This window comes from Methylobacterium sp. J-077, assembly GCF_022829365.1.
Classification (GTDB): Bacteria; Pseudomonadota; Alphaproteobacteria; order Rhizobiales; family Beijerinckiaceae; genus Methylobacterium.
This window is the reverse complement of the sequence record NZ_JAKSYJ010000102.1, coordinates 1-110531: the sequence shown is the minus strand read 5'-3', so window position 1 is coordinate 110531 and position 110531 is coordinate 1. Positions and strand designations below refer to the sequence as shown.

The window sequence follows — 110531 nt, the reverse complement described above, 5'->3', positions numbered from 1 at the left end:
GAAGACCGGGTCCGGGGCGTATTGGCGATGGCCGGTGCGGTTGCGCGCCCAGTTGAATTGCGGCGTGTTCACCGCCGGCAGGTAGACCACGCTGAGGCTGACGGCGACGTCGTCGTGCAGCAATTCGCAGCGCAGGGCGTCGGTGAAGCCGGAGACCGCGAACTTGGCTGCGCAATAGGGCGCCTGTAGCGGCGCCGCCCGGATCGCGAGGCCCGAGGAGACCTGAATGATCGCGCCGCGGTTGCGCCGCTTCATGTACCTGAGCGCCGCCAGGGTGCCGTAGACCTGGCTGAGATAGGTGGTCTCGGTGACCCGCCGGTACTCGTCCGGGGCGATCTGGTCGGCCGGGTTCACCACGGTCGACATGGCGTTGTTCACCCAGGCGCGGATCGGCCCGAGTTCGGCCTCCACCCGTGCGGCAGCCGCGTCGACGGCTTCCGCATCGGCGACGTCGGCCACGATCGACAGGACCGGTTGACCATAGGCGGCGAGCGCCCGCTCGGCGGCGGCCAACCGCCCGGGATCGCGTGCGATCACCGCCACCGACCATCCGTCGGCGGCGAAGCGATGGGCGGTCGCGAGCCCGATTCCGGCACTCCCTCCGGTAACGACTGCAACCCGTGCCATCCTGGCCTCGCGCGATCGATTGAGAATCGCTGCGGCAACGGGTGTTGCCGCCCCCGGTTGCGCCGCACCACCGTGCCGCAACGTCACGGCCGCCGGTCTTTTCGAAATCCGCCGCGCAACATCCGGCGCTGCGCGCTGTTGATTCTGCGTAGTCGCGCACACCCGAAGCGCGACCGGCCTTGAAGGATCGCAGCCATGCGATACGGACGACGGTTCTCCCTGCCGATCGATCCCTGGCCGCAAGCCTCGCTCGGCGAGCGGATGTCGGTCGGGCTCGTCCTGACGTTCTTGCTCCTGGTCCCGATCTGCGCCGCCAGCGCGGTGATGATCGTGAGCGCGACAATCGGGGCCTACATCGCCTGGTCCTACGATCTCGGCGCCTCGGTGCGGATCGCCATCGAGCGCCTGATCGGCCGGATGGCCGGCTGACACGGGCGCGCGGTCCGGCAATGTGTAGAGGGACAGCACGCGTCCAGACCTGATCGGAAAGCCGCCGTGTGAAGCGTGTTCGAGAACGAGGAACGGCTCGAACCCGGGGGTCCCATCCTCGCCCTCATCGCTGAGGCGACGGAGCGTAGCGGAGGCCTCGAAGGAGCTCTCCAGCCAGCCGCGCGATCCCTATAGGCTCCATCGAGGCTGCTGCGCAGCACTTCAGGATGGGGGGATAGGGGTATCCGCCGGCAGAATTGCCCGTCGTCTAACCGTCATTGCGACTCCGCAACCACCGTCCGACGCAGGGCCGATTTGACCTCGACGCATCGGCTGGGCCAGTCAGGTCCGGAACCGAGAGATCGCCATGTTCCGTTCCCTGATGCGTGCCCGGCGCTTCGCGCCGCTGTTCTGGTGCCAGTTCTTCTCCGCGTTCAACGACAATTTCCTGAAGAACGCCCTGGCCTTCCTGATCCTGTTCGGGATCGGCGGGCAGGCGGATGCGCATGCGGGCGTGCTCGTCACCCTGGCGAGCGCCGTGTTCATCGGGCCGTTCTTCATCCTGTCCGGTCTCGGCGGCCAATGGGCCGACCGATACGACAAGGCGCTGATGGCGCGCCGGCTCAAGTTCGCCGAGATCTTCGCGGCCGGCACCGCGGTGCTCGGCTTCCTGCTGCATTCGGTGCCGGTCTTGTTCGTGGCGCTCGGCCTGTTCGGGACGATCGCGGCCCTGTTCGGACCGATCAAGTACGGGATCCTGCCGGACCATCTGCGCCGCGAGGAATTGCCCGCCGGCAACGCGCTGGTCGAGGCCGCGACCTTCCTGGCGATCCTGCTGGGCACGATCGCGGCCGGCGCGGCCTCGGCGCTCGGCGGCTCCGGCCTGGTGTTCGGCGCCCTGGTGATGGCCTTCGCCGTGCTGTGCTGGCTCTCGGCGCGGATGATCCCGCCGACCGGGGAGGGGGCGCCGGACCTCCATGTCGACCGCAACGTGGCGCGCTCGACCGCCTCGCTGCTGCGCGATCTCTGGGCCGATACGCGGCTGTGGCGCGGCTCGCTGACAGTGAGCTGGTTCTGGCTGGTCGGCGTGGTGGTGCTGTCGCTCCTGCCGGTGCTGGTGCGCGGCGCCTTCAACGGCACCGAGACGGTGATCACGCTGCTGCTGGCTTTGTTCTCCATCGGCATCGCCGTGGGGTCGGGGCTGGCCTCCTGGCTCGCCAGCGGCCGGATCGTGCTGCTGCCGACGCCGGTCGGGGCGGTGCTGATGGGTCTGTTCGGCCTCGACCTCGCCTGGACGATCGGGTCCCTGCCGCCGCCGCCCGCGGAGGCGATCGGCCCGCTGGACTTCCTGCAGACCAGCGACGGCGTGCGCGTCGCCATCGGCTTCCTCGGGCTCGCCCTGGCGGGCGGTCTCTACATCGTCCCGTCCTTCGCGGCCGTTCAGGCCTGGACCGAGAAGGCGATGCGCGCGCGCATCATCGGGGCGGTCAACGTCGTGACCGCGGCCTTCATGGTGGCCGGCACCGTGGCGCTCGCGGCCCTTCAGGCCGCCGGCCTGTCGATCGCCAGCCTGCTCGCCCTGGTGGCGGTGCTGAACCTGATCGTCGGCGCCGTCGTGTTCGCGACCCTGCCGACCAGCCCGTTCCGCGACGCGCTCTCCATCCTGTTCCGCGCCTTCTACCGGCTGGAAGTCCGCGGGCTCGACAACGTCGCGGCGGCCGGACCGAACTGCATCCTGGCGCTCAACCACGTCTCGTTCCTCGACGCGCCTTTGGCCCTGTCGCTGCTCGACCAGGAGCCGGTCTTCGCGGTCGATAGCGGGATCGCGCAGCGCTGGTGGGTCCGGCCGTTCCTGCGGGTCACCAAGGCGATGCCGCTCGATCCGACCCGGCCGCTCGCCACCCGGACGCTGATCAATGCGGTCAAGAGCGGCGAGACGCTGATCATCTTCCCGGAGGGCCGGCTCACGGTCACCGGCAGCCTGATGAAGGTCTATGACGGCGCCGGGCTGATCGCCGACAAGTCGGGGGCCATGGTGGTACCCGTGAAGATCGACGGGCTCGAGCGCACCGCGTTCTCGCGCCTGTCCCGCAGGCAGGTCCGCCGCCGCTGGTGGCCCAAGGTGACCGTGACGGTATTGCCGCCGGTGCGGCTGACGGTGGACGACACCCTGCGCGGCAAGGCCCGGCGGCAGGCCGCCGGGGCGGCGCTCTACGGCATCATGTCCGACCTGCTGTTCCGCACCGCCGACACCGATCGCGGCCTGATGGCGGCGCTGATCGATGCCGGAGACCGCCACGGCTGGCGCCGCAACGCCGTCGAGGACCCGGTCACCGGCCGCCTGACCTACAGCCGGCTGGTCCTCGGCGCCAACGTGCTCGGCCGCAAGCTGATGCCGCTCGCCCCCGAGGGCGGCCGGATCGGCGTGATGCTGCCCAACGCCAACGGCGCCGCCGTGACCCTGTTCGCCCTGGCCTCGGCGGGCCGGGTGCCGGCGATGATCAATTTCTCCGCCGGGCCGGCCAACGTGCTCTCCGCGTGCCGGGCGGCGCAGGTCGACAGGATCCTGACCTCCCGGACGTTCATTGAGAAGGGAAGGCTCGGCAGCCTCATCGAGGCGATCAAGGGAACGGTGGAGCTGGTCTACCTGGAGGACGTGCGCGCGACCATCACGGCCTCGGACAAGATCCGTGCGCTGCTGGCCGGCCGGCGCCCCCTGGTGAAGCGCGCGGGCGAGGATCCGGCCGCGGTTCTGTTCACGTCGGGAAGCGAGGGCACGCCGAAGGGCGTGGTGCTGGCGAACCGCTGCATGCTCGCCAACGTGGCGCAGGTGGCGGCCCGGATCGATTTCGGCCCGACCGACAAGGTGTTCAACGTGCTGCCGGTGTTCCACGCCTTCGGGCTGACCGCCGGGCTGATCCTGCCCCTGGTCTCCGGGGTGCCGGTCTATCTCTACCCGTCGCCGCTGCATTACCGGATCGTCCCGGAGCTGATCTACGGGTCGAACAGCACGGTCCTGTTCGGCACCGACACGTTCCTGGCCGGCTACGCCCGCGCCGCCCATGCCTACGACCTGCGCTCGCTCCGCTACGTGGTGGCCGGCGCCGAGGCCGTGAAGGAATCGACCCGCAGGACCTGGGGCGAGAAGTTCGGGCTGCGCATCCTGGAGGGCTACGGCGTCACCGAATGCGGACCCGTGGTGGCGCTGAACACGCCGATGTTCAACCGCTTCGGCACGGTCGGGCGGATCCTGCCCGGGATCGAGACCCGCCTGGAGCCTGTACCCGGGATCGAGGAGGGCGGCCGCCTCTCCCTCCGGGGGCCGAACATCATGCTGGGCTACCTGCGGGCGGAGAAGCCCGGCATGCTGGAGCCGCCGCCGGACGGCTGGCACGACACCGGCGACATCGTGGCGATCGACGCCATGGGCTTCGTGACGATCAAGGGCCGGGCCAAGCGCTTCGCCAAGATCGCCGGCGAAATGGTCTCGCTCGCCGGCATCGAGGCGCTCGCCGCCGAGCTCTGGCCGAACCAGCCCAGCGCGGTCGCGGCGGTGCCGGACCCGCGCAAGGGCGAGCGGCTGGTGCTGTTCACCCAGGAGACGGGCGCGACCCGGGCCGCCTACCAGAGCTTCGCCAAGGCGCGCGGCGCCTCCGACGTGGCCATCCCCGCCGAGGTGGTGGTGCTGGACGCGATCCCGATGCTCGGCAGCGGCAAGGTCGATCAGGTCTCCGTCGTCAAGCTCGCGCTCGACCGGGCCAAGGAATCGGCCGCAGCTTGAGCGGCGGTCCCATCCTCCCGTCGCGCGTCCCCCAAACGGGGGATGCGGCCGTGAACATGATCGCATGGTATCACGAATACAGTCATGATTCGATCAATCGCCAGTGATTGAGATTCGTCGACTGGATTTCGCGATTCGTGCACGTGTCGACGAGGAGTTGAACATGCTCAAAGGCAGGCGATTTCCGATCTGGCTGACCCGACGGGCCTACTTCAAGAGGATCGAGCGCTGGGCGAAGCCTGCCAAGGCGCGCAAGCCCGTGCCGCAGAGTCTCGAAACCGAACCCGCATTGCTGTCGTCCAACGTCGTGCCCTTCCCGATCCGGCTGGGGCAGGCGGGGCGGCCGACCTTCCCGGACCTGCGCGGCGTCGGCTGAACCGGGCTGCCCGGGACTTGCCTGCCCAGGACTTGCCCGCCGCCGCAGTTCTTTGAATCTGTGCGCGGCGCCGGCAGACCCGGGACCAGGAGGATGCGTGCCACACCACGGGCCTGATCCCGGCATCCTCGCCTCGCCCCCGCGCACCCGCCGGGCGGCCGGCGTCTGCCTCGGGATTGCGGCCCTGTTGCTCGGGCTCGTGGCGGCGGGCGCCGGGATGGTCTGGCGCTACGCCGCTTCGCTGCCGCCCCTCGACTTGGCGGCGGCTGCCGCGCGCTCCACCGTGGTGCTCGACCGGTCCGACACGCTCTTGCGCCCCTTCGCCACCGCGGACGGCCGCTGGCGCCTGCCGGTCACTGCGGCGAGCGTCGATCCGCGCTACCGGGCGATGCTGCTCGCCTACGAGGACCGGCGCTTCGAGTCGCATCCCGGCATCGACCCGGTGGCGATCCTGCGCGCGGCCGCCCAGTGGCTGGGGCATGGGCGAATCCTCTCCGGGGGCTCGACCCTGTCGATGCAGGTCGCCCGCCTCGTCGAGCCGCGCCACGGACGATCCCTGGAGGCCAAGCTCCGCCAGATGGTGCGGGCGGTGGCGCTGGAGCGGCGCCTCGGCAAGGCGGCTTTGCTCGACCTCTACCTGGCGCTCGCCCCCTATGGCGGCTCGCTCGAAGGCGTGCGGGCGGCGAGCCTCGCCTATTTCGGACGGGAGCCGGCGCGGCTCACGGCGGCGCAGGCGGCCCTGCTGGTCGCCCTGCCGCAATCCCCCGAGACCCGCCGGCCGGACCGGTTCCCAGCCCGCGCCCGCGCCGCCCGCGACCGTGTGCTCGATCTGGCGGCGCGCCGGGGCCTCCTCACCATGGCCGAAGCCGCGGCCGCCAAGGCCGAGCCGGTGACGGCCGAGCGAAAGCCGTTCCCGATGCTGGCCGCCCATGCGGCCGAGGAGGCGGTGGCGGCCGAGCCGGGCGCGGTCGTGATCCGCCTGTCCATCGACGGGCGGCTGCAGGCACGGCTCGAGGCCCTGGCGGCCGAGCGCGCCGCTGCGACGGGACCGGCCCTCTCGGCGGCGATCCTGGTGCTCGACAATCGCGACGGCCGCGTCCTCGCCCAGGTCGGCAGCGCCGGCTACCTCGATCCGACCCGACGCGGGGCGATCGACATGACCGTGGCGATACGCTCGCCGGGCTCGGCCCTGAAGCCCTTCGTCTACGCTCTCGCCTTCGAGAACGGGCTCGCCCATCCCGAGACGCTGCTGGAGGACCGCCCGGCGCGGTTCTCGGCGAACTACGCGCCGGAAAATTTCGACCTGACCTTTCAGGGGACGGTCACGGCACGGCGCGCGTTGCAGCTCTCGCTCAACGTGCCCGCGGTGGCGCTGATGGAGGCGGTCGGGCCGGCGCGCTTCATCGCCCGGCTGCGGGCGGCCGGCGCCGGGATCCAGCTGCCGCGCGAGGCGGCCCCCGGCCTGCCGGTGGCTCTGGGCGGCCTCGGCATCACCCTCACTGACCTGGCGCGGCTCTATGCCGGGCTGGCCCGCGGCGGCACGGTGCCGGACATCCTGCGCCGGGCCGGGGATTCAGCCGCCACCGGCGCCGAGCATCGGGTCACCGAGCCGGTGGCGGCGTGGTACGTCGCCGACATCCTGCGCGGGACGCCGCCGCCGGAGAACGCGCTGCCGAACCGAATCGCCTACAAGACCGGCACGTCGTTCGGCTACCGCGACGCCTGGGCGGCGGGTTTCGACCGGCGTATTACCGTGGCGGCCTGGATCGGGCGTCCCGACGGCGCTCCTGTGCCCGGCCTCGTCGGCCGCGTGGCCGCCGCCCCGATCCTGTTCGATGCCTTCGCACGGCTCGGGACCGAACCCGAGCCGGTGCCGCAGCCCCGCGACGCCCTGAGCGCGGCTGCGACCGGCAACCTGCCGCCGCCGCTGCGCCGCCTGCATCGCGATGGGCCCGATGCGCAGGGTCCGACGCTCAGGATCGCCTATCCCCCGGACGGGGCGCGCATCGATCTCGGTCTCGCGGCCGGCCGTGGGGACGATCGCGACACGGCAAGCCAGGGTCTCGCCCTCAAGGCGCTGGGCGGGGTGCCGCCCATGACCTGGCTGGTCGACGGTCAGCCCGTCGCGCAAACGCCGCGGCGCAGGGCTGAGTGGGTTCCGGGCGGAGCCGGTTTCGCGCGAATCTCGGTTCTCGATGCCACGGGCGCGAGCGACAGCGTCTCCATTCGACTGGAGTGATGGACCGGTTCACAAAAGTATGCGGCGAAAATGCCTGGGTGCGTCATCCTGCACCCGCCAATACGTTCGCAAAGGTCGATTTTTCTATTCGGATTCATCGGTCGTCAACAAATACCGGCCAAAAGCTCACGGGTGAGGTCGGTGATGGCTTGGAAGGTCGGCGCCGCGATCGCGGGGCTTCTTGGATTGGTCGGCGTGGCGGCCGGAACCGGCGGCGGTGCCGATCCGCGCCGGGCCGGCTGGCGCGAGAGCTATCGTCCGCCTGCCGAGATCCCGTTCCCCGGCGAGAACCCCTATTCCGCCGCCAAGGCCGAACTGGGCCGGCGCCTGTTCTTCGATCCGATCCTGTCCGGCGACGGCAGCCGCGCCTGCGCGACCTGCCACGTCCCGGATCTCGCCTGGGGCGATGGCCGTGCGCGCGCCGCGACGCGGATGCAGGGCGACATGGACCTGCGGACGCCGACGCTGATCAACGTCGCCTGGCAGGACGGCCCGATGGGCTGGGACGGGAAGTTCAAGACCCTCGAAGCCGTCGCCGCGATGCCGTTGACCTCGCCGACCAACATGAACCTGCCGATGGCCGACGCGCTCGCCCGGCTCTCCGCCGATTCGAGCTATGCCGCCGCCTTTGCCGCCGCGTTCGACGAGCCTGCCATAACCCGGGACCGGCTCGAAGCGGCCCTGGCGACCTTCCAGCGCCTGATCGTCACCGGAACCACCGCGTTCGACCGCTGGATCGCCGGCGACGAGGCCGCCATCGCCGAGCCGGCCAAGCGCGGCTTCGACCTGTTCAACGGCCGGGCCGACTGCGCCAGCTGTCATTCCGGCTGGTCGTTCACCGACAACTCGTTCCACGACATCGGGGTCGGCACCGGCGGCGATATCGGCCGCGGCCGCTTCAAGCCCACATCCGTCGCCTTGCGCTACGCCTTCAAGACCCCGACGCTCCGGGAAGTCGCCCAGCGCGGCCCCTACATGCATGATGGCTCGGCCGCGACCCTGGAAGCCGTGATCGATCTCTACGATCGCGGCGGGATCGACCGCCCGAGCCGGTCCCGGGCGATCAAGCCGCTCCATCTCAGCGCGGCGGAGCGAGCGGACCTGCTGGCGTTTCTTGCGACCCTCTCCAGCGGCGGGAGCCGCGATCTGACGACGGCGTCCTTCGCGGCCACCGCCCCGGCTCCCTGAGTCGGATCCGTCCCGCGGCGGCCTCGCGAGCGCAATCAGCTTTTGAGGTTGTTTGCGCAGATGCGGCCGACGCTGGCGGCGATCGAAGCGTGCGGGGCCTGGCACGGCCGGGCGCGCAGGCTCGGGGCGCGGCCGTACGTTACTCCGTCCCCGGCGATCCGGCGGCACGTGCCGGTCACGGGACGAACCCCTCGAACACCATCTGGTCCGCATGCGCGCCCGCGCGCACGCGCTGGTCCTCGGTCCGCACGGTCCAGGCCATCACCGGGATGCGGCTCAGGAGCCGGCACAGGTAGGTCGGCGCGCAGGGCAGATCGTCGACCCGCCAGGACAGGAAGTCGGGCCGGGACTCCGAGAAATGCAGCAGGTTGGACAGGGCCCGGCGCGTCGCCCAGGGCATGCCGGCATAGGCCGGATCGTCCTGGGTGGTCTCGGCGACGATCCCGCGCGGGATCGCGGGCGGGCACAGGTCGCGGAGCGCCGCGACCACCTGCGGATCGAAGGATTTGAGCGCCACCGGACCGGAATAGGCGGCGGCGATTGCGGCTGCGCGGGCCGCCAGCCGCGGATCGCCGTCGTAGCGGGATTTGACCTCGACCACGACCGGCACCGCCCCGGCCACCGCCGCCAGGAATTCCGTCAGGGTCGGGATCGTCTCGGACGTCCCGGCGACGGTGAGCGCCCCGAGCTCGGCCGCGGATTTGGTCCCGATCGCCTCGCTCGCCCCGGTCAGCCGGCCCAGCGCGGCGTCGTGGAACACCATCGCCTCGCCGTCGGCGCTTAGCTGCACGTCGCACTCGATGGAAAAGCCCCCCGCCACCGCGGCGCGGGCGGCGGCCAGGGTGTTCTCCGGCCGGCCCGCCGCCCGGTCGTGCAGTCCGCGATGGGCGATCGGCCGCGCGGTCAGCCAGTCGGGCGCGGCCACGCTCAGCGGACCTCGAAGATCGCCTCGACCTCGACCGCGGCGTCGAGGGGCAGCTCGGCGACGCCGACCGTCGAGCGGGCATGGCGCCCGCTATCGCCCAAAAGCTCGACCATCAGGTCGGAGGCGCCGTTCATCACCCCGGCCACCGCCGAGAAGCCGGGCGCGGCATTGATGAAGCCGCAAAGCCGCACGCATTGCTCCAGGGCCCGGTCGAGATCGCCCACCGCGGCCTCGAGCTGGGCCAGGACGTTGAGGGCGCAGAGCCGGGCGGCAGACTTGCCGGCCTCGGGTGAAACGCTGCCGCCGACCTTGCCCGTGTGCTCGGGGGCGATGGTCCCGTCCGCCCCGAAGCAGACCTGACCGGAAATGACCACGAGGTTGCCGGTGCGCACGAACGGCACGTAGTTCGCCACCGGCGCCGCCGCCTTCGGCAGGGCGAGGCCCAGCTTCTCGAGGCGTTCCTTGATCGTGCTCATGGGATTCTCCCGCGCTGACTCGGTTCTGCGGGAGCAGGAGCATGACCGCGCCCCGCCGCGCAAGGGGAGCAGCCGGGCGTCACACCGCTGAAATCCGCGCCGCGCAAGCATCGTGCAGAGCAGCCGCGCGCCCGGAATTGACCCCGCAACGTTGACAGGAGCCGGTCGTTTCATAGTAATCGCGCGCGTGCCGCCCATGACGAGGCGGCACTTTCATTTGGAGCCGGCACACCGCTTGCTCCGGGCCTTCTGAGAGACGGAGACGGGATCCGTGACGTCAGCCCTTCTGCCGACCTACGTCCGCGCGCCGCTCGCCTTCGAGCGCGGCGAGGGCGCCTGGCTCGTGACGGAGGCCGGGGAGCGATACCTCGATTTCGGCGCCGGCATCGCGGTCAACGGCCTCGGCCACGCCCATCCGCACCTCGTCGGCGCGCTCACCGAGCAGGCCGGCCGGATCTGGCACACGTCGAACCTGTTCGAGATCCCGGGCGGCGAGCGCTTCGGCCGGCGCCTCGTGGACGCGACCTTCGCGGACGTGGTGTTCTTCTGCAACTCGGGGGCCGAGGCCAACGAGGCGGCGATCAAGATCGCCCGGAAGTACCACGCTGCCGGCGGCAACCCGGAGCGCTACCGGATCGTCACTTTCGCGGGCGCCTTCCACGGGCGGACCCTGGCGACGCTGGCGGCCGGCGGGCAGCAGAAGTACATCGAGGGCTTCGGCCCCAAGGTCGACGGCTTCGACCAGGTCCCGGCCGGCGACTACGCGGCTTTGGAGGCCGTGATCGGACCGGAGACGGCAGCCCTGATGATCGAGCCGATCCAGGGCGAGGGCGGCGTCCGGGTGATCCCGCATGCGGACCTGCACCGCCTGCGCGAGCTCTGCGATGCGCACGGTCTCCTGCTGATCATGGACGAGGTCCAGACCGGTGTCGGGCGTACCGGCAAGCTGTTCGCCCATGAATGGTCCGGCATCACGCCGGACATCATGAGCGCGGCCAAGGGCATCGGCGGCGGCTTCCCGATGGGGGCCTGCCTCGCCACGAGCGAGGCGGCCCGCGGCATGACCGCCGGCAGCCACGGCACCACCTTCGGCGGCAACCCGCTCGCCATGGCGGTGGGCAACGCCGTGCTCGATGTTGTGCTGGCGGACGGATTCCTCGACCGCGTCGCCCATGCCGGGCTGCTGCTCAAGCAGAAGCTCGCCGCCTTGCGCGACCGCCACCCGCACGTGTTCCAGGAGATCCGCGGCGAGGGGCTGATGCTCGGCCTCAAGCTCGGCGTGCCGAACACCGATTTCGCCGCCGCCGCCCGGGCCGCCCACCTCCTCGTGATCCCGGCCGGCGACAACATCGTCCGTCTGCTGCCGCCGCTGATCGTCGGCGACGGCGAGATCGACGAAGCGGTCCGGCGGCTGGACCAGGCCGCCTCATCCTTCGAAGCCCTGCGAGGGGCCGCCGAGTAACAGAGGCAGAGCCCGCTTTTTCGAATCACCGCCCTGCGCCGCGTTCCGGTGCCGGGCGGTGCGAAGCATTTTCGGGTGCGGTCGATCCCGCCGGGCCTGACGAGAATGCCCCTCACCAGGAGATAGAGTGTCGTTCATGATCAGGTGATCGTGGAGCAGGCTCTAGCGAACGTAACGCGATGAAAGCCCAGATTGACGGCCGGGCGCGTGCCCCGGTCCCGCACCTGAACGGTGCCGCCCCCCGCCACTTCCTCGACCTCAAGGACTTCTCCGGGGCGGATCTGCGCGGGGTGCTCGACGCGAGCGCCGCCATCAAGGCGCACCGCCGCAAGGGCGAGCGCGCCGCCGAGCGCCCCCTGGTGGGCAAGACTCTCGCGATGGTGTTCGACCGGCCCTCGACCCGCACCCGCGTCTCGTTCGACGTGGCGATGCGCGAGCTCGGCGGCGAGACCCTGATGCTCACCGGCTCAGAGATGCAGCTCGGCCGGGGCGAGACCATCGGCGACACCGCCAAGGTCCTGTCGCGCTTCGTCGACGCAATTATGATCCGCATCCTCGACCACGGCCAGATGCTGGAACTGGCCGAGCACGCCACCGTGCCGGTGATCAATGCCCTGACCAAGGTCTCGCATCCCTGCCAGATCATGGCCGACGTGATGACCTTCGAGGAGCATCGCGGGCCGATCAAGGGCCGCACCGTGGCGTGGTCGGGCGATTCCAACAATGTCCTGGCGAGCTGGGTCCACGCGGCCGCACGGCTCGACTTCGGCCTGAACATCGCGAGCCCGCCCGAGCTTGCGCCGCCCCCGGGCCTGATCGCCTGGGCGAGGGGCGAGGGCGCGAACGTCACCGTCACGACCGATGCCTTCGCGGCCGTCGAGGGTGCCGACGCCGTGGTCACGGATTGCTGGGTCTCGATGGGCGACGACGACGAGGGTCATCGCCACAACCTGCTGAGCCCCTATCAGGTGAACGCCGCGCTGATGGCCGCCGCCGACCCGGACGCGATCTTCATGCACTGCCTGCCGGCCCATCGCGGCGAGGAGGTCACGGCCGAAGTCATGGACGGGCCGCGCTCGGTGGTGTTCGACGAGGCCGAGAACCGCCTGCACGCGCAGAAGGGCATTTTGGCCTGGTGCCTGGGTGCGGGGACGCCCTGATCGCGGGCTCGCACTCGAGGCACTGGCGCCCCATATGCGTCGGAGCGGGCGGCGTTTGCGGCCCGTATCCCCATCAACGCTGCCGCATGGCAGCATCCCGGCGACGGATGTGGCGCGATGCGCCCCCTCTCTCGTGCGGGCGCGGGCGGGGTTGAGGGACAGATCACTTCGGCCGGGCCCTCTTCCTCACGCCATCCTTCTCCCTGCGGGAGCGGGATCCGCGCCCCGGCACGTCGGAGCGTCCGCGGCGGGAGCCGGACCTATCGATCGGAGCGGGCATGACCTCAGGACCAGCGTCGCAATCCCAGCCGCAGGCCTTCGGCAACGGCCATGACGGCCCGGACGATGCCGTGCTGCCCTTCGCCGTCGAGGCCCTCGATGTGCGCGGGCGCCTGGTCCGGCTCGGCCCCTCGGTGGACACGATCCTGCGTCGCCACGGCTACCCCGATGCCGTCGCCCGGCTCCTGGGGGAGGCCGCGGCGCTGACGGTGCTGCTCGGCTCGTCGCTCAAGTTCGAGGGTCGTTTCCAGCTCCAGACCAAGACCGACGGCCCGGTGGCGATGATCGTGGTCGATTTCGAGGCGCCCGACCGCCTGCGCGCCACGGCCCGGTTCGACGCGGAGCGGGTCGCGGCCCTCGGCGAGCGCCCGCTCAAGGATGCCGACCTGATCGGCGCCGGCCATCTGGCCATGACCATCGACCAGGGCTCCGCGGCCAGCCGCTACCAGGGCGTCGTCGCGCTGGAAGGCCAAAGTCTGGAGGAGGCTGCACACCAGTATTTCCGCCAGTCGGAGCAAATCCCCACGCAGGTGCGCCTCGCGGTCGCCGAGGCCGTGGAGGAGGGCACGGGCCGGTGGCGCGCCGGCGGCCTGATCGTGCAGTTCCTGCCCCAGTCGATCGACCGGGCCCGCCTCGCCGACCTGCCGCCGGGCGATATCCCGGAGGGGCACACGCACCTGTCCGGGCAGGCGGTCGAGGACGATGCCTGGGTCGAGGCGCGGTCGCTGGTCGGCACCGTGGAGGACCACGAACTGGTCGATCCCGGCGTGTCGAGCGAGCGCCTGCTCTATCGGCTGTTCCACGAGCGCGGCGTGCGGGTGTTCGACCGACAGCCGGTGCACGAGGCCTGCCGCTGCTCGCGGGAGCGGGTCATGGGCATGATCCGCGCGTTCTCGCCGCAGGAGCGTCGCGACATCGTCGCGGATGACGGCCGCATCGTCATCACCTGCGAATTCTGCTCCCGGCGCTACGACCTCGACCCGCAGGAGGTCGAGGCCGAGATCGGCGAGCAGCCGAAGCAGTAGGATTCTAGCTTATCAATGATCGAGCGGTCGATGGATCCTGCCGAAGCTGCGGTGCCTTCTTGACCCGGAAAACCCGTCAGACCTTCAGCACCGGCTCGGCGATGTCGCCGTTGCCGCGGTTCTTGAGGTAGTCCGGCTGGAACAGGCACATCCGCACCGCGTCGCGATAGCGGCCGTTCACGAAGAACTCGTCCTTCAGCACGCCTTCGGGGCGGAAGCCGCAGCGCTCGTAGATCCGCACCGCCCGGGCATTGTCCCTGTCCACGTGCAGATACAGCTTGTGGATGTTGAGCACGCTGAAGGCGTAGTCCATGGCGATCCGGGTGGCCTGCCAAGCATAGCCGCGTCCCTGGAAGCTCGGATGGATCGCGATCTGGAACTCGCAGCGCCGGTGCAGGTGGTTGATCTCCACGAGCTCGATCAGCCCCGCGGGCTCGCCGCTCGGATCGGCGACGATGAAGCGGCGCTCGGTCTGGTTGTGGATGTTGCGCTCGTAAAGCTGCTGCAGCTCGGCGAAGGACTCGTAGGCCTCCTCGAACCAGTAGCGCATGATGCTGTCGTTGTTGTTGAGCTGGTGGACGAAGCGCAGATCCTCGCGTTCCAGCGGGCGCAGCTTGATGGTGATGCCGGTGAGCGCGTTCATGACGCGTAAGCCTCGATCAGGGATCTCAGGAACCGCTCGCCCTTGCCGAGCGCATCGAGGGTGATGAACTCGTCGGGCTGGTGGGCCTGGGCGATGTCGCCGGGTCCGCACACCACGGTCGGGATGCCGGCCTGCTGGAAGCGCCCGGCCTCGGTGGCGTACGGCACCGCGATGGTGCGGTTGCGCCCGGCGAGCCGCAGGCACAGCAATTCGGCCTCGGAGCCGGGTTCGGGTGCGAGCCCCGGAATGTCGACCTCCTCGATCGTCTCGATTCGCCCGTAATCACCGTAGCGGTTCAGGCGCTCGCGCGTCACCCGCTCGACCGCCTCGGCGAACAGGCGCGGGATCTCACCCGGGTCGAGATCCGGCAGGCCGCGATACTCCCAGTGGAAGCGGCACTCCTTGGCGAGGATGTTGCGCGCCGTGCCGCCGTGGATCGTCCCGACATGAACGGTGCTCGCGGCCGGATCGAACCGCCCCGACGCGTCGCCGCGCTCGATCATCTGGTCGGCGATCCGGTTGAGGCCGGCGACCAGATCGCAGGCCGCCGCCACCGCGTTCGCCCCCAGCGCCGGCCGGGCGGAATGGGCCTCGTGGCCGTGCACGGTGGTCAGGCAAGTGACGATGCTCTTATGCGCGTCCGCGACCTCCATCCCGGTCGGCTCGCCGACGATCACGGCGCCGGGGCGGGGCAGGTCGGCGCCGAACCGCGTGATCGCGTCCATCGAGCCGAGGCAGGTCGTCTCCTCATCGTAGGAGAGCAGGATATGGATCGGCCGCTTGAGACCGGCCGCCAGCATGTCGGGCACCAGGGCCAGCGCCAGGGCGTCGAACGCCTTCATGTCGACCGCGCCACGGCCGTAGGCCCGGCCATCGGCGACGCGCAGGGTGAACGGGTCGCTGGTCCAGGCTTGGCCCGCCACCGGAACCACGTCGGTGTGGCCGGAGAGCACGACGCCGCCATCGACCCTCGGGCCGACCGTGGCGAACACGGCCGCCTTGTCGCCGGCCGCGTTCGGCAATCGCAGGTAAGGGACGTCCCAGCCGTCGAGATAGGCGCAGACGGACTCGATCAGGGCGAGGTTCGACTTGTCGCTCTCGGTATCGAACGACACGAGGCGGGCGAGCATGTCGAGCGGGCTGAGCCGCTCGCCGTTCCCAGACATGAATCCCTCCGGAGCGAGGCCCCGGAACCGGAACCTCAGTGCAGGCTGCGGCGGACGTGCGGGCTGTCGAGGGAGAAGGCGGGAATCTCGGCCTCGAAGCTCTCGCCGGCCACCGTCGCCATGGTGTAGCTGCCGGCCATCAGCCCATCGGGCGTGTTGAGCGGGCAGCCGCTGGTGTAGCAGAAGGACTCGCCCGGCTCCAGCACAGGCTGCTTGCCGACCACACCTGTGCCCCGCACTTCCTGGCAGGCGCCGTGTCCGTCGATGATGCGCCAATGCCGGGAGCGCAGCTGCACCTGCTCGCTGCCGGTGTTCACAATCTCGACCGTATAAGCGAAGAAATAGCGGCTCTCGTTCGGCGAGGATTCCTCCTCGACGAAGCGAGGCTGAACGGTCACTCGAATTCCCCGCGTCTCGGCCTTGTACATCGCCCTATAAGGCCCTTCTTCGAACGGCGCGATTCGATGAAGACGAATTGAACACGCTTCACAGGCGGTGGTAGTAGGCGGCGAAATCGCCGTCAATTGCGGCGGACTACCTCGCGCGGATGATGCCGCAGGCCCGTCCGATGGTGGTGGAGCCGGGGAAGCCGCGCGTCGGACGACCCGGATTAAGCCGGCATTAGCCAGTCCCGGCGGAGAACGTCGAGGAACGCGGATCCACCCGGAGGCGCGCGAAGGAGTCGAGGCGCGATGAACGCGGGTGCAGGCAAGCAGGCCGCCGAATCGGGCGACGCCGATCCGAGCGCCGGGACCCGCTCCGGCATCCTGCCGGCCGAGGCGATCGCCGCGCTGGCCCAGGCCGGCGGCATCCGCGTTGCCGACGCCTTCGCGGGTGATCAGATCCAGCCCGCGAGCCTCGATCTGCGCCTCGGCGCCAAAGCCTACCGGGTCCGCACCAGCTTCCTGCCGGGGGCGGCCCGCACCGTCCAGGCCTGCGTCGAGCGCTTGTCGCTGCACGCGATCGACCTGCGCCCCGGCGCGGTGCTGGAGACCGGCTGCGTCTACATCGCCGAGTTGCAGGAGAGCCTTGCGCTCCCGGGCGACCTGGCTGCGGCCGCCAACCCCAAAAGCTCCACCGGCCGCATCGACGTGTTCACCCGGGTGATCACCGACCGGGGCGAGGCGTTCGACCAGGTCGAGCCCGGCTATACCGGGCCGCTCTACGCCGAGATTTCGCCGCGCACCTTCCCGGTGCTGGTCCGGACCGGCTCGCGCCTGTCGCAGATCCGCTTCCGCCAGGGGTCGCCGCGGCTGAACGAGGCGGAGCTCGGCCAGTTGCACGCGCGCGCGCCGCTGGTCGATTCCGACACCCCGTCCTTCCAGGGCGGCGTCGCGGTCTCGGTGGACCTGTCGGGTTTCGACGGCCTCATCGGCTACCGGGCCAAGCGCCATACCGGGCTGGTCGATGTCGACGCCCCGGGCCGCCATCGGGCGGCGGATTTCTGGGAGCCCCTGGCCGCCGACGGATCCGGCGCCCTGATCCTCGATCCCGGCCAGTTCTACATCCTGGCCTCCAAGGAATCGGTGCAAGTCCCCCCCGACCACGCCGCCGAGATGGTGCCGTTCGATCCGCTGGTCGGCGAGTTCCGGGTCCATTACGCCGGGTTCTTCGATCCGGGCTTCGGCCATGCCGGGGCCGGGGGTGCGGGCGCCCGCGCGGTGCTCGAGGTCCGCTCCCGGGACGTGCCGTTCCTGCTGGAGGACGGCCAGATCGTCGGCCGGCTCGTCTACGAACGGATGCTGGCGGTCCCGAAAACCCTCTATGGTGCGGGGGCCGGCTCGAACTACCAGGCCCAGGGGCTGAAGCTCTCGAAGCACTTCGTCCTGTAGCCCCGGCAACCCGGACCCCGCGCGGGAGCAGCTTTCGCATGGACGCGGTGGACCGAAAAATCCTGGACGTCCTCCAGCAGGATGCGACCCTGCCGGTCGCAGAGCTGGCCGAGCGGGTCGGTGTCAGCGCAGCCCCGTGCTGGCGCCGGGTCAAGAAACTGGAGGCCTCAGGGGTCATCCGCGGTCGGGTCGCCCTGGTGGACCGGCGCAAGGTCAACGTTTCGACCACGGTGTTCGTGGCCGTGAAGGCGCCCCGCCACGCGGCCGACTGGTCCGACGCGTTCCGCCGGGTCGTCGCCGGCTTTCCGGAGATCGTCGAGGCCTGGCGCCTGACCGGCGAGATCGACTACCTGCTGCGCATCGTCGTGCCCGACATCGAGACCTACGACGCCGTCTACCAGCGGCTCATCGCCAAGCTCGAATTCTCGAATTTGTCCTCCTCCATCGCCATGGAAGAGATGAAGTACACGACGGCCGTGCCGACGATGTACATGGATTGAAAGCCCCCGGACCGGGGCGACCTTCACCCCGCCGCGACCGCGTAGGTACGGTGGACCGAGGAGGATTGCTCCCGGGGATCGTAGCCGTAGACGTGGATCGAGATCGCCGTGTCCGGGCCGTCATTGGCGATCCGATGCAGGTTCGGTCCCGACGGCATCATGCAAGCCACGTAGCCGGGTGCGCGGACCGCATCCTGGGTCGCGACCGCATGCGTCTCGCTGATCGGGCGATACCAGGTCTCGCGCAGGCTGCCGCTGAGCAGGCCGAAGCAACAGGAGCAATGGTGATCGTGCACGGGCGTGACCGCGCCGGGGCGCCACACCATGGCCCAGACGCTGATGGCCCCCGTGCCGAACAGCAGGTTGCGGCCGAGACCCTCCGGCGGCGCGACCAGCCGCGTCCGGTACAGCAAGTCCGGCCGCGCCAGGATCGTCAGCAGGGTCGTCCGGGCCGAGGTCAGATAGGCGTCCGGGGAGCGGCTAGCCGCGTGCGCAAGATCCGCCAGCATCGCCTCGACTTCGGCCGGATGGGTCAGCGGGGTCATGCGCGGTCTCCTTACACAGCCCTCCGTCAGGCTGGGTGAAGCCTAGCGCGAAGGGGCGGAAGACGGGTTGCGAAGTTCGCGCTCGGACGGCCCGCGAGAGCAATGAGGTTGCGCAGAATGGCAAAAAGTCGAAATGTCATTCCAATCTGTGCGGAAGTTGTGCAGCAGGCTCGCGTTTCGCCTCACTGTAGAGCAATGGGACCGCTACGAGTCTCATGCGGTTTCCGGCTCGTCCGTGCGCGGCCCGCTGCCCGTGCGAGCGCCGCGAAGCAATGACGGCTCGGGATCGAGGGGCCGGATCGGGCTTCCGCGATCGACGGGACTTTGCCGCACGACAAGCGCCGGTCAGGACCCGGCAACGGAGCGCTCGAAGGCCCGCACCAGAGCCCCATCGAGCTTGCCGTCCATGCCGTGCAGGATCGCCATGGCTTCGGCGGCCGGCATCGGGGCGCGGTAGGGGCGGCGCTCGACCAGGGCCGCGTAGACGTCGCAGACGGTGATCAGGCGGACGATATCGTCGATGGCCTCCCCGGCGAGCCCGTCCGGGTAGCCCGAGCCGTCGAGCAATTCGTGGTGATGGCGCACCACTCGCAGCACGGCATCGTCGAAGCCACCGGCCTGGACCAGGATCTGGTGCCCCAGCGCCGCATGCGCGCGCATCACCGCCCGCTCGGCCGCGTCGAGGGGGCCCGCCTTGTTCAGGATCGCCAGGGGGATCTTGGCCTTGCCGACATCGTGCACCAGGGCGGCGCGCACGAGCTGCTGGCGGTCGGCCACCGAGAAGCCGAGGTCGATCGCGAAGGTCGCGGCCAGGCCCGCCACGAGCAGGCAATGCTGATAGGTGGCATCGTCGTAGGCGCGCACCGTGTCGAGCCAGGCGGTCAGGCCGCCCTGGCCGATCGCCCCGAGGATCGGCTCCAGGCCGTCATTGACCAGGGCGGCATCGACCGTGCCCGAATCCCGCGCGGCATCGAGCAGGTTGGCGATGACCGCGCCTGCCTTGTCGGCGGCCTGCACGACCAGCGCTGAGCGACCGCGCGCACCCGGTTTGGGCGTGTCCGGCACGGGCGACACTTGCGCCCGCAGGGCCTCGACCACGGTTCCGACAGGCGTGTCCTCCGGAAGGCAGAGCTGCGCTCCAAGTCCGCGCGCCGCCGACAGGCTGCGGGCGCCCATGCTGCGCATCAGGAAAATCCGCGGCAGGTCCGGGAAGGCGGCGATCAGCGTCCGCAAGCCCACAAGCGGGGAGGGCTGCAGCAGATCGAGGTCGGCCACCAGAGCGAGGCAGGGGCCGGCGGGCGGCATCGCGGCAGCGTCCAGCACCGCGCAGGAGGCGATCTGCTGAAGCGCCAGCAGCAGATCGGCGCGGCGCGCGGGTTGATCGGTGTAGAGGACGACGGTGCCCACGCGCATCTGGCCCTTCGTGGCATAGAACCGCCGCCGCCACGCGGTCGGACCCGGACCACGCAGCAGGCAACCCGGTCTAGCGCGGCCGCCTTGCCAGACCGTAACGGTCCACGCGGGCTTTTAACCGGCAGCGGCCTCGTCGAGCAGCCAGGCCACGTCGCCCAGATTGGTCACCCGACCCGCGGGCAGATCTTCGCCGGCGGCGAGCCGGGCCAGGGGTTCGCGCTTGCCGGCGCCGGTGACGAGGAACAGCACGTGCCGCGAGGAGGCCAGGGCCGGGAGCGTCAGGCTGATACGCGGCACGAACGGCGCCAGGCCGGCTTCGGGCACCGGCGCGACCAGGCGCGTGGTCTCATCGACCGCCGGCTTGCCGGGAAACAGCGAGGCCGTATGACCGTCCTCGCCGAGGCCGAGCAGCACCAGATCGAACAGCGGCCGGGCGGGGTCGAGGGTCTCGGCCCCGTAGAAATCGAGCAGGATGCGCTCGTAGGCCCGGGCCCCGACCTCCGCACCCTCGTCGGACGGGATGAAGTGCAGGTGCGTCGACGGGATCCGGGAGCCGTGCCCGAAGGCCTCGCGGACCATCCGGACGTTGCTGCGCTCATCGTCCCAGGGCACCACCCGGTCGTCTCCGAAGAACCAGTGGATCCGCTCCCACGGCACCCGGGCGGCGTAGTCCGGGCCGGCGAGGAGGCCGTAGAGCACTTTCGGGGTCGAGCCGCCGGACAGGGCGATCGCGATCCGCTCGGATTGGGTCTCGCCGCAGGCCACGATCAGCCGCTCGGCCGCCTCGCGGGCGACCGCCTGCGGATCGGGCAGGACGTGGGTTCCGGCGGGAAGGCTCATGGGTCAGGACTTCTTCGGTTCCTGGTGGCCGCCGAATCCCTTGCGCATGGCCGAGAGGAGCTTGTCGGCGTAGCTCTCCTGTTCCCGGGAGCGGAAGCGGCGGTACAGGGCGTTGGACAGGACGGTGGCCGGCACGCTCTCCTCGATGGCGGCATTGATTGTCCAGCGGCCCTCACCGGAATCCTCGACGTAGCCGGAGAAGTCCTGAAGGTTCTCGTCGCCGGCCAGCGCCTGGGCGGTCAGGTCGAGGAGCCAGGACGAGACGACGCTGCCGCGCCGCCAGACCTCGGCGATGTCGCCCATGTTCAGGTCGAAGCGGCGCTCGGCCGGAAGCGCCTCCGAATTGGCGTGCTTCAGGATGTCGAATCCCTCGGCATAGGCCTGCATAAGGCCGTACTCGATGCCGTTATGGATCATCTTGACGAAATGGCCCGCGCCGGTCGGCCCGGCATGGATGTAGCCCTGCTCGGCGCGGGGGTCGCGGCCCGCGCGGTTCGGCGTCTTCGGGATGTCGCCGATGCCGGGCGCCAAGGTCTTGAAGATCGGATCGAGGCGATCGACGGTCTCGGTGTCGCCGCCGATCATCATGCAGTAGCCGCGTTCCAGCCCCCAGACGCCGCCCGAGGTGCCGACATCGACGTAGTGCAGGCCCTTGGCCTTCAGCGCGATGCCCCGGCGCACGTCGTCGCCGTAGAACGAATTGCCGCCGTCGATGACGCAGTCGCCCGCCTGCATCAGGCCGGCCAGCGTCTTGACCGCCTCCTCGGTGATGGCGCCCGCCGGCAGCATCACCCAGGCGGCCCGGGGCATCTCCAGCTTCGAGACCAGATCCTCCAGGCTCGACGCGCCGACCGCGCCGGCCTCGACCAGCCCGGCGACCGCCGCCGGGTTCTGGTCGAACACCACGGCCGTATGCCCATCGCGCAGGAGGCGCCGGACGATGTTGCCGCCCATCCGGCCGAGGCCGATCATGCCGAGTTGCATCTGTGATCTCCTCAGGATTTCAACTCCCCCTTGCGGGGAGGGGGATGCCTGTGCCTAAGCCACCGCCGCCTTCAACGCCGCTGCGATACGCTTCAGTCCGGCGTCGAGGTCGCCCTTGATGTGGACCCGCAATGCCCGGCGGCCGCGCTCGGCCAGCACCGCGAAGTCGCCCCGGGCCTGCGCCGCCACCACGGTGGCGAAGCCCAGCGCCCGGCCGGGGATCGGCAGGTCCTCGGTGGGCTCCGCGGTGATCTGCAGGAACACGCCGGTATCCGGGCCGCCCTTGTAGGCCTGCCCGGTGGAATGCAGGAACCGCGGCCCGAATTCCAGGCAGGACGCGACCTTGCGGGCGTCGCGCACGGCGATCCGCGCCTCCTGCAGGATTCCGGTGGCCTTCGGGTCGCGCGGGACATAGGCCAGCAGCCCGAGATAATCGCCGTCCTTCAGACGGGCGACCTGCGCCTTGAGCGCCGCCTCCAGGCCGTCCGACGCCTGGGGCAGGGCCTCGGCGTTCTTCGGGTCGGCGTAGAGGGCGATGGACCCGTCCTCGAACAGCGGCGTCTCCGCGGGGAGGGCGCCGTCGCGCTCGGCCTCCGAGAACAGCTTCTTCGTCTCGATCTTGCTGGCCTCGACATCGGGCTGGTCGAAGGGATTGATGCCGAGCACCGCGCCGGCCACCGCGGTGGCCATCTCCAGGCGGTAGAATTCCTGCGGCAGCTGCTCGACCGAATCGAGGGTGATGCGCGCGATCGGGTGGCCGTCGCGTTCCAGGGCGCGCAGGGCCTCGTCCTGCGCCTCCTCGGCATGTCCGTCGAGGCGCAGGTAGATGAAGAACCGGTCGCGGCCGTAGACCGCCGGGACGCTCGCCGGTTCGCCATCCACCGGCACGAGGCCCTTTCCCTGCTTGCCGGTCGATTCGGCGATGAGCTGCTCGGCCCAGGCGCCGAAGCTGTCGATGCCCGGCGAGGCGATGATCGTGACCTTGTCGCGGCCCGCGAGGCCCGCCGCGCCCATGGCGGTGCCGAGCAGCACGCCCGGGTTCTGGGCGGGCGGCACCACCGGCCCGCAGGAGCGGACCATGATCCGGGCCGTCTCCAGCAGCGCCTTCACGTCGAGGCCGAGGGCCGCGGCCGGCACCAGCCCGAAGGCCGACAGCACCGAGTAGCGGCCGCCAATCTGCTTCACGCCATAGAAGATTTTTTTGAATTGATCGCTTTGCGCGGCGCGCTCCATGTCGGAGCCCGGGTCGGTCACGGCGACGAAATGGTCGCCCGCCCGGTCACCCAGCGTCTCCTTCACGCGCCCCAAAAAGTAGTCGCGAAAGACGTTGGGTTCCAGCGTCGAGCCTGATTTGGAGGAGACGATGAACAGGGTCCGGCCGAGATCGATGCTCGCCTCCAGGGCACGTACCTGATCCGGGTGGGTCGAATCGAGGATCTGGAGCTTCGGGAAGCCCTCGCGCTGGCCGTAGGTCAGGCTCAGCACCTCGGGGCCAAGGCTGGAGCCGCCCATGCCCAGCACCACCGCATCGGTGAAGCCCTCCTGCTTCACCCAGTCGGAGAAGGCGGCGTAGTTGGCGGCCTTCGCCAATTCCTCCTCGACGATGTGCAGCCAGCCGAGCCAGCTCGCCTCGTCGTGGCCGGACCAGACGGTGGCGTCGCCAGCCCAGAGCCGCCGGATCGAACCGCTCGCGCGCCAGGCCTCGACGGTCTTCTTGGCCTCAGTGGCGAGGGTGACGTCCATGACCAAGCTCTGGCCGTCGAGGCGCCGGCCGAGCAGCGCCGCGCGCTTGCCGGCGACGGCGCCGAGCAGGTTGTCGGCGGCGTCGATGAACAGCTGCACGCCCTCCGTCACCAGCTGCTCGGCCACGGCCTCGATGTCGATGCCGGCCCGGGCGAGCCGGGCCATGACGGCCTCGGCGCCGGGCACGTCCTCCTCGATCGTCGCCCGGACGGTGCCGTGGTCGCGGAACGCGTCCATGGTGGCGGGCGGCATGGTGTTGACGGTGTTCGGCCCGATCAGCTCCTCGACGTAGAGCACGTCGGAATAGGCCTTGTTCTTCACCCCCGTGGAGGCCCAGAGCAGGCGCTGCGCCTTGGCGCCTTTCTCGGCCAGGGCCGTCCACTTGGATTCCGAAAAAATCTTGCGGTAGCGCTGGTAGGCGAGCTTGGCGTTGGCGATCGCGACCTTGCCCTTGAGCTGGCCGAGCGCCGCCTTCTCGTCGGGGTCATTGGCCTGGGCGATCTTCTCGTCGAGCAGCTTGTCCACCAGCACGTCGATCCGGCTGATGAAGAAGCTCGCGACGCTGGCGATCTTCGACACGTCGTGGCCGGCCTTGGCCCGGGCGTCGAGCCCGTCGACGAAGGCGCGGGCCACCGCCTCATAGGCCTCCTGCGAGAACAGGAGCGTCACGTTGATCGAGATGCCCTCGGCCGTGAGCTGGCGGATCGCCGGGATGCCATCGGGCGTCGCCGGCACCTTCACCATCAGGTTGTCGCGGCCGACCGCCTTGTGCAGGCGCCGCGCCTCGTGGAGCGTCGCCGCGGTGTCGAGCGCCAGGTAGGGCGAGACTTCGAGGCTGACGTAGCCGTCCGCCCCGTCGCTCGCCTCGTAGACCGGGCGGAGCACGTCGGCGGCGGCCTGGATGTCGGCGATGGCCAGGCCCTCGTAGAGGTCGATGACCCGGCTGTCGCCGTTCTCCTGCACGGCCTTCAGGCTGGCATCGTACTCCTCCGAATGGCCGATCGCCTTCTCGAAGATCGACGGGTTGGACGTGACTCCGCGCAGGCCGTCCGCCTCGACGAGGCGCTTCAGCTCACCCTTCTGGATGAAGCCGCGGGCCACGAAATCCAGCCAGACCGCCTGATCCTGTTCGTCGTGCAGGGCCTTGAGCGCGTTCATGTCGGTTCCTCGTCCTTCCCTACTCACGCCCTGCTCTCCTCCCCTTTGCGAGGAGGAGCCGGAGGTGGGGGTGGTGCCGGATGAGGCTCGGCGGCTCCTTCTGAACCACCCCCACCCCTGACCCCTCCCCGCAAGGGGGAGGGGACACGCCTTATCGCTTATGCTTGGCCAGCTGTGCCTTGGCGGCCTCCAGAACCTTCTCGGGGGTGAAGCCGAACTTGGTCTGGAGCTCCTTGATCGGGGCCGAAGCGCCGAACGTGTCCATGCCGATCACCGTACCCTCGGTGCCGGCGTAGCGGTCCCAGCCGATGATGCTGCCCTGCTCGACGGTGACTCGCGCCTTGACGGCGGGGGGCAGCACCGAATCCTGGTAGGCTTTGTCCTGGCGCTCGAACAGGTCCCAGGACGGCATCGAGACCACGCGGGCCTTCACGCCCTCGGCCTTCAGCGCCTCGTAGGCGCCGACGCAGAGCTGCACCTCCGACCCGGTTCCGATCAGGATCACCTCCGGCGTCCCGTCGCTGTCGGCCAGCACGTAGGCGCCCTTCGCCGTGCCGGAGGCCGCGCCGAACTTGGTCCGATCCAGAGTCGGCAGCGGCTGGCGGGAGAGCGCCAGCACCGCCGGCTGATCCTTCAGGGAGAAGATCACCCGGTAGGCCTCGGCGACCTCGTTGGCGTCGGCCGGGCGCAGGGTGACCAGGCCCGGGATGCAGCGCAGCGACAGCAGCTGCTCCACCGGCTGGTGGGTCGGCCCATCCTCGCCCACGCCGATCGAATCGTGGGTGAAGATGTGGAAGACCGGCAGCTCCATCAGCGAGGCGAGCCGGATCGGCGGGCGCATGTAGTCGGCAAACACCAGGAAGGTCGCGCCGTAGGCCCGCAGGCCCGACAGGCCGAGCCCGTTCACGATCGAGCCCATCGCGTGCTCGCGCACGCCGAAATGCAGGTTGCGTCCGCCCGGCGAGAACGGCCCGAACGAGCCGGCGCCCTCGAAGGTGAGGTTCGACTTGTTGGACGGGGCCAGATCGGCCGAGCCGCCGAGCATGAACGGCACGTGCTGGGCGATGGCGTTGAGCACCTTGCCGGAGGATTCCCGCGTGGCGATGCCCTTGGCGTCGGGCTCGAAGACCGGGATGTCCTTGTCCCAGCCCTCGGGCAGGCGCCCTTCCAGGAGGGCCGCGAGATCCTCGGCGTGGTCGGCATCGGCCGCCCGGGCCGCGGCGAGGAGGTCCTGCCAGGAATCGTACAGGGCGGCGCCGCGCTGGCCGATGCCATCGCGAAAGTTCTCGTGCACGCCGTCCGGGACCAGGAACTGCGCATCCTCCGGCCAGCCATAGGCGCGCTTGGCGCCCTTGACCTCGTCCTCGCCGAGCGCGTCCGAATGCGCTTTCGAGGTGCCCTGCTTCTTAGGGGCGCCGTAGCCGATCACCGACTTGACGACGATCAGGGTCGGCCGGTCGTTGGTGGCGAGGAACGTGTCGAGCGAACCGGCGATCGCGTGCAGGTCGTTGGCGTCGGCCACCCGCAGCACCTGCCAGCCATAGGCCAGGAACCGGGTCGCGACCTCTTCGCCAAAGGCGAGTTCGGTGTGGCCCTCGATGGTGACGGTGTTGTCGTCGTAGATCCAGCAGAGGTTACCGAGCCGCAGATGGCCCGCGAGCGAGGCGGCCTCCGAAGCCACGCCCTCCATCAGATCGCCGTCCGAGCAGATCGCGTAGACATTGTAATCGAACAGCGGCAGCTCGGGCCGGTTAAGATGTGCGCCGAGGAAGCGGCTGCCCATCGCCATGCCGACCGAGTTGGCCACTCCCTGGCCGAGGGGGCCGGTGGTGGTCTCGACGCCGGTGGTGAAATGGTACTCGGGGTGCCCCGGGGTCCGGCTGTCGAGCTGCCGGAATTTCTTGATCTCGTCGAGCGTCACCGCCGGCGCGTTGCCGCCGTCGCTCTCGGCGACGTTGGCGAGGTGCAGCAGGGCGTAGAGCAGCATCGACGCGTGGCCGCAGGACAGCACGAACCGGTCGCGATTCGGCCAATGCGGATGTGCCGGATCGTAGCGGAGATAACGGTTCCACAGGGTGTAGGCGACCGGGGCCAAGCCCATCGGCGCGCCGGCATGGCCGGAATTGGCCTTCTGCACCGCGTCGATCGCGAGCGTCCGGATGGTGTTGATGCTGAGCGTATCGATCTCAGCGAAGCCCGCCTTGGCGGGAGTGTCAGCGCCGCTCATGATCTCGCGTCTTCCAGTTCGCCTCTTGCGTGCCGCTTGGCGGCTTCACGCTGCCGAAGGACGGCGGGAGGGGCTCCGTTGGCCTTACCACCCTGCCGATCCGCCGGCCCTTCGCCGCGCGTATAGCTGAGCAGCGTGTTGACGAGCGCGACATGGGTGAACGCCTGAGGGAAGTTACCCACAAGGCGCTTGGCTTGCACGTCGTATTCCTCGCTCACGAGGCCGAGGTCGGTGCAGATGCCGACGAGCCGCTCGATGATCGCCCGGGCCTCGTCCCGCCGGCCGAGGCCGATCAGGTTATCTGCGTACCAGAACGTGCAGGGCAGGAAGGCGCCCTCGTTGCCGGACAGGCCGTCCGTGGTCTGGCCCTGAGTCTCGTAGCGGAGAACGAAGCCATCGCGCATCAGGTCCCGGCCGATCGCCTCGACGGTTCCGACCACCCGGGGATCGTCCTGCGGCAGGAAGCCGGTATGGGCGATGAGCAGCAGGCTCGCATCGAGCGCCTTCGACCCGTAGGATTGCACGAAGCTGTTGAGCTCGGGATCGAAGCCCTTCGCGCAGACTTCGGCGTGGATCTCGTCGCGGAGCGCGCGCCAGCGCGCGGCCTGCTCCTCGGTGGCGCCGGATTCGTGCATCTCGTGCATGCGCAGGGCCCGGTCGAAGGCGACCCAGGCCATAACCTTCGAATGCGTGAAGTGGCGCGGGCCGCCGCGCACCTCCCAGATGCCCTCGTCGGGCTTGCGCCATGCGTTTTCCAGATGGCCGAGGATCGCCAGCCCGACCCGCAACCCGTCTTCGCTCACCGGCAGGCCGCGGGCATGGGCCTGGTAGAGCGCGTCGAACAGCTCGCCGTAGACGTCGATCTGGAATTGCGAGGCGGCGGCGTTGCCGATCCGCACGGGCTTCGAGTTCTCGTAGCCGGGCAGCCAGTCGAGCTCGATCTCCGGCAGCAGCCGCTCGCCGCCGATGCCGTAGAGGATGTGCGCCTGTTCCGGATTGCCGGCCACGGCCCGCAGCAGCCAGCCGAGCCAGTTGCGCGCCTCGTCGATATAGCCGCCATCCATCAGGGCGATCAGCGTCAGCGTGGAGTCACGCAGCCAGCAGAACCGGTAATCCCAGTTGCGCTCGCCGCCGAGGCCCTCGGGCAGGGAGGCGGTCGGCGCGGCAACGATGCCGCCGGTGGGCTCGTAGATCAGCGCCTTCAGGGTGAGGAGCGAGCGCTGCAGCATCCGGTCCCAGGCCGTGCCGCCGGCACAGCGCTCGGACCATTCGCGCCAGGCCTGATCGGTGGCGTCGAGCACCTTGCGCGGCTCGATCGGGGTTGGGTCGTCTTCGTGGGACAGGCCGTAGCTCAGGACGAAACGGTGGTGCTCGCCGGCATGGAGGGTGAACTCGGCCACCGTCGTCTGCGCGTCGGAACCCTTCAGATGGACATCGGTGCGCAGCACGACCTTGTGCGGGCCGGAGACGGCGCGCAGGTCGCCCAGTTCCGAGCGCGAGACCCACGGCACCGCGGAGCCGTAATCGAACCGCACCGCCATCTCCATGCGCATGGCGACGCGGCCGTGCACGCCTTCGACAAGGCGCACCAGATGGGAGCCGTCACCGATCGGCATGAAGTCGGTGACCAGGACCTCTCCGAGCCGGGTCTTGTGCCGGGTCTCCAGCACGAGGCTACCGGGGCGGTAGGCCCAACTGGTCTCGACATGCTCGGCCTCGGGAAAGATCTTCCAGAAGCCGTGTGACTCGGTGCCGAGCAGGCTGGTGAACAGGGCGGCGGCGTCGAAGCGCGGCCAGCACAGCCAGTCGACGCTGCCCTGCCGGCTGATCAGCGCGGCGCTGCGGCAATCCCCGACAAGCGCATAATCCTCGATGCGTGCAGCCATCCGGCCCCGGCTCCCGCGAAGCCGGGTCCCCCGGCCATCCGCTGCAACGCACCTAGGACGCCCGGTTGCGAGGTCCAGAGGCGGTCACACGGCAAGCTGAACCGAATAAGGCGCGGTGCAGTCCGATCGACGTGCGGGTCAGCGCAGGCAGTCGGCCACCACCAGGGCGACGGAGCCCTGCACGGCCGCCGCGCCGTCGCGCATCAGGCTGGCCGCATCGCCGACGGCGCGGGCAGCGGGCGCCAGCTGTTCGGCCACCGAGGCGGCGAAGGGCAGGGCGGCGGGGGGCAGCAGCCCGGCCTCGTCCGAATCCGGGGCCTCGGCTCGGCCCGCCGCCAACGGATCCGCGACGCGCTGGGGCGTCTCCGGGCAGCGCCGGCCGGGGCAGGAATGGCGGCTCGCGGTCGCGATATGCGACGTCGCCCGCGCCGCGATCGCCGGCCTTGCGGGCGGTGTCGGAAGCAGGGGATAGACTTCGGCGAAGGCCAAGGAGGCGGGGCGCCGAACCGGCTCAGAAATCGCGGTAGGCTTGGCGAAGGCGGTGGGCGAGGGCGCCTCGCGCTCGGTCATCTCGGCGCGGGCGTCCGGCGGCGTCGGCTGTGACGATGGGCAGTACAGTGAGGCCACGCCCAGGATCGCCACCACCACCACGGTCGGCAGGAACGGCATCGACACGCGCCCGGAGGTGGCATCCGTCAGGGCAAGCTGGTCTGGCCTGCGCATCCGTTTCACCATCCCCGCGATCGTTCCGAGATCGCCAGAATGCCCCCAGCATTGCGGCGGAAGCTGGACCGTTTCTTTGCGCGGCGGTAACGCTGGCGACGGCCGCGGGGCACACACCTTGCTTTCCCTGCGGCTTGGCCGGGCAGCCCGAGCCGCCCCCCCCGAGAAGACCCGCCCCGACCGGGCCCCGATGACCGAATCCAACCTGACCGTCGCCGTGATCGACCCCAGCCGCGCCCGAGCGGCGATCCTGGAGGAGGGCTTGCGCGCGGCCGGCATCGGCCGGATCGTCGTGATCCCGGACACCGCCGACCTGCTGGAACGGGTGACCGCCCTCAAGCCCGACGTGGTGGTGATCCACCTGGAGAGCCCGAGCCGCGACATCCTGGAACAGATGTCAGGGGTCTCCCGGCAGGTCGAGCGGCCGGTGGCGATGTTCGTCGACCGGTCGGACACCACCATGATGCAGGCGGCGGTCGACGCGGGCATTTCGGCCTACGTGGTGGACGGGCTGCGGGCCGAGCGGATCAAGTCGATCCTCGACATCGCGATCCTGCGTTTCAACGCTTTCGCACGGCTCCAGCGCGAATTGTCGGAGGCCCGCGGCGAGCTGGCCGACCGCAAGCTGATCGAGCGCGCCAAGGGCATCCTGATGAACCTCAAGGGGCTGACCGAGGACGAGGCCTACAAGCAGCTGCGGCGCAAGGCCATGAACGAGAAGCGCAAGATCGCCGACATCGCCCGGGCCATCGTCACCACGGCGGATCTGCTCGGATGAGGCTCCAGCTCGGCTACATCCCCCTCTGCGATGCCGCGCCGTTGATCGCGGCGCACGAATTCGGCTTCGCCCGGTCCGAAGGGCTGGAGCTCGACCTCTCGGCCGAGCCGTCCTGGGCGACCCTGCGCGACCGCCTCGCGCTCGGACATCTCGACGGCGCGCACATGCTGGCGCCGCTCGCCCTCGCGAGCCGGCTCGCTCTGTCCGGACCACCTTCCGACCTCGTCGTGCCATTGCAGCTCAGCGCCAACGGCAATGCCATCACGGTATCGCGCGGCCTCTGGGCGGCCATGGCCCCGGAGAGCGAGGCCCTGGCGGACGTGGCCCGCGCCTTCGCCCGGGTGGCGGTCGAGCGCCGGGACGCGGGCCGGCCGCTGACCCTAGGGACCGTGCATCCGTTCTCCTGCCACACCTACCAGCTGCGCCTGTTCGCCGAGGCCGGCGGCCTCGACCCCACGGCTTTCCGCACGGTCGTGGTCCCGCCGCAGCATAGCGTCGAGGCCCTGACGCGCGGTCTGGTCGATGGCTACTGCGCGGGCGCCCCATGGAACGACGTGGCCGTGGCGGCGGGCCATGGGCGGATCGCGGCGCTCGGCAGCGAACTCGCCCCCGATGCCCCCGAGAAGGTGCTGGCCGTGTCCGCGCGGCTCGATGGCGCGACGCTGCCTCTTGTCCGGGCGGTGGCGCGGGCCGGCCAATGGTGCGCCGACCCGTCCAACCGAACCGATCTGGTCCATCGCCTCGCGCACCGGACCTATCTCAACCTGGACGCCGACCTGATCGGCCGGTCCTACCACGGTGAGGTGATCCTCGACGGAGCCGGCGCGACGCGGCCGATGCCGGGACGTCTCGATCTCGGCGCGCGCGTGCAGGAGCCGCGTCCGGAGGCCGCCCGCTGGCTGGTGGCGCAGATGCAGGCTTCGCATCAGATTTCGCCGGAGAGCCGCCTGGAAGACGCAGCGACAGCCGTCTACAGGCCCGATCTCTACCAGGCCGCTCTGGCGGATTGAGCGCGGTTGGACAACACGTCCATTTCGTCATTCGGACGATGCTCGGACGTGGCAGATCGAGGAACGTTGCCGAGCCTCGGCCGTTACGTCTTTGCCATGCCCGGATGCCGCAAACTCGATACCGCCTCGTCGACCTCGCATCCGCGCAGCCGGATCGAGCTCCGACGCTATGTTCGCCGCGGCGCCAAGGCTCCGCGCGCCTGCAACGATAACCGCCGTCCCGGCTTTGTCCCCTCTTGGTATTGGGTCCTCGTGGCCGGCGCCATGCCGACCCTGGGCCTGTTGGCGATGCTCTCGACGCTGATCTGATTTCGGTATCGGGCCCCCCAGCGCGAGCGCTGGCCGCAGTCTCGCGGTCTTCGCGGGCGCAGCGAAGCCAATCGCGGCACATGACAGGATCGCGCCTTCGCGCTCGCAATCACGGCGTGAACGATGCAGCATCCCTCAGCCTGCGACCGGAATGGCAGCTCGGTACTGCTCAGTCGTAGTCCCGCTGATCGTTTAAGCGACCGCCAGCCCGCTTTTTGTGCAGCGCGATCCGTGTCCGGCCGGCCCGCACGGACCGACGGGCAGCTGCAAATCCATTAACATTCGGAATACCTTATAAGTATGGATCGTGCTTGGCATGACTTCTGCAAGCATATCCTTGTCCGTCAACGACGATGGGCAGCGCCGTCAGCGAGGCCGCTGATCCGGTCCTCCTGAGGCAGAAGCCTGCCCCGGGGATGACCGGCAGCGGCTTTTTCGTGGGCGGTCCGCCGACGATCCTGCACTCGAGGTTCCAGACGCGATCGAGAGATGGCGACATCCCATATGGATACCAGCGTACACGATGCGCGCGCCGAGACCGGGCTGCCGCGCGAGCGACTCGTCGTCGTCGGCAACGGCATGGCCTCGCTCCGATTCCTCGAACGCCTGACCGAAGGGTCACCCGGCCGCTTCGACGTCACCTGCGTCGGTGCCGAGCCGAAGGCCGCCTATAACCGGGTCCTCCTCTCCTCGCTGCTCGGCGGCGAAGTCGACGAGGCGGCCTGCGAGTTCCGCGGCCTCGATTGGTACGCCGCCCACGGCATCCGCCTGATCACCGGCGCCCCGGTCACCCAGATCGACCGCGAGAACCGCCTCGTCCTCGTTGGCGAGACCCATGTCCTGCCATTCGACAAGCTGGTCCTCGCCGTCGGCTCCCTGCCGATCCGGCTGCCGAAGCCTGGCATGGATCTGCCGGGCGTCATCACGTTCCGCGACCTCGCCGACGTGGCGGCGATCCGCAAGGCCGCCGTGCAGCACGCCAAGGCGATCGTGATCGGCGGCGGCCTGCTCGGGCTCGAAGCCGCGGTCGGCCTGGCGCGGCTGGGGGTCGACACGACCCTGCTCCACGTCATGGACCGGCTGATGGAGCGCCAGCTCGATCACCACGCCGCCGGTCTGGTGAAGCGCGCCATGGAGGCCCGCGGCGTCCGGGTGTTGCTCAAGGCCGATACCGACCGGGTCGAGGGCGACTGCCGCGTCGAGCGCCTCGTCCTGGCCGACGGGACCGTGCTCCCGGCCGACCTCGTGGTGATGTCGGTGGGGGTGCGCCCCTCGGTGGCTTTGGCCCAGGGGGCCGGGCTGGAGATCGGCCGCGGCATCAAGGTCGACGACCGGATGACCACCTCGGACGCCAACGTCTTCGCTCTCGGGGAATGCGCCGAGCATCGCGGCCTGATCTACGGGCTGGTCGAGCCGGCCTACGAGCAGGCCGATACCCTGGCCCGGCACCTCGCGGGCCAAAGCGCCGCCTATGCCGGGACCTCGCTGGCCACCAGCCTGAAGGTCTCGGGCCTGCCGGTGTTTTCCGCCGGCCTCGTGGACACCCCCGAGGATGCCGAATCCATCGTCCTGTCCGATCCCGGCGCCGGTCTCTACCGCAAGCTGCTGGTGCGGGACGGCAAGCTGATCGGCGCCGTGTTCGTCGGCGACATCGCCGAGCAGGGCGCTTGCAAGGGCCTGATCCGCTCCGGCGATCCGGTCGAGAACCTCGATGATCTGATGTTTGGGCGCCCCGCGCCCGAGCAACTGGCTGCTTAGGTAGGGAGGCGCAGATGGCCGAGACCACCACACAGACCGCCCCGGACGGCTTCAACCCCGAGCAGAAGCGCTACCTCGAAGGCTTCGCTTCGGGCGTCGCCGCGGCCCGCCTGACCGGCGGCCTGGCGATCGGGCAGGGCCCGGCCGCGCCGGCCGAGCCCACCGGGCCGGACGCGATCCACATCAAGGCGCAGGACAAGACCGTCAAGGACGGCGGCAAGCTCTGCGAGCAGGAGAAATGGAAGCGCGCCGAGAGCCCGTTCGACGGGCATAACCGGCTGATCGCGGAGGCCGCCGCCGGCAAGCAGCCCAAGCCCGAGGACAATTTCCGCTGGCGCTACCACGGCCTGTTCTGGGTCGCCCCGAACCAGGTGAGCTACATGGCCCGCCTGCGGATCCCCAACGGGATCCTGCATCATTGGCAGTTCGCCGGCGTCGCCGACCTCGCCGACCGGCACGGCGGCGGCTACGTCCACGTGACGACCCGGGCCAACCTCCAGGTGCGCGAGATCAGCCCCGAGCACGCCCAGCCGTTCCTCGACGGGCTCGTCGATATCGGCCTCACCGCCCGCGGCTCGGGGGCCGACAACATCCGCAACGTCACCGGCTCGTCCACCGCCGGCATCGACAGCCAGGAGTTGCTGGACACCCGCCCGCTGGCGAAATCCTGGAACAACTGGATCATCAACGACCGCTCGCTCTACGGCCTGCCGCGCAAGTTCAACGTCGCCTTCGACGGCGGCGGCGTCATGCCGACCCTGGAGGAGACCAACGATATCGGCTTCCAGGCGATCGAGGTGCTGGAGGGTGCCGCGGTGGCGCCGGGCGTGTGGATGCGCCTCGTGCTCGGCGGCATCTCGGGCCACCGGGACCTCGCCCGCGACACCGGCATCGTGCTCAAGCCGGAAGATTGCAACGCGGTCGCGGACGCGATCATCCGGGTCTTCATCGAGAACGGCGACCGGACCAACCGCAACAAGAGCCGGATGAAGTACGTCCTCGATGCCTGGGGCTTCGACAAGTACCTCGCCGCCGTCGAGGAGAAGCTCGGCCGCAAGCTCGATCGGGTCGATCCGGCCCATGTGGCGCCGCGCCGGCCCACCGACCGGTTCGCCCATGTCGGTGTCCACGCCCAGAAGCAGCCCGGCCACAACTGGATCGGCGTGGTCCTGCCGGTGGGCAAGATGACCAGCGACCAGGTCCGGGCGCTGGCCGAGATCGCCCGCGACTGCGGCGACGGCCAGATCCGCCTCACCGTCTGGCAGAACTTCATTTTTTCGGGAATTCCGGACGCGCGTGTGGCGGAGGTCGAGAGCCGCATTCTCGAACTCGGGCTGACCACCAAGGCGGCGGGCATCCGCTCGGGCCTCGTCGCCTGCACCGGCGCCCGGGGCTGCAAGTTCGCCGCCTCCGACACCAAGGGCCACGCCCTGATCATCGCCGACCATGTCGAGCGCACCGTCACCGAGCTCGACGTGCCGGTGAACGTCCATCTCACCGGCTGCCACCATTCCTGCGCCCAGCACTACATCGGCGATATCGGGCTGATCGGCGCCAAGGTGGTCGTCTCCGAGGAAGGCGACACCGTCGAGGGCTACGACATCGTGGTCGGCGGCGGCTTCGCCGAGAACCCGAAGATCGGAACCGAGATCTGGAAGGCCGTGAAGGCCGAGGACGCGCCCTTCCGCGTCGAGGCGCTGCTGCGCACCTACCTGGCCCGCCGGGAAAGCCCGGACGAAAGCTTCCAGTCCTTCACCGCCCGCACCGGCGCCGAAGCCCTGCGGGACGCCGCCGAGGAACAGCCAGCCCTGAAGGCCGCCGCATGAGTGAGCACGTCGCGCCCCCCCTCGTCCTGATCCCCGAGACCGCCCCCTTCGACGCCGACCAGCGCTCGTGGCTCTCGGGCTACTTCGCTGCCCTGTTGGGTCCGGCCGTGACCGGCGCCACGGCGCTTGCACCAGGCGAGGCACCCCCCGGCGGGCCTCGGCTCGCCGACAACGACGACGCGCCCTGGCACGACCCGTCCGTGCCGATCGGCGATCGGATGGCGATGGCCAAGGACCGGCCGGAGCCGCAGAAGCTGATGGCCGCCATGGCCCAGCAGGATTGCGGCCAGTGCGGCTACAATTGCGCCGACTACGCCAACGCGATCTTCCTGAAGAACGAGGAGCGCCTGAATCTTTGCCAGCCCGGCGGCAAGGAGACCCTGCGCATGCTCAAGAAGCTGGAGGAGGAGTTCGTCGCCGCCGGCGGTGCGCCCGCCGCCCCAAAGGCCGAGGACGACACGCCGAAGCCGGCGGCCGATCTCGGCCCCCTGGGCTTCTGCCGGGAGAACCCGGTCGAGGCCCTGTTCCTGTCCCGCCGCCGCCTCAACGATCCGGGCGGCGAGAAGGAGACTTGGCACATTGAGATCGGGCTCGACGGCACGCCGATCACCTACGAGGCCGGCGATTCGCTTGGCCTGTTCCCGGCCAACGCCCCGGCGCTGGTGGACGCGGTGATCGCCGAGCTCGGCGCCAGGCCCGAGCGGATGATCGGGTCCAAGACCCTGCGCGACCACCTGCTCAAGGACTATGCGCTGGGCGCCGCGCCGGACAACCTCTACCAGCTGCTGTCGCTGCTCACCTCGGGGGCGGCGCGCAAGAAGGCGCAGGCTTTGGCCTCCGGCGAGGACCCGGACGGCGACGCCGCCTATCTCGACGTGCTCGGCGCCCTGCACAAGTTCCCCGGCGCCCGGCCCGACGCAGAGGTCTTCCTGGAGGCCCTCGACGAGCTGCAGCCGCGGCTCTACTCGATCTCGTCCTCGCCGAAGATGGATGCCGGGATCGTGTCCCTGACCGTCGATGCGGTGCGCTACAATCACCGCTCGCGGCTGCGGCTGGGCGTGGCCTCGACCCATCTCGGCGAGCGCCTGCCCGAGCAGACCCACGTCAAGATCTACCTGCAGAAGGCCCACGGCTTCGCCCTGCCGGCGGATCTCTCCACAGACGTGATCATGTGCGGACCCGGCACCGGCATCGCGCCCTTCCGGTCGTTCCTGCGCGAGCGCGCCGCGACCCGGGCGCCCGGCCGCAACTGGCTGTTCTACGGACACCAGCGCCAGGCCACCGACTTCTTCTACAAGGACGAGTTGAACAAGCTGAAGGACGACAAGATCCTGACCCGCCTGTCGCTGGCCTGGTCCCGCGACGGCAGCGAGAAGACCTACGTCCAGGACCGGATGCGCGAGAACGGCGCCGACCTGTGGAAGTGGCTCGAAGGCGGCGCGCATTTCTACGTCTGCGGCGATGCCAAGCGCATGGCCAAGGACGTGGAGCGGGCGATCATCGACGTGGCGGCGCAGTACGGCGGCAAGAGTCCCGAAGACGCGGTCGCCTATTTCGGCGCCCTCAAGAAGGCCGGGCGGTATCAGGCCGACGTGTATTGAGCCGCGCCCTCTCCGTGCGGGCCACGGTGGTCACGCCGCGGTCCATGCGGACCGCGACGCGCCCCCTCTCCCGTGCGGGAGAGGGGACCCACGCACCATCCGGTAACGGGGACGATCCACTCGCTGTCGGATGACAGCGAGCGCGGCCCGCCTCTTGCGGCGGATGTCGAACAAAAAACTTCGAGGACCCAGCCATGACCCTGTCCGTGGCAGACCCGACGGTGCGGACGACCTGCCCCTATTGCGGGGTCGGGTGCGGCGTGCTCGCGACCCCGGACGGGCAGGGCGGCGCCGGGATCGCGGGCGACACCGAGCATCCGGCCAATTTCGGCCGGCTGTGCTCGAAGGGCTCGGCTCTGGGAGAGACCCTGTCGCTGGAGAACCGCCTGCTCCACCCGGAGGTCGACGGCGCCCGGGTCTCCTGGGATGCTGCGCTCGCCACCGTCTCGGAAAAACTCCGCACGGTCGCCGAGGCGTACGGGCCGGACTCGATCGCCTTCTACCTCTCGGGGCAGCTCCTCACCGAGGATTACTACGTCGCCAACAAGCTGGCGAAGGGCTTCATCGGCACGCCGCACGTCGACACCAATTCGCGGCTGTGCATGTCGAGCGCGGTGGCGGCCCACCGCCGCGCCTTCGGCTCCGACACGGTCCCGGGCTGCTACGAGGATCTCGACGAGGCCGACCTGATCGTCATGGTCGGGTCGAACACCGCCTGGTGCCACCCGATCCTGTTCCGGCGCATGGCCGACGCCAAGGCCCGGCGGGGCACCAAGTTCGTGGTGATCGACCCGCGCCGGACTCAGACCGGCCAGGAAGCCGACCTGTTCCTCGGGATCAAACCCGGCAGCGACGTGGCGCTGTTCTCCGGGCTGCTCGTGCACCTCGCCGATAACGGGTTCCGCGACCGGGCCTTCGTGGACTCGCACACCGCCGGGCTCGACGCCGCCCTGGATCGCGCCCGCCTCATCGCGCCCGATGTCGCCGCGGTCGCCGCCGCCACCGGCGTGCCGGAAGCCGACATCGCCGCGTTCTACGACCTGTTCGCCGGCACCCGCCGGGTGGTCACCGCCTTCTCGCAGGGGGTGAACCAGTCGGCGCAAGGGACCGACAAGGGCAACAGCATCATCAACTGCCACCTCATCACCGGCCGCATCGGCGAGACCGGGATGGGGCCGTTCTCCCTCACCGGCCAGCCCAACGCAATGGGCGGGCGCGAGGTCGGCGGGCTGGCCAACATGCTGGCCGCGCACATGCATTTCGCCCCCGAGGAGGTCGACCGGGTACGCAGGTTCTGGGGTGCGCCCCGGATCGTCACCGGCGAGGGCATGAAGGCGGTGGCCTTGTTCGAGGCGGTCGCCCGGGGCAAGATCAAGGCCCTGTGGGTGATGGGCACCAACCCGCTGGTCTCGATGCCGCAGGCCGACCGGATTCGCGACGCCCTCACCGGCCTCGACCTCTACGTCGTCTCCGAGGTGATGGCCGATTCCGACACGGTGCGGGGCCTGGGGAAGACCACGGTGCTGCTGCCAGCCCTCGCCTGGGGCGAGAAGGACGGCACGGTCACCAATTCCGAGCGGCGGATCTCCCGGCAGCGCCGGTTCCTAGCCGCCCCCGGCGAGGCGCGGGCGGACTGGGCGGTGCTGTCCGAGGTCGGCCGCCGGCTCGGCCACGGCCGGGCCTTCGCGTTCGACTCCGCGGCGGCCGTGTTCCGCGAGCATGCCGGGCTCTCGGCCTACGAGAACAACGGCACCCGCGACTTCGACCTCGGCGCGCTCACCGACATCAGCGACGCCGCCTACGACATCAACCTGCCGGTGCAATGGCCAATCCCGAAGCGCTCCGGCCCCAAGGGCGCGCCGCAGGGCAAGGCCCGGCTGTTCGGCGACGGCCGGTTCTACACCTTCGACCGGCGCGCCCGGTTCGTGGCCGTGCAGCCGCCGGGCCTGGCGCAGGCGGTCTCCGGAAATTTCCCGTTCGTGCTCAACACTGGCCGGGTGCGCGACCACTGGCACACGATGACCCGCACCGGGAAGAGCCAGCGCCTCTCGGCGCACCGCGCCGTCCCGTTCGTCGAGGTCCATCCGGACGACGCGGCCAGGCTCGGCCTGACCGAGGGCGGCATCGCGCGTCTGCGCACTGAGCACGGCGAGGCCGAGCTCGAAGTGATGATCACTGACACGGTGGTGCCGGGCGGCCTATTCATGCCGATGCACTGGGGCAGCGCCTACGCATCGAAGGCCCGGGTCGGCGCCCTGGTGCGCGGGGTGCCGGATCCGGTCTCGGGCCAGCCCGAGTTGAAGGCGACCCCGGCCGCCCTGGAGCCGGTCGCCTACCGGGCCCGGGGCTTCCTGCTGTCGCGTCGGCAGGTAGCGCTGCCGGAGGGCTGGTGGTGGGCGCGGGCGTCGATCACCGGCGGCTGGGGCGTGCAATTCGCCACGGCGGCGAGTTCCAGCGCCGTCGCGCTGCTGGTGCGCGGGCTGATCCAGAGCGAGGCGCTGGCCGGCTTCGAGCTCGCCGAATATGCCGACCATGCCCGCGACCGCTACCGCTGCGCCGTCTACGACGGGGCGCGTCTGGTCGCCTGCCTGGCTTACGCTCCCGCGGAGGCGCGTCCCGATTGGGAGGCGGCCAAGGCCCTGTTCGCCACCGAGGAGCCCGAGGCGGCCGAGCGCCGGGCGCTGCTTTCCGGCCGCGCCGCCACTGCGTCGGCGGGTCCGGTGGTCTGCGCCTGCCACGGCGTCGGCGCCGACGTGATCGCCGCCACGATCGGGGCCGGGGCCGGCTCCGTCGAGGCGGTGGGCGCCGCCTGCAAGGCCGGCACGAATTGCGGCTCCTGCATCCCAGAGATCCGCAAGATGCTGACCGGGGAGACCGCCCGCGCCGCGTGATTTTTTGGTATATGCCGGATCGAGAACAGATCGGCCCGTCCCATTAGCCCCCCTCATCCTGAGGTGCGGGCGCGAAGCGGCCGCCTCGAAGGAGCCCTCCAGCGCTCACGACGATCCCTGGAGCCCGCCTTCGAGGTCCCAACGCGGCACCTCAGGATGAGGTTGTCTGGCGGGATGACCGGCACGATGTAGGCTCAGGACAGACCCGTGACCGATTCCCCCGTCCCCCTGCGCGCAGCCCGCGCCCCCCGCGAGACCCAATCCGCCGGCCTCGAGCCGCTGGCGGTGCTGCCGGTGTTCGTACCCCTGCGCGGCAAGCGTGTGGTGCTGGCCGGCTCCTCGGGTGGGGCGCCCTGGAAGGTGAAGCTCCTGGCCGCGGCCGGCGCCCATGTCGACGTCTACGCGCCCGAGCCCAGCGACGAGATGCGGTCGGTGCCGGGCGAGATCGTCGACGGGCACGTCGACATCCACGAGCGCGCCTGGACGCCGGACGATCTCTGGGGCGCGGCGTTCTGCATCGGCGCCATGGAAGACGAGACCGACTGCGTCGCCTTCGTGGCTGCCGCCCGGGGCGCCGGCGCCATCGTCAACGCGGTGGACCGGCCGCATCTCTGTGACGTGAAGTTCGGCGCCCTCGTCAACCGCTCGCCGCTGGTGGTCGGCATCTCGACGGAGGGCGCCGCCCCGGTCTTCGGCCAGACCGTGCGCGCCCGGATCGAGGCGATGCTGCCCCGGGGGTTCGCCCGCTGGGTCGGGGCCGCCCGCGACTGGCGGGACAACGTCACCGCGCGGTTCCACGGCTTTGCGGAGCGGCGCAGCTTCTGGGAGCGCTTCACCGACCGCGCCTTCGCTGAGCCCGACCGGGCGCCGACGCAGCAGGACCTCGCCGAGCTGCTCGGCGAGACCGAGGCGGCGCCGAAGGGCGGCGCGGTAACGCTGGTCGGGGCTGGCCCCGGCGACGCGGAACTCCTAACCCTCAAGGCCCTGCGGGCGCTGCGCAACGCCGACGTGATCCTGTACGACGACCTCGTCGCCCCGGAGATCCTGGACTATGCCCGCCGCGAGGCGCGGACCATGCTGGTGGGCAAGACCGGCCACGGCCCGTCCTGCCGTCAGGACGACATCAACGCCCTGATGGTGCAGCTCGCCCGCACCGGCAAGCAGGTGGTGCGGCTGAAATCCGGCGACCCGCTGGTGTTCGGCCGGGCCGGCGAGGAGATCGAGGCCTGCCGGGCCGCCGGCATCCCCGTGACCGTGGTGCCGGGCATCTCGGCCGCGCAAGGCGCGGCGGCGGCGCTGGGCCTGTCGCTCACCCACCGCGACGCCGCCCGCCGCCTGCAATTCGTCACCGGCCACGACCGCCGCGGCGCCTTGCCGGACGACCTGAACTGGGGCGCGCTCGCCGATCCGAGCGTGACCACGGTGGTCTACATGCCCAAGCGGACCCTGAGGGCGCTGCTCGCGCGGGCGGTGGACGAGGGATTGGCGCCCTCGACCCCGGCGCTGCTGGTCTTCAACGTCAGCCGCCCCGACCAAGCCTCGCTGCGCGGCACCGCCGCCGACCTCGCCGACCATGTCGAGGCCGCCGGCCTCGACGGGCCGGCGCTGCTGATGGTGGGCGAGGCGTTCTCGGAGATGCGGGCCGCGGTGCCGGCCGAGGCGGCGCCGGAGCGAGTGGCGATCTGAGGCGGCGCGGTATCGTTCCAGCATTGGCCATGCCGAAGCAGTCACGCCCATCGCTTTTGCTGGCCGCCGTGATCCGCGGTAGAATGATCGCATGTCATTCGACTCGACCTTCTATGCCCGGACTTTGGGGCAAGGCGCCGCGATCCGCGAGCTGAGCCGGGTGGCCCTTGCCGATCGTCACGAGACCGAGGACGGCCACGTCCTGCCCGCGGGCAGCGAGGGCACGATCGTCGGCCCCTGGGCACGGGGGGCGGCCTACGAGGTTGAGTTCACCAAACCCTTCGCGGCCTTAGTTACGCTCGAACCGGACCAGTTCCGGGTCACGACGGAGCCCGCTTTTTGATCGGCGCGCGTGTTCCGTTCAGGAACGCGCTCGTGCCGCACGAGAAGATCGTCCATTACCTGCTCGATCTGGCGCATCCGGACGGTGGGTCCAAAGCCAAATTCTTCATCGCGCGCGGCTTTTGCCTGGACGACCCGAAAGCGCTGGCCGATGCCCTGCTCGATCATGTCGCCGTGAACCTCGTCGTCAGCGTCCGGCACGGACGCTACGGTGCGCAGCTCGCCGTCGAAGGGCCGATGACGATGCCGGATGGCACGAGCCGGAACCTCCTGCCGGTCTAGCTTTATCAAGATACGGGCGACGGCATCTTCGTTACGGTTTACCCGCAGAGCTAGAGCGCTCGGTCCCGCCTACCGAAAACCAGGTCCGCGTTTCTTGGGGCAAGCCACGCCGAAGAGCTGCAGCGCATGCAATCCCGCGACGATCTGCGCCAGCACGTCCACCTGGGAAACCGCCAAGCCGACTACAAAAAGACCCGCGAGGGCGAAAGACGCCCGCGGGATCTGGGAGGCGCCCCATGAAAAAACGTTCTTGGCTTGCCGGCGCGGCTCTGCTGGCCGCGGTCGGTCCGGCTCTGGCGGCGGACCACGACGCGCCGGGGATGGTGGTGAAGCCCGACGGGGCGTCGGTCGTCTACGAGCCGGGGCCGCCGAACCTGCCCAAGGGCACGCAGATCAGCCAAGTCGCCGGGGATCCGGCCAAGCCCGGGCCGTTCGTGCTGCGGCTGAAATTCCCGGCCCACACGGTGATCGCGCCGCACACGCATTCCAAGCCGGAGACGCTGACGATCCTGTCGGGCTCGATCTACCACGAACACGGGCGCACGCTGGACAAGGCCAAGGGCGCGGCGCTGAACGCCGGCGGCTTCGTCTATCTGCCGGAGGACATGCCCCATTCCCTCTGGACCACCGACGAACCGGTGGAATTGCAGGTCAACGGCTCGGGCCCGTTCGGGCTGAACTACATCGACCCCGCCGACGACCCGAGCCGGCAGGCCGGCGGCAAGGGCTAGGCCGCCGCGACAAGCTCAGGTCTCGCCGGCCACGAAGGCGCGCATCAGGTAGTTGGCGATCGCCATAGGCGGCGGGGCCTGGATGCCCTCGGGATGGGTGCCGGCCAGCATGGCGGCGACGTCCGCGCGGTCGAACCAGCGAGCGTCCTCCAGCTCGGTCGGGTCGGTCACGATGGTGCCGTCGAGGGCCTCGGCGGCGCAGCCAAGCATCAGCGAGGACGGGAACGGCCAGGGCTGCGAGGTCCGGTAGGTGACGGCGCCGACCCGGATCCGCGTCTCCTCGAACACCTCCCGGCGCACCGCATCCTCGAGGGTCTCGCCGGGCTCCAGGAAGCCGGCGAGGCAGGAATACATATGCGGCCGGAAATGCGGCCCGCGCCCGAGCAGGCAGGTCTCGCCCCGGCGCACCAGCATGATCACCACCGGGTCGACCCGGGGGAAATGGTGGGCGTTGCAGGACGGGCATTCCCGCCGGAAGCCGCCGGCCTTCGCCACGGTGGCGGTGCCGCAATTGGCGCAGAAGCCGTGGCGGGCGTGCCAGTCCAGCATCGATTTGGCCACCGCCAGCAGGCCCAGCTCCTCGGCCTCGACGGCGGATTCGGTGGCGATGGCGCGCAGGTCGAGGGTGCGGGTCTCGGCATCCGAAAAGCCCTCCGCGGCCTCAGCCGGCGCCGACGCGGCGAAGACCGGCCCTCCGTCCCGATGACCCAAAAAGATCCGCTGCCCTAAAAGCTCGGGCGCGTCGGCGGGGGTGATCAGCGCGGTCGGCCCCCGCAGCACGATCCGGTCGCCGCAGATCAGGACGAGGCGCGCCTGTGGCGCATCGAACGGGGGCACCGCCTCCTCGGGCTGCTCGGCCGAGTGCCGGTCGAGGCGGTTGCGGACGAAGCCGAGGGTGTCGCGGGGATCGGTCATGGAAGGGTCAGGCCGCGGAGAACAGGGCACCGGCGCGCTCGATCAACTGGGCGCGGGCATGGAACGGGTAGGGCTTTCGCGCCTCGAAACCCCAGACCGGACCCGGCCAGGCCGGGTCCGAGCGGAACCGGCCGACCACGTGGACGTGGAGCTGCGCCACGACATTGCCGAGTGTCCCGACATTGACCTTGTCGGGCTTCGACAGCGCCTGCATCACCCCGGTGGCGATGCGGGTCTCCCGCCAGAGATCCGCGGCGTCCGCCTCTAACAGGTCGGTGATCTCGGACACGTCCGAGCGCCGCGGCACCAGGATCAGCCAGGGGAACCGGGCATCGTCCATCAGCAGCACGCGGCACAGTGCGAGGTCGCCCACCTCGACGGTGTCGGCGGCCAGGCGCGGATCGAGGGTGAAGGCAAACTCGGTCATGGCACGACGGTGTAGCGCAGCTTGCGCCGCCGCGCGCGCCCCCCAATGCGCGGATCGATGACGCAACCGGCCCGGCGCAGGCTTGTCAGAGGGACGGAACGGCGCCCTGGCGGCCCACCGCGATCGTGCCGACCGAGAGGGCGCCGTCCGGCCCGGACCGGGCGAACAGGGTGACGGCCGCGCCGGGTTCGAGCAGGGCTTTTTCGCCGGGGGCGATCGCGGTGACCGGGATCCCGGCCGGGATCTCGAAACGGGCCTCGCCACCGCCATAGCCAAGAGTCAGCCTGAGCGGAGCGCCGCCGCGCAGGTCGGCGACCCAGCCCGCCGTCAAGGTCGCGCCCGGGTCGGTATCCCAGGGCTGAGTCCCGGCCTCGAAGCCGCGCTCGGAGGGGGAGTACAGGGTCACGGCCTTGGCCCGCAGCGGCTCGGCCCCGGGGGTGGCCAGCACGCTGACGTAGCTCTCGGGCTTGATGTTGCGCAGCGCCGCCTCGGTCACCGCGAAGACGCGGGTGCGCGGGTTCATGCGCAAGGTGAGGGTGCTCCCGCCGGGGCGGCGGATCTGGATGCGGTCGGCCTCGGCCCAGTCCACGATGCCGCGGAACCGGGCGGTGGTCGGCTGTGCCCGCACGGCGGTCGCGGCAACGACCATCAGCAGGGAAGCGAGGAGGAATCGGGTCACGGCTGTCGTCACGGGAATCCTGGTCTTGCTGCCGGGGTCCGAACGCCAGGCGCGCGCGGCGGTTCCGGATCCCATCAATGCGCCAGCAGCACCGGCATGTCGGCATGGGCCAGGACGTGGCTGGTGACGCCGCCGAAAATCATCTGGCGCAGGCGGCTCTGGGTGTAGGCGCCCTTGATCAGCAGATCGCAGCCGAACGCCTTGGCTTCCGCCAGGAAGGTCTCGCCCGGCGCGCGCCGGCCAGCCGGGAGGGCCCGGTGCGAGGCCGCAACGCCCTCGCAGGCCAGCGCCTGGGCGAGGTCCTGGGCGCTCGGCCCCGGGACCATGCCGCCCTCCACGCTCAGCACCAGCACCCGCTCGGCCCGGCGAAGGAACGGCATCGCGAAGGCCACCGCCCGGGCGGTCTCGGTTGAGCCGTTCCAGGCGACCAGGATCGCGTCGCCCAGCGTTGTGGGGGCGAGGGGCGGCGCAAGCAGGATCGGGCGGCCGCCCTCGAACAGGGCGGTCTCGAAGGTGGTCATGCGCGGGGCGTTGTCGGTGGTCCCGGGGCGTCCGACAACGGTGGCCGAGAACAGCCGGGCATATTGGCCGAGGAACGCGTCGCCAGTGGGCACGTCCTGCCGCCAGCGATAGCGCGGGCCGGCATCGGCCACCTTTTCGGGGATGCACAGGCCGTCACGGGCATGCCGCGGGATGCCGGCCGCGTCCATGAAAGCGACGAAGCGGCCGCCCGCCTCCTCGGCCTCGGCCCGGTCGGCCTCCTCGTCGCGCAGCCAGGTCATGCCGCCGACCATGTCGACGGGGACGTATTCGGCGAGCGCCGGGCGCAGGGACACGCCCTCGATCAGGCTGCCGAAGCGGGAGGCGGCGAGCCGCGTCGTCTCGAACACGGAGGTCAAGCCGTCGTGCATCGCGACGGGAACGAGCAGGGTCTTCATCGCGGCGTCCTCCTCCGGTGCGTGAGGCTAATCCGCCCGACGTCCGGGGGGAACCGGGGCGGAGGCGGCGCGCACACGGTTTTGCGCGCCGCCGGGATCGAGCCGCGCCCGCGCCCACCGGGCCAGGGGCCGCTCGACGCAGCGATGGACCAGCAGGGCCGCCGCGATGCTGCCGGCGACCATCACGGCGAGGCTGCCCCAGGGATGCAAGGTCGGGGCAAGGCTGAGCCGCAGCAGCACCTCACGCCCGAAGCGCAGGGCGAAGGGATGGACGAGGTAGAGGGCGTAGGAGGCGTCACCCAGGATCACCAGTCCGCGAATCGGCGACGGCAGCGCCGCGACCTGCGCCGCATCCCGGTCCTGTCCGAGCGCGGCTGCCACCAGCAGCGCCGCCGGAACGCCGACCAGCAGCGGGCGCAGGACGCCGTCGGCGGCCCCATCGCCGACGAGCAGGCGAGCGGCCAGGAGCAGCCCGAGCAGTCCCAGGATCGCGATCCCCAGCCGCAGGGCGACGCCCGGCCCAAAACCCTCGCGGTGGGCGAGGGCGAGCCCTGCGCCGAGCAGGAATTCCAGAACGATCGGGTTCGCCCAGAACCGGAACGACACCGGCAGCCCGGGCACCAGCACGCCCGAGGCGACCAGCGTCACCAGGGCCAGGGCGAGCCAGGCTACGGCGCCGCGGCGGCCGAAGCCGAGCCCGATTGCGAACAGGCCGTAGAAGAACGCCTCGTAGTTGAGGGTCCAGCCGAGCCCGTAGAGGGGCTGGACGAGGCCGTCCGGCCGGGCCGCCGGCCAGAACAGGAACCCGGCCAGGATCGTGCCGGGCTCGTTCACCAGGGCCGCCGCATCGCCGAGGAGGTCGGGGCGTGCCAGGGCGAGGGACAGATAGAGCAGGCTCACCAGCCAGTAGAGCGGCACCACCCGGGCGACCCGGTGCGCCAGGAAGCGAGTGCGCCCGCCCGGCACCCCGAACAGCCGTCCGCTCGCATGCACGATGACGAAGCCCGAGATCACAAAGAACAGGTCGACCCCGCCCCACCATGGCAGCAGCGTGCCGGGATCGAGGGCCGGACCCGCGCCGTGCAAGGCGAGCAGCCCGGCCTCGTGTCGCGCATGGTGCCAGACCACCATCAGGGCGGCCGCGGCGCGCAGGATCTGGATTTCGATCAGAATCACGGAGCCGTCTGCACCCAGCGCCTCGCTTTAATCCAAGTCCCTAAGCAAAGAACGGCAGGAACCATAGGCCGATGGCTCCGTTGTCGAACCAATTCGCGATCCTGTCGCCGCAGGGTTTTAGCTGCGAGATCTTGGGACCTGAAAACGGCCCGGGCATCCGCCCCTAACTCAGTGTGCCGGTTCGCGTCTTCACTCGTACACGAGGTTCTCATGCTGAAGAATTACGCTGCCGCGTCCGCGCTCGTCCTGGCGCTGTCGACCCCCGCTTTCGCGCAGGGCGCAAACGATTTCCGCCTGCAGTCGATGCAGGCCAACGCCTTCGAGATCCAGTCCTCGCAGATCGCGCTGTCGAAGTCGCGCAATCCGAAGGTCAGGTCCTACGCCCAGGAGGCGCTTCGTGATCACCGCGCCGCCAATGTCGCGCTGGCCGGCGGCGAGAACAATTACATGGCGGCCCGTGACGAGGGCCTCGGCGGCCTCGTGACCGCCCCGCTGTCCGTGGCCGGCAGCGCTGTCGGCGCCGGTGTCGGTGCGGCGACCGGCGTGGTCGGCGGCACCCTGTCGGGCGGCCCAGTCGGCGGCCTCGAGGGCATCGGATCCGGCGCCGCCAACGGCGCCCAGGCTGGCGGCCGCCTCGGCCGCGGCGACGCGATGGCCACCGGCGCTTCCACCATCGTCCCGCCGAGCCCCGAGCAGCAGCAGATGCTCGCCGAGCTGTCGACGACCCCAGCCGGCCCGCGCTTCGACCGTCTCTACGCGAACCAGCAGATCCAGGCGCACCAGATGACGATCGCCATGACCCAGGCCTACGCCCAGGGCGGCCCGAACCCGGCCCTGCGCACCTACGCTCAGCAGGCCCTGCCGGCCCTGCAGATGCACTATGACCACGCCCAGCGTCTGCCGGGCGCCATGTAGTTTTTTGTGCCCCGCCCGGCTTCGGCCGGGCGGTACGGCGAGAGGCGGTGGGCGCGAGCCCGCCGCCTTTTCTGTGTCCGGTCGCGACGAAGATGTCGTGTTCGCTACCTTCCACCCGCGCCCGCGTCCTGAGGAGCCCCTTCCGGGCAAACCGACCCGGGAGCCGGGCTCGACCGGATCGCGATCGAGCCCGGCGCTTCGCCTCGAAGCAGCCCCTCAGTCGCAGGCCACCGCGGTCGGCAGCACCTTGCGGCCGGCCGTGTCGACCGCCGGGTGGAAATCGCCGGTCTCGGGATCGCGCACCAGCAGCACGCCGTTGGCCACGCCGAAATGCGCGCCGTGGAGGTTGAGCCGGCCATCCGCAACCCGCTCCTTCACGAACGGGAAGGTCAGCAGGTTCTCGATGCTCTGGCTGACCATGGCGTGCTCCATCCGGGTCAGGTAGTCCGGCGCGCTCGAATCGCCGGCCTTGGCCTCGGCGGGGGCCACCAGCGAGACCCATTTGCCGATGAAGTTGCTGGTCGAGAGTGGCGCGGCCTTGTTGGCGAAGGCCTTGATGCCGCCGCAGGTGGCGTGGCCGAGCACGACGATGTGCTTCACCTCCAGGGCCTGGACGGCGAATTCGAGGGCCGCCGAGGTGCCGTGATAGGAGCCGTCGGTCTCGTAGATCGGCACGATGTTGGCGACGTTGCGGATCACGAACAATTCGCCCGGGCCGGCATCGAAGATCGCCTCGGGGGCGACGCGGCTGTCGCAGCAGCTGATCACCAGGATCTGAGGCTCCTGGCTCTGAGCGAGCTGCGCGAAGCGCCGGCGCTCGGTGGGAAACCGGTCCGCCAGGAACGCGCGGTAGCCCTCGGTCAGGAATTCAGGGAACATGCCATCTCCTCACGGTTGCGGTCTTCGCAGATGCGAGATCCGGATCAGCGATCGTGCCAAGTCAGAACGCGCGGCCGGGCCGGAATCATCCCGGCGGCGAGATCGGCCGCGAGGTCGGCGAGACCCGCCGGCTCGACGCGCTCGCCGCTCGCCCGGAGCTCGGCCAGCGGCCACCAGCGGGTGCCGATCACCGGGTTGTCCTCGGTCTCGGCGAGCCGGCTGGTATCGACCCTCTCGTCGGGCAGGCGGACGAGAAAATAGCGCTCGCGGGCGTCCCGCGACTGGCGGAACAGGTGGAACGGCCCGTCGCAGGCCGCGACCTGCGGGCCGATCGCGGCGTCGTCGCGGCCGATCTCCTCGCCGAGCTCCCGTCGGCAGGCGGTGACATGGTCCTCGCCAGGCTCCAGCCCGCCCCCGGGCATGAACCAGAACCGCAGCGGCTCGCCATCCGGCCCCTTCGCGTGGACGGAGGCGTAGGCGATCAGCAGGATCCGGTCCTGCGGGTCGAGGACGATCGCCCGGGCGATGTGACGGATCGGGAGGGAATTCGGGGCGCTCATGGGGCTGAGTTAGAGCACTACGGTCCGACCGAACACGGGTCGCGCGCGTGATCCGGCAGAATTCAGCGCTTCGGCACAACCGTCAGGCGGCGCATCAACACGCCCGGACCGCCGGGGCCCAGATCACCACCGGCAGCCCATAGGCATCCCGCCCGGGCGGGTCCGGAAGCGGCAGCGCACGACCGTAGAGGATGTCCCGGGCCACCACCAGGGCGGCGAGCGCATCGAGATGGTCGTCGGCCGGCACGCCCTTCGTCCGGGCGTCGAGCAGGGCGGACGGCAGTCCGGCGGCCTCGAGCAGGTTCCGACGCAGGGCCAGGCCCTCTTTGGCGCGGGCGCCCTTCTTCGGCAGGCCGAGGGGGCGGCCGCCATTGAGGGCGTGGAACGCGACTTCCGGGTGGACCTCGTGGACCCGCGCCAACGCCTCCGGCCGCGCCCGCAGCAGGGTGTCCACGGCGCGGACATAGCGGAAGATGTTGTAGCCCTGGATCGAGGGCGCGAAGGGCGGCTCGCTCGCCGCCCGCGAGGCGGCCTTCGCGGACTCGTAGTCGGGCGCGTAGATTGCGGCTCGGGGCGGCATCGGGAACACCGAGGATCGCGCGGCCCCGAGCCGGGCGCGGGCGGCCCGGTCGGCGGCCCGGCCGCCCCCAGCGATCCGGTCCGGCAGGCCGATCGGCACGTCGATGCCGACGATCAGCGGCTGCTCCGGCGCGTCGAGGAGCGCCGCCACGTCCGGAAACAGGGCGCAGCGGTGCCGGGCCGGATCGTCGAGGTCGAGGAGCGCCCCCGCCCAGGCGCCCCGGCAGCCGTCGAGCCCCGCGACCCAGCGCGCCATCTCGTCCCCGCGATCGACCATCCTCGGCGATGCGTTCTTGCCCGGGACGCGGCGGAAAGCTATCGGCGACCCGAAGGGCGTGCCGCCGGCCCGGGAGAAGCGTGATGAGCGAGATCCGTCCCCGTCGCAGCGTGCTGGCCATGCCCGGCTCCAATGCCCGCGCCCTCGAGAAGGCGCGCACGCTCGCCGCCGACGTGATCCTGATCGACCTCGAGGACGGCGTCGCGCCGGCGCGGAAGGACGACGCCCGTGCCCTGGTCGCCGCCGCGGTCTCGGCGCGGGGCTTCGGCCCGCGCGAGGTGGTGGTGCGGATCAACCCGCCCGAGACCGAGGATGGCGAGGCCGACCTCGCGGCGCTCGCAGGCGCCGGCCCCGACGCGATCCTGGTGCCGAAGGTGCGCAGCTCCGACGCGCTGATCGCGGTGGGCTCCCGCCTGCGCCGGCTCGGGGCGCCCCCGGCGACCCGGATCTGGGCGATGATCGAGACCCCGATAGCGGTGGTCAACGCCGCCGAGATCGCCGGGGCCGCAAGGGACGTGGACGGACGGCTCGCCGCCCTGGTTGTCGGCCCGAACGACCTGGTGAAGGCGGCCCGGATCCGCCCCCTGGGGCGGGCGGCCCTGCGAACCTGGCTGATGACGATCCTGGCCGCCGCCCGGGCCTACGAGATCGAGGCGATTGACGGCGTATTTTCCCGACTCGACGACGCGGCCGGATTCGAGGCGGAATGCACGGAGGGCCGCGATCTCGGCTTCGACGGCAAGATGCTGATCCACCCGAGCCAGATCGGCCCGGCCAACGCCGCCTTCGGGCCGGACGAGGCCGAGATCGCCGCGGCGCGCCGGGTGGTCGCGGCCTTCGACGCGCCGGAGAACCAGGCGCGCGGGGTCATCGCGCTCGACGGGCGCATGGTCGAGCGCCTCCATGTCGAGGCCGCCCGACGCACCCTGACGCTGGCGGAAGCGATCGAACGGCTCGGCGCGTGAGCGATCTGCCGGAGGTCGGCCTGCGTCTCCTCGACCCGCGGCTGACCGGCTGGGGGTTCCCGCGCTGGGGCTCGGCGGCGGCCGCCGGGCTCGACCTGCATGCCTGCCTGGACGCGCCGCTGATCCTGCCGCCCCGAGGGGCACCGGCCTTGATCCCGGCGGGGTTCAGCGTGCTGATCCGCAATCCCGACTGGTGCGGCCTGATCTTCCCCCGCTCCGGCCGCGGCCACCGCGACGGGCTGGTGCTGGGCAATGGCACCGGGGTGATCGACGCGGATTACGAGGGCCCCCTGATGGTCTCGGCCTGGAACCGCGACGACGCCGATCCGATCCGGATCGAGCCGGGCGACCGGATCGCGCAGCTGGTCTTCACCCGCGTGACCCGGCCGGTCCTGACCGTGCTGGCGGACGAGCCCGGCTCGGGCTCGGGCCGGGGTGCAGGCGGGTTCGGGTCGAGCGGGCGGTAGCCGCCTCGGGTGATCGACCGGCGGCAGGATGAACCACCCTGTCATCCCGGGGCGCCGCAGGCGAGCCCGGGAGCCAGAGCCGCCGACTGTGCCGAATCCTGATCCACTTGCAGCTTTGATTGCCGCCCCAGGCGCTCCCGACGTCTTCGCACATCCTGGAGGGCTCATTCGAGGCCCATTCGCATGCACCTCAGCAGTGGGACAAAATTATTAGATTTATACATAGAAATACAATACAAAGTTCCGCAAAACACGAATAAAGATAGTCATTGTCTCTATATCGCGGAATGTTTTTAAAATATTCTTTCGCAGAACGGCTTATAATGGATAAAATCTAGGTTTTATTTCTTGATCCGATAGCTTGCCGCGGCTAGCGCCGATCTGCTGACGCAATGATGATTCCGACGCAGATCCGCTGCGCGGAGAAGAAGAAGAATCGATCGTCGACAGGCTTTCGCGACTTGATCGGCACCCGCTCCTTCAGGACCTGCACACGCCTTCGCCGGGTTGCATCTTTGGCAATCCTTTTCCTGACCGCGAACGACCTTGCGCTGGCACAGGACAGGACTGATCGCGCCCCGGCTTCGGTCCAGCTTGAGACGCTCTCGGTCGAGGCGCGCAGTCCCGATGCGGGCCGGCTGGGACAGGGGGAAGCGGGCGGCCTGCCGGAAGCGTTTTCCGGCGGCCAGGTCGCCCGCGGCAGCCGGCTCGGGATCCTCGGCAACCGGGACTACATGCAGACGCCGTTCAGCACGGCGAGCTACACCGAGAAGACCATCCGCGACCTGCAGGCGGTCAGCGTCGGCGAAGTCCTGACCCGCACGGACCCGTCGGTGCGCGCCTCGATCGGCAGCGGCAACCGCTACGACGCGCTGACGATCCGCGGCTTCCGGGTCGACAACCGCGAGTTCGCCCTGAACGGCCTGTACGGCCTCGTGCCGGATTACCGGATCGACCCTGCCCCCCTCGAACGGATCGAGGTGCTCAAGGGTCCGGCGGCGTTCCTGTTCGGCGCCCCGATCTCCGGCAGCATCGCCGGCACCGTGAACGTCGTCACCAAGCGCGCGCCCGATGAACCGCTGACCCGGGCGACCGTGGACTACGCCTCGACGACGCGCGGCGGGGCGGAAATCGACGTGGCGCGGCGCTACGGCGACGCGAAGCAGATCGGCGTCCGGATCAACGCCGCGGGCCTGGGTGGCGCGACGCCGATCGACCAAACGGCCCAGCGCAACGGCGTCGGCTCGCTCGCCCTCGACTATGACGGCGACCGGCTCCGGCTGTTCCTCGACGTCATCGGCCAGCACGACGCCTACGACGCCCAGACCCGCGGCGGGAATCCCGATCAGGGCCTGCGCGTTCCCCGGGCACCCGACCCGCGCCGGAACATGTCCCAAAACTTCGATTTCTCCCGTGCCGACAGCCTGACCGCGCTCGGGCGGGCGGAGTTCGACCTGACCTCGGACATCACGCTGTTCGCGGCGCTCGGCGGCAACCGCTTCACCTACGACAAGCAGGAGAACCCCGCCTTCACCCTGCTCGACGCGCAGGGCAACACACGGGTGAACTCGATCTTCCAGAGCGGCAGCACATCGACCCTGTCGGGCGAGACGGGGGCCCGGGCGCGGTTCGACACGGGCTGGGTCAAGCACGAGGCCGTGTTCACCGCGACGTATCTCGACCAGGACCTGACGCTCGGCCAGATCACCTACCCGAACTACCTCAGCAACCTCTACGCGCCGGTCCGCCTGGCCTGGCCCGGGCAGCCGCTGGACGCCGGCACGTTTCCCCGGGGCCGGGCCAGCTACGACCGGATGACGAGCTACGCCGTGGCCGACACGATGTCGGTCGCCGACGGGCTGGTCGAGCTGATGGTCGGCGCGCGCCGGCAGGAGATCGAACTCGGCAACTACGCCCCGGTCACCGGCCTGCTCGGCACAGCCTACGACAAGAGCGCGACGACCCCGGCTTTCGGCCTCGTGGTGCGGCCGACCGAGGTGCTGTCGCTCTACGCCAACGCCGTCCAGGGCCTCACCGCGCTGCGGGCACCAGGCTCGGCGATGAAGAGCACCCAGACCTTCCCGCCGGCCCGGTCGCGGCAATACGAGATCGGCGCGAAGCTCGACTTCAAGACTTTTGGGGCGACGCTGGCCGCCTTCCAGATCACCCAGCCGGCCGGGAACGTCGATCCCGTGACCAATGTCTTCGGCGTCGGCGGCACGCAGCGGAATCGCGGCTTCGAGGGGACGATTTTTGGCGAGATCGTGCCGGACCTGCGCGTCATCGCCGGCGCGACCCTGCTCGACGCCCGCTGGCGCCGGACCCGGGGCGGCCTCTACGACGGCAATCCCGCCACCGGCGCACCGCGCGTCCAGGCCACCACGGGCCTCGAATGGGACACGCCGGTCCTGCGCGGCCTCACGGCGATCGCCACGATCGTCTATACCGGCGCGTCCTATGCCGGCACCACGTTCACCAACCTGCCCTTCTCGAAGATCCAGGATTGGACGACCGTGGATCTGGGCCTGCGCTACGCGACGCTCGTGCAGGACAAGCCGGTCACGCTGCGGGCGACGATGAGCAACGTCACCGACAACCACTACTGGATCGCCAACCCGAACGGCGCCCTCATCCTGGGCGTCCCGCGCACGGTGTGGCTGTCAGCGTCGGTGGATTTTTGAGCGGCCGGGGCGGCGCACGATCCGGATCTGGCGATCGACCCGACGGGTCCTTCCCATCCTTTCCTCATCCTGAGTCGACGGAACGCAGCGAAGGCCTCGAAGGGGGCCCTCCAGGGATCACCGAGCGATCTGGAGAGCTCCTTCGAGGCCCGGCGATCTTCGATCGCTGGGCACCTCAGGATGAGGGCGCGGGTGTGATATTCCTTATCAGTCAGATACTTATAAGAATGCTCAATCCAGCCCCTTCCCCATCCGCCCGGCGAGGTCCTGGATGAACTGGAAGGCGGTGCGGCCCGAACGGGAGCCGCGGGTTGTGGCCCATTCGAGCGCCTCGGCGCGCAGGCGCTCGGGCGGCAGGTCGAGGCCGTAGCGGTCGGCATAGGCGCGGATCATCGCCAAAAACTCGTCCTGGCTGCATTTGTGGAAGCCGAGCCAGAGGCCGAACCGGTCCGAGAGCGAGACTTTCTCCTCCACGGCCTCGCCGGGGTTGATCGCTGTGGAGCGCTCGTTCTCGACCATGTCGCGGGCGAGCAGGTGGCGGCGGTTCGAGGTGGCGTAGAACAGCACGTTGCCGGGCCGGCCCTCGATGCCGCCGTCCAGCGCGGTCTTGAGCGACTTGTACGAGGTGTCGTCGCCGTCGAAGGACAGGTCGTCGCAATAGACCAGCCAGCGATGCGGATCGGGCCGCAGCAGGGCCATCAGGTCGGGCAGGGCCTCGATGTCCTCGCGGTGGATCTCCACGAGCTTCATCGGCAGGGCGCCGTCCGGTCGGCGGGCGTTGATCTCGGCATGGGCCGCCTTGACCAGCGAGGACTTGCCCATGCCGCGGGCGCCCCACAGCAGGGCGTTGTTGGCCGGCAGGCCGCGGGCGAAGCGCTCGGTGTTCTCGATCAGGGTGTCGCGGGCGCGGTCGATGCCGGTGAGCAGGCCGATCTCCACCCGGGCCACCTGGGGCACCGGGGTCAGCCGCCGCTCCGGGCCCCACAGGAAAGCGTCGGCGGCGTTCGGGTCGAAGGGCGGCACGGCCGGCGGCGCGGCCCGCTCCAGCGCGGTGGCGATCCGCTCCAGGAGCGGCATCAGGGTCTCGAGGCTCGTCATCGGATCGGGGGGTTCGCTGCCGGATCGGTGGAACAACCGTACTACGGCGTTCGGCTACGGAAATCATCCGGTTCCGGCTTGGCCGCTCCGGTCCGCGCGTTGCGCTTGTCCCACCGGACGCGATGCGGCAAAGCGGGGACCGCGCACCCCGAGCCTGCGCGTCGATCCGAGCCGACACGATGCACGACATCCGCGCCATCCGGGACAACCCGGACGCCTTCGACCGCGACCTCGCCCGCCGGGGCCTCGCACCGCTTTCGGCCGCGCTGATCGCCCTCGACGAGGCGCGGAAATTCGCGGTCTCGGCGGCCCAGGCCAACCAGGAGCGGCGCAACGCGCTGGCCAAGGAGATTGGGGGCGCCAAGAAGGCCAAGGACGAGGCGCGCGCCGCCGAGCTGATGGCCGAGGTTGCCGCGCTCAAAAGCGCCGAGCCGGAGCTGAAGGCCGCGCAGGAGGCGGCCGACGCAGCGCTGGCGGAAAAACTCGCGGCGATCCCGAACCAGCCCAAGCCCGACGTGCCGGACGGCGCCGACGAGCACGGCAACGTGCTCTACCGCAGCCACGCCTCCACGCGGGAGCGGCTGACCGAAGGCCGCGAGCATTTCGAGCTCGGTGAAGCCAGCGGGCTGATGGATTTCGAATCCGCCGCCAAGCTCTCGGGCTCGCGCTTCGTGGTGCTCAAGGGGCAGCTCGCCCGGCTGGAGCGGGCGCTGGGCCAGTTCATGCTCGACCTGCACACGCAGGAGCACGGGTATCTGGAAGTTGCGCCGCCGGTGCTGGTGCGGGACGCAGCCATGTTCGGCACCGCACAGCTGCCAAAATTCGCCGACGACCAGTTCTTCTCGTCGAACATCCAGAGCCGGGCCGAGATGCTGCACGAGGCCCTGGCCCATGCCGGCGAGGCGGATCAATCCGCCTTCCGTGACGGCGCCCTCGGGCTCGCCGACGTGGTCGACCGAGCTATTGAGGCGGCACCCACACGGGAGGATTTCTGGCTCATCCCCACCGCCGAGGTGCCGCTGACCAACCTCGTGCGCGAGTCGATCCTGAAGGAAGAAGAACTCCCCCTGCGCTTCACCGCCCTAACCCCCTGCTTCCGGGCCGAGGCCGGGGCGGCGGGGCGGGATACCCGCGGCATGCTGCGCCAGCACCAGTTCAACAAGGTCGAGCTGGTCTCGATCACCACGCCCGAAGAATCCGCCACCGAGCACGAGCGGATGCTCACCTGCGCCGAGGCAGTCCTTAGAAAACTCGATCTGCCCTACCGGGTGATGACCCTCTGCACCGGCGACATGGGCTTCGCGAGCCAGAAGACCTACGACATTGAGGTCTGGGTGCCGGGCCAGCGGACCCACCGGGAGATTTCCTCCTGCTCGGTCTGCGGCGAGTTCCAGGCCCGGCGGATGAACGCCCGCTACCGGGGCAAGGACGGCAAGCCGGCCTATGTCCACACGCTGAACGGCTCAGGCGTCGCGGTCGGCCGCGCCCTGATCGCCGTGATGGAGAACTACCAGAACCCGGACGGGAGCATCACGATCCCGTCGGTGCTCCACCCCTACATGGGCGGGCTCAACCGGATCGAAGGGGCCCGCTGATGCGCATCCTAGTCACCAACGACGACGGCATCCACGCGCCGGGGCTCGCCACCCTGGAGGAGATCGCCCGGGAGCTGTCCGACGACGTCTGGGTGGTGGCCCCCGAGAGCGACCAGTCCGGGGTCTCGCACTCGCTGTCGCTGAACGACCCGCTGCGCCTGCGGCAGGTCTCGGAGCAGCGCTTCGCCGTGAAGGGCACGCCCTCCGATTGCGTGATCCTGGGGGTGCGCCACATCCTGGCCGACCATGGACCGGACCTGATCCTGTCGGGGGTGAACCGCGGCCAGAACGTCGCCGAGGACGTGACCTATTCGGGCACGATCGCGGCTGCCATGGAGGGCACGATCCTCGGCATCCGCTCGATCGCGCTCAGCCAGGCCTACGGGGCAGGCGGACGCGGAAATCTCAAATGGGACTGCGCCCGGGAGCATGGCCCGAAGGTGATCCGAAAGATCCTGGAGACCGGGATCGAGCCCGGCATCCTGGTCAACGTCAACTTCCCGGATTGCGAGCCCGCCGACGTGCAGGGCGTCGCGGTGGCGGCGCAGGGTTTTCGCAATCAGGCGCTGCTGTCGATCGACGCCCGGGTGGACGGACGCGGCAACCCCTATTTCTGGCTGGCCTTCGCCAAGGCCCGGTTCGAGCCGGGCCACGGCTCGGACCTGAAGGCGATCGCCGAGAAGCGGATCTCGGTGACGCCCCTGCGCCTCGACCTCACGGACGAGCCGACCCTGACCCGGTTCGCGCAGGCGTTCTCGGCGTGATCGATCTGGGCAGCCTCGAGGAGGCTGCCGGCAACGCGGCCTTCGTCATGGCGCTTCGGGGCCGGGGCCTTCGCGACACCGCGATCCTGCGGGCCATGGAGCAGGTGGCGCGGGAGCCCTTCGCCCCCGCCGCCCACCGCGCCCAGGCCCGGCGGGACATCGCCCTGCCGCTGCCCTGCGGCGCCTCGATGACCGCGCCAACCCTGGTGGCGCAGATGCTGGCGCTGCTGCGGGTCGAGCCGGGCCACCGGGTTCTCGAGATCGGCACCGGCTCGGGCTACGCCACGGCCCTCTTGGCCAAGCTCGGGGCCGGCGCGGTCTTGAGCCTGGAGCGCTACGCGACGCTGGCCCGGGAGGCGGCCGCGCGGCTCTCCGACCAATCCGAGGTCCACGTGGTTCAGGCCGACGGCCTCGCCCCGGACCTGCCGGATGGTGGCTTCGACCGGATCCTGGTCCACGGCAGCGTCGATGCGATCCCGCCGCATTGGCGTGCAGCCCTGGAACCGGCTGGCCGCCTGGTGACCGGCCTCCTTCACGACGGCCGCTGCCGGGTCGCGACCCTGGCGAATCCGGAGGCCGAACCGGAGCTCGGCCCGCCGATGCGTTTGGCGGCGCTGGTACCGGGGTTGGCGCGGGTTCTGTGACGTCCCTGTTCCACGCCGTCATTGCGAGCGTAGCGAAGCAACCCAGGGAAACGCCACCATTCTGAGATCGCGCGCTGCACTGGGTTGCTTCGCTGCGCTCGCAATGACGGTGACAGTCGTTCGCTCGAAGGTGTTCACCCAATCCGCCGCGAGGCCCGCCACAGCCGCCACAGCTTGCGCCAGCGCGGCAGATCGGTGAGCGTGTTGAGGGGGTCGTAGCTCGCCCGCTCCATCGTCGCGAGATAGGGCTCGACCAGGGCCACCGGCAGGAAGGCCGCGCCGGCGAGCGGCGCGATGGCCGGGCGGGCCGCCTCGAAGGCCTTGAGGTGGGTCCGGGCGAGGGTGCGCAGGTCGGCGCAGGCCCGGCGCAGGCCGGGGCCGCCGCGGCCGCTGGTGATGTCCTCACGGGTGACGCCGTAGCGGCCGAGCACGTCGGCGGGCAGATAGACCTGGCCGGAACGGGCATGCCAGGGCAGGGCGCGCAACAGGCCGGTGAGGCCGTAGGCCACGCCGGCATGGCCGGCGGCAGCCGCACCACCCGGCTCGGTGCCGGTGCCGATCACCAGGCTCGCCAGCCGGAACAGGGCCGAGGCGGTCTCGCCGCAATAGCCCTCCAGGTCGTTCACCCGGGGCATCGGGTCCTCGTAGAGGTCGAACACCCGCGCGTCGATCAGGTCCACGAAGGGCTGGCGTAGCAGGCGGTTGACCCGGATCGCCTCCTCGAGGGCCGCCGCCACCGGGTTGGCGCGGACATCGCCCCGGGCCTCGCCCTGGAGGGCGTCGCGCCACCATTGCAGGCGGATCTCGCCGGCCATCGGGTTCGAGGCGGCCTCGCGCACCCGCGCGATGGTCAGGCTGAAGGCGTAGAGGGCGAAGAGATGCGGGCGGGCGGCGGCCGGGGCGAACAGGGTCGCGTAGTAACGGTCCGGGTCGCCGTCCCGGACCAGCTGCTCGCAATGGGCCTGCGCGAAGGCGAGGCCGGTCTCCGCGGACTTGTCGTCGACCTCCGGCATCAATCGACCACGATCAGGGCGGCCGCGACCTTGCGGTTCTCGGCCACCAGGATGTTGTAGGTCCGGGCCGCCGCCCCGGTCTGCATCACGTCGAGCCCGACGCCGGCATCCTTGAGCCAGCTGCGCAGGGACGGGTCGATCGCCGCGATGTCGAGGCCGGTGCCGACCAGCAGCAGCTCGATCCCAGCCGCCTCGGCCTGGACAGGCCGCAGGGCCGTGCGATCGATCGCCTTGGGCGTGGCGACGTCCCAGGCGCGCACGCCCGAGGGCAGGAGCAGGAGCGAGCCGCGATGCGACATCCCGGCGAAGCGGAAGCCGCCATTGCCGTAGGTGTCGATGATGTGGCGCCCCGGCACGAAACCGGATTCGAAGCCCTTTGACGTCTCCTGCTCGGCCATGTCCGAAAAAAACTACTCCGCCGGTTGCGGGACGCCGGACCGCTCGGCCGCCGCCCGGGCGCCCGAGAGCATCAGCCCCAGATAGATCAACACCGGAGTCGAGACGAAGATCGCCGAGTAGGTGCAGATCACGACGCCGCAGAGCATCACGGTGGCGAAGCCCTTGATCGCCTCGCCGCCGAACAGGACCAGCGCCAGGAGCGACAGGCCGGACGAGATCGAGGTCATCACGGTCCGCGACATGGTCGAGTTGATCGACAGGTTCAGCAGGTCGACGGTGGGGATGGTCTTGTAGCGCCGCATCAACTCGCGGGTCCGGTCGAACACCACCACGGTCTCGTTGAGCGAGTAGCCGACGATGGTCAGGATCGCGGCGATCGAGGTCATGTTGAACTCGATGCGGGTGATGATGAACACGCCGACGGTGAGCACGATGTCGTGGAGCGTGCCGACGATGGCGCCGAGCGCCAGCTCCCGCTCGAACCGGAACCACAGGTACAGCAGCACCGCCACGACCGACAGCACGACGCCGAGGGTGCCGGACTGGACCAGCTCGCCCGACACGCGCGGGCCGACGGTCTCGGTGCGGCGGAAATCGTAATCGGCGTCGAAGGCGGCGTGCGCCTTGTTCATCACCGCGGTCTGGCCCTGCTCGCCGGGCTGCAGCGGCAGGCGCACCAGCACGGTGCCCTGATTGCCCAGCTCCTGCACCTCCGGCTCGCCGAAGCCGAAGCCCACTGCGGTGTGCCGGATCGCGGCCACGTCGGCAGTGCCGGACTTGGCCTGCAGCTCGACCAGGGTGCCGCCCTTGAAGTCGATGCCGAAGTTCAGCCCGACGGTGAGGAACAGCACCACGGTCGCGAGCGACAGGGCGGCCGAGAGCGGAAAGGTCAGCCGCCGGAAGCGCATGAAGTCGAAATGCGATTCATCGGGCCAGAGGCGGAGCAGGCGCATGGTCGGGTCTCTTTTCACCGCGAACCGCGACGGAGGGGGCCAGGGCGCTGGGGCCACCTACCGTGCGGGCTATGTATTCTCACATCGTTGACGGACGAGGGCCCCGGTAGAGTCCAAGCGCCTCTCCCTCCCCCCTCTGCGGGGGAGGGTGGCCCCTGCGTCAGCAGGGGTCGGGAGAGGGGAGCGACGTGTCCGGAGAGGTCGCGACAGGCTTCAAATCCCGAACCGTCGCGCTGCCCCTCTCCCGCCCCCCATCGGGGGCCACCCTCTCCCGCAGAGGGGAGAGGGTGGCGCGCCGTTTGCCCTGTGTGCGTCAACGACCTCCCAAAACAATCAGAACGGCAGGGCCTTCGGCCTGAAGGTCTTATACCACACCGCGATCATCATCCGGGTCAGTGTCACGGCGGTGATGACGGTGGTCAGGATGCCGAGGATGAACACAACGGCAAACCCCTTCACCGGCCCGGAGCCGAGGAAGAACAGGATCAGCGCGGCGATCGCCATGGTCGAGTTCGAGTCGATGATCGTCGCGAAGGCGCGGTCGAAGCCGGCCTGGAGCGCGGAGATCAGCGAGCGGCCGGCATGGCTCTCCTCGCGCATGCGCTCGTAGATCAGCACGTTGGAATCCACCGCCGTACCGATGGTGAGCACGATGCCGGCGATGCCCGGCAGGGTCATGGTCGCCTCGAGCACCGACATCAGGCCCAGGATCAGCCCGACATGGACCATCAGGGCGATGTTGGCGATGAAGCCGAAGGTCCCGTAGGTGGCGAACATGAAGCAGACGACCAGGCCCGCGGCCACCAGGGTCGCGAGCTTGCCGGCCTGGATCGAGTCGCGGCCGAGGCCCGGGCCGACGACGCGGCGCTCGACCACGGTGAACTTCGCCGGCAACGCGCCGGCCCGAAGCAGGACCGACAGGTCGTTGGCCTGCTGAACCGTGAAGTTGCCGGTGATCTGGCCCGAGCCGCCGGTGATCGCCGAGCGGATCACCGGGGCGGAGACCACCTCGTTGTCGAGCACGATCGCCATGCGCCGGCCGACATTCTCCGAGGTCGCCTGGCCGAAGCGCTGGGCGCCGCGCAGGTTGAATTTGAAGCTGACCATCGGCTCGTGCGACTGCTGGTCGAAGGCCGGCTGGGCGTCGGTCAGCTCGCCGCCATCCGCCATGACCCGGCGCTCGACCGGGACCTTGGCGCCCTTCTCGTCCTTGGAGGGCAGCATGTCGACATCGCCCGAAGGGCTGTCGGCGAGCATGCGGAATTCGAGCTTGGCGGTGGAGCCCAGCAGCTTCTCCAGCCGCTCCGGGTTCTGCTCGCCCGGGACTTGGATCAGGATCCGGTCGGCGCCCTGCTGCTGGATCGAGGGTTCGGTGGTGCCGGTGGAATCGAGGCGGCGGCGGATGACCTCGATGCCCTGGCTCACGGCCCGGCGCGTGCGGTCGGTGATGCCGGCATCGGTGAGCGTGAGGCGGATCACGCCGCCGGGCTGCTCGGTGACGTCGAGGGTGCGGGCGGCAGTCTGACCGATCGACGTGGTGATCGGCAGCGACAATTCCTGCAGCTTCGGCAGGACCTTGGCCCGGGCGGCGTCGTCCGCGACCTTCACCTGGACGCCGCGCTGGAGCAGGCCGATGCCGCCGTCGGCGCGGACATTCTCCTGCTGCAGGGTGCGGCGCACGTCGTCGCGCAGGGCCTTGGCCTGGGAGGCGATCAGCTCGTTCTGGTCGACCTCCAGCAGCAGCTGCGAGCCGCCCTGGAGATCGAGGCCGAGCACGATCGCCCGAGTCGGCACGATCCAGGCCGGGAACCAGGACGGCAGGCTCGCCATGAAGCCCTTGCGCTGCTCGGGCGAGAAGAAGCTCGGCACCGCGAGCATCAGGCCGATCAGGATCGCGGCGAGGGTCGTGATGATCTTCGCACGGGAGAAGCGCAGCATCGGCCGGTGTTTTCTCTTTCAAGCCGGCGTGTTGCGCCGGCCGCTTCATGGGGAGCGTCAGGCGGCCTTGGCCGGGGCGCCCTTGGCGCGGACCTCGGAGATCATCGTGCGGACGACGCGCACGCGGACGTTCGGGGCGATCTCGACCTCGATCTCGGCCTGGTCGTCCACGGCCTTGACCACCCGCCCGACCAGGCCGCCATTGGTGACGATCGTGTCGTCCCGGCGCACGGATTTGAGCAGCACCTGGTGGTCCTTGACCCGCTTCTGCTGCGGTCGCAGGATCAGGAAATACATGATCACGAAGATCAGGACGAACGGGATCACCTGAAAGGCGATCTCCGCTCCGCCAGCGGCCGTAGCGGCCCCTTGCGCGAAGGCGGGGGTGATCAACGAGCGTCTCCTGCGATGGGCACGCAGGCCTGCCGCCGATTGCGGCGTGTGCAGACCTGTCTGAAAGCGCGCGGACTATAGCCACGGGCTTCCCGAAAGCAACGCCCCGCGCTCCGGCCCTCACAGCAGGCCGAGCAAAGCCTCCGCGAAGGCGTCCGGCGCCTCTTGGGGAAAATTGTGGCCGACCCCCGCGACGATGGCGCACCGGTAGGGACCGGTGAAGTGTCGGGCATCGGTATCCTCCACCGGCGGCGGCCCGACCCCGTCGTCAGCCCCGAGCAGCACCACCGAGGGCACGGAGATGTTTGGCTGGGCCGCCAGCCTGGCCTCGATCGCGACCAGGGCCGGATCGCCGGGGACCAGGCCGAAGCGATGGCGGTAGGAATGGACCACCACGTCGACGAAATCCGGATTTTCTTCGAAGGATCGCGCGGTCCGGGCGTAGATCTCTTCGGAAAACAGCCAGGTCGGCGACCACAGCCGCCACAACAACGCGCAGAATTGCGCGCGGTTGGCCGCCAAGCCCGCGCGGCCGCGCGCACCGTGGAGGTAGTACTGGTACCACAACCTGTGCTCGACATCCGGCGCCGCCGGCTTGCCCGAGGCCGGGATATTCTGGATGTTGTAGCCCACGCCGCAGCTCACGAGCCCCGCCGCCCGCTCCGGCCAGAGGGCCGCCACCACGCAGGCCGCACGGCCACCCCAATCGTAGCCGGCAAGCCAAGCCCGCTCGATTCCCAGCGCGTCCAGGAAGGCCAGGAGGTCGGCTCCGAGCGCCGCCTGCTCGCCGGAGCGCGGGGTGGCCGCGTCGCGGAACCGGGTCGGCCCGTAGCCCCGCAGGTACGGGATCAGGCAGCGCACCCCCTCGGAGGCCAGGCGCTCGGCGACCGCGTCGTAGGCATGGACGTCGTAGGGAAACCCGTGAAGCAGCACCGCCGGCTTCCCATCCGGGGGGCCGACCTCCCGGTAGGCGATATCGAGAACACCGGCCTGAACGCGCTTCACGGATCGCTCCCTGACTGCTGAGGGCAATCTACGCGATTCCCGCGCAATTGCCGCATCCGCTCTTGCCGGCAGCCCGATCCGCCCGACCTTGGGCGCGGTGATCGAACCGGGAGATACGACACGATGGGCCTGCTCGACGGCGTGAAGACCCTGATCGGCGACGTGGTCGCGGCGGCCGACCGGGCGGTCGTGAGCACCGGCAGCGGCAAGCTCGCCCTGGCGCTGGCCAAGTTCTACCCGGGCGGCCTGGTCGCCTTCCTGGACCGGCTGCGCGAGGCCGGCCACGGCGACGCCGTCGAGTCCTGGATCGGGTCGGGCGAGAACCGCCCCGTCCCGGCCGCCGCCATCGCGCAATGCCTGCCGGAGGCGGTCACCGAGCGGCTCGCCTACGACCTGAACCTGCCGGCCGGGCGCGTGCCGATCGCGCTGGCGGAGTTCCTGCCTGCCGCCGTCGCGGGCCAGAGCGAGAACGGTCGGCTGAAGCCGCAGCCCAACTTCAGCACGCAGGTTCGCTGACCTGCGCGCGCCCTACGGCGTGGCGCATTTCATCGCGGGCGGCGCCGTCGCGCAGCTCAGGTAGCAGTCCTGCTTCGCGAAGCAGAACCAGTTCAGCGAACCACTCTTGAGGCAGGCGCCGCCGCAATGCCGGTACACGCCGTAGAGCGGCCGGATGAAGACGGCATCGGTCAGCCCGTGGCCGCCCGGCATCGGACGCGGTGTCTGAGCCATCGCCGCGGCGTCGCCAGCCCAGGCGGTGAGCACCAGGAACAGGGCCAGGGATTTCATGATGGCGCGACCGCGGAACGAACTCGGGCCCGGCATTGCGAGCCATCACCCGGTCGCTGTCGATTAAATTGCGGTTCACGCGTCTCTGCCGACCGCCGGATGGTCTTCCTCGCCGAAGGTGCCCTACAATCCGATGCCGATCGGCTTGCAGACGCGGGTCACACACCGGCAGCCTCGAGGGCACCCGCTCGAGGCAGGATGCGGAGAAGCGGGATCCGGATGTCCGAATGGGCGCGCACGCAAGGATCGCTCGGGCGCTCGGACTCTTCACCGGAGGCGGCAGGCCTCGACATCATCGCACCTAGATCGACAGGAGGACCGGTATGAGCCTGTTCAACACCCTAGGCGGCTCGCTGGAGCAGATGGCGCTCAAGGCGCTGCCCGGCATCATCCAGCAAGTCCTGCCGGGCGGCCTCAACGCGCTGCTCGATCAGCTCCGCCGCTCCGGCTACGAGAGCCAGGTCAATTCCTGGCTGGGCCGGGGCCCGAACCAGCCGATCACCCCTGACGACCTCCAGAAGGTCCTTGGCAACGAGCAGGTCCGCCAGATGGCGGAGAAGCTCGGCGTCCCGGTCGACCAGCTGTTCCCGACTTTGGCCAAGGCCCTGCCGGAGGCGGTCGACCACCACAGCCCGGACGGAACGCTGCAGGAACCCAAGGCCTGATCGCAAGGGCCTCCTGATCGCGTGACATGAGCCCGCGCCAACGAGAACGGCGGCCCCTCTCGGGACCGCCGTTCTCGCCGCATCGAAGGCGCCGTCTCAGTTGCTGGCGAGTTGGGACATCGGGTCCACGGGCGAGCCGCCCTTGCGGATCTCGAAGTGCAGCTGCGGCGAGGTCACGTTGCCCGAGGCGCCGGACTTGGCGATCGTCTGGCCGCGCTTGACCTTGTCGCCGGGCTTCACGTCGATCTCGCCGTTGTGGGCGTAGGCCGAGACGAAGCCGTTGGCGTGGCGAACCAGCACCAGCTTGCCGTAGCCCTTCACGTCCGAGCCGGCATAGGCGACAGTGCCCTCCTCGGCGGCCTTGACCGGCGTGCCCTCCGGCACCGCGATGTTGATGCCCTCGTTGCCCGACGTGCCGTAGCCCGAGATCACCCGGCCCTTGGCGGGCCAGCGAAAGCTCTCCGACGGCGTGGCGTCGGCGACCGAGCCGGTGGCGGCGGGTTCCGGCTTGGCCGGCGCGGCGGCGGCGACCGGCTTCGGCGCCTCCTTGACGGCGACCTTCTCGGGCTTCTCGGCGGCGGCGGCCTTCTGGGCCGCCTCCTTGGCGGCCTTGGCCTCGGCGAGCTTCTGGGTAGCCTCAGCCTTCGCGGCCGCCTTGGCCTCGGCCTTGGCTTCGATCCTGGCTTCCTGGGCCTTCGCCTCGGCCTTGGCCTTGGCGTCCGCCTTCGGATCGGCCTTCTTCTCATCCGCCTTGGCGACCTGCCCGGGGCGGACGTGATGCTTCTTGTCGGCCTCCTTCAGGGACGCCTCCTTGTGGGACTTCTCGTCGGCCGCCTTGCGGGCAGCCATGTCCCGGGCGAGCGCCTCCTTGCGGTCCGCCTCCTTCTCGGCGGCGGCACGCTTGGACGCCTCCTCGCGCTTGGCGGTCTCCTTGGCCTCCTCGCGCTTCGAGGTGACCTTGGCCTCGACCTGCCGCGCGTCCTCGCGCTTCTCCTCGGCGGCCCGGGCCGGGCGGGCGGTCATCGGCGCCGCGGCCGGATTCATCCCGGAGGCGTTGTAGACCGGAATCACGATCTGCCGGCCGGGGGTGATCTGGCTGGCGTTGGACAGGCCGTTGGCCGACAGGATCGCCGAGGCGGGCACCCCGAAGCGCGTCGACATCTGGTTCAGGCTGTCGTTCTTCGACACCGTGATCTGGGTGCCGCCCTGCGCGCTCCAGCCGGGGGCGCCGGTCGAGGCGACGCGGGTGGCCGGCGCGGCCGCCTGGGTCGGGGCCGGGATTGCCGTGGCAGCCGGGCGCGAGGCGGCACCTGGGGCGCCCAAGGCCTCGGACTGGATCCGGCCGGTGCGGATCGCCGGAGCGGGCTTCAGGCCGCCCTCCGGCAGGCTGCCGGTGGCGGCGGGCTCCGACGAGAACGGGTTGGAGAATGGGTTGCTCAGGCGCGATGCGTCCGAGGAACAGGCGGCGGCACCGCCGCCGATGATGCCGATGAGGGCGACGCGCGACAGCGTCCGTAACCCTCGACCCGTACCGCGCACCCGCATCGACGCACCCGTTTGCCTGACGCAACTTGATGCCCCAATGAAGACGGATTCAGGTTAAGCAACCGTTCCCGTCTGGCCTATCGGTAACCGCGCCGCGCTCTGTTCGACCGGGCGTCGGGGCCTCTGCGGCATGAAACGCCGGGGCCTGACCGTGCCTTTTCCGACCCGGCCGCCACCCCACATCGAAGCGATGTTTACCATCCGCGCCACCCACGACAGCCTCGCCGACCTGCCCCGTCTCGAGACCGCCCGCCTGTCGATCGCGGCCCTGCGGCCCGAGGATGCCCAGGATCTGCGCCGGCTCACCGACGATCCGGCGATCACCGCGGCGGTCGATTTCCTGCCGACGCCCTTCACGGTGCGCGATGCCGAGGACCTGATCCGGAGCGGTGCGCGCGGCCAGGATCGCTTCCTGGGAGCCTGGATGCGCGGCATCGGCGCGCAGGACGCCGATGCGGAGCCGCTGCCGGCCGTGTCCGGGTCCGACCTCGTCGGCGTCGTCGGGACGCATCTGCGCGGTCCCGGCGCGATCGAGATCGGGTACTGGGTCGGAGGCGCGGCGCGCGGGCGCGGCTTCGCCTTCGAGGCGGTCTCGGCGATCGTCGCGCTTCTCGCACGCCGCTTCCCGGCACGCATCATCGTGGCGGAATGCCGCCCCGGCAACGTCGCCTCCTGGGGCCTCCTGCAGAAGCTCGGATTCCGCGACACCGGGGAGGAGGGTCACCGCCCCGGCCGACGCCTGCTCCAGCGGGGCTGAGCGGTATCAATCGCGATTCCCCGCGACGCGGGACGGCCGCAGCCGCGTTCAGCTCACAGCTTCGGCCACTGCGCCTGCGGCAGCCCCGTCCGTCACGGTAGCCTTGGCGGCCCGGCGCTTCTTCTTGTGGCCGTCCACCTTGATGGTCCGCTCGTCCTCGGACATGCGCTCGACGAGGGCGAAGCCGTGCAATTCGGCGAGGCAGGCCAGATCCTGCGATGGCTCCTCGATCAAGGCATAAAAGGCTGCCCGCACGATATCCTTCTTGGACGCGTCGGGATGCTTCTCCCGGACGGCGGCGCGCAACGCCTTCGGCGACATGCCGGGCGCGGCGACACTCCGCAACGTATCCGACAAAACCTTGATCACCGGCATTTCCAGAGGCCCTCAACCTGTCCTCGAACGACAGGCGAAAGACGATACGTGATGCGACGCAACCACCGCAAGTACCGCGCGTCTCATGACACATTCGAATTGTTTGTAATTACAAGTATATATCACTAAATAGACGGAATTGGAAAAATTTTATGCTTGAATTCATAGACCAATTCAATGAACGCCAAGTTTTTTGCGACGATGTCATATTTTTCTCCGCGCAAGAAAAAACCCCCGGGCGCGTGCCCGGGGGTTGTCAGAAGGTCCGGCCCGAAGGCCGGTATGGGAATCGGATCAGAAGGTGATGCCGGTCTCGACCATGTAGCGATCCTGCGAGGTGCGGTTGCCGGTGCGGCCGAAGCCGGTGCCCAGCGTGCCCTCGGCGATGTTCCCGCGGGTAATGCCGCCAAGCTCGACATGGGCGTACTCGACCCGGAAGAAGTAGCGGTCGAACGTGAAGGTCGGCGTGACGGTGACCGAGAAGGCGTTGCTGCCGGCCCCGAAGCCGAGCAGGTTCGTTCCGCCGGAGCCCCGCACGCCGGTCTGCTCGGTGTATTCGACGCGGCCGGCCAGCGAGAAGTTGTCGGTGAAGGAATAAGCCGCCAGCAGGGCGCCGCCGTAGGTCGACGCGGTGTTGTTGATCCCGAGGCGGACGTCACGCTCGACGTTGGTGAACTGGAAGTACGGCGACACGATCCACGGACCGTTCGCGTAGGTGTAGTTGATGTTGAAGATGCCGCTGTTCTGCTGCGCGTTCGGCGTGGCGAACTGGTAGCGGGCGCTGCGGTCGAGGACGTTGGTGCGCCCGACGTTGAGGCCGCCGTTGACGCCGATCGTGTTGAAGTCGTCGAGCTTGTAGGCGACGTTGCCGGTGAACCAAGTGATCTCGTTGGAGAAGAAGCCGTCGGTGCCGGCGAGCGAGACCGAGAGCGGGCCGCTGCTGTAATTGACCTGCACGCCCTGGTTGATGAAGTTCTCCTGCACGAACAGGAGGCCGCGGTTGATGTTCAGGTTCTGGTAGGTGAACAGCAGTTCGGTGCCGATCAGGGTGAACATCCGTCCGCCCTGGACCGACCATTCATCGTTGATCTGGATCTTGCCGAAGGCGACCGGGACCGGGCCGAACAGCAGATCGGTCTGGGTGAACGTCCCGAGGGTCGGGAAGCCGAGCTGCGGGATCGAGTAGCCGCCGGCCTGGATGTAGAACTGGAACGCGCCCTCGGGCTTCTGGATGATGCCCTGGATGTTCGAGAAATCGAACCGCGCGGAGCGATCCCGGTCATTGGGGGCGGCCGGCGTCGAGAACGACGCGAACGGGTTGCTCTGGGTATAGCCGTAGCCGGTGACGGCACCGCCGACATAGAGGTCGCCCAGCGGGCCGGCCGAGAAGCAGGTCGGGTTCGGGTTGGCCTTGATCGTGCCGCTGTAGGTCGGGCCCAGCAGCGTCGCCTTGCAGGGCTCCGCCGGAGGCGCGACGGGAACCGGCGCCGGGGCCGCGAGATCGGCCGCGAGGATGCTGGTCGAGGAGAGCAGCACGGTGGCCAGGCCGGCCAGGGTGGATCGCTTCAGCATGGTGTCGCAGCTCGTTCGAATTGGTTCCCGGCCAAGCTGACACCGACCCGTGGATGATACAAAAGCAAACTAATGGCACTTGCCTAGTTTTTGGTCATTCCTGGGCTCGCGGCGCGGGTCTGCAGAGAAATGTGGCTTTATCGCCACAACAGAGTTGGCCGCCCTATGTCAAATCTCTTAAAGACCTGTTCCGGTCCCGTTGATCCGAATCAATAGTGCCGAATCAGTCGTCCGGGCCGAGCGGATCGCAGCGAAACCCGCCGAACGCCGCGCGAGCCAGCCGTTGAGCTAGGGCCGGTAAGAATAGCCGCGCCTCCTCGGCCAGGCGCCAGGGCGGATTGACCACGATCAACCCGCTTCCACACAGCCGGGTCGGATCGTCCGGCCGATCGATCAGCAGGTCGAGGCGCAGGGCCGGACGGGTCAGGGCGGCGTCGAGATCGCGGGCCATACGGTCGATCGCGGCCGCGTCCTTGATCGGGTACCAGGCTAGGAACAGGCCGGTCGGCCATTTCGCCACCGCGCGGGCGAGATGGCTCCCGAGCCGCTCGACCTCGCCCGGCACCTCGTAGGGTGGGTCGATCAGCACGAGGCCGCGGCGCTCCGGGGGCGGGATCTGGGCGTTGACGGCGGTCCAGCCGTCGAGGCTCAGGACCTTGGTGCGTGGGTCGCGCGCGTAGCGGTCCCGCAGGGTCTCGGCATCCGCCGGGTGGAGTTCCACGAACACGCCCTTGTCGCCGGGCCGCAGCGCCTCGCGGATCACCGCCGGGGAGCCGGGATAGGCGGTGGCGCCGTAGCGGGCCTGCACCGCCGCCACGGTTTCCCGGTAGGGCGCGAGCAGCGCCTCGACCTCGGGCGCGAAGGCTTCGGCCATCCGGCCCCAGCCCTCCCGCCACTCGCCGGTGCGGGACGCCTCGTCGGCCGTGAGGTCGTAGACGCCGAGGCCCGCGAAGGCGTCGAGCGCCCGGAACGGCTTGTCCTTGAGGCGGAGATGCGCGAGCACCCGCGCCAGGACAAGGTGCTTGAGCACGTCGGCGTGGTTGCCGGCGTGGAAGGCGTGCCGATAGTTCATGGCTGGGCCCTGAAGCGGATCGCGCGATCCGGGTCCAGCCTCAAACCGCCAAACCGGCCAAATAAATCAGCGGGCGGCGTCCAGCGTCACCTCGGGCGCGCGGCAATTGCCGCGGGCGACCTCGGGGCAGGGGGTGAAGCCGCGCAGGTCCTTGGAGAAGCAGATCCGCACCTCCTGGAGCTGCCCGCGGGTGCAGGTCACCGCCATCATGTCGGGGCGCAGGCCGCGGTTGGCGGCGACGAATTGCCGGGCGATCTCGATCGGCGCCAGGCTCTGCAGGGCGCCGCCGCCCTTCAGGCCATCGGGGATCGTCACGGCCAGCCGCGCGTCGCGGGCGGCCTGGAAGTAACTGGTGGGATCGAGACCGGAACAGGTGCCGTGTGCGCGCCACTCGTGCCGGGCGAGCCCCTCGCTCGGATAGACCTGCCCGGCTACCTCCAGCGCCTGCCGGGTCGGCGCGCGCTCCACCGCGGAGCAGTTCTGCGGGTAGCCGCGGGCATATTGCGGCCAGAGCCCGTGCACCACGAAGCCGAGGCCCCGGCCGGGGGTGCATTGCACGTCGTTCCGGCGCTCGCCGATTCCGGCGCAATAGGTCGGCGACCACGACAGGGACAGCACGTAGAAATCGAACGCGCCCGGCTCTCCGCGGCGGCTGAAGCCGCCGACATCCTGGGCGGCGGCCGGCCCTGCGAGCAGCAGGCCGGCGAGGCAGGCGGCGCGGACGCGCATGGTCAGGGGCGCGCCATCCGGCAGGCGGTGGCGTAGGCGTAGGACAGGTCGCGGTCGAGGCCGTGGACGCAGAACTCGACCCCCCAGGTCGCCCCGATGATGCCGAGGCTCTCGCGCACCGAGTAATCGACCTTGCGGCGCACCCCGTCCGACGTGGTCACGGTGGCCGAGCAGAACCGGCGCGGATAGGTGTCGAGCCCCCAGGGCCGCCAGGCGGTGCGCTCGATCGTGTCGAAGGACCGGATCGTCATCGACGAATTCCAGTACTTCGCCTCCTTCTCGGCGAAGTTGGTCGAGACCCGCTCCAGGACGCTCGGGTCCTGGCAGCCGGGGATCTGCGCGTCGAACGGGAAGATCCGCTCCTCGGCGGGCTCGATATCCTCCCGGGCCGAGCGGGCCAGGGCCGGCTGCGCCACGGAGAGGAGGGCCAGCCCGAGGGCCAGGCTGTGAAGGATCGGGCGCATGGCGCGTGCCTCGACGGGGGTGCTGTCCTGCATGCGCGAGACGATGGCTCGGCGGGGGCGCCAGTCAAGTCGGCTTAGCGTTGAGCCGGTGGTTTACTGGACGGTGCGGCGCAGGTGCCACGGTGCCGGGGCAGGGCGCGGTGACCATGCCCGCCCCCCCTGGACAAGGGCGGGTTGCCAGCCCGGGAAGGCGTCCGTGGATCGTCAAAGTACGAAGTCGGAGGAGTCCAGATCCAGATATCGGCTGCGGATCCGGACGAGGTCGATGCCGGCGGGCGTTGGCTGATAGAACAAGACGTAGTTTCCTACCGCAATGCTTCGCAGCGCTTCAGCCAATTCCGGTCTCGCGCGGCCGATCGGCGATCAACACGAGCTTGGCCTGGATCTGATCGACCAGCCGGTCGGCCGCCCGCACGTCGTCCTGCGCGATGTAATGCCAGATTTCCACGAGGTCTTTTTCGGCGCGCGGGCGCCGGACGATCCTAGTCACTGCGCTCGGAAGTGGATTGCACGGCGGCCAAGCGGCGGCGCCCTTCGGCCTTGATGGCTTCGATATCGAAGGGCGCGGAGGGACCGCTGTCCAAGCCCTCTCGGATATCCCGACGGAGCGCCTCCAGCGTGGCGGCACGACGCCGCTCGCGCGCCTCGACGAGACGGAGCCCGTCGCGCATCACGTCGCTCACCGAAGCGTAGCGCCCGGTCGCCACCATCTCGCGCACGAACTGCTCGTCCTGCTCGTCCAGGATAGAGCTTGACGGCATCGCCCCCTCCGCGGAAGCCGCCAGACTACCACCTCGCGATCGCCCCGCAATCCGGAGCCGCGGCTCAGTAGATCGGCCCCGTGTCCGGCGGCGGCGCGCCGAGCTGCAGCGGCTCGCCGTCTTCCTGCGCCGGCTCCTCCGGCGCGGCCGCGGCGACGCGGGGCGCGGGCCGCACGGGCGGCGCGGAAGCATAGGCCGAGGCCGCGGGCACGCGCGCCGGGGCGCGGGCGACCTGGGTCGGGCTCGCGGCCTTCGACATCGGCGAGACGCCGTAGGGATCGTCCTCCTCGATATCCACCGGGGCCTGCGGGGCGGCCGGCTGGCGGGGCGGCGGCAGCGGGCGCGACAGGGGCCGCTCGACCCCGGTCCCGAGCTGGGGCGTGAACTTGATCAGCGGCTGGCAGATCCGCTTCAGGCCGCGCGGATCGTGCCGGGCAAGGTCGACGTGGATGTGGTCGTAGTGGAACACGTTGGAGCCCGGGGCGAGCACCGTGGTGAAGCGCTGGCAGGCACCCAGGAAGATCTCGCGCAGGAAGCCCTGCTCGGCCTCGGTACCGCGCCAGCCGCCCTTGACGGTGATGACGTGGCCGTCGGCGAGCTTGATCGACATCACGTCGATCGCGTTGCCGAAGCCGTGCTCGGAGAGCTTGGCGCCGGGCTGGTTGTTGCGCCCGCGGCAGGAATAGGAGCCGGCGTTGATCTCGGCCACCGGCACGCCGAAATACAGGTCCGCGGCGGGCTGGATCGTGTCGGCGAGCCAGGCCTCGGCCTCGGCGAGCGCCGGGCAGCCCAGCGTCATCCGCTGCTTCAGGACCACCGTGCCGCCGGCGAGCCGCATCACCCGGAAGGGCTGCTGCATGCCGCACGGGCCCGGCCCGTCCATCGCCGCGATCGGCGTGATGAACTCGCTCGGCTGGACGAGCTTTTTGGCCAGGCAGACCTGCTCCGCCTGGTCGCGCCACGGGTCGCGCCGCTCGAAATGATTGATCGAGCACGCGGTGAGCCCCGCGCCGAACAGCGCCAGGGCCGAGAACAGGGATACGCCACGCCACATGACCCGGACGATGCGCACGACCGCGTAAAGCGTTCGTCAACGCCGATTCGGGAATGGCCCGGCCTGTGGCCAATCGGTTGACAGCGGCCCGGCCCGGGGACTGAATACAGAATGCTGTCACTCCTCGATCTTCGCGCCCGCATCGAAGCCGGCACCCTGACGCCTTCGGGCGCAATTGATCTGTGCCGTGCGGCAATCGCCGCGCGGGAGCCGGAGCTGGGCACGCTGGTGACCCTGGACGACAATCCGGCCATTCCGGAATCCGGCCCGCTCGCCGGGATCGCGGTGGGCGTGAAGGACATCATCGACAGCGCCGGCCTGCCGACCCAGATGGGCTCCGCGCTCTACGCGGGCTGGCGGCCCCGGGGCGATGCCTCCGTGGTGGCGCGGCTCAAGAACCTCGGCGCGGTGGCTCTGGCCAAGACCACCACCACGGCCTTCGCCAGCAGCGACCCGACCGGGACGGTCAATCCGCACGATCCCGGCCACACCCCGGGCGGGTCCTCGGCGGGCTCGGCCGCCGCGGTGGGGGCGGGGATGCTGCCTCTGGCGCTCGGCACCCAGACGGCGGGCTCGGTGATCCGGCCGGCGAGCTATTGCGGCTGCGCGGCGGTGAAGCCGTCCTTCCGGCTGATCCCCACGGTCGGGATCAAGACCTATTCCTGGGCGCTCGACACGGTCGGGCTGTTCGCCGCCGGCGTCGCGGATGTCGCCCATGCCCTGGCGCTGGTCACCGGCCGTCCGGAGATCGCGCGGGCCGAGGCCGGCTCGGCACCGCGCATCGGTCTCGTGCGGCAGGATTTCGCCGAGGCGCCGGAGCCGGAAGCCGAGGCTGCCCTGAGCCGCGCCCGGCAGGCCGCCGAGCGGGCGGGCGCGCAGGTCACCGACCTGACGCTGCCGCCGGAGCTGGCGCTCGCCTGGGAGCGCCACCGCATCATCCAGAACTACGAGGGCCGGCTGGCGCTCGCCTGGGAGTACGATGGCCATCGCGACGCGCTGCCGCCGCAGGTCCGGGAGCATCTCGACGCCGGGGCCGCGATCGGCGCAGCGGATTACGACGCCGCCCGCCGCCACGCGCACCGGGCCCGCCGGGTGCTCAAGGGCCTGTTCGCCGACTACGACGCGATCCTGACCTTCTCGGCGCCCGGCCCGGCCCCCGCGACCCTGGCCTCCACGGGCGACCCGCGCTTCAACCAGCTCTGGACCCTGATGGGCGTGCCCTGCGTGAACGTGCCGGTGCCGGGCGCGCGCCTGCCGGTGGGCGTGCAGGTGATCGGCCGCTTCGGCGATGACGGTCAGGCGCTGGCGGTGGCCCGGATGATCGAGGACGCGCTGCGCGGCTGACGGGCCGCCGGCGCCGGCCGCGATCGCCGCCTCCGGCGGCCCTTTCGGGTCCGGGCTCGCCGGGAGCGCCCCGGAATGACGGCGTTCGCGTGCGGCCGATGGCTACCCGGGAGACCGTATGAAGGAGCGGCGTGCCGGATAGGCCCCTCACCCCCCTCGATCGGCGCGCCTGCGCGGGGGCCGATCGACCCCATTCAGTCGCACCGGCTATCGCGCCGGATGCCTCGAACCGGACATCGAGCAGGCATCCGATCGCTCAGCCTCCCCCCTTCATCGGCATCAGGCTCTTGCGGTCGATCTCCGGCATCTTCGCCATCTGGTCGAAGGGGACGACCGCCATCACGTGACCGTCCGGCATCTTGACGACGTTGAACTGCTTGCCGGTGACCTTATCGGTCGACATCGCGACCATGAGCTGCATCGGCTCGAACGGCGTGACGACGAAATCGTGCCCCCAGGCGCCGACGAGACCCGACAAGGAGGCCATGGCCACGCCCGTGCCGGCGAGGAGAGCGACAGCCGGCAGAATTGCGCGCATCATGATGGATCCCTTCCGGTTCGATCGATGGGACTTCGCAGGCCTGGGCCAATCCGTTACCGGGACTGGATCATCATCGCCCGCCCCGTAACGGAGATCCCCCGGCGAACGAACGGGGCAGGGCGGAGAGGACTCGCGATGACGCTCTATGCGTTCCCACTGATGCGGCGCACTTCGGCGCCCCCGATCAGGATGCGGGCGCGATGAGCGTCGGACGGGTGACGGCGCAGGGACAGCAGCGGCGCGCCGTATATCGGGCGGCCTTCAGTGTCGTTCGTGGGGTCTTGTACGCGTTGCGGACCACCGCCCGGATCGCCGGCGCGCTCGCCCTCGGGGCCCTCGCCATCCTGTTCCTGAACTACGTCGTGCTCTCCACCGACAAGGCGCACGCCTATCGCAACCTCGACCCGAGCCTCGCCGAATGCCGCGACGGGCTGGCGAAGGGTTGGACGGTCCTGGCCGATACCGGCCGCGAGACCCTGCGGGCGACGATGCCGTCCGACGGTGACGGCTGGGTCGACGCCAGCAACGACGAGGACGCGGCGATCGCGAAGGCTCCGCGTTGGGCGACACGGCTGCGCTGCGCCCTGCAGCGTCACGTCGTCCCGGCCCGCGAGCCTGGCGGGCGGGACCTCGCCTACCACCTCGGCTTCATCGAGTTCCAGGAGGACGGCGAACCCTACGCGCTGGTCTCCCGCGAGGGGGCGAGCGACGCGGCCATCGACAGCGCGATGCTGCGCCACGCCATGGACACCGAGATGCGGGCCAAGGGCCTGCCGGCCACGATGGTCAAGCCGGTCATCACCCAGCTCGACGCGCTGAAGAAACATCTTTCGACCGGGTCGCACTACGTGATCGCCTTCATCCACGGCTGGCGGCACGACGCGCGGATCGGCGACGGCAACGTGGCGGACCTGCGCCTCTACGCGGCCCACGCGGCCCGTTTCCTCGCGCAGCGCTGCCCGAGCGACCCCAGCGTCTGCGACATGGACGTCACGGCGATCTATGTCGGCTGGCGCGGCGCGCGCGTCGACGAGCGCGGCCTGCGGCTCTGGTTCGGCGACGCGATCGGCGGCTTCTTCGGCAACCTGTCGGCCGGCGCCACCCTGTTCGACCGGAAGCCGGTGAGCGAAGCCATCGCGCCCGCGGCGATCTCAGCCCTCCGCACCCTCGAGACGACGCTCAGCGCGCCGGGCACGCACAACAAGCTGATCGTCGCCGGGCACAGCCTCGGCGGCAACATGCTGGCGAGCGGGCTCAAGGACGACGTGGTCAAGGCTGTGCGTCGCCATCGGTTCGGAGAGACGCTGCCACCGGTCCTCGGCAATCTCGTGGTCCTGATCAACCCCGCCTCCGAGGCGAGCAAATGGACCGCGATCCAGCGCGAGGTCTGGATGAGGCTGGCCGACCATGCCGATGCCCACACGCCCGCTTCCGAGGTCGAGCGCGACGACGGTTCCTTTCCGGCCGACCAGCGGCCGGTCCTGATGTCGGTGACCGCGGCCCTGGCCTTCCCGGCGGGCGGCCTGCGGCCCGGGGACTGCGCCTGGATCGGTCTCGATGTCGACGACGCCTTCGCGGCCGCCCGGCGGAAGATCCGGAGCCGGCTCTCGGCGACGGACAGCATGTTCGATGCAGGCATCGACTATGATTGGGCGACGCACGACCTGTTCCCGACCTTCAAGTTCGATTTCCGCCCGGCTGCGGGCTTCCTCGACCGTGTGTCGGCGCGGTTCGAGGGCCGCCAGCCCCGCGGCGAGAGCTGCAGCCCGCCCCCGCCCGTCGACCTCGGAGCCCGATTGCTGACGCTGCCGCTGCGCACCTTGTCGCTGCTGGCCGCAACCTTCCCGTTCCAGAACACCGCCCGGGAGGATTCGCACACCATCGGCAATCTCGACCCGCCGCGGCCGGCAGCCGGGGTGCTCGCCGATGCCCAGCATTCGGCCGCGCCCTTCGGCACGACCCACGAGCTGCTCGGGCTCGATGCTCCGGGCCTCGAACGGCACCACCCCTACGCGACGCTCGCCGACGCGGCCCTCGACTGCCCGCGCTCCGATCACTGGCTGACCCGGGCCCGGTCGGCGCGCGCCGACCGGCGCGGCCGCTTCTGGGACAGCGCCGACCTCGCGACCGGCGGGGCCGGCGAGCACGGCCCGGCCGCACGCTTCCTGCACGGCCTGCAATTGACCGGCATCGCGCCGATCACCCGCCCCAACGACCCGTTCTGGAACGTCCGGGCTTTCGACAACGCCCTCTCGCGCCACGACGGCTACCGGCTGTCTTCGTTCATCTGTGCCCTGAACCAGCTCGTCATGGACGACATCACCGATGCGCCGTCGTCGATGAGCGATCACCGAGACACGCAGAACCCGTAGAGCCCATTCTGAACGGCCGGCTCCCTGAACGTCCGCCCCGAACCGGGCGGCCGCCAACCCGACAGCCTCGGATCTGGTCACCGCCGAGCTGATCGCGTTCCGCCTTGAGCGGCGGCACCAGGCTCCGTCCCGCGCCTCAACTGCTCGCCGGCTCGTGCAACGTGTCCTCCACGTAGAGTTGCTCCAGCAGGACCTTGATCACCGCCATCAGCGGCAGCGCCAGGGCGATGCCCCAGAGCCCGAAGATCACGCCCAGGATGAGCTGGCCGGCGAAGATCGTGGCCGGGGGGATGTCCAGCGCCCGCTTCTGGATGAACGGCGTCAGGCCGTAGCTCTCCAGGCACTGCACCGCCAGGTAGACGCCGACGGCGCCGATCACCGCCTTGAGACCCGAGGCCAGGGCCGCCAGGATGATGACGATGCCGGCCACCAGCGGCCCCACGGTGGGCACGAAGGCCAGGAGGCCCGCCTGAAGGCCGAGGATCAGCGCGCCGCCGATCCCCAGGAAGGCCAGCCCGGCCCAGGTGCACAGGAAGATCACCGCCATGATGATCAGCTGGCCGAACAGCCAGTGCCGCAGGGTCTCGCCGGCGCCGTCGAGGACCTTGGCCGCGCGCGGGCGCTTCTGCGGCGGCACGAAGCGCAGCACCCCGTCCCGGTAGGCCTTCGGGTCGGCCGCGAAGGCCAGCCCCAGGAAGGCGATCACCAGCAGGTTGCCGAGCGCGTCGAACAGCCCGAGGATCACGGCCGCCGCTGGCCCGAGGACGCTGCCGGCGTCGGAGACGATCGAGCTGCTGCCCTTGAGCAGGCCGTTGGCGAGGCCGCCGAGGCCGCCCTCCTTCTGGCCGGATTCGGTCGAGCCGTCCTTGCCGCCGCCCTGCGGTGCCAGGCTCGGCACGTCGATGCCGCGCTCGGACAGCCAGCTCGAGACCGTGCCGGCCTGGTCCTTGATCGTGGTGCCGAGGTCGCGCCCCTGCTGCACGATGGTGGCGCCGCCATAGGTCCCGAAGCTGAGCGCCGCGACGGCGACCGCCAGGCTTGCGATGGTCAGGCGCAGGCCCCGGGGCAGGGGCAGGACGTGGCCGAGCCCCCGGGTCAGGCCGTCGAGGAACACCCCGAGCAGCACGCCCGCGAAGATCAGCAGCAGCGTGCCCACCGACATCCAGGCGAGCGCCAACAACGCCACGAAGCAGACGACGGCGATTCCCGAGGCCGCCAGCGGCAGGGCTCCGCGCCAGGGCCCGACCGGGCCGTCCAAATCCCGAAGCTTACCGTCCGTCATCATGGCTCCCGTACCGCGGGCTCACGAACGCCGCCGGCCGGCCGGGGTCAAGTGCAACCCCGCCGCAAGCTTGTGTGCAGCGCCCCGAGACCGAATGGCCGTTCGCGCGTTGTCCGCCCGCGCAATCGCTTCCGATCGGAGCCGGGCGCATGCAGGAGAGACCGGCGTGAGCAGCAACGAGCCCCACACCCATTCCCTCGGCCCCGGCCAGACCGTGGATACCGGGGACCAGCTCAGCAGCGTGGTCATCCTCGGCATCGCGATCGCCGGCGCCGTCGCGGCGGTGCTGCTCAACGCGATCCTGTAGACCGCATCAGCTCCAGCGCTCGGCCGCCGCGTCGTCATGGGCGGCGGCCTCGACCCAGCCGCCGGTGGTACCGTCGGCGAGGTGCTCGCGCTTCCAGAACGGCGCGCGGGTCTTGAGATAATCCATCAGGAAATCCGCCGCCTCGAAGGCGGCGACCCGGTGGCTGGAGGCGGTCACCACCAGCACGATGCCGTCGCCCGGCGAGACGCGGCCGTGGCGGTGGATCACCCGCAGCGCCTGGAGCGGCCAGCGGGCGACGGCCGCCTCGGCGACCCGCAGGATCTCGGCCTCGGCCATGCCGGGATAATGTTCGAGTTCCAGGGCGGCGAGCCGTCCGGCCTCGTCCCGGCACAGGCCGGTGAAGGTGACGACCGCCCCGGCCCGGCCGCCGAGCTCGGCGCCGATCCGGGCGATCTCGGCGGCGGTATCGAAGGGCTCGGCCTGGATGGCGACGCTCGGGGCGGGGGCGTTCATGCTCCGGTCCAACATCCTCGTCTGACGGTCCTCGGGCGGCGCGGGACCGTCCCACGCCTGTCACACCCGGCCGCGCCTCTATATGGCACATCGAGCCGTCTTCGCCGCGGGCGCGGCGGCGTGATCGGTGGAGAAGGATGCCCGTGTGACCCCCGACCTGATCCTGCCCTACGCGGGCGCCCTGCCGGATTTCGCGAGCCGCCCGGTCTGGTGCGGGCGCGGCAGCACGGTGATCGGCGCGGCCCGGATCGGCGCGCAGGCCTGGATCGGCGATGAGGCGGTGATCCGCGCCGACGGGCAGGCCATCATCCTCGGGGCGCGGTTCTGGCTCGGCCACCGCTCGACGGTGCACATCGCGACGCGCACGCACGGGACGCAGGTCGGCGACCGGGTCACGGTCGGGCGCAACAGCGTCGTGCATGCCTGCACGGTCGGCTCCGATGTCGTGATCGAGGACGATGTCGTGATCCTCGATGGGGCCGAGATCGGCGACAACGCGGTGATCGAGGCCGGCACGACCGTGTTCCCGCGCATGAGGCTCGAAGGCGGCCACGCCTATGCCGGCAGCCCGGCGCGGCCGAGCCGGGCGATCGGCCCGGACGAGGTCGCCGAGCGGGCCGAGCGCCTGCGCGAGCGGATGGGCGACGGATCGGGCGCCGATCCGGGGCTTCCCCCCGAGGTCGAGGACAGCGTGTTCGTCGCGCGGACCGCCCGCCTGCGCGGCCGGGTCAGCCTGGGGGCCGGCGCCAGCGTGCTGTTCTCCTGCGATCTCAACGCCGAGGTCGGGCCGATCGTGGTCGGCGCCGACACCAACATCCAGGACAACACCACGATCCGCACCCGGGGGGAGGGCGTGGTGATCGGGCGCGACACCACCATCGCCCACAACGTCCGGATCGCCGATTGCCGGATCGGCGCGCGGGCGCTGATCGGCATCGGCGCCAGCATCGCCCCCGGCACGCTGATCGCCGACGACGTCATGCTGGCGGCCGGCGCCACCACGGATCCGGGACAGATCCTGGAAGCCGGCTATCTCTGGGGCGGCCGCCCGGCCCGGATCCTGTCGCCGCTGGACGCTGAGAAGCGCGCGATGATGATCCGCATCGTCGAGGGCTATTGCCAGCACGGACGGGAGTATCGGGCGGCGCAGGCGGGAATGGCATAGCGCAAGCCGGTCGAGGCCGAGATGGGAACGCTCAGGGCTCGCGCGTGACCGGCTCCAAGTACCAATCGTAGGCGTCGACGTTCAGCGGCGCGGCGATCTGGAAGGCGATTCTGCGGACCGCCGACAGGCTGAGCGGGTACGAGCCGAGAGCCAGCTGATCAGTGTCAGGCACTTGGGCGAGGCTTCGCACCTCCGCGAAAAGAGCGTCCGGGACGTCGTGCTCGATGGTCAGGCGTTCCGTGCCCTTGTCGTATCCGGGCACGATATGGTCGACCTGCGTGGCTCAACGCGCCCCGTGCCGTCGGCCCTCGCTATACGCCAGCCTGTGACCGGATCGTATCCGCCGAGATGGGTGCCGCGCGCATCATACTTCTCGACGTGCCCGTGCTGGTAGTCCCGTTCATAGATCGTGCCGCTCGAGTCCTTCCACCGCATCCTCAAGCCTCCGCCGGGCCTGGCCGTTTTCGGCTTCAGCCTTACGGCGTCCGGAAAGCCCGGCAGGTTGCGCGGCGGCGGCACCATCGTGGCGGGTCAGGCCCAGCTAGACGCCCGGCCCGCGACGGAGGCCTCGCTTCTCGTGCCGGATCATCATGTGTCCGACCAGCCGCTGCAAGCCCGGCCGGACGGACGCGCGCAGGAAACCGCTGGGCGGGGGGAGAAGCGATCCTGTCTCCCGCGCCGCCCAGGAGTGTCTGCGATCGCGTGCGGAGGATTCTTAGTGCTGCAGGATCTTCGACAAAAAGGTCTGGGCGCGCTCGGAGCGGGGGCTGCCGAAGAAGTCCTCCTTCTTGGCGTCCTCGACGATCTCGCCGCGGTCCATGAAGATCACCCGGTCGGCGACCTTGCGGGCGAAGCCCATCTCGTGGGTCACGACCATCATGGTCATGCCCTCCTTGGCGAGCTCCACCATCACGTCGAGCACCTCGCCGACCATCTCGGGGTCGAGGGCGGAGGTCGGCTCGTCGAACAGCATCACCACCGGGTTCATCGCGAGCGCCCGGGCGATCGCCACGCGCTGCTGCTGACCGCCCGAGAGCTGACCCGGGAATTTGGTCGCCTGGGCGCTCAAGCCCACCCGGGCCAGCAGGTCGAGGCCGCGCTTCTTGGCGTCCTCGGCGCTGCGGCCCAGGACCTTGCGCTGGGCCATGGTGAGGTTCTCGGTGATCGAAAGATGCGGAAACAGCTCGAAATGCTGGAACACCATGCCGACCCGGGAGCGGAGTTTCGGCAGGTTGGTCGTCTTGTCGACGACCTTGGTGCCGGCGACCGTGATCTGGCCCTTCTGGAACGGCTCCAGGGCGTTGACGCACTTGATCAGGGTCGACTTGCCCGAGCCCGAGGGGCCGCAGACCACCACGACCTCGCCCTTGGCGACCTGGGTGGTGCAATTGGTCAGCACCTGGAAGTCGCCGTACCATTTGCTGATGTTGTCGATGGCGATCATCGTCTCGCCGGGCGCCGCCACCGGCGCGCCGGAGATGAGGCTCCCCGGCTGCAGCCCGGCGTCCCGCGGGGCGTGGGTGGCGTCGGCGACGGGTTCCTTGACGGAGGGTGCCGGCATCGGGGTCGAGGTCATGGCGCGGACTCCAGTGTCGGTCAGCGGATGATGGCGACGCGGCGCTGCAGGCGACGCACCAGGAACGAGGCCGTGAAGCAGATCACGAAGTAGACGATGGCGGCGAAGATATACATCTCGACGAGGCGGCCGTCGCGCTGCGCCACCTTCGAGGCGGCGCCCATGAAATCGGTCAGCGAGAGCACGTAGACCAGCGACGTATCTTGGAACAGCACCACGGTCTGCGTCAGCAGCAGCGGCAGCATGTTGCGGAAGGCCTGGGGCAGGACGACGTTGGCCATGGTCTGCCAGTAGTTCATCCCAAGCGCCAGAGCCGCCCCGGTCTGCCCCTTGGGGATCGACTGGATGCCCGCCCGCATGATCTCGGAGAAGTAGGCCGCCTCGAACGCCATGAAGGTGATCAGCGCCGACGGGAAGGCGCCGACCTGGATCGGGGTCGAGGCGCCGGTCACGTAGGCGCCGATATACGGCACCAGGAAGTAGAACCAGAAGATCACCAGCACCAGCGGCAGCGAGCGGCACAGCTCGACATAGCCCTTGGCGACATGGCTCAGGCCCGGCACGCTCGAGAGCCGGGCCATCGCCAGCAGTGTGCCGATCACGACGCCGCCGACCGCCGCCATGGCGGTGAGGGTCACCGTGAAGACCATGCCCTGCCCGAACAGGTAGGGCAGGGACGAGAGGATGACGGAGTAATCGAAATTCGAGAGCATCGGGGCCTGTTCGCGGTGGCCGGGTGCCGGCGGAGCGGGGAAATCGAGGGGCGGGCCGACGCCTCAGCGCTGGCCGGGAATCGCGACGGCGCGCTCCAAGTAGGTCGCCGCGGTGACCACCACGAGATTGATGATCACGTAGAGCAGGGTGGCCGCGGTGAACGCCTCGAACACCTGGAACGAGAATTCCTGCATCGACCGGGCCCGGGCGGTCAGCTCGAGGAGGCCGATGGTGAGGGCCACGGAGGTGTTCTTGAGGTTGTTCAGGAATTCCGAGGTCATCGGCGGCAGGATGATCCGGTAGGCGTTGGGCAGCAGGACGTAGCGGTAGGTCTGGTAGACCGTGAACCCCATCGCGGTGCCGGCCATGCCCTGGCCGCGCGGCAGCGACTGGATGCCGGCGCGGACCTGCTCGGCCACCCGCGAGGCGGTGAAGAAGCCGAGGCACACCACAGCCGTATAGAACGGCGCATCGGGCATCTGCTTGATCGCGTCGCCGACCTGCGTCGGCACCACTTCGGGCAGCACGAAGTACCAGAGGAACATCTGCACCAGCAGCGGCACGTTGCGGAACAGCTCGACATAGGCCGTGCCGATCGCGTTGGCGGTCTTCGACGGAAGGGTCCGCAGCACTCCGATCAGGGAGCCGAGGAAGAACGCGATGAACCACGAGCACAGGGCGGTCGCGATCGTCCACATGAGCCCGGAGAGCAGCATGTCGAGATAGGTGCCGTTGCCCTCGGGCGAGGCGTCGAAGAAGATCCGCCAGTTCCAATTGTAGTTCATGGTGCCGCTTCTACCCCGCCCTTAAAAGGCGCACCGCAGGCATCAAAGGCCCGCGGTGCGCATCATCCTCGGCGATCGCTCAGTAGGCCGCCGGATCGGGGCTCGCGATCGGCGTCGTGAACTGCTTGGTCATCTCCGCGCTCATCGGCAGGTTGAGGTTGATGTTGCGCGGCGGGATCGGCTTGGTGAACCACTTGTCGTAGAGGGCCTTGCCCTCGGGGCTCGTGTAGAGCTTCGAGGTGGCCTCGTCGGCGACCTTCTTGAACGGCGCGTCGTCCTTGCGCAGCATGATGCCGTAGGGCTCGGGCTTCGACAGCGCCTCGGTGGAGATCTCGAAGGCCGAAGGATCCTTGGCGGAAGCGGCCAGCGAGGCGAGCAGCACGTCGTCCATCACGAAGGCCACGGCGCGGCCGGTCTCGACCATCAGGAACGCCTCGGCATGGTCCTTGGCCGGCAGGATCGTGAGGCCGAGCTTCCGCTCGGTGTTGGCCTCGTTGATCTGCTTGATGTTCGTGGTGCCCGAGGTCGACACGACGGTCTTGCCCTTCAGGTCCTCGATCGTGTGCAGGTTGGACGACTTCTTCGAGACGTAGCGGGTCGCGGTCAGGAAGTGCGAGTTGGTGAAGCTTACCTGCTTCTCGCGCTCGGCGTTGTTGGTGGTCGAGCCGCATTCGAGGTCGATCGTGCCGTTCGCCATCAGCGGGATGCGGGTGGCGGAGGTGACCGGGTTGAGCTTCACCTCCAGATTCGGCAGGCCGAGATTGGCCTTCACGGCGTCGGCGATCTTGAAGCAGATGTCGAGGGCGTAGCCGATCGGCTTCTGGTCGCCGCCGAGATAGGAGAACGGCACGGAGGCGTCGCGGTAACCGATGGTGATGGCCCCGCTGTCCTTCACCTTCTTGAGGGTGCCGGTCAGTTCCTCGGCCTGCAGGCCGAGGGGGGCCAGGGCGAGGCTCAGGCCGAGCGCCGCGGCAAGGCCGCGGCGAGCGATATCAGACTGCATCGGTACGGAACTCCTGGATCAGGCCGAACGGGATCGGCTGGCGGCTTGGCGCTCGGGCCCGCCCGCTCGGGCGACGCCTTTGCAATGATGGTGCCGAGAGACTGGCCGCGGCGCCGCGCTGCATCGTGGCAGACGACGGAAGAACAACCGCCACCGTCGCGCACGCGTCCACGGTCGCCTGTTCCGTCACCGTCATCCGGTCTCCTCCGGTACGTCGAGTCGATTGCTCCCGCGCGCCGCCGGCATCATGCACAATTCTTGGGCGTACGCACGGGGTGGGGCGGGCGCGAGGGCGATTAAGGCTTACGATTCCACCACTTCCGATACACCGACGCCGCCCCGCACGGTCGGGCGGGGCGGCGTCGGTCGGGAATGCGGTGCGGATTACTTGGTCAGTTCGTTGCCGGTATAGTCGATCTTGCCGTCGGCGCCCTTCTTCCACTCGTACAGGACGTAGTCCGGCCGGGTGATGTCGCCTTTCTTGTCGTAGGCGATCGGGCCGACCACGGTCTCGGTCGGCTTGCCCTGGTGCAGCCACTCGGCGAGCTTCTTGCCGTCGCTGGAGCCGGTCTCGGCCATCGCCTTGGCGAGCACCTGCACGGCCGCGTAGGAGTAGAGCGTGTAGCCCTCGGGATCGATGTTCTTGGCCTTGAACGCGGCGAGCGCGGCCTTGGCGTTGGGATTCTTGCGGGCGTCCGGGGGGAAGGTGGTCAGGGTGCCCTCGGCGGCCGGACCGGCGATCGCCACCAGCTCGCGGTCGACCATGCCGTCGCCGCCCATCAGCGGAGCCTTGAGGCCCTGGTCGCGCATCTGGCGCAGGATCAGCCCGGCTTCGGTGTAGTAGCCGCCGAAATAGACGATGTCGACATTGGCCGATTTCAGCTTGGAAACCAGCGCCGAATAGTCCTTCTCACCCGGGTTGATGCCTTCGAACATGACCGGCTTCACGCCCTTGGCCTTGAGCACCATCAGCGTCTCGTCGGCCAGGCCCTTGCCATAGGGGGTCTTGTCGTGGACGAAGGCGATCTTCTTGTCCTTATAGTGCGCGACGAGATACGCCCCCGCCACGGCACCCTGCTGGTCGTCGCGGCCGCAGGTGCGGAAGGTGTTCCACATCCCGCGCTCGGTGAACTTCACGTTGGTGGAAGCCGGGGTGACCTGGATGATGCCGGCGTCGAGATAGACGTCGGAGGCCGGGATCGACACGCCGGAATTGTAGTCTCCGACCACCACCTTCACGCCGTCGCTGGCGAACTTGTTGGCCACCGAGACGCCCTGCTTGGGGTCGGAGGCGTCGTCGCCGACCGTGACCGTCAAGGTCGTGCCCTTGAGGGTGCCCGCCTTGTTGAGGTCCTCGACGGCCTGGCTGGCGCCGTTCTTGATCTGCGCCCCGATGGCGGCGCTGTTGCCGGTGATCGGCGCGGCGATGCCGAGCTTGACCTCGGCGGCGAAGGCTCCCGTCTCTCCGGCCGCAGCGATCATCGTGCCGAGGGCGAGCCCGGCCAGCAGAATCGATCTCATCGCGAACATCCCCTTCGATCGTTAGTCCGTCCCGGTGGATCCGGCCGAACTCACCCGACCTCACCGGAGACGGGCGCCCGTTCGCGCCACGTCAGGGGAGAGGTCTTCTCGTAGAGCCAGCGGTACTGGCTCGTTATCTGGCGCGTGCGCGTGACCCGAAAGCCCGCCGTGCCGATGATCATGATCACGATCGCGTCCACCGCATAGTAGTGCAGCGAGACCAGCGTCCCGGAAAACAGCGCGAAATGGATGAAGCGCACGGCCGCGGCCACGAGGAGCAGCGCGGCCGCGCATTGCCAGAACGGCCGCCAGCCCCGGGCGACCGCCCGGGCCGCCATCCAGCCGGCCCAGCCGCCCATCACCACGGTGACGAGCAGGAACAGCCAGGCCGATTCCTCCTCGTACAGGATCCCCTGCAGCATGCTCATGCCCCGACCGGGCCGGTATGGCCCCCTTCCAGATAGGCGGCCTTGACGTTCGGATCGTCGAGCAGCGCCCGCCCGGTGCCGCTCATCGTGACCCGGCCGTTGACCAGCACGTAGCCGCGATGGGCGAGCTTCAGGGCGTGGTAGGCGTTCTGCTCGACCAGGAAGATCGTCATGCCGTCCGTGCGGTTCAGCTCCTTGATCGCGTCGAAGATGCCCTTCACCACCAGCGGCGCCAGGCCGAGCGACGGCTCGTCCAGCAGCAGCAGGCGCGGGCGGCTCATCAGGGCGCGGGCGATGGCGAGCATCTGCTGCTCGCCCCCGGACATCGTGCCGGCGCGCTGGTGCAGGCGCTCCTTCACCCGCGGGAACAGGGTGCAGACCTTCTCCAGATCCTCCTGGAAGTGGCGCTCGCCGTGCAGCGAGGCGCCCATCTGGAGGTTCTCGAACACGCTCATGCGCGGGAACACCCGGCGGCCCTCCGGCGACTGGGCGATTCCGAGCCGGGCGATGGCGTGAGTCGGCAGCCGGGTGATGTCGCGCCCGTCATACGTGATCGTCCCCGTGCGCGCCTGGGGGCTGCCGAAGATCGTCATCATCAGGGTCGACTTGCCGGCGCCGTTGGCGCCGATCAGGGTGACGATCTCCCCGTCGGCGACATCGATGTCGACGCCCCGGAGAGCGGCGACGCTGCCGTAATAGGTGGAGACGTCGCGCACCGCGAGGAGCGGGGGCTTGGCCCCCGCCTGGATCGCCCGGGTCTCCTCGACCAGGACGTTGATGCCGGCGACACTCATACCGACGCCTCCGAATGCGTGACGTCCGGACGGGTCGGGTCTCCATGCGGCACGGTGATGCCGACCTCGGCTTCCACGGCTTCCACCTCGTCGTCCTCGACGCCCAGATAGGCGGCGATCACCTTCGGATCCGCCCGCACCTCGGCCGGGGTGCCGTCGGCGATCTTCTGGCCGTAATCCAGCACGACCACGTGGTCGGAGATCTCCATGACCACCGACATGTCGTGCTCGATCAGGAGAACCGACGTGTCGTGCGCGTCGCGGATGTGGCGCAGCAGCGCGTTGAGCTCGGCGGATTCGCGCGGGTTGAGACCCGCCGCCGGCTCGTCGAGACAGAGCAGCACCGGGTCGGTGCACATCGCCCGGGCGATCTCCAGCCGGCGCTGCGCGCCGTAGGGCAGGGCGCCCGCCGGGTCGTCGGCCCGTTCCATCAGGTCGATCCGGTCGAGCCAGGCCTTGGCCCGCTCGATCGCCTCGGCTTGCGCGTCCCGGTAGCCCTTGAGACCCAGGAGTCCGAACAGGGTGTAGCCCGAGGCCCGCATCAGCGGCTTGTGCTGGGCGACCAGCAGATTCTCCAGCACCGTCATGCCCTGGAACAGGCGGATGTTCTGGAAGGTTCGCGCCACCCGGGCGGTGCGGTTGACCGCGTGGTTCGGCAGCCGCTCCAGCAGGTGCGTGGTGCCGTCGTCGTGGCTGAGCCGGAGCATGCCCTCGGTCGGCTTGTAGAAGCCGGTGATGCAGTTGAACACCGTGGTCTTCCCGGCTCCGTTCGGACCGATCAGGGCGGTGATGTCGCCGCGCCGGGCCTCGAACGAGAAGTCGGAGACGGCGGTCAGGCCGCCGAACCGCATGGTCAGATGCTCGACGGCGAGCACCGACGGGGCGGAGGCCTGCGCCTGCGCCCGGGGATCCGGATGAAGCGCCATCAGCCGTGCCCCTCGCTCACATGGGCCCCGGAGACGGCGCGGCGCTTGCCCAGCGACACGGAGGGCAGGCGTTCCGAGATCAGCCCGCGCGGGCGCCAGACCATCATCGCCACCATGGCGAGGCCGAACAGCAGCAGGCGGTACTCGTTGGGGTCGAAGCCCTCGCCGAACACGGCTTTGAGGAAGCCGAGATTGCGCAGCATCTCCGGGCCGCCGACCATGGCCACCGCCGCGATGGCGACGCCGACCTGGCTGCCCATGCCGCCCAGCACCACGATCGCCAGGATGATCGCGCTTTCCAGGAAGTTGAAGCTCTCCGGGCTGATGAAGCCCTGGCGCACCGCGAAGAACGAACCGGCGATGCCGCCGAACGCCGCCCCGAGCGCGAAGGCCGTGAGCTTGGTGGCGGTGGTGTCGATGCCGAGCGACCGGCACGCGATCTCGTCCTCGCGCAGGGCCTCCCAGGCGCGCCCGATCGGCAGGCGTCGCAGGCGCAGGGTGACGAAGTTCGTGAACAGCGCCAGCGCCAGGATGAGGTAGTAGAGGAACACCAGCCGGTGCATCGAATCGTACGGGATGCCGAACCGGGCGGCGAAGCCGTCCTCGCCGGCGCTGAACGGGATGCCGAAGAAGGTCGCCCGCGGGATCGAGGAGATGCCGGCCCCGCCCCCGGTCACGTCGGTCCAGTTGATTAGCACCAGGCGGATGATCTCGCCGAAGGCCAGCGTCACGATGGCGAGGTAGTCGCCGCGCAGGCGCAGCACGGGGAAGCCGAGCAGCATCCCCCACAGGCCGGCGAACACGCCCGCCAGCGGCAGGCAGATCCAGAACGACAGGCCGAACGTGGTCGACAGGAGCGCGTAGGAATAGGCGCCGACCGCGTAGAAAGCGACGTAGCCGAGGTCGAGCAGGCCGGCGAGGCCGACCACGATGTTGAGGCCCCAGCCGAGCATCACGTAGGTCAGGATCAGGATGCCGAGATCGATCCAGTAGCGGGCCGAGGACAGGCCCCCGGTGGCGAGGGTCGCGATCAGCGGCAGCGTCAGCGCGACGCCCACGAACATCCAGAGGCCGAACCTGGAGGTTTTTTGGCCGGCATCGGGCTCGCCGTGGACCGCCTCTGTGGCCTGGGCCGGGGAGGGGGTCAGGGCGCGCCGCGCGTCCCGGCGCAGGAGGATCAGGCGCTGGAGGATGCGGACGACGAAGATCGCCGCGCACAGGGACGCGACCAGGCCCCAGCGGGGAACGAGCAGGAGGTCGCTGCCGGGGCCGGCCTCCGTGCGGTAGCTGATGATCGGCACGCACAGGCCGAAGGCGACGAGCGCGTAGAGCGCGGCGTCGCGCAGGATGCCGGCCATCGCGGATCCGGGGATCGCGCCGGCTTGGGTCGCAGACGGTGAGTGAGCCATCAGACCTTCTCGACCTCCGGACGGCCCAGGATGCCGGACGGCATGAAGATCAGCACGATCGCCAGGATCGAGAACGCGGCGACGTCCTTGTACTCGATGGAGAAGTAGGCCGACCAGAAGGTCTCGATCAGCCCGATGATCAGGCCGCCGAGCACGGCCCCGGGCAGCGAGCCGATGCCGCCGAGCACGGCGGCGGTGAACGCTTTCACGCCGGGCACGAACCCGTCCGAGAAGGACACGACGCCGTAATACATGAGGTAGAGGACGCCGGCGACGGCCGCCAGAGCGGCGCCGAGCACGAAGGTCAGGGAGATCGTCCGGTCGACGTCGATGCCGAGCAGGGCGGCCATCTTGCGGTCCTGCTCGCAGGCGCGCTGCGCCCGGCCGAACGGGGTGCGCTGCACGAGATACCAGAAGCCGGTGAGCAGCACGGCCGTGACCGCCATGATCAGGATCTGCTTGTAGGCCAGGAACACCGCGTAGCCGTCGCGCTCGAACAGCGTGATACCGCCCGACAGCATCGGCGGCGTCGGCTTGTTGCGCGCGCCCTGCACCACCTGGACGAAGTTCGACAGGAAGATCGAGACGCCGATCGCCGAGATCAGCGGCGCCAGGCGGAACGAGCCGCGCAGCGGCCGGTACGCGATCCGCTCGATCGCCCAGCCCCACAGGGCGGTCAGCACCATGGCGACCACGAGGACCACCAGGAACGCCAGGGCGATCGAGCTGATCCCCAGCCACGTCGTCAGCAGAAGGAAAGTGATCAATGCGATGAAACAGGATACCATAAAGACATCGCCGTGGGCGAAGTTCACCATTCCAATAATTCCGAACACCATCGTGTAACCGATCGCGATCAGACCGTATATCGAACCGAGCGTCAGCCCGTTTATCAGCTGCTGTACGAAGACGTCCATGTACTCTCGCGGGCGTAGGTTTTTCGTCCAGCCTGCAGAAACGGCAGGCGAGCCGGGAGAGCAAGTCCCGTACCGCAGCTGCGGCCGTCCGGCCACAGGTTTCAACCCCCTGCGAACGTCCCGGGAAAACAGTCAGGCAGGTCAGTAACACCCCGCCAATGGGCTTGCATCTGGCGTAGTTCGTGCTTCACGTTAACGAAAATCAATGCTGGTCCATCCCGGGCGGCAACGAGGAGCAGTACCGATGTCGGGTTCACGGCTCACGACGTTGATTTTCATCGGCATGCTGCTCGGGATCGCGGTGGGCTACGCCTGCAGCATCACCTGGCCGGATCCGCAGACGGCCAAGGAAATCGCCGGCTACATCGCGCTGGTCTCGGATATCTTCCTGCGGCTGATCAAGATGATCATCGCGCCGCTGGTGTTCTCGACGCTGGTGGTCGGCATCGCGCATCTCGGCGACACCGCCGCGGTCGGCCGGGTCGGCGGCAAAGCGCTGCTGTGGTTCGTCGGCGCCTCGTTCTGCTCACTGATGCTCGGCCTGGTCCTGGTCAACCTGATGCAGCCGGGCCACAACCTGAACCTGCCGCTGCCGGATGTCGGCGCCGGCACCGGCCTCAAGGCGGCCTCGCTGTCGCTGAAGGAATTCGTCACCCACCTGGTGCCCAAGAGCGCCGTGGAGGCGATGGCCAACAACGAGATCCTGCAGATCGTGGTGTTCTCGATCTTCTTCGGCGTCGCCCTGGCGGCGCTCGGCGAGAAGGGGCACTTTCTGGCCCAGGGCATCGAGGGCCTGGCCGACGTCATGCTCAAGGTGACCGGCTACGTGATGCTGTTCGCACCCGTGGCGGTGTTCGCGGCGATCGCTGCGACGATCACCACGCAGGGGATCGGCGTGCTGATCACCTACGGCAAGTTCCTGATCGAGTTCTATACCGGCCTTGTCGTGCTTTGGTCGCTCCTCATGGGCGTCGGCTACCTGATGCTCGGAGGCAACGGCATCATGCGGCTGTTCAACCTGATCAAGGAGCCGTTCGTCCTCGCCTTCTCGACCGCGTCGAGCGAGGCGGCCTACCCGAAGATGCTGACCAATCTCGAGCAGTTCGGCGTGCCCAACCGCATCACCTCGTTCGTGCTGCCGATGGGCTACTCGTTCAACCTCGACGGCTCGATGATGTACTGCACCTTCGCGGTGATGTTCATCGCGCAGGCCTACAACATCCCGCTCACCTGGGGTCAGCAGCTCACGATGCTGTTCCTCCTGATGGTCACCTCGAAGGGCATGGCCGGCGTGCCGCGCGCCTCGCTGGTGGTGATCTCCGCGACGCTGACGCAGTTCAACATCCCCGAGGCCGGCCTGCTGCTGATCATCGGCATCGACCAGTTCCTGGATATGGGCCGCTCGGCGACCAACGTGCTCGGCAACAGCATCGCCACCGTCGCGGTGGCCAAGTGGGAGGGCCAGCTCACCACCTCCGACCAGCGCCTCGACCATGTCGGCACGGTTCCCTCGCCGGCCGAGTAGGACGGACTGGGATCACGCGGAGGACACGGCATGGCGGCGATGCGGTTCGGCTCGGTCCTGGCAGTGGTGTTCGCGCTGGCGGGCGTCCCGCGCCCCGCCGCCGCCGTCGAGGTGCTCACCGGCACCCTGAAGCGCGTGGCCGAGCGCGGCGAGATCGTGATCGGCTACCGGGAGAGCTCGGTGCCGTTCTCCTTCGTGGAGGGCAAGCACCGGGACGGCAGCCCCCGGGCGATCGGATACGCCATCGACCTCTGCGGCGAGATCGCCGACGACATCCAGGCGGCGATCGGCCGGACGGTGAAGGTCCGCTACGAGCCGGTCACCGCGGAGACCCGCATCCCGGCCCTGACCGCGGGCAAGATCGACCTCGAATGCGGCTCGACCACCGCGAACGCCGAGCGGCGCCGGAGCGTCGCGTTCTCGCCGGTCGACTACATCAGCGCGACGCAGCTACTCGTGAAGAAGGAGTCCGGCATCGCCTCCTATCGGGATCTCGCCGGCAAGACCGTCGTGGTCACGGCCGGCACCACCAACGAGAAGGCCGTGCGCGACCTCCTAGCCAAGCTCAAGATCCAGGCGCAGGTGGTGACCGCCCCCGACCACGCGGCCTCCTACGCGCTGGTGAAGTCCGGCCAGGCGGACGCCTTCGCCACCGACGACGTGCTGCTCTACGGCCTAATCGCCACCGACGGCCAGGACGGGGCGAACTACACGGTGCTGCCCGACAAGCTCTCTTACGAGCCCTACGGCATCATGTTCCGCAAGGACGACCCGGAACTTGCCGGGATCGTCGCCCAGACCTTCACCCGGCTCGCCGAGTCCCGCGAATTGCGCTGGACCTACGAGCGCTGGTTCGTGAAGCGCCTGCCCAACGGCGAGCGCCTCGACATCCCGATGTCGAACGACCTGCGGACGAGTTTCCAGCTGATGGGCCTCGACGCCCAGGAATGATGTTTTGGGATGATCTGTGCGCCGCGGCGCCTCGCTTTCGCCCAACCAGGGGATGAGGAAGGGGCCGCGTTTCTCGTGATCCCCCGCCGCAGCGAGCGTGCCGCCGCCCCATGCCGATCGCCGCGCATGTCCCGAACACTCTCGCCCTGCTCCTGGCGGCCGGCCTCGCCTGCGCCGCCACCGCCGCGTCCGCCCATCCGCATGTCTGGGTCACCGCGAAGGCGCAGTTCGTCTATCAGGACGGCAAGCTCGTCGGTGTGCGCGACACCTGGAGCTTCGACCCCGAATACACCGCCTTCGTCACCCAGGGCCTCGACGCCAACAAGGACGGCACCCTCTCGCCGGACGAGCTGGCCGGGCTCGCGGCCGAGAACACCGCGAACCTCGCCGAGTTCGGCTACTTCACGAAGCTGAAGGTCGGCGGCAAGGAGCAGGCCTTCGCCGATCCGAAGGAGCCGGCGATGCGGCTGGAGGGCAAGGCCCTGGTGATGAGCTTCCTGCTGCCGCTCAAGGCGCCGGTCCAGAAGGGCAGGGGCGTCGCCGCCCTGGAAGTCTACGACCCGACGTATTTCGTCGCCTTCTCGTTCGCGGAGGGAGCGGACGCCGCCACCCTCGCGGGCGCGCCGCAGGGCTGCGCCGCTACCGTCACCCGCCCGAAGACCGAGCAGCCCAGGACCGCCGAGGCCGGCTCCCCGGGCATGACCGAAGCGTTCTTCGACGCGCTCACCGCCGCCTCGTCCTACGGGGTTCAGTTCGCCAGCCGGATCCTGATCGCGTGTCCGTAGGGATCGGCATCGACGCGCCGCCCCGGCAGGAGCGGCTTAGGCTGCGGCTCGGGCTGCGGCTCGGGCTGATGGCCGGCGCCGTATTGCTGGCCGCCCTCGTGGCCGCCGGGCTGGCCTGGCTGATCGCCCCCGGGATCGCCGCGCCGCCGGCACGCTCGCCCTTCGGCATCGGCTTTCGCGAGGCGGCCCCGGCCGCCACCGGCCTCGGCGGGATGATCCTGGCGCTCCAGGCGAGCTTCTCCCGCAGCCTCAATGCCGCCGTCGTGGCGCTGAAGGGCGGCGGCGCCTGGGCGCCGCTGATCGGGCTCGCCTTCGCGTATGGCGTGTTCCACGCCGCCGGCCCGGGCCATGGCAAGGCGGTGATCGCCGGCTATATCCTGGCCGGGGAGCGGGCCCTGCGCCGGGGCTGCGCCTTGAGCGCCTGTGCCGCGCTGCTCCAGGCGCTGGTCGCGGGGGCGATCGTCGGGATCGGCACGGTCGTGCTGAACGCCACCGCCGCGACCGTGACCCGGGCCGGAACCGTGATCGAGACGGTGAGCTTCACCCTCGTCGCCCTGGTCGGGCTGGCCCTGACCTGGCGCAAGGCCGGGCGGCTCGCTCAGCTCGGCACGCCCTGCGGCCCCGGCTGCGCCCACCTGCCCGACGCCCGGACGCTCGCCGCCCTCGACGGCTGGCGCGCGCGCGCCGGCGTTGTCCTGGCGGCGGGATCGCGCCCCTGCGCCGGAGCGGTGCTGGTCCTGGTCTTCGCGGTGTCGCAGGGCGTGCCGGGGGCGGGAATCCTCGCGGTCCTGGCGATGGCGCTGGGGACGGCGCTGACCACGACGGCCCTGGCCTGCCTCGCGGTCTTCGCCAAGCGCGCGGCCCTGCGCCTCGCGGGCGGCCGCGGCCAGGCGGGCCTGCTGGCGATCGGCGGCCTGGAACTGGTGGCCGCCGCCTTCGTGCTGGTCCTGGGCGTCGCGATGCTGTCCGGCCTCGCCCTGAACCTCGCCGGCTAGATCCGGATTCAAAAGGTCGAGACTTTCTGCGGGTCGAGGGCGGAGCCCTGGCCTCTCGGGGGCAGAGCCTCAGCGAAATCGCCTCGCCAAAGGGTCCGTCCCGTGCCACGCTGCCGTATCAAGGCGGAGGAGCGCGGATGCACGCCGACTTCCAGACGATTCTGAACTGGCGCCTGCTGGCCGGATCGCATCCCTTCCCCGGCCCCGATGGCGGGACCTGCATCAACGAGGCGGCGATCGTGGCCGCGGGGCTGCCTTACAAGGCGATCCGGTCCAGCGCCGATTGTCCGCCTTGCTTCTCCCGGCCGATCGCTGCCTACGCGCTGGGCCTCAACGACGCGATGCCGGACGAGGCCCGGCCGCAGCTGATCGCCTTCGTGCTGCGTTTGTCGGGCAGCGCCGACCGGCCGGAGGTCGAGGCTGCCCGCACCCGGCGCCTCGCCCTGGAGAGCATCCGGCAGATCCTGGCGCCGCTCTGCACCCGGGCCGGCATGGCCGAGCATGCCGAGGCCTGCGCCGGCGCACCGGACCTGCCCCTGGCGCTGGCGGCGGCGCGTTCGGCGGAGTGGCAGGGCGGCGCGCTCGCGCAGGAGGCGGCCCGGACACGGCGCTGGCGCGACGGCGCGCTGCAATCCGCGGTCGCCCGCACGGCAACGGCGGCCCGGCGCGCCGCCGAGGATGCCCGCTGTGCTGCCGAAGTCGCCGAGGGCGCGGCCCCGTTCGTCCCGGATACGTGGGCGCGGGCCTGCACGATCCTCGACGCCACCCTGGCGATCGGCCGGCAGGCGCCGGAGATCGACCTGCTGGGGGCTCGGGAGCGTCTCGATGCGGCCCGGGCGAGAATCCCCGCCTGATCAGGCCAGGGCGGGCTCGGCGGTGAGGTCCAGCTCGATGGAGGCGCAGTTCTCCAGGAACGTGCCGGTGAGGTGATAGAAGAACGTCCCGTGGCCGACCACCGCGATGGTCGTCTCGGGCCGCGCCCGCAGCCAGTCCCGGAACCCGGCGACGCGGGCGTCGAACAGGTGGCGCGGCTCGACCGGGTAGCCGCCGACCTCGCAGCCGGGCTCCGCGTGCCACCAGATTTCGGGCAGGTGCCCGACCTCGAGATGCGGGAATTCCGCGGCGATCTCGGAAGCCGCCCGGCCGACGTCGCAGCTGCTCTCCTGGCATTCCCGGTGCAGCACCTCGACCAGGACCCGCGGCCGGCTGGGGTGCTCGTCGAACAGGAGCGCGGCGGTCTCGATCGCCCGGGTCAGCGGCGAGACCACCACCAGTTCGAACGGGATGTCCGCCAGGCGCACCCGGGCCTCCCGGGCCTGGGCCTGGCCCCGCGGGGTCAGCCGGGCATCGAGGAGGCCTGGATCGCCGCCGCCCAGCCGGTGGGCGGCGTTGAAGGTCGATTCGCCGTGGCGGATGCAGACGATGCGGGTGGTCTCGGGCATGAGGCTCGGATGTGTCGCGTGTCGGGAAGGGGGACGCTCAGGCGAAGCGGCCGCCGCGCTGGATGACCTCGATCTTGTAGCCGTCCGGGTCGGTGGCGAAGAAGAACCGCGCCAGCACGGTCTCGCCGTGCTCCAGGGACTTCACGTCGGTGGCCAGGAAACCTTCGCGGAGGTGCCGGGCGTGCTCGGCCTCAACGTCGTCGACCACGACGGCGATGTGGCCGTAGCCGTCGCCGAGATCGTAGGGCTTGTCGCGGCCCTTGTTCACGGTGAGCTCCAGCTCGAACGGCGAGGCCGGATCGCGCAGGTAGACCAGGGTGAAATCGTCGAAGTCGTAGCGGTCCGCCGCCTCGAAGCCGAAGGCTCTGGCGTAGTAATCACGCGCGCGCGCTTCGTCGCGAACGCGGATCATGGCGTGGACAGGCTTGGACATGCGGCGACGTTCCGGATTGTGCGAAGAGTGTCGGACGCCGCCTATGTGGCGCCGGCCTCCCGCCGTGGAAAGGGCCTGGCACCTGCGGCGGCGCCCCGCGGTCGCCGGACGACCGTCGCGCGACGCCCGAACATCAGACACGAACGATCGGTCGTCAGTGATAAATACCAATTGGCATATTCAGATGTAACGTGATCGTCTTTAAATTGCCGGTCCGCTGCTATACTGAGTATATTTATAGTATAACGAATATGAAATTACAGAGATCCGGTCTGATTGTCTGGATCTTGAAATGTCACCGTCGCCTACGAACACCGCAGATCTTAGGGCAGCCTTAACCGAAACGCGGCATCCGTTATGTTGATCAGGCTCGCAATTCGAGACCGATCGGGCCTTCCGGAGCCGAATAGAGATGCTGCGCCTGTCGAATCTCAAGATCATCACCAAGCTGGTGGCGATCGTCTCCCTGATCGGCGTCATGGTCGGCGCCGGCGTCTGGTACGCCCAGTCGCGGATGAGCCAGATCGATGACGCCTACAGTGCGTTCATCAGCCACGAGGCCGTCGCCGTCGCCGAGGGCCGCCGCGTCAACCGCTTCGTCTTCGAGCTCAACTACTACGTCTATCGGATCATCGCGGAGACCGACGCGGCCCAGATCCAGGCCGCCAATGCCGGGTTCGAGGCCGCCATACCGAACCTGAAGGCGACGCTCACGTCGCTGCATGACCGCGCACCCAAATTTGCCGGCCGGATCGACGAACTGGGGAGGCGCGTCGACCGGTTCCTGCAGGACGTGACCGAGGTGCGCCGCCTCGGCAGCATCAACCAGAACGATCAGGCGCTCGCGCTGGTCCATTCGGCGATCGATCCGACCTTCTCGAGCTTGGCGGTGGACGGCAACGCGCTCGCCAACGACATCAACGCCTACATGCAGAAGGGCTCCGACGACCTCACGGCCCAGACCAACGACACCCGCCTCAGCCTGATGATCTTCAGCACCATCGGGATGCTCGCGGGCCTGATCGCGGCGGCGTTCATCGCGATGGTCGGCATCACCGGCCCGCTCAACCGCCTGGTCGCCGTCCTGCAGCGGATGGCGCGGGGCGAGATCGACGCCGAGATCGCGGAGGCCGCCCGCAGGGACGAGATCGGCGCCGTCGGCAAGGCCGTGGAGGGCATCAAGGCGATGGTCGCCCGGAAAGCCGCCGAGGAAGCCGAAATCCGGCGCGTGGCCGAGGAAGCCGCAGCGGCCGCGCGCAAGCGGACCATGCTGGAGCTGGCCGACGGGTTCGAGCGCGCCGTCGGCGGCATCGTCGGCCTGGTCTCGTCCTCGGCGACGGAACTGCAGGCGACCGCCCAGACCATGACGGCGAGCGCCACCGAGACCGCCAGCCAGTCCACCACGGTGGCCGCCGCCGCCGAGGAAGCCGCTGCCAACGTCGAGACCGTGGCCGCCGCCGCGGAGGAGCTGGGCTCGTCCGTGCAGGAGATCGGCCGGCAGGTCCTGGGCTCGGCGAGACTCGCCCAGACGGCCGTCGGCGAGGCGGACCAGACCCATCATCTCGTGCAGGCGCTGAGCCAGGCGGCCACCCGCATCGGCGACATGGTCGGGCTGATCTCGACCATCGCCGGCCAGACCAACCTGCTGGCGCTCAACGCCACGATCGAGGCAGCCCGGGCCGGGGAGGCCGGCCGGGGCTTTGCCGTGGTCGCGTCCGAGGTGAAGGAGCTGGCCGCGCAGACCGCCAAGGCGACGGAGGAAATCAGCCAGCAGATCGGCCAAATCCAGGGCGTGACCGGCCAGGCCGTCACGGCGATCGGGGCGATCACGACGCGGATCCGGGAGATCGACTCGGTGGCGACCTCGATCGCCGCCGCCGTGGAGCAGCAGGGCGCCGCCACCCAGGCGATCGTGCGCAACGTCGCCCAGGCCGCCACCGGCACCAACGAGGTCACGAGCAACATCGCCGGCGTCGCCCAGGCCTCCGAGGAGACCGGCTCCGCCGCGAGCCAGGTGCTCGGCGCGGCGGGCGAATTGTCCCGCCAGGCGGAGCATCTCGGCGCCGAGGTCTCGCACTTCCTCGCCACCGTGCGGGCGGCGTGAGCCGCGCCGTCATCGCGGCGACCCGGGCGGGCTGTCGGGGTCACGGATCGCGTTCGGCGGCAAGGGCCTGAAAATCGCGCGTTCCCCCCCTTGTGGGGAGGGGTCAGGGGTGGGGGTGGTGCAGGATGGGGCGCAGCGATGCCGTTTGAACCGCCCCCACTTCCAACGCGACCCCGCAGGGCTACGGGCTATACAGGTTTCGGTCAGAGCCGTGGTCCTGCCGCTGGCGGAGGAGGCGCAAGTCCCCCCTCCCGTGCGGGAGAGGGACAGGGTGAGGGGTGCGACATCTCCGGAAAGCTCTGGCCCCCCACCTCAACCCTCTCCCGCACGGGAAAGGGCGCGCGTCGTGCCTGACCGAAGCCGGTGCGTGAACGTCGCAGCCCGACCACGTGGGAACGAAGCGCGACGTCATCCGCACCGCCTAAGGCCGAAGGTCCGCGTTCTACGCCGGCAGCACGACCACCTTCGTCTTGACCGGCGTGCGCGCGTAGAGGTGGATCATGTCCTGGCTGAGCAGGCCGACACAGCCGCTCGTGATCCCCGAGCCGATCGTCTCGGGATCGCTGCTGGCGTAGATCGTGTAGAGCGTATAGGCGCCGTTCTGGTAGAGATGGAGGGTGCGGGCGCCGAGCGGGTTGTCGAGGCCGCCCGGCATGCCGCGGGCGTATTTGGCCGCCTCGGGCTGGCGCTTGATCATCTCCCTGGGCGGCGTCCAGGTCGCCCATTCGGACTTGCGGCCGACATAGGCGTCGCCGCTCCACAGGAACCCGTCGCGGCCGACATTGGCGCCGTACCGGGTGGCTGATCCGTCGCCCTCGACGCGGTAGACGTAGTAGTTGCCGGGATCGACGATGATCGTGCCGGCGGCTTCCTTGGTCTCGTAGCGGACCGTCCGACGGTAATACTTCGGATCGACCTTGCTGATGTCGACCGCCGGGATCGGGAACTTTTCGTCCGGCATCGGCCCGTAGACCTTCGCCGCCTCGGCGAGGAGCAGGCCGTCGGATGTCGCGCAACCGGCGAGCCCCAGCGCGCCGAGACCGGCGGCCGAGCCGGCCAGGAACGACCGGCGGCTGAGAAGTCCCGCCCGGTGGCCGCGCAGAGCGGCCTCACCCCTGTCGCCGACATCGGCGTCCCAACCGTCCCTGATCATGATCCCGGACTTCCTATGGCCCGCGGCCCAATGCGGTATCGCTGCGGCCGACATCAATTGCGCGTCCTGCCAAGCTGAGATTGGCAAGGCCGATCTCGACTGGCAAGCTCGGCTTTTACATCGAGAGTGTGGCCAAAACTTTTCGGCGTGCGGATCAGGCATCCGCTCCGCATCAGGCCACGCGGATGCCGCGCGGCAAGCTTTGCCTTCAGGGCGTCGCCCGGTCCATGGAGAGGCCCATGATCCGCCTCATCCCCAGCCTGCCCGCTGTCTACGTCATCGCGCGGGGCGTGTGGCCGCTGCCCTGGCCGCTCGCGCTCAAGCTCGCCCTGGCCGCCGTTCTGTTGGTCGCGTCCCAGTTCCACCTGTGGAGCCGTCTCTCCTCCGGCTCGGTCTTCGCGCCGGAGTTCCCCCGCCCGGTGGTGATCCTGTTCAATTGGGCCTTCGGCGCCATTGCGCTGGCGGCAGTCATGCTGCTCGCCCTCGACATGGCGGCGCTGGCCTCCCGGGTCCTGCCCGGGGGCGGTTGGGCCATCCCCGCCGCTTGGCGCTATGCGGTGGCCCTCGCGGCCGCGCTCTTGGCGGCGATCGCCGTGCGGCAGGCCGTGCGCGTGCCGCCGTTGAACGATCTCTCCGTCGGGATCGCGGACCTGCCCCTCGGCTTCGACGGCTACACGATCCTGCACCTGACCGACCTGCATATCAGCCGCCTGTTCCCGGCCGCCTGGGCGCGGGTCGTCGTCGCGCGGGCCAACGACCTCGGCACCGACCTGATCGTGGTGACGGGTGACTTCATCGACGGTTCGCTCGCGTCCCGACGGGCTGACGTCGAGCCCCTGCGCGCGTTGCAGGCGCGGGACGGTATCTGGGCCGTGCCGGGCAATCACGAGTATTTCTTCGACCACGATTCCTGGATGCGCCACCTCGCGGGGCTGGGGATCCACATCCTCGCCAACGGCCACACGGTCCTGAGGCGCGACGGCAACGCGCTGGTGCTGGCGGGCGTCACCGATCGCTCGGCCCCCGCCACCGGCCACCCGGGTCCCGATCTCGAGGCCGCCCTGGCCGGTGCCCCGGCGGGCGCGCCGATCGTGCTGCTGGACCACCAGCCGGCACAGGCCGCGCGTGCCGCTGCGCGCGGTGTGGCGCTGCAGCTCTCCGGCCATACCCACGGCGGCATGATCCGCGGCCTGGACCGGTTGGTGGCGCGGGGCAATGCCGGGTTCGTCTCCGGGACGTACCGGGTCGGCGCCATGCTTCTCTACGTCAGCAACGGCACCGGGCTGTGGCCCGGCTTCGCCCTTCGTCTCTGTCGCCCGTCCGAGCTGACCCGGATCACCCTGCGGCGCGCCTCATGACGCGGATCTGATCCTGACGGTCGGCCGATATCCCGGCCCCCGTCACCCCCCGATCCGCAGCACCTCCGTCCGGTCGCCCGCCTGTTCGAACGCGGCCGGGTCGGCGCCGGTCATCCAGACCTGGCCGGGGAGGGCGTCGAGGGCCTCGAACAGGCCGGCCCGGCGGCGGGGGTCGAGATGCGCCGCGACCTCGTCGAGCAGGATCATCGGGGCGATGCCGCTCATCGCCCGGACCAGCCGGGCATGGGCCAGGACCAGTCCGATCAGCAGGGCCTTCTGCTCCCCCGTGGAGGCGGTTCCGGCCGGGACGTCCTTGGGGCCGTGGCGGACCACGAGATCGGTGGTCTGCGGCCCGGTGAGGGTGCGGCCAGCGGCCCGGTCGCGGTTGCGGCCGTTGCGCAGGGCCAGGCGGAAGCGGTCCTCCGCCTCGATGGCCGGCCAGACCGCCACGAGGTCGTCGAGGTCGCCCTCCAGGCGGATCGAGGCCCAGGGGAAGGGCTGCGCATCGTCCCGGGTCTCGGCGATCAGCCGGTCCAGGCGCTCGGCGGTCTCCCGGCGGGCAAGCGCGACCGCGACCCCGAGTTCGGCGACCTCCCGCTCCACAGCGTCGAGCCAGCGGCCGTCATCGGGCCGGTCCTCCAGCAGCCGGTTGCGCGAGCGCAGGGCCCGCTCCATGGCCGAGACGCGCGCCCCGTGGCCGGCATCCACCGCCAGGACCAGCCGGTCGAGGAACCGGCGCCGGTCGCCGGCGGCGCCGCGGAACAGGCCGTCGAGATCCGGGGTCAGCCAGACCACCCGGACGAACTCGCTGAACGCCACCGGCGAAGAAGCGGGGGCGCCGTCGATCCGGCAGAGCCGGCTCGTGCGCCCATCCGGTCCCGGCGGCTCAAGACCGGTGCCGAGGCGATGCTCGGCGCCGTCCCGGTCGAGGGTCAGCGACACGGCGAAGCCCCCCGGGCCGTCCGTGCGCGCCATGGCGGCGAACTCGGCCCGGCGCAGGCCCCGTCCCGGCACGAACAGGGAGATCGCTTCCAGCAGGTTGGTCTTGCCGGCGCCGTTCTCGCCGACCAGGGCCACGAAGCGGGCGCCGGGGGTGAGTTCGAGATCGGCGTGATTGCGGAAGTCGCGGGCGATCAACCGGGTGAGACGTGTGGATCCGGCGGTGTCGGGTTCATTCATAAGGCGGCACGATGGACCGGTCGCGAGCCGAGTGCAGCACGCGACCGATCGAAAAGCGGTCGTCGAGGATGCGATGAAGGATCAAGTAAGATCGGAATATGAGGATCCGTACGGTGAGAGCAATCTCCGGCGCAGGCCTGCCCATCATCGGCTGACGACCGAGCGCCCGACATCGGGTGCGCAGCTCAGAGACGAAGCTGCGGGCACGCGTCGGATTGTCAGCCGCGATGACGTCGCCAATCTCGCGCAGATCGGCTCGGGCTTGTCGCGACAAGACGACAGGCTTCAAGAGGCGGCCTTTTCCATGGCGGCATAGCGCGCCTCCAAGGCATCCAGCGTGGCGTCGAGCGGTTCGCAATCGCCACTCTCGACGCCCTCCCGCCAAGCCTCGCGCAACGTCCCAAGGCGATCCTCGTGCTGGAGCAGCAACGCGACACCGGCGGCGACCGCCTCCTCCGGCGAACCGTAGCGACCCGCCACGATCAGACGATCGAGCGAGGCTGCCTGAGTCGGATCGAGGATGACGGCTTTCGGCATGGCAGCCTGATCCTACACCCGCATCGGCATCAGCACGTACAGGGCCGGCGCGCCCTCGCGGTCCTGGATCAGGGTCGGCGAGCCCGGGTCGGCGAGCTTGAACAGGGCGGTGTCGCCCTCGAGCTGCGCGGTGATGTCGAGCAGGTAGCGGGCGTTGAAGCCGATATCGAGGCCGGCCGCCTCGTAATCGACGTCGAGCTCTTCCGTGGCGCTGCCCGAATCCGGGTTGTTGACCGAGAGCGCCAGGCGCCCCTCGGTGAGCCCGAGCTTCACGGCGCGGCCGCGCTCGGACGAGATCGTCGAGACCCGGTCCACCGCCTTGGCGAAGGCGTCCCGCTCGACGGTGAGGCGCTTGTCGTTGTTGGCCGGGATCACCCGCTGGTAGTCCGGGAAGGTGCCGTCGATCAGCTTCGAGATCAGGGTCAGGCCTCCCGCAAAGCGCAGGCGGATCTTGGCGGGCGACAGGTCGACCGCGACGGTCTCGCCGCCGTCGTCCAGAAGCTTCTGGATCTCGGCCACCGCCTTGCGGGGCACGATCACCCCCGGCATGCCGACGCTGCCCTGCGGGGCCGGGATCTCGACCCGGGCGAGACGGTGGCCGTCGGTGGCGACCGCGCGCATCACCGGGCCGGCCTCGGTCTCCAGCGTGTGCAGGTAGATGCCGTTGAGATAGTAGCGCGTCTCCTCGGTGGAGATCGCGAACTGGGTCTTGTCGATCAGCCGCTTCAGGTCGGCGCTCGCGATCTCGAACCCGTGCGGCATCTCGCCGGCGGCGAGATCGGGGAAGTCGCCCTCCGGCAACGCACCGAGGGCGAAGCGCGAGCGGCCCGAGCGGATCGTCATCTGGCCGGATTCGCCGCCGGTCTCCAGGGAGACCTGGGCGCCGTCGGGCAGCTTGCGCACGATGTCGTAGATCACGTGCGCCGGCACCGTGGTGGCGCCGGGATCGGCCACGTCGGCCGGCACGCTCTCCGTGACCTCGATATCGAGATCGGTCGCGCGGAGCTGCAGGCTCGACCCCTCCGAACGCAGCAGCACGTTCGACAGGATCGGGATCGTGTTGCGGCGCTCGACGACCCGGTGCACGTGGCCGAGCGACCTGAGCAGGGCCGCGCGCTCGACGGTGACTCTCATCGCAGTACTCAAGTGATGTGGGAGGGCGCCGCGGCCGGCATCCCTCACGAAAACAGGCCGATCAGCTTGGCGAAGGGGACAGGCGAACGCAAGGCCGCCGTCGCGGCATCGCACAGCTACGCCGCCCTCCGACGGGATTCAGGGTTTCCGCCGGGGCCGCCCCGTGCGAAAGCGCCGCGCTCCACCTGAAGTGGCACCGACCGCCCGAGTCCGAAACGAACCATGTTGCAGACCGTCGAAACAGCAGGCCCGCGCGGCGCCGCCCCGAGTGCCAGTCCCGGCCGCATCCTGGCCGCGAGCTTCGTCGGCACGGCGATCGAGTTCTTCGATTTCTACATCTACGCCACGGCGACCGCGCTGGTGATCGGCCCGGTCTTCTTCCCGGCCGGCGCCCCCGGGGTGCAGCAGCTCAGCGCGTTCGCGACCTTCGCGATCGCGTTCATCGCCCGGCCGTTCGGGGCGGCCCTGTTCGGGCATTTCGGCGATCGGGTCGGCCGCAAGGCGACCCTGGTGGCGTCGCTGCTGATCATGGGCCTGTCCACCGTCCTGATCGGCTGCCTGCCGACCTACGCCACCGCGGGCTGGTGGGCGCCCGCCGCCCTGTGCGTCCTGCGCTGCGGCCAGGGCATCGGGTTCGGCGGCGAGTGGGGCGGGGCGGCCTTGCTCGCCGTGGAGAACGCGCCCCCGGGCAAGCGCGCCTGGTACGGCATCTTCCCGCAACTCGGCGCACCGGTCGGCTTCATCCTGGCCAATCTCGGCTTCCTGTGCCTCAGCTTCGGCCTGACGCCCGAGAGCTTCCAGGCCTGGGGCTGGCGCCTGCCGTTCCTGGCCTCGGCCGCCCTGGTCGGCGTCGGGCTCTACGTGCGGCTGAAGCTCACCGAGACGCCGGCCTTCAAGGCGGCGCTGACCGAGGCAAAGCCCGAGCGTGTGCCGTTCGCTACGATGCTGACCCAGCACGGCCGTGCGGTCCTGATCGGCACCTTCGCCATGGTGGCGGTCTACGCGGTGTTCTACCTCTCGACGGTGTTCGCCCTCGGCTACGGCACCGGCACGCTGGGCTACACCCGGCCGACCTTCCTGCTGTTCGAGTGCATCGCGGTCTGCTTCATGGCGCTCGGGACCGTGATCTCGGGGGCGGCCGCCGACCGGTTCGGGCGCAAGCCGGTGCTGCTCTCCGGCATGGTCGCGGTGTTCGCCCTCGGCTTCCTGATGGGCCCGATGCTCGGAAACGCGGCCGCCGCCGGGACCTGGCCGCCGGTGCTGGGCTTCCTGTGCCTCAGCCTACTGACGATGGGCTGGGTGTTCGGCCCCATGGGCGCCGTGCTGCCCGAGCTGTTCCCGACCCGGATCCGCTACACGGGCGCCTCGGTCACCTACAACCTCGCCGGGATCCTGGGCGCCTCGGGCGCGCCCTACATCGCCCAGGAACTGGCGGCCTATGGTGGGATCGGGTTCGTCGGCTTCTATCTCGCGGTCGCGGCGGTGATCAGCTTCGGGGCCGTGCTGGCCATGCGGGAGACCGTGAACGATTGAGGGATCAGCCCCTCAGAGGCGGGCTTGGGCGGCCGGCTCGTAGCGGCCGAGGAACCGGGTCCGGTCCCACAGCTCGATCGCCGCGTCGGCGACCATGGCCCGGGCGCGGCGGCGCGCCTGCGTATCGTCCGCGGCCGGCACGATCTCGGCCGAGAACACCCGGCCGGCCCGGTCGAGCTTGAACGCCCGGTAGGCGCGGTTTCGCTGAGCGGTCTGTGCATCCAGGTTGAGCATCGGGTCCTCCTCGGAACCCGAGCCTTCCGAAAACGGGTTAACCGTCCGTCAACACGCAGTTTCAGATCTGCTTGTCGAGCGGACGACCCAGGAGGCGCGCGAACTCCGCCTCGATCTCCTCCACGGAGAACGGATTGCCGGCGGCTTTCGGCTCGGGCCGCAGCGGCGCGGCGGGCGCAGCCGGGGCAGGCGGCAGAGGAGCGGGCGGAGGCGCCACGGGCGCCGACGGTCGGGGGGCCGGGGGCTCGGGCGCCGGCGGCACGACCGGCGGCGGCTCGGGCGGTGCAGCGGGCGCGGGTGGCGGCGGCTGGGGCGGCGGCTTAGCGACCGACGGGGCGGGGGGCGGAGGAGGAGCGGCCATCATCGCGGCCACCGGATCCACCGGCTCGGGCGTTGGCGAGGGCGGCGCCGGCGTCACCGCCGAGGCCGGGCGCGAAAGCGCGGCCTGGAGCTGGCGCGCCATGTCGTTGAGCACAGCCGGATCGACGGTCCGGCGCTCGGTGGGGACGGTCAGGCTCGGCGCCGCACGGGCGGGCTCGGGGCGCTCGGGGTCGGCCTCCGGCTTGCGCTCCGAGGCCGGATTTGGCCGCGGCTCGGCGAGCGGCGGCGCGGTGCGGCTCAGGATCCGCCGAGGCGAGAGCGTCTCCCGGAGCGGCGCCGCCGGCGGCTCGGCGGCGCGGGGCTGCAGCGCGGCGGGCGCCGACACTTCTTGCCCGGGCTCGTCGCCGCCCAGCAGGTTGACGTCGAGCGGGAAGGTCACCGGCGGGGCGGCCCCGGAACGCGGCACCGGCGGCGGCACGACGACCGGCATCTCGAAGCCCGGGTCGAACAGCGGCTCGGAGCGGCGGCCGGCGATCTCGGCGAGAGCTCGGGGCGGCTCGGCCAGGCGTCCGCCCTGCGCTAGGGGATCCGGCAGCGGCTCGGCCAGCGGCTCCGGCCCCGCATCGGCGCGCAGGCTGGCTTCGGGGAGGGGGCGCTGCGTACGCTGGATGTTGCGCTCGACCACCACGTCGTTCGGGCCGCCCACCAGCAGCAGGTGCTCGACATTGTCCCGGCGCAGCAGGATCAGCTGCCGGGCGCGATCGAGCTCGTATACGTCGACGATGCCGAGCCGGGGCTGGCGCCCGCGCGCGGGTGTGCGGCCGGGCAGCGTCAGGCTGCGTCCGGTCAGGCGCCGCACCGTGAACACGATCGCGGCCAACGCCGTGAAGATGACGGCGAAGATCACGACATACTGGACGATGGGGGAGCCCTCAGAACCGAACACGGATTGCAGCCATGGCAAGGTTACGCACTCGCACGTTTCGGCCGCCGCGGGGCCGCGCTCGGCACGAGCGTCGCTCATACCACGCCGCCAGCCCTGCCAGGCAAACGACGTTAAGACTTCGTTAACAGGCCCTTAAGTTTAGCGCCATCAAGACAAGAGGTTGTGAAGGACCCGCCCGGGCTATCCCCAGGAACGTCACGTTCGGCCCGCACGCCCGATGTCCGGACAGGAAACGGCAGCACCGCCGCTTAACGGTGCGTTAACCATGCAGGCGGCAGATTTTGCCGAGCCCGCCGATCCCGCGCGGCGTCGCGAGACCGGAGGCGACCGTGGCCCTGACCGACCTGCCCATCCTGGGCATGCTGCGCACCCGGATGCAGTGGGCGCAGGCGCGCCAGGGGCTGATCGCCGAGAACGTCGCCAACGCCGACATGCCGGGCTTCAAGCCGCGCGACCTGGCGGATCTTCGCTTCGACCGGACCACCGGTAGCGCGGTCGACACCTCACCCGGCCTGACGCTGACCAGTTCCGCCCACATCGCGCCCCCCGGGCAGTCCGAGGCCGGAGCCGATCCCAAGCGGGCCAAGAGCTTCGAGATCCGCCCGAGCGGCAATGCGGTCAATCTCGAGGACGAGATGATGAAGGCCGGCGACAACCAGTCAGATTACCAGCTCGCCGCCTCGCTCTACCAGCACAGCCTGACCACCCTGAAGATCGCCATCGGCAAGAGCTGACGGTTTCGGAACCGAACCGGATGTGCCGTCGACACGCGGCGGAGGAGGGCCCTGAGCCATGGAATTCAGCAAGTCGCTCACCGTGGCGGCCGCCGGCCTCAAGGCGCAGTCGGGCCGGATGCGGATCATCGCCGAGAACATCGCCAACGCCGATTCCGCGCCTGCCTCGGCCGGAGCCGAGCCGTACCGTCGCAAGATCCCGTCCTTCACCAGCCACATGGACCCCGAGACCGGGGCGAAGCTGGTGGAAGCCGGGCGGGTCGGGCGCGACCCTTCCGCGTTCCGGACCAAGTTCGAGCCCGGCAACCCCGCGGCCAACGCCCGGGGCGAGGTGCAGATGCCCAACGTCAACGCGCTCATCGAGAACATGGATCTGCGCGAGGCCCAGCGCTCCTACGAGGCGAACCTCAACATGGTGACGTCCACGCGCAAGATGCTGTCGCAGACGCTGTCGATCCTCAAGTGAGCGCGAAGGAAGCCTAGTCGATGGCGACGAGCAATTTCGCAGCGGGTGCCTACGCCGCCGTTCAGGGCATGGCCAGCGGCCGTCCCGCCCCCAAGGTCCAGTCGACCGGAGAGGCCGGCGGCGACTTCATGCAGCTCCTCGGCAACGCCCTGGACAATGTCGGGGATGCCGGGCGGCGAGCCGACGACCAAGCGATCTCGGCGGCCTCCGGCAAAGCCAACGTCGTCGACGTGGTCACCGCCGTGGCCGAGAGCGAGACCGCCCTGCAGACCATGGTCGCCGTGCGCGACCGCATGATCTCTGCCTACGAAGAAATCATGCGGATGCAGATCTGAGCATTCCTGGCCGGATTCCGGAATTTCTCAGCCTCCTATTTGAGCAAGACAGCCCATGACCGGCCTCGCCATCCTCGACGTCGCCCGCGACGGCATCTTCGTCTTCCTCAAGGTCGCAGGGCCCCTGATGCTGGTCGCGCTCGTGGTCGGGCTGATCGTGTCGCTGGTCCAGGCGCTGACGCAGGTCCAGGAACAGACGCTGATCTACGTGCCCAAGATCGTCGCGGTGTTCGCCGCGCTCCTGCTGATGCTGCCGTTCATCGGCGACGCCATGGCCGGCTACATGACCCGCATCGCCGCCCGCATCGCGATGGGCGGATGATGGCTGGGTCCGGCGCGACAGGAACGGCGCGCCCGTGCCATAGGGGCGGCGATGAACCTGCTCCTGCCCAGCATCGCCTCAGCCTATCTGATCACCTTCGCCCGGGTCGGCACGCTGATCATGCTGATGCCGGGCGTCGGCGAGCAGATGGTGTCGCCGCGGATGCGGCTGTCCTTCGCTCTGCTGACCACGCTGGTCCTGTTCCCGACCGTGCGCCCGCTGCTCGGCGGCACCGACGGCCTGGCAGGCCCGCGGCTGATCGGGCTCCTGTTCGCCGAGACGATCGTCGGGCTGGTGCTCGGCCTGTCGGTCCGGATGGTGCTGGCCGCCCTACAGACCGCCGGGCTGATCATCTCGCAGCAGCTCGGCCTGGCCTACGCCATGACGGTGGACCCGAGCTACGGCGGGCAGCAGGCCGCGCTCGGCAACTTCCTCTCGCTGCTGGGCGTCACGCTGATCTTCGCCGCCGACCTGCACCACCTCGCCATCGAGGGTCTGGCGCAGAGCTACGTGGTGCTACCCCCGGACGGGGTCCCGGCCTTCTCGGACGCGCTGATGCTGGCGCTGAAGGCGCTCACCCGGGGCTTCACCCTGGCAGTGCAGAT

At 69.9% G+C, this 110531-nt stretch carries 110 protein-coding genes and 1 pseudogene (1 of these 111 running past the window's edge); 48 read left to right on the top strand and 63 right to left on the bottom strand.

What is annotated here, in order from left to right; all coding sequences use genetic code 11:
* Window positions 1-627: the 5' portion of an SDR family oxidoreductase gene (locus MKL11_RS08980; RefSeq protein ID WP_243942360.1), read on the bottom strand. 393 nt of this gene lie to the left of the window's left edge; 627 of the gene's 1020 nt are visible here — the first part of the coding sequence; it begins with the start codon at window positions 625-627; the stop codon falls past the left edge of the window.
* A 195-nt stretch (window positions 628-822) separates the two neighbouring features.
* Here MKL11_RS08980 and MKL11_RS08975 point away from each other — a divergent pair, with 195 nt between their 5' ends.
* The 5 genes from MKL11_RS08975 (at window position 823) to MKL11_RS08955 (ending at window position 8640) form a co-directional block, all read left to right on the top strand.
* Window positions 823-1056: a hypothetical protein gene (locus MKL11_RS08975; RefSeq protein ID WP_243942358.1), complete on the top strand. Its 234-nt coding sequence runs from the start codon at window positions 823-825 to the stop codon at window positions 1054-1056.
* A gap of 367 nt (window positions 1057-1423) precedes the next feature.
* Window positions 1424-4837 (top strand): acyl-[ACP]--phospholipid O-acyltransferase, encoded by a 3414-nt coding sequence (locus MKL11_RS08970; protein WP_243942356.1) that lies wholly within the window; start codon window positions 1424-1426, stop codon window positions 4835-4837.
* Window positions 4838-4940: 103 nt separating this feature from the next.
* Entirely contained in the window at window positions 4941-5213 is a 273-nt protein-coding gene (locus tag MKL11_RS08965) for a hypothetical protein (RefSeq protein ID WP_243942354.1), read from the top strand.
* 97 nt (window positions 5214-5310) lie between these two features.
* Complete coding sequence (gene pbpC, locus MKL11_RS08960) at window positions 5311-7452, top strand: penicillin-binding protein 1C (RefSeq protein ID WP_409565833.1); 2142 nt, start codon at window positions 5311-5313, stop codon at window positions 7450-7452.
* A gap of 144 nt (window positions 7453-7596) precedes the next feature.
* Window positions 7597-8640, top strand: a complete 1044-nt coding sequence (locus tag MKL11_RS08955) for a cytochrome-c peroxidase (RefSeq protein WP_243942352.1) — start codon at window positions 7597-7599, stop codon at window positions 8638-8640.
* A 175-nt stretch (window positions 8641-8815) separates the two neighbouring features.
* On the opposite strand, the gene MKL11_RS08950 is transcribed toward MKL11_RS08955, so the two are convergent.
* Both MKL11_RS08950 and MKL11_RS08945 read right to left on the bottom strand, forming a co-directional pair.
* Entirely contained in the window at window positions 8816-9565 is a 750-nt protein-coding gene (locus MKL11_RS08950) for a glycerophosphodiester phosphodiesterase family protein (RefSeq protein ID WP_243942350.1), read from the bottom strand.
* 2 nt (window positions 9566-9567) lie between these two features.
* Entirely contained in the window at window positions 9568-10041 is a 474-nt protein-coding gene (locus MKL11_RS08945; RefSeq protein WP_243942348.1) for a RidA family protein, read from the bottom strand.
* Between the two features lie 271 nt (window positions 10042-10312).
* Here MKL11_RS08945 and MKL11_RS08940 point away from each other — a divergent pair, with 271 nt between their 5' ends.
* The 3 genes from MKL11_RS08940 (at window position 10313) to MKL11_RS08930 (ending at window position 13967) form a co-directional block, all read left to right on the top strand.
* On the top strand, window positions 10313-11503 hold the full coding sequence (locus MKL11_RS08940; RefSeq protein ID WP_243942346.1) for an aspartate aminotransferase family protein: 1191 nt from the start codon (window positions 10313-10315) through the stop codon (window positions 11501-11503).
* A gap of 179 nt (window positions 11504-11682) precedes the next feature.
* Window positions 11683-12663, top strand: a complete 981-nt coding sequence (gene argF / locus MKL11_RS08935; protein ID WP_243942344.1) for an ornithine carbamoyltransferase — start codon at window positions 11683-11685, stop codon at window positions 12661-12663.
* Between the two features lie 278 nt (window positions 12664-12941).
* The gene (locus MKL11_RS08930) at window positions 12942-13967 is read left to right on the top strand and encodes an Hsp33 family molecular chaperone (RefSeq protein WP_243942342.1); all 1026 of its coding nucleotides are present in this window, start codon (window positions 12942-12944) and stop codon (window positions 13965-13967) included.
* A 76-nt stretch (window positions 13968-14043) separates the two neighbouring features.
* Here MKL11_RS08930 and speG read toward each other — a convergent pair whose 3' ends face one another.
* The 3 genes from speG to apaG are packed head-to-tail and all read right to left on the bottom strand — an operon-like array spanning window position 14044 to window position 16204.
* Window positions 14044-14592, bottom strand: a complete 549-nt coding sequence (gene speG / locus MKL11_RS08925; protein WP_313900742.1) for a spermidine N1-acetyltransferase — start codon at window positions 14590-14592, stop codon at window positions 14044-14046.
* A 14-nt stretch (window positions 14593-14606) separates the two neighbouring features.
* On the bottom strand, window positions 14607-15776 hold the full coding sequence (argE, locus tag MKL11_RS08920; protein ID WP_243942338.1) for an acetylornithine deacetylase: 1170 nt from the start codon (window positions 15774-15776) through the stop codon (window positions 14607-14609).
* 35 nt (window positions 15777-15811) lie between these two features.
* Entirely contained in the window at window positions 15812-16204 is a 393-nt protein-coding gene (gene apaG, locus MKL11_RS08915) for a Co2+/Mg2+ efflux protein ApaG (RefSeq protein WP_007562424.1), read from the bottom strand.
* A gap of 264 nt (window positions 16205-16468) precedes the next feature.
* On the opposite strand from apaG, the gene MKL11_RS08910 reads away from it, so the two are divergent.
* Both MKL11_RS08910 and MKL11_RS08905 read left to right on the top strand, forming a co-directional pair.
* A complete protein-coding gene (locus MKL11_RS08910) occupies window positions 16469-17608 on the top strand; it encodes a 2'-deoxycytidine 5'-triphosphate deaminase (protein ID WP_243942335.1) in 1140 nt (379 codons plus the stop codon).
* 38 nt (window positions 17609-17646) lie between these two features.
* Window positions 17647-18108, top strand: a complete 462-nt coding sequence (locus MKL11_RS08905; protein ID WP_243942333.1) for an Lrp/AsnC family transcriptional regulator — start codon at window positions 17647-17649, stop codon at window positions 18106-18108.
* 23 nt (window positions 18109-18131) lie between these two features.
* Here MKL11_RS08905 and MKL11_RS08900 read toward each other — a convergent pair whose 3' ends face one another.
* The 8 genes from MKL11_RS08900 to MKL11_RS08865 form a co-directional block, all read right to left on the bottom strand.
* Window positions 18132-18653 (bottom strand): cysteine dioxygenase family protein, encoded by a 522-nt coding sequence (locus tag MKL11_RS08900; protein WP_243942331.1) that lies wholly within the window; start codon window positions 18651-18653, stop codon window positions 18132-18134.
* A 345-nt stretch (window positions 18654-18998) separates the two neighbouring features.
* Entirely contained in the window at window positions 18999-20066 is a 1068-nt protein-coding gene (locus MKL11_RS08895) for an HD-GYP domain-containing protein (RefSeq protein WP_243942328.1), read from the bottom strand.
* 114 nt (window positions 20067-20180) lie between these two features.
* Complete coding sequence (gene pgl, locus MKL11_RS08890; RefSeq protein WP_243942326.1) at window positions 20181-20906, bottom strand: 6-phosphogluconolactonase; 726 nt, start codon at window positions 20904-20906, stop codon at window positions 20181-20183.
* Between the two features lie 3 nt (window positions 20907-20909).
* Window positions 20910-21890: a phosphogluconate dehydrogenase (NAD(+)-dependent, decarboxylating) gene (gnd, locus tag MKL11_RS08885; RefSeq protein WP_243942323.1), complete on the bottom strand. Its 981-nt coding sequence runs from the start codon at window positions 21888-21890 to the stop codon at window positions 20910-20912.
* A 54-nt stretch (window positions 21891-21944) separates the two neighbouring features.
* The gene (locus MKL11_RS08880) at window positions 21945-24791 is read right to left on the bottom strand and encodes a bifunctional transaldolase/phosoglucose isomerase (RefSeq protein WP_243942321.1); all 2847 of its coding nucleotides are present in this window, start codon (window positions 24789-24791) and stop codon (window positions 21945-21947) included.
* Between the two features lie 151 nt (window positions 24792-24942).
* Window positions 24943-27018, bottom strand: a complete 2076-nt coding sequence (tkt, locus tag MKL11_RS08875) for a transketolase (RefSeq protein ID WP_243942319.1) — start codon at window positions 27016-27018, stop codon at window positions 24943-24945.
* Window positions 27015-28904 carry a glycoside hydrolase family 15 protein gene (locus MKL11_RS08870; RefSeq protein ID WP_243942317.1) on the bottom strand — a complete coding sequence of 630 codons (1890 nt, stop codon included), beginning with the start codon at window positions 28902-28904 and terminating at the stop codon, window positions 27015-27017. The genes tkt and MKL11_RS08870 overlap by 4 nt, the downstream gene beginning before the upstream one ends.
* Before the next feature lie 138 nt (window positions 28905-29042).
* Window positions 29043-29627, bottom strand: coding sequence for a hypothetical protein (locus tag MKL11_RS08865; RefSeq protein WP_243942315.1), 585 nt, complete (start codon window positions 29625-29627; stop codon window positions 29043-29045).
* 190 nt (window positions 29628-29817) lie between these two features.
* Here MKL11_RS08865 and MKL11_RS08860 point away from each other — a divergent pair, with 190 nt between their 5' ends.
* The 11 genes from MKL11_RS08860 (at window position 29818) to MKL11_RS08810 (ending at window position 42841) form a co-directional block, all read left to right on the top strand.
* Entirely contained in the window at window positions 29818-30405 is a 588-nt protein-coding gene (locus MKL11_RS08860) for an ANTAR domain-containing response regulator (RefSeq protein ID WP_243942313.1), read from the top strand.
* Complete coding sequence (locus MKL11_RS08855; protein ID WP_243942310.1) at window positions 30402-31415, top strand: CmpA/NrtA family ABC transporter substrate-binding protein; 1014 nt, start codon at window positions 30402-30404, stop codon at window positions 31413-31415. The genes MKL11_RS08860 and MKL11_RS08855 overlap by 4 nt, the downstream gene beginning before the upstream one ends.
* 6 nt (window positions 31416-31421) lie before the next feature.
* A complete protein-coding gene (locus tag MKL11_RS08850) occupies window positions 31422-31724 on the top strand; it encodes a hypothetical protein (RefSeq protein ID WP_243942308.1) in 303 nt (100 codons plus the stop codon).
* A 489-nt stretch (window positions 31725-32213) separates the two neighbouring features.
* Entirely contained in the window at window positions 32214-33482 is a 1269-nt protein-coding gene (locus MKL11_RS08845) for an NAD(P)/FAD-dependent oxidoreductase (protein WP_243942306.1), read from the top strand.
* Between the two features lie 14 nt (window positions 33483-33496).
* A complete protein-coding gene (locus tag MKL11_RS08840) occupies window positions 33497-35308 on the top strand; it encodes a NirA family protein (protein ID WP_243942304.1) in 1812 nt (603 codons plus the stop codon).
* Complete coding sequence (locus MKL11_RS08835; RefSeq protein WP_243942302.1) at window positions 35305-36909, top strand: sulfite reductase subunit alpha; 1605 nt, start codon at window positions 35305-35307, stop codon at window positions 36907-36909. Before MKL11_RS08840 ends, MKL11_RS08835 begins: the two co-directional genes overlap by 4 nt.
* 194 nt (window positions 36910-37103) lie before the next feature.
* Window positions 37104-39800, top strand: a complete 2697-nt coding sequence (locus MKL11_RS08830) for a nitrate reductase (protein ID WP_243942301.1) — start codon at window positions 37104-37106, stop codon at window positions 39798-39800.
* Between the two features lie 207 nt (window positions 39801-40007).
* Window positions 40008-41486, top strand: a complete 1479-nt coding sequence (gene cysG / locus MKL11_RS08825; protein WP_409565832.1) for a siroheme synthase CysG — start codon at window positions 40008-40010, stop codon at window positions 41484-41486.
* A gap of 91 nt (window positions 41487-41577) precedes the next feature.
* On the top strand, window positions 41578-41829 hold the full coding sequence (locus MKL11_RS08820) for a DUF4926 domain-containing protein (protein WP_243942299.1): 252 nt from the start codon (window positions 41578-41580) through the stop codon (window positions 41827-41829).
* Window positions 41826-42110 (top strand): DUF6883 domain-containing protein, encoded by a 285-nt coding sequence (locus tag MKL11_RS08815; RefSeq protein WP_243942297.1) that lies wholly within the window; start codon window positions 41826-41828, stop codon window positions 42108-42110. The genes MKL11_RS08820 and MKL11_RS08815 overlap by 4 nt, the downstream gene beginning before the upstream one ends.
* Before the next feature lie 236 nt (window positions 42111-42346).
* A complete protein-coding gene (locus tag MKL11_RS08810; RefSeq protein WP_243942295.1) occupies window positions 42347-42841 on the top strand; it encodes a cupin domain-containing protein in 495 nt (164 codons plus the stop codon).
* A 15-nt stretch (window positions 42842-42856) separates the two neighbouring features.
* Here MKL11_RS08810 and nudC read toward each other — a convergent pair whose 3' ends face one another.
* The 5 genes from nudC to MKL11_RS08785 all read right to left on the bottom strand — a co-directional run bounded on the left by nudC (window position 42857) and on the right by MKL11_RS08785 (window position 46976).
* Window positions 42857-43756: an NAD(+) diphosphatase gene (nudC, locus tag MKL11_RS08805; RefSeq protein ID WP_243942293.1), complete on the bottom strand. Its 900-nt coding sequence runs from the start codon at window positions 43754-43756 to the stop codon at window positions 42857-42859.
* Window positions 43757-43763: 7 nt separating this feature from the next.
* The gene (locus tag MKL11_RS08800; protein WP_243942291.1) at window positions 43764-44183 is read right to left on the bottom strand and encodes an HIT domain-containing protein; all 420 of its coding nucleotides are present in this window, start codon (window positions 44181-44183) and stop codon (window positions 43764-43766) included.
* 85 nt (window positions 44184-44268) lie between these two features.
* Window positions 44269-44862: a hypothetical protein gene (locus tag MKL11_RS08795; protein ID WP_243942289.1), complete on the bottom strand. Its 594-nt coding sequence runs from the start codon at window positions 44860-44862 to the stop codon at window positions 44269-44271.
* A gap of 74 nt (window positions 44863-44936) precedes the next feature.
* Window positions 44937-45800 carry a universal stress protein gene (locus MKL11_RS08790; protein ID WP_243942287.1) on the bottom strand — a complete coding sequence of 288 codons (864 nt, stop codon included), beginning with the start codon at window positions 45798-45800 and terminating at the stop codon, window positions 44937-44939.
* Window positions 45801-45827: 27 nt separating this feature from the next.
* A complete protein-coding gene (locus MKL11_RS08785) occupies window positions 45828-46976 on the bottom strand; it encodes an acyltransferase family protein (RefSeq protein WP_243942285.1) in 1149 nt (382 codons plus the stop codon).
* Window positions 46977-47186: 210 nt separating this feature from the next.
* Between MKL11_RS08785 and MKL11_RS08780 the strand changes: the two genes are divergently transcribed.
* Window positions 47187-47891: a DUF4142 domain-containing protein gene (locus MKL11_RS08780; RefSeq protein ID WP_243942283.1), complete on the top strand. Its 705-nt coding sequence runs from the start codon at window positions 47187-47189 to the stop codon at window positions 47889-47891.
* A 216-nt stretch (window positions 47892-48107) separates the two neighbouring features.
* Here MKL11_RS08780 and MKL11_RS08775 read toward each other — a convergent pair whose 3' ends face one another.
* From MKL11_RS08775 to MKL11_RS08765, 3 genes are all read right to left on the bottom strand, one after another.
* On the bottom strand, window positions 48108-48770 hold the full coding sequence (locus MKL11_RS08775; RefSeq protein WP_243942281.1) for a carbonic anhydrase: 663 nt from the start codon (window positions 48768-48770) through the stop codon (window positions 48108-48110).
* A gap of 44 nt (window positions 48771-48814) precedes the next feature.
* Window positions 48815-49330, bottom strand: a complete 516-nt coding sequence (locus tag MKL11_RS08770; RefSeq protein WP_243942279.1) for an NUDIX hydrolase — start codon at window positions 49328-49330, stop codon at window positions 48815-48817.
* 94 nt (window positions 49331-49424) lie between these two features.
* Window positions 49425-50165, bottom strand: a complete 741-nt coding sequence (locus MKL11_RS08765) for a DUF429 domain-containing protein (protein ID WP_243942608.1) — start codon at window positions 50163-50165, stop codon at window positions 49425-49427.
* Between the two features lie 104 nt (window positions 50166-50269).
* Between MKL11_RS08765 and MKL11_RS08760 the strand changes: the two genes are divergently transcribed.
* The 3 genes from MKL11_RS08760 to MKL11_RS08750 all read left to right on the top strand — a co-directional run bounded on the left by MKL11_RS08760 (window position 50270) and on the right by MKL11_RS08750 (window position 54299).
* The gene (locus MKL11_RS08760; RefSeq protein ID WP_243942277.1) at window positions 50270-51151 is read left to right on the top strand and encodes an HpcH/HpaI aldolase/citrate lyase family protein; all 882 of its coding nucleotides are present in this window, start codon (window positions 50270-50272) and stop codon (window positions 51149-51151) included.
* Window positions 51148-51618, top strand: a complete 471-nt coding sequence (dut, locus tag MKL11_RS08755) for a dUTP diphosphatase (RefSeq protein ID WP_243942275.1) — start codon at window positions 51148-51150, stop codon at window positions 51616-51618. Before MKL11_RS08760 ends, dut begins: the two co-directional genes overlap by 4 nt.
* Window positions 51619-52133: 515 nt before the next feature.
* Complete coding sequence (locus tag MKL11_RS08750; RefSeq protein ID WP_243942273.1) at window positions 52134-54299, top strand: TonB-dependent receptor; 2166 nt, start codon at window positions 52134-52136, stop codon at window positions 54297-54299.
* A 231-nt stretch (window positions 54300-54530) separates the two neighbouring features.
* Here MKL11_RS08750 and MKL11_RS08745 read toward each other — a convergent pair whose 3' ends face one another.
* Window positions 54531-55397 carry an ATP-binding protein gene (locus tag MKL11_RS08745; protein WP_243942271.1) on the bottom strand — a complete coding sequence of 289 codons (867 nt, stop codon included), beginning with the start codon at window positions 55395-55397 and terminating at the stop codon, window positions 54531-54533.
* Window positions 55398-55576: 179 nt separating this feature from the next.
* Between MKL11_RS08745 and serS the strand changes: the two genes are divergently transcribed.
* From serS to MKL11_RS08730, 3 genes are read left to right on the top strand one after another with little or no spacing between them, the layout of a single operon-like run.
* The gene (serS, locus tag MKL11_RS08740) at window positions 55577-56992 is read left to right on the top strand and encodes a serine--tRNA ligase (RefSeq protein WP_243942269.1); all 1416 of its coding nucleotides are present in this window, start codon (window positions 55577-55579) and stop codon (window positions 56990-56992) included.
* Complete coding sequence (surE, locus tag MKL11_RS08735; RefSeq protein ID WP_243942267.1) at window positions 56992-57756, top strand: 5'/3'-nucleotidase SurE; 765 nt, start codon at window positions 56992-56994, stop codon at window positions 57754-57756. Before serS ends, surE begins: the two co-directional genes overlap by 1 nt.
* Entirely contained in the window at window positions 57753-58400 is a 648-nt protein-coding gene (locus tag MKL11_RS08730; RefSeq protein WP_243942265.1) for a protein-L-isoaspartate O-methyltransferase family protein, read from the top strand. Before surE ends, MKL11_RS08730 begins: the two co-directional genes overlap by 4 nt.
* Window positions 58401-58534: 134 nt before the next feature.
* Here MKL11_RS08730 and MKL11_RS08725 read toward each other — a convergent pair whose 3' ends face one another.
* The 6 genes from MKL11_RS08725 to MKL11_RS08700 all read right to left on the bottom strand — a co-directional run bounded on the left by MKL11_RS08725 (window position 58535) and on the right by MKL11_RS08700 (window position 64101).
* The gene (locus MKL11_RS08725) at window positions 58535-59413 is read right to left on the bottom strand and encodes a phytoene/squalene synthase family protein (RefSeq protein ID WP_243942263.1); all 879 of its coding nucleotides are present in this window, start codon (window positions 59411-59413) and stop codon (window positions 58535-58537) included.
* On the bottom strand, window positions 59413-59811 hold the full coding sequence (locus MKL11_RS08720; RefSeq protein WP_243942261.1) for an Mth938-like domain-containing protein: 399 nt from the start codon (window positions 59809-59811) through the stop codon (window positions 59413-59415). Before MKL11_RS08720 ends, MKL11_RS08725 begins: the two co-directional genes overlap by 1 nt.
* Before the next feature lie 12 nt (window positions 59812-59823).
* Entirely contained in the window at window positions 59824-60765 is a 942-nt protein-coding gene (gene secF, locus MKL11_RS08715; protein WP_243942259.1) for a protein translocase subunit SecF, read from the bottom strand.
* A 333-nt stretch (window positions 60766-61098) separates the two neighbouring features.
* The gene (gene secD, locus MKL11_RS08710) at window positions 61099-62703 is read right to left on the bottom strand and encodes a protein translocase subunit SecD (RefSeq protein WP_243942256.1); all 1605 of its coding nucleotides are present in this window, start codon (window positions 62701-62703) and stop codon (window positions 61099-61101) included.
* A 57-nt stretch (window positions 62704-62760) separates the two neighbouring features.
* On the bottom strand, window positions 62761-63096 hold the full coding sequence (yajC, locus tag MKL11_RS08705) for a preprotein translocase subunit YajC (RefSeq protein WP_243942253.1): 336 nt from the start codon (window positions 63094-63096) through the stop codon (window positions 62761-62763).
* A gap of 120 nt (window positions 63097-63216) precedes the next feature.
* Entirely contained in the window at window positions 63217-64101 is an 885-nt protein-coding gene (locus MKL11_RS08700) for an alpha/beta fold hydrolase (RefSeq protein ID WP_243942251.1), read from the bottom strand.
* Between the two features lie 123 nt (window positions 64102-64224).
* Here MKL11_RS08700 and MKL11_RS08695 point away from each other — a divergent pair, with 123 nt between their 5' ends.
* The gene (locus MKL11_RS08695; protein WP_243942249.1) at window positions 64225-64617 is read left to right on the top strand and encodes a YidB family protein; all 393 of its coding nucleotides are present in this window, start codon (window positions 64225-64227) and stop codon (window positions 64615-64617) included.
* 12 nt (window positions 64618-64629) lie between these two features.
* On the opposite strand, the gene MKL11_RS08690 is transcribed toward MKL11_RS08695, so the two are convergent.
* The gene (locus MKL11_RS08690; RefSeq protein WP_243942247.1) at window positions 64630-64887 is read right to left on the bottom strand and encodes a hypothetical protein; all 258 of its coding nucleotides are present in this window, start codon (window positions 64885-64887) and stop codon (window positions 64630-64632) included.
* Window positions 64888-65210: 323 nt separating this feature from the next.
* Between MKL11_RS08690 and MKL11_RS08685 the strand changes: the two genes are divergently transcribed.
* Window positions 65211-65552, top strand: a complete 342-nt coding sequence (locus MKL11_RS08685; protein WP_243942245.1) for a YidB family protein — start codon at window positions 65211-65213, stop codon at window positions 65550-65552.
* Between the two features lie 96 nt (window positions 65553-65648).
* Here the strand turns inward: MKL11_RS08685 and MKL11_RS08680 are convergent, their stop codons facing one another.
* Entirely contained in the window at window positions 65649-67097 is a 1449-nt protein-coding gene (locus MKL11_RS08680; RefSeq protein WP_243942243.1) for a peptidoglycan DD-metalloendopeptidase family protein, read from the bottom strand.
* Window positions 67098-67287: 190 nt separating this feature from the next.
* Between MKL11_RS08680 and MKL11_RS08675 the strand changes: the two genes are divergently transcribed.
* Window positions 67288-67854 carry a GNAT family N-acetyltransferase gene (locus tag MKL11_RS08675; RefSeq protein WP_243942241.1) on the top strand — a complete coding sequence of 189 codons (567 nt, stop codon included), beginning with the start codon at window positions 67288-67290 and terminating at the stop codon, window positions 67852-67854.
* A 48-nt stretch (window positions 67855-67902) separates the two neighbouring features.
* Here MKL11_RS08675 and MKL11_RS08670 read toward each other — a convergent pair whose 3' ends face one another.
* The 8 genes and pseudogenes from MKL11_RS08670 to MKL11_RS08635 form a co-directional block, all read right to left on the bottom strand.
* On the bottom strand, window positions 67903-68229 hold the full coding sequence (locus tag MKL11_RS08670) for a hypothetical protein (RefSeq protein ID WP_243942239.1): 327 nt from the start codon (window positions 68227-68229) through the stop codon (window positions 67903-67905).
* Between the two features lie 294 nt (window positions 68230-68523).
* Window positions 68524-69801, bottom strand: a complete 1278-nt coding sequence (locus tag MKL11_RS08665; RefSeq protein WP_243942237.1) for a porin — start codon at window positions 69799-69801, stop codon at window positions 68524-68526.
* Window positions 69802-70024: 223 nt separating this feature from the next.
* Complete coding sequence (locus MKL11_RS08660; protein WP_243942235.1) at window positions 70025-70873, bottom strand: 23S rRNA (adenine(2030)-N(6))-methyltransferase RlmJ; 849 nt, start codon at window positions 70871-70873, stop codon at window positions 70025-70027.
* Window positions 70874-70939: 66 nt separating this feature from the next.
* Complete coding sequence (locus MKL11_RS08655; protein WP_243942233.1) at window positions 70940-71602, bottom strand: ribonuclease T2; 663 nt, start codon at window positions 71600-71602, stop codon at window positions 70940-70942.
* A gap of 2 nt (window positions 71603-71604) precedes the next feature.
* Window positions 71605-72066, bottom strand: a complete 462-nt coding sequence (locus MKL11_RS08650; RefSeq protein ID WP_243942606.1) for a hypothetical protein — start codon at window positions 72064-72066, stop codon at window positions 71605-71607.
* A gap of 204 nt (window positions 72067-72270) precedes the next feature.
* Window positions 72271-72481 (bottom strand): annotated as a pseudogene (locus MKL11_RS33535) (type II toxin-antitoxin system RelE/ParE family toxin).
* Between the two features lie 67 nt (window positions 72482-72548).
* Window positions 72549-72827 carry a type II toxin-antitoxin system ParD family antitoxin gene (locus MKL11_RS08640; RefSeq protein ID WP_243942229.1) on the bottom strand — a complete coding sequence of 93 codons (279 nt, stop codon included), beginning with the start codon at window positions 72825-72827 and terminating at the stop codon, window positions 72549-72551.
* 64 nt (window positions 72828-72891) lie between these two features.
* Window positions 72892-73881, bottom strand: a complete 990-nt coding sequence (locus tag MKL11_RS08635) for an extensin family protein (protein ID WP_243942227.1) — start codon at window positions 73879-73881, stop codon at window positions 72892-72894.
* A 111-nt stretch (window positions 73882-73992) separates the two neighbouring features.
* Here MKL11_RS08635 and MKL11_RS08630 point away from each other — a divergent pair, with 111 nt between their 5' ends.
* Window positions 73993-75225, top strand: a complete 1233-nt coding sequence (locus MKL11_RS08630) for an amidase (RefSeq protein WP_243942225.1) — start codon at window positions 73993-73995, stop codon at window positions 75223-75225.
* A 256-nt stretch (window positions 75226-75481) separates the two neighbouring features.
* Here the strand turns inward: MKL11_RS08630 and MKL11_RS08625 are convergent, their stop codons facing one another.
* Window positions 75482-75766 carry a hypothetical protein gene (locus MKL11_RS08625; protein ID WP_243942223.1) on the bottom strand — a complete coding sequence of 95 codons (285 nt, stop codon included), beginning with the start codon at window positions 75764-75766 and terminating at the stop codon, window positions 75482-75484.
* Window positions 75767-75966: 200 nt separating this feature from the next.
* Between MKL11_RS08625 and MKL11_RS08620 the strand changes: the two genes are divergently transcribed.
* Window positions 75967-78138, top strand: a complete 2172-nt coding sequence (locus MKL11_RS08620; RefSeq protein WP_243942221.1) for a hypothetical protein — start codon at window positions 75967-75969, stop codon at window positions 78136-78138.
* Window positions 78139-78274: 136 nt separating this feature from the next.
* Here the strand turns inward: MKL11_RS08620 and MKL11_RS08615 are convergent, their stop codons facing one another.
* Window positions 78275-79420 (bottom strand): AI-2E family transporter, encoded by a 1146-nt coding sequence (locus MKL11_RS08615; protein ID WP_243942604.1) that lies wholly within the window; start codon window positions 79418-79420, stop codon window positions 78275-78277.
* A gap of 166 nt (window positions 79421-79586) precedes the next feature.
* Here MKL11_RS08615 and MKL11_RS08610 point away from each other — a divergent pair, with 166 nt between their 5' ends.
* A complete protein-coding gene (locus MKL11_RS08610) occupies window positions 79587-79727 on the top strand; it encodes a hypothetical protein (protein ID WP_243942219.1) in 141 nt (46 codons plus the stop codon).
* Between the two features lie 6 nt (window positions 79728-79733).
* Here the strand turns inward: MKL11_RS08610 and MKL11_RS08605 are convergent, their stop codons facing one another.
* Window positions 79734-80201 (bottom strand): molybdenum cofactor biosynthesis protein MoaE, encoded by a 468-nt coding sequence (locus MKL11_RS08605; protein ID WP_243942217.1) that lies wholly within the window; start codon window positions 80199-80201, stop codon window positions 79734-79736.
* 145 nt (window positions 80202-80346) lie between these two features.
* Between MKL11_RS08605 and MKL11_RS08600 the strand changes: the two genes are divergently transcribed.
* Complete coding sequence (locus MKL11_RS08600) at window positions 80347-81366, top strand: gamma carbonic anhydrase family protein (protein ID WP_243942215.1); 1020 nt, start codon at window positions 80347-80349, stop codon at window positions 81364-81366.
* Window positions 81367-81397: 31 nt separating this feature from the next.
* Here the strand turns inward: MKL11_RS08600 and MKL11_RS08595 are convergent, their stop codons facing one another.
* The 12 genes from MKL11_RS08595 to MKL11_RS08545 all read right to left on the bottom strand — a co-directional run bounded on the left by MKL11_RS08595 (window position 81398) and on the right by MKL11_RS08545 (window position 91439).
* Window positions 81398-81628: a hypothetical protein gene (locus MKL11_RS08595; protein ID WP_243942213.1), complete on the bottom strand. Its 231-nt coding sequence runs from the start codon at window positions 81626-81628 to the stop codon at window positions 81398-81400.
* A complete protein-coding gene (locus MKL11_RS33530) occupies window positions 81595-81888 on the bottom strand; it encodes a colicin E3/pyocin S6 family cytotoxin (RefSeq protein WP_409565831.1) in 294 nt (97 codons plus the stop codon). Before MKL11_RS33530 ends, MKL11_RS08595 begins: the two co-directional genes overlap by 34 nt.
* 193 nt (window positions 81889-82081) lie before the next feature.
* Window positions 82082-82810 carry an amino acid ABC transporter ATP-binding protein gene (locus MKL11_RS08590; RefSeq protein WP_243942602.1) on the bottom strand — a complete coding sequence of 243 codons (729 nt, stop codon included), beginning with the start codon at window positions 82808-82810 and terminating at the stop codon, window positions 82082-82084.
* A 152-nt stretch (window positions 82811-82962) separates the two neighbouring features.
* Window positions 82963-83655, bottom strand: a complete 693-nt coding sequence (locus MKL11_RS08585; RefSeq protein ID WP_243942211.1) for an amino acid ABC transporter permease — start codon at window positions 83653-83655, stop codon at window positions 82963-82965.
* 63 nt (window positions 83656-83718) lie between these two features.
* Complete coding sequence (locus tag MKL11_RS08580) at window positions 83719-84441, bottom strand: amino acid ABC transporter permease (protein WP_243942209.1); 723 nt, start codon at window positions 84439-84441, stop codon at window positions 83719-83721.
* Window positions 84442-84520: 79 nt separating this feature from the next.
* Entirely contained in the window at window positions 84521-85444 is a 924-nt protein-coding gene (locus MKL11_RS08575) for an amino acid ABC transporter substrate-binding protein (RefSeq protein WP_243942207.1), read from the bottom strand.
* A 384-nt stretch (window positions 85445-85828) separates the two neighbouring features.
* Entirely contained in the window at window positions 85829-86965 is a 1137-nt protein-coding gene (locus tag MKL11_RS08570; protein ID WP_243942205.1) for a branched-chain amino acid ABC transporter substrate-binding protein, read from the bottom strand.
* 50 nt (window positions 86966-87015) lie between these two features.
* A complete protein-coding gene (locus MKL11_RS08565) occupies window positions 87016-87384 on the bottom strand; it encodes a DUF6867 family protein (protein ID WP_243942600.1) in 369 nt (122 codons plus the stop codon).
* 5 nt (window positions 87385-87389) lie between these two features.
* Complete coding sequence (locus tag MKL11_RS08560; RefSeq protein ID WP_243942203.1) at window positions 87390-88187, bottom strand: ABC transporter ATP-binding protein; 798 nt, start codon at window positions 88185-88187, stop codon at window positions 87390-87392.
* The gene (locus tag MKL11_RS08555; protein ID WP_243942201.1) at window positions 88184-89113 is read right to left on the bottom strand and encodes an ABC transporter ATP-binding protein; all 930 of its coding nucleotides are present in this window, start codon (window positions 89111-89113) and stop codon (window positions 88184-88186) included. Before MKL11_RS08555 ends, MKL11_RS08560 begins: the two co-directional genes overlap by 4 nt.
* Window positions 89113-90522 (bottom strand): high-affinity branched-chain amino acid ABC transporter permease LivM, encoded by a 1410-nt coding sequence (livM, locus tag MKL11_RS08550; protein ID WP_243942198.1) that lies wholly within the window; start codon window positions 90520-90522, stop codon window positions 89113-89115. Before livM ends, MKL11_RS08555 begins: the two co-directional genes overlap by 1 nt.
* Complete coding sequence (locus tag MKL11_RS08545; protein WP_243942196.1) at window positions 90522-91439, bottom strand: branched-chain amino acid ABC transporter permease; 918 nt, start codon at window positions 91437-91439, stop codon at window positions 90522-90524. Before MKL11_RS08545 ends, livM begins: the two co-directional genes overlap by 1 nt.
* Before the next feature lie 244 nt (window positions 91440-91683).
* Here MKL11_RS08545 and MKL11_RS08540 point away from each other — a divergent pair, with 244 nt between their 5' ends.
* From MKL11_RS08540 to MKL11_RS08520, 5 genes are all read left to right on the top strand, one after another.
* Window positions 91684-92964, top strand: coding sequence for a dicarboxylate/amino acid:cation symporter (locus MKL11_RS08540; protein ID WP_243942194.1), 1281 nt, complete (start codon window positions 91684-91686; stop codon window positions 92962-92964).
* Between the two features lie 30 nt (window positions 92965-92994).
* Window positions 92995-93915 (top strand): amino acid ABC transporter substrate-binding protein, encoded by a 921-nt coding sequence (locus MKL11_RS08535; RefSeq protein ID WP_409565830.1) that lies wholly within the window; start codon window positions 92995-92997, stop codon window positions 93913-93915.
* Between the two features lie 110 nt (window positions 93916-94025).
* Window positions 94026-94700, top strand: coding sequence for a DUF1007 family protein (locus MKL11_RS08530; protein WP_243942193.1), 675 nt, complete (start codon window positions 94026-94028; stop codon window positions 94698-94700).
* The gene (locus tag MKL11_RS08525) at window positions 94691-95695 is read left to right on the top strand and encodes a nickel/cobalt transporter (protein WP_243942191.1); all 1005 of its coding nucleotides are present in this window, start codon (window positions 94691-94693) and stop codon (window positions 95693-95695) included. The genes MKL11_RS08530 and MKL11_RS08525 overlap by 10 nt, the downstream gene beginning before the upstream one ends.
* Before the next feature lie 137 nt (window positions 95696-95832).
* Window positions 95833-96549, top strand: coding sequence for a hypothetical protein (locus MKL11_RS08520; protein WP_243942189.1), 717 nt, complete (start codon window positions 95833-95835; stop codon window positions 96547-96549).
* Here MKL11_RS08520 and MKL11_RS08515 read toward each other — a convergent pair whose 3' ends face one another.
* Window positions 96550-97137 (bottom strand): histidine phosphatase family protein, encoded by a 588-nt coding sequence (locus MKL11_RS08515; protein ID WP_243942187.1) that lies wholly within the window; start codon window positions 97135-97137, stop codon window positions 96550-96552. It abuts the gene before it with no gap.
* Between the two features lie 37 nt (window positions 97138-97174).
* Entirely contained in the window at window positions 97175-97570 is a 396-nt protein-coding gene (locus tag MKL11_RS08510) for a VOC family protein (RefSeq protein WP_243942185.1), read from the bottom strand.
* Window positions 97571-97982: 412 nt separating this feature from the next.
* Here MKL11_RS08510 and MKL11_RS08505 point away from each other — a divergent pair, with 412 nt between their 5' ends.
* Window positions 97983-99674: a methyl-accepting chemotaxis protein gene (locus MKL11_RS08505; protein WP_243942182.1), complete on the top strand. Its 1692-nt coding sequence runs from the start codon at window positions 97983-97985 to the stop codon at window positions 99672-99674.
* A gap of 442 nt (window positions 99675-100116) precedes the next feature.
* On the opposite strand, the gene MKL11_RS08500 is transcribed toward MKL11_RS08505, so the two are convergent.
* Window positions 100117-100827 carry a L,D-transpeptidase gene (locus MKL11_RS08500; RefSeq protein ID WP_243942180.1) on the bottom strand — a complete coding sequence of 237 codons (711 nt, stop codon included), beginning with the start codon at window positions 100825-100827 and terminating at the stop codon, window positions 100117-100119.
* A gap of 239 nt (window positions 100828-101066) precedes the next feature.
* Between MKL11_RS08500 and MKL11_RS08495 the strand changes: the two genes are divergently transcribed.
* Window positions 101067-102185, top strand: a complete 1119-nt coding sequence (locus MKL11_RS08495; RefSeq protein ID WP_243942179.1) for a metallophosphoesterase — start codon at window positions 101067-101069, stop codon at window positions 102183-102185.
* Between the two features lie 42 nt (window positions 102186-102227).
* Here MKL11_RS08495 and recF read toward each other — a convergent pair whose 3' ends face one another.
* The 4 genes from recF to dnaN are packed head-to-tail and all read right to left on the bottom strand — an operon-like array spanning window position 102228 to window position 105035.
* Complete coding sequence (gene recF, locus MKL11_RS08490; protein WP_243942177.1) at window positions 102228-103364, bottom strand: DNA replication/repair protein RecF; 1137 nt, start codon at window positions 103362-103364, stop codon at window positions 102228-102230.
* Window positions 103357-103653: a type II toxin-antitoxin system RelE/ParE family toxin gene (locus MKL11_RS08485; protein ID WP_243942175.1), complete on the bottom strand. Its 297-nt coding sequence runs from the start codon at window positions 103651-103653 to the stop codon at window positions 103357-103359. Before MKL11_RS08485 ends, recF begins: the two co-directional genes overlap by 8 nt.
* Complete coding sequence (locus MKL11_RS08480; RefSeq protein WP_243942173.1) at window positions 103650-103901, bottom strand: type II toxin-antitoxin system ParD family antitoxin; 252 nt, start codon at window positions 103899-103901, stop codon at window positions 103650-103652. The genes MKL11_RS08485 and MKL11_RS08480 overlap by 4 nt, the downstream gene beginning before the upstream one ends.
* 12 nt (window positions 103902-103913) lie before the next feature.
* Entirely contained in the window at window positions 103914-105035 is a 1122-nt protein-coding gene (gene dnaN / locus MKL11_RS08475) for a DNA polymerase III subunit beta (RefSeq protein WP_243942171.1), read from the bottom strand.
* A gap of 222 nt (window positions 105036-105257) precedes the next feature.
* Here dnaN and MKL11_RS08470 point away from each other — a divergent pair, with 222 nt between their 5' ends.
* Window positions 105258-106568: an MFS transporter gene (locus MKL11_RS08470; RefSeq protein WP_243942168.1), complete on the top strand. Its 1311-nt coding sequence runs from the start codon at window positions 105258-105260 to the stop codon at window positions 106566-106568.
* A gap of 12 nt (window positions 106569-106580) precedes the next feature.
* On the opposite strand, the gene MKL11_RS08465 is transcribed toward MKL11_RS08470, so the two are convergent.
* Together MKL11_RS08465 and MKL11_RS08460 are read right to left on the bottom strand one after the other, a co-directional pair.
* A complete protein-coding gene (locus MKL11_RS08465; RefSeq protein ID WP_243942166.1) occupies window positions 106581-106802 on the bottom strand; it encodes a hypothetical protein in 222 nt (73 codons plus the stop codon).
* A gap of 61 nt (window positions 106803-106863) precedes the next feature.
* Window positions 106864-108147 (bottom strand): hypothetical protein, encoded by a 1284-nt coding sequence (locus MKL11_RS08460; RefSeq protein WP_243942165.1) that lies wholly within the window; start codon window positions 108145-108147, stop codon window positions 106864-106866.
* 251 nt (window positions 108148-108398) lie between these two features.
* Here MKL11_RS08460 and flgB point away from each other — a divergent pair, with 251 nt between their 5' ends.
* The 5 genes from flgB to MKL11_RS08435 all read left to right on the top strand — a co-directional run.
* On the top strand, window positions 108399-108803 hold the full coding sequence (gene flgB / locus MKL11_RS08455; RefSeq protein WP_243942163.1) for a flagellar basal body rod protein FlgB: 405 nt from the start codon (window positions 108399-108401) through the stop codon (window positions 108801-108803).
* Between the two features lie 58 nt (window positions 108804-108861).
* The gene (flgC, locus tag MKL11_RS08450) at window positions 108862-109269 is read left to right on the top strand and encodes a flagellar basal body rod protein FlgC (RefSeq protein ID WP_243942161.1); all 408 of its coding nucleotides are present in this window, start codon (window positions 108862-108864) and stop codon (window positions 109267-109269) included.
* 20 nt (window positions 109270-109289) lie between these two features.
* Complete coding sequence (fliE, locus tag MKL11_RS08445; protein ID WP_243942159.1) at window positions 109290-109604, top strand: flagellar hook-basal body complex protein FliE; 315 nt, start codon at window positions 109290-109292, stop codon at window positions 109602-109604.
* Window positions 109605-109659: 55 nt separating this feature from the next.
* On the top strand, window positions 109660-109926 hold the full coding sequence (gene fliQ / locus MKL11_RS08440) for a flagellar biosynthesis protein FliQ (protein ID WP_243942158.1): 267 nt from the start codon (window positions 109660-109662) through the stop codon (window positions 109924-109926).
* 51 nt (window positions 109927-109977) lie between these two features.
* Window positions 109978-110531, top strand: a 554-nt coding sequence (locus MKL11_RS08435; RefSeq protein WP_243942156.1) for a flagellar biosynthetic protein FliR, incomplete at its 3' end; no start/stop codon positions are given.

Excerpts from the sequence above, each read along its gene's own strand:
- MKL11_RS08975 (WP_243942358.1), top strand. The coding sequence starts at position 823 with ATGCGATACGGACGACGGTTCTCCCTGCCGATCGATCCCTGGCCGCAA.
- MKL11_RS08970 (WP_243942356.1), top strand. The coding sequence starts at position 1,424 with ATGTTCCGTTCCCTGATGCGTGCCCGGCGCTTCGCGCCGCTGTTCTGG.
- MKL11_RS08955 (WP_243942352.1), top strand. The coding sequence starts at position 7,597 with ATGGCTTGGAAGGTCGGCGCCGCGATCGCGGGGCTTCTTGGATTGGTC.
- MKL11_RS08945 (WP_243942348.1), bottom strand. The coding sequence starts at position 10,041 with ATGAGCACGATCAAGGAACGCCTCGAGAAGCTGGGCCTCGCCCTGCCG.
- argF (WP_243942344.1), top strand. The coding sequence starts at position 11,683 with ATGAAAGCCCAGATTGACGGCCGGGCGCGTGCCCCGGTCCCGCACCTG.
- MKL11_RS08930 (WP_243942342.1), top strand. The coding sequence starts at position 12,942 with ATGACCTCAGGACCAGCGTCGCAATCCCAGCCGCAGGCCTTCGGCAAC.
- argE (WP_243942338.1), bottom strand. The coding sequence starts at position 15,776 with ATGTCTGGGAACGGCGAGCGGCTCAGCCCGCTCGACATGCTCGCCCGC.
- apaG (WP_007562424.1), bottom strand. The coding sequence starts at position 16,204 with ATGTACAAGGCCGAGACGCGGGGAATTCGAGTGACCGTTCAGCCTCGC.
- MKL11_RS08910 (WP_243942335.1), top strand. The coding sequence starts at position 16,469 with ATGAACGCGGGTGCAGGCAAGCAGGCCGCCGAATCGGGCGACGCCGAT.
- MKL11_RS08905 (WP_243942333.1), top strand. The coding sequence starts at position 17,647 with ATGGACGCGGTGGACCGAAAAATCCTGGACGTCCTCCAGCAGGATGCG.
- MKL11_RS08900 (WP_243942331.1), bottom strand. The coding sequence starts at position 18,653 with ATGACCCCGCTGACCCATCCGGCCGAAGTCGAGGCGATGCTGGCGGAT.
- MKL11_RS08895 (WP_243942328.1), bottom strand. The coding sequence starts at position 20,066 with ATGCGCGTGGGCACCGTCGTCCTCTACACCGATCAACCCGCGCGCCGC.
- pgl (WP_243942326.1), bottom strand. The coding sequence starts at position 20,906 with ATGAGCCTTCCCGCCGGAACCCACGTCCTGCCCGATCCGCAGGCGGTC.
- gnd (WP_243942323.1), bottom strand. The coding sequence starts at position 21,890 with ATGCAACTCGGCATGATCGGCCTCGGCCGGATGGGCGGCAACATCGTC.
- MKL11_RS08880 (WP_243942321.1), bottom strand. The coding sequence starts at position 24,791 with ATGAACGCGCTCAAGGCCCTGCACGACGAACAGGATCAGGCGGTCTGG.
- tkt (WP_243942319.1), bottom strand. The coding sequence starts at position 27,018 with ATGAGCGGCGCTGACACTCCCGCCAAGGCGGGCTTCGCTGAGATCGAT.
- MKL11_RS08870 (WP_243942317.1), bottom strand. The coding sequence starts at position 28,904 with ATGGCTGCACGCATCGAGGATTATGCGCTTGTCGGGGATTGCCGCAGC.
- MKL11_RS08865 (WP_243942315.1), bottom strand. The coding sequence starts at position 29,627 with ATGCGCAGGCCAGACCAGCTTGCCCTGACGGATGCCACCTCCGGGCGC.
- MKL11_RS08860 (WP_243942313.1), top strand. The coding sequence starts at position 29,818 with ATGACCGAATCCAACCTGACCGTCGCCGTGATCGACCCCAGCCGCGCC.
- MKL11_RS08855 (WP_243942310.1), top strand. The coding sequence starts at position 30,402 with ATGAGGCTCCAGCTCGGCTACATCCCCCTCTGCGATGCCGCGCCGTTG.
- MKL11_RS08845 (WP_243942306.1), top strand. The coding sequence starts at position 32,214 with ATGGCGACATCCCATATGGATACCAGCGTACACGATGCGCGCGCCGAG.
- MKL11_RS08840 (WP_243942304.1), top strand. The coding sequence starts at position 33,497 with ATGGCCGAGACCACCACACAGACCGCCCCGGACGGCTTCAACCCCGAG.
- MKL11_RS08835 (WP_243942302.1), top strand. The coding sequence starts at position 35,305 with ATGAGTGAGCACGTCGCGCCCCCCCTCGTCCTGATCCCCGAGACCGCC.
- MKL11_RS08830 (WP_243942301.1), top strand. The coding sequence starts at position 37,104 with ATGACCCTGTCCGTGGCAGACCCGACGGTGCGGACGACCTGCCCCTAT.
- MKL11_RS08820 (WP_243942299.1), top strand. The coding sequence starts at position 41,578 with ATGTCATTCGACTCGACCTTCTATGCCCGGACTTTGGGGCAAGGCGCC.
- MKL11_RS08810 (WP_243942295.1), top strand. The coding sequence starts at position 42,347 with ATGAAAAAACGTTCTTGGCTTGCCGGCGCGGCTCTGCTGGCCGCGGTC.
- nudC (WP_243942293.1), bottom strand. The coding sequence starts at position 43,756 with ATGACCGATCCCCGCGACACCCTCGGCTTCGTCCGCAACCGCCTCGAC.
- MKL11_RS08800 (WP_243942291.1), bottom strand. The coding sequence starts at position 44,183 with ATGACCGAGTTTGCCTTCACCCTCGATCCGCGCCTGGCCGCCGACACC.
- MKL11_RS08790 (WP_243942287.1), bottom strand. The coding sequence starts at position 45,800 with ATGAAGACCCTGCTCGTTCCCGTCGCGATGCACGACGGCTTGACCTCC.
- MKL11_RS08780 (WP_243942283.1), top strand. The coding sequence starts at position 47,187 with ATGCTGAAGAATTACGCTGCCGCGTCCGCGCTCGTCCTGGCGCTGTCG.
- MKL11_RS08775 (WP_243942281.1), bottom strand. The coding sequence starts at position 48,770 with ATGTTCCCTGAATTCCTGACCGAGGGCTACCGCGCGTTCCTGGCGGAC.
- MKL11_RS08770 (WP_243942279.1), bottom strand. The coding sequence starts at position 49,330 with ATGAGCGCCCCGAATTCCCTCCCGATCCGTCACATCGCCCGGGCGATC.
- MKL11_RS08765 (WP_243942608.1), bottom strand. The coding sequence starts at position 50,165 with ATGGCGCGCTGGGTCGCGGGGCTCGACGGCTGCCGGGGCGCCTGGGCG.
- MKL11_RS08760 (WP_243942277.1), top strand. The coding sequence starts at position 50,270 with ATGAGCGAGATCCGTCCCCGTCGCAGCGTGCTGGCCATGCCCGGCTCC.
- MKL11_RS08745 (WP_243942271.1), bottom strand. The coding sequence starts at position 55,397 with ATGACGAGCCTCGAGACCCTGATGCCGCTCCTGGAGCGGATCGCCACC.
- serS (WP_243942269.1), top strand. The coding sequence starts at position 55,577 with ATGCACGACATCCGCGCCATCCGGGACAACCCGGACGCCTTCGACCGC.
- surE (WP_243942267.1), top strand. The coding sequence starts at position 56,992 with ATGCGCATCCTAGTCACCAACGACGACGGCATCCACGCGCCGGGGCTC.
- MKL11_RS08725 (WP_243942263.1), bottom strand. The coding sequence starts at position 59,413 with ATGCCGGAGGTCGACGACAAGTCCGCGGAGACCGGCCTCGCCTTCGCG.
- MKL11_RS08720 (WP_243942261.1), bottom strand. The coding sequence starts at position 59,811 with ATGGCCGAGCAGGAGACGTCAAAGGGCTTCGAATCCGGTTTCGTGCCG.
- secF (WP_243942259.1), bottom strand. The coding sequence starts at position 60,765 with ATGCGCCTGCTCCGCCTCTGGCCCGATGAATCGCATTTCGACTTCATG.
- secD (WP_243942256.1), bottom strand. The coding sequence starts at position 62,703 with ATGCTGCGCTTCTCCCGTGCGAAGATCATCACGACCCTCGCCGCGATC.
- MKL11_RS08695 (WP_243942249.1), top strand. The coding sequence starts at position 64,225 with ATGGGCCTGCTCGACGGCGTGAAGACCCTGATCGGCGACGTGGTCGCG.
- MKL11_RS08690 (WP_243942247.1), bottom strand. The coding sequence starts at position 64,887 with ATGAAATCCCTGGCCCTGTTCCTGGTGCTCACCGCCTGGGCTGGCGAC.
- MKL11_RS08685 (WP_243942245.1), top strand. The coding sequence starts at position 65,211 with ATGAGCCTGTTCAACACCCTAGGCGGCTCGCTGGAGCAGATGGCGCTC.
- MKL11_RS08680 (WP_243942243.1), bottom strand. The coding sequence starts at position 67,097 with ATGCGGGTGCGCGGTACGGGTCGAGGGTTACGGACGCTGTCGCGCGTC.
- MKL11_RS08675 (WP_243942241.1), top strand. The coding sequence starts at position 67,288 with ATGTTTACCATCCGCGCCACCCACGACAGCCTCGCCGACCTGCCCCGT.
- MKL11_RS08670 (WP_243942239.1), bottom strand. The coding sequence starts at position 68,229 with ATGCCGGTGATCAAGGTTTTGTCGGATACGTTGCGGAGTGTCGCCGCG.
- MKL11_RS08665 (WP_243942237.1), bottom strand. The coding sequence starts at position 69,801 with ATGCTGAAGCGATCCACCCTGGCCGGCCTGGCCACCGTGCTGCTCTCC.
- MKL11_RS08660 (WP_243942235.1), bottom strand. The coding sequence starts at position 70,873 with ATGAACTATCGGCACGCCTTCCACGCCGGCAACCACGCCGACGTGCTC.
- MKL11_RS08655 (WP_243942233.1), bottom strand. The coding sequence starts at position 71,602 with ATGCGCGTCCGCGCCGCCTGCCTCGCCGGCCTGCTGCTCGCAGGGCCG.
- MKL11_RS08650 (WP_243942606.1), bottom strand. The coding sequence starts at position 72,066 with ATGCGCCCGATCCTTCACAGCCTGGCCCTCGGGCTGGCCCTCCTCTCC.
- MKL11_RS08640 (WP_243942229.1), bottom strand. The coding sequence starts at position 72,827 with ATGCCGTCAAGCTCTATCCTGGACGAGCAGGACGAGCAGTTCGTGCGC.
- MKL11_RS08635 (WP_243942227.1), bottom strand. The coding sequence starts at position 73,881 with ATGTGGCGTGGCGTATCCCTGTTCTCGGCCCTGGCGCTGTTCGGCGCG.
- MKL11_RS08630 (WP_243942225.1), top strand. The coding sequence starts at position 73,993 with ATGCTGTCACTCCTCGATCTTCGCGCCCGCATCGAAGCCGGCACCCTG.
- MKL11_RS08625 (WP_243942223.1), bottom strand. The coding sequence starts at position 75,766 with ATGATGCGCGCAATTCTGCCGGCTGTCGCTCTCCTCGCCGGCACGGGC.
- MKL11_RS08620 (WP_243942221.1), top strand. The coding sequence starts at position 75,967 with ATGAGCGTCGGACGGGTGACGGCGCAGGGACAGCAGCGGCGCGCCGTA.
- MKL11_RS08615 (WP_243942604.1), bottom strand. The coding sequence starts at position 79,420 with ATGACGGACGGTAAGCTTCGGGATTTGGACGGCCCGGTCGGGCCCTGG.
- MKL11_RS08605 (WP_243942217.1), bottom strand. The coding sequence starts at position 80,201 with ATGAACGCCCCCGCCCCGAGCGTCGCCATCCAGGCCGAGCCCTTCGAT.
- MKL11_RS33530 (WP_409565831.1), bottom strand. The coding sequence starts at position 81,888 with ATGGTGCCGCCGCCGCGCAACCTGCCGGGCTTTCCGGACGCCGTAAGG.
- MKL11_RS08590 (WP_243942602.1), bottom strand. The coding sequence starts at position 82,810 with ATGATCGCCATCGACAACATCAGCAAATGGTACGGCGACTTCCAGGTG.
- MKL11_RS08585 (WP_243942211.1), bottom strand. The coding sequence starts at position 83,655 with ATGCTCTCGAATTTCGATTACTCCGTCATCCTCTCGTCCCTGCCCTAC.
- MKL11_RS08580 (WP_243942209.1), bottom strand. The coding sequence starts at position 84,441 with ATGAACTACAATTGGAACTGGCGGATCTTCTTCGACGCCTCGCCCGAG.
- MKL11_RS08575 (WP_243942207.1), bottom strand. The coding sequence starts at position 85,444 with ATGCAGTCTGATATCGCTCGCCGCGGCCTTGCCGCGGCGCTCGGCCTG.
- MKL11_RS08570 (WP_243942205.1), bottom strand. The coding sequence starts at position 86,965 with ATGAGATCGATTCTGCTGGCCGGGCTCGCCCTCGGCACGATGATCGCT.
- MKL11_RS08560 (WP_243942203.1), bottom strand. The coding sequence starts at position 88,187 with ATGAGTGTCGCCGGCATCAACGTCCTGGTCGAGGAGACCCGGGCGATC.
- MKL11_RS08555 (WP_243942201.1), bottom strand. The coding sequence starts at position 89,113 with ATGGCGCTTCATCCGGATCCCCGGGCGCAGGCGCAGGCCTCCGCCCCG.
- livM (WP_243942198.1), bottom strand. The coding sequence starts at position 90,522 with ATGGCTCACTCACCGTCTGCGACCCAAGCCGGCGCGATCCCCGGATCC.
- MKL11_RS08545 (WP_243942196.1), bottom strand. The coding sequence starts at position 91,439 with ATGGACGTCTTCGTACAGCAGCTGATAAACGGGCTGACGCTCGGTTCG.
- MKL11_RS08540 (WP_243942194.1), top strand. The coding sequence starts at position 91,684 with ATGTCGGGTTCACGGCTCACGACGTTGATTTTCATCGGCATGCTGCTC.
- MKL11_RS08535 (WP_409565830.1), top strand. The coding sequence starts at position 92,995 with ATGGCGGCGATGCGGTTCGGCTCGGTCCTGGCAGTGGTGTTCGCGCTG.
- MKL11_RS08530 (WP_243942193.1), top strand. The coding sequence starts at position 94,026 with ATGCCGATCGCCGCGCATGTCCCGAACACTCTCGCCCTGCTCCTGGCG.
- MKL11_RS08520 (WP_243942189.1), top strand. The coding sequence starts at position 95,833 with ATGCACGCCGACTTCCAGACGATTCTGAACTGGCGCCTGCTGGCCGGA.
- MKL11_RS08515 (WP_243942187.1), bottom strand. The coding sequence starts at position 97,137 with ATGCCCGAGACCACCCGCATCGTCTGCATCCGCCACGGCGAATCGACC.
- MKL11_RS08510 (WP_243942185.1), bottom strand. The coding sequence starts at position 97,570 with ATGTCCAAGCCTGTCCACGCCATGATCCGCGTTCGCGACGAAGCGCGC.
- MKL11_RS08505 (WP_243942182.1), top strand. The coding sequence starts at position 97,983 with ATGCTGCGCCTGTCGAATCTCAAGATCATCACCAAGCTGGTGGCGATC.
- MKL11_RS08500 (WP_243942180.1), bottom strand. The coding sequence starts at position 100,827 with ATGATCAGGGACGGTTGGGACGCCGATGTCGGCGACAGGGGTGAGGCC.
- MKL11_RS08495 (WP_243942179.1), top strand. The coding sequence starts at position 101,067 with ATGATCCGCCTCATCCCCAGCCTGCCCGCTGTCTACGTCATCGCGCGG.
- recF (WP_243942177.1), bottom strand. The coding sequence starts at position 103,364 with ATGAATGAACCCGACACCGCCGGATCCACACGTCTCACCCGGTTGATC.
- MKL11_RS08480 (WP_243942173.1), bottom strand. The coding sequence starts at position 103,901 with ATGCCGAAAGCCGTCATCCTCGATCCGACTCAGGCAGCCTCGCTCGAT.
- dnaN (WP_243942171.1), bottom strand. The coding sequence starts at position 105,035 with ATGAGAGTCACCGTCGAGCGCGCGGCCCTGCTCAGGTCGCTCGGCCAC.
- MKL11_RS08470 (WP_243942168.1), top strand. The coding sequence starts at position 105,258 with ATGTTGCAGACCGTCGAAACAGCAGGCCCGCGCGGCGCCGCCCCGAGT.
- MKL11_RS08465 (WP_243942166.1), bottom strand. The coding sequence starts at position 106,802 with ATGCTCAACCTGGATGCACAGACCGCTCAGCGAAACCGCGCCTACCGG.
- MKL11_RS08460 (WP_243942165.1), bottom strand. The coding sequence starts at position 108,147 with ATGAGCGACGCTCGTGCCGAGCGCGGCCCCGCGGCGGCCGAAACGTGC.
- flgC (WP_243942161.1), top strand. The coding sequence starts at position 108,862 with ATGGAATTCAGCAAGTCGCTCACCGTGGCGGCCGCCGGCCTCAAGGCG.
- fliE (WP_243942159.1), top strand. The coding sequence starts at position 109,290 with ATGGCGACGAGCAATTTCGCAGCGGGTGCCTACGCCGCCGTTCAGGGC.
- fliQ (WP_243942158.1), top strand. The coding sequence starts at position 109,660 with ATGACCGGCCTCGCCATCCTCGACGTCGCCCGCGACGGCATCTTCGTC.